Annotated in this window: 105 protein-coding genes and 5 tRNA genes (1 of these 110 running past the window's edge); 67 read left to right on the top strand and 43 right to left on the bottom strand. The window is 54.7% G+C overall.

The features are described 5' to 3' along the window. A protein-coding gene (gene ccoN / locus HALTITAN_RS13230; protein WP_039859425.1) for a cytochrome-c oxidase, cbb3-type subunit I crosses the window boundary here: on the bottom strand, window positions 1–1,365 show its 5' portion. Its footprint begins 60 nt before the window's first position; 1,365 of the gene's 1,425 nt are visible here — the first part of the coding sequence; it begins with the start codon at window positions 1,363–1,365; its stop codon lies beyond the left edge, outside the window. Between the two features lie 164 nt (window positions 1,366–1,529). Between ccoN and HALTITAN_RS13225 the strand changes: the two genes are divergently transcribed. The 6 genes from HALTITAN_RS13225 to HALTITAN_RS13200 all read left to right on the top strand — a co-directional run bounded on the left by HALTITAN_RS13225 (window position 1,530) and on the right by HALTITAN_RS13200 (window position 3,007). Then, window positions 1,530–2,297, top strand: coding sequence for an alpha/beta fold hydrolase (locus HALTITAN_RS13225; RefSeq protein ID WP_009287407.1), 768 nt, complete (start codon window positions 1,530–1,532; stop codon window positions 2,295–2,297). 71 nt (window positions 2,298–2,368) lie between these two features. Further along, window positions 2,369–2,444, top strand: a tRNA-Val gene (locus HALTITAN_RS13220). A gap of 73 nt (window positions 2,445–2,517) precedes the next feature. Then, window positions 2,518–2,594, top strand: a tRNA-Asp gene (locus HALTITAN_RS13215). 40 nt (window positions 2,595–2,634) lie between these two features. Beyond that, window positions 2,635–2,711, top strand: a tRNA-Asp gene (locus HALTITAN_RS13210). A gap of 66 nt (window positions 2,712–2,777) precedes the next feature. After that, window positions 2,778–2,853 (top strand) — tRNA-Val (locus HALTITAN_RS13205). A gap of 77 nt (window positions 2,854–2,930) precedes the next feature. Next, window positions 2,931–3,007: transfer RNA gene (locus HALTITAN_RS13200), tRNA-Asp, on the top strand. A gap of 110 nt (window positions 3,008–3,117) precedes the next feature. Here the strand turns inward: HALTITAN_RS13200 and HALTITAN_RS13195 are convergent. The 4 genes from HALTITAN_RS13195 to glcD form a co-directional block, all read right to left on the bottom strand. Then, complete coding sequence (locus tag HALTITAN_RS13195) at window positions 3,118–3,522, bottom strand: heme-binding protein (protein ID WP_039859422.1); 405 nt, start codon at window positions 3,520–3,522, stop codon at window positions 3,118–3,120. 85 nt (window positions 3,523–3,607) lie between these two features. Then, window positions 3,608–4,840, bottom strand: a complete 1,233-nt coding sequence (glcF, locus tag HALTITAN_RS13190; protein ID WP_009287406.1) for a glycolate oxidase subunit GlcF — start codon at window positions 4,838–4,840, stop codon at window positions 3,608–3,610. Between the two features lie 14 nt (window positions 4,841–4,854). After that, window positions 4,855–5,949 (bottom strand): glycolate oxidase subunit GlcE, encoded by a 1,095-nt coding sequence (glcE, locus tag HALTITAN_RS13185; RefSeq protein WP_039859419.1) that lies wholly within the window; start codon window positions 5,947–5,949, stop codon window positions 4,855–4,857. Between the two features lie 74 nt (window positions 5,950–6,023). Continuing rightward, on the bottom strand, window positions 6,024–7,523 hold the full coding sequence (gene glcD / locus HALTITAN_RS13180) for a glycolate oxidase subunit GlcD (RefSeq protein WP_027958133.1): 1,500 nt from the start codon (window positions 7,521–7,523) through the stop codon (window positions 6,024–6,026). A gap of 205 nt (window positions 7,524–7,728) precedes the next feature. Between glcD and glcC the strand changes: the two genes are divergently transcribed. Then, window positions 7,729–8,508, top strand: a complete 780-nt coding sequence (gene glcC, locus HALTITAN_RS13175; RefSeq protein ID WP_039859416.1) for a transcriptional regulator GlcC — start codon at window positions 7,729–7,731, stop codon at window positions 8,506–8,508. 40 nt (window positions 8,509–8,548) lie between these two features. After that, window positions 8,549–9,073 (top strand): gamma carbonic anhydrase family protein, encoded by a 525-nt coding sequence (locus tag HALTITAN_RS13170; protein WP_027958122.1) that lies wholly within the window; start codon window positions 8,549–8,551, stop codon window positions 9,071–9,073. A gap of 105 nt (window positions 9,074–9,178) precedes the next feature. On the opposite strand, the gene HALTITAN_RS13165 is transcribed toward HALTITAN_RS13170, so the two are convergent. Beyond that, a complete protein-coding gene (locus HALTITAN_RS13165; RefSeq protein WP_009287404.1) occupies window positions 9,179–10,870 on the bottom strand; it encodes an L-lactate permease in 1,692 nt (563 codons plus the stop codon). 379 nt (window positions 10,871–11,249) lie between these two features. On the opposite strand from HALTITAN_RS13165, the gene HALTITAN_RS13160 reads away from it, so the two are divergent. The 3 genes from HALTITAN_RS13160 to HALTITAN_RS13150 all read left to right on the top strand — a co-directional run bounded on the left by HALTITAN_RS13160 (window position 11,250) and on the right by HALTITAN_RS13150 (window position 13,282). After that, window positions 11,250–11,942 (top strand): glutathione S-transferase family protein, encoded by a 693-nt coding sequence (locus HALTITAN_RS13160; RefSeq protein WP_039859469.1) that lies wholly within the window; start codon window positions 11,250–11,252, stop codon window positions 11,940–11,942. Window positions 11,943–12,055: 113 nt separating this feature from the next. After that, window positions 12,056–12,745, top strand: coding sequence for a glutathione binding-like protein (locus HALTITAN_RS13155; RefSeq protein WP_027958120.1), 690 nt, complete (start codon window positions 12,056–12,058; stop codon window positions 12,743–12,745). Window positions 12,746–12,925: 180 nt separating this feature from the next. After that, window positions 12,926–13,282 carry a phasin family protein gene (locus tag HALTITAN_RS13150; RefSeq protein ID WP_027958119.1) on the top strand — a complete coding sequence of 119 codons (357 nt, stop codon included), beginning with the start codon at window positions 12,926–12,928 and terminating at the stop codon, window positions 13,280–13,282. A 78-nt stretch (window positions 13,283–13,360) separates the two neighbouring features. Here the strand turns inward: HALTITAN_RS13150 and HALTITAN_RS13145 are convergent, their stop codons facing one another. Both HALTITAN_RS13145 and uraD read right to left on the bottom strand, forming a co-directional pair. Further along, window positions 13,361–14,728 (bottom strand): uracil-xanthine permease family protein, encoded by a 1,368-nt coding sequence (locus HALTITAN_RS13145; protein ID WP_009287403.1) that lies wholly within the window; start codon window positions 14,726–14,728, stop codon window positions 13,361–13,363. A gap of 119 nt (window positions 14,729–14,847) precedes the next feature. Further along, the gene (uraD, locus tag HALTITAN_RS13140; RefSeq protein WP_009287402.1) at window positions 14,848–15,384 is read right to left on the bottom strand and encodes a 2-oxo-4-hydroxy-4-carboxy-5-ureidoimidazoline decarboxylase; all 537 of its coding nucleotides are present in this window, start codon (window positions 15,382–15,384) and stop codon (window positions 14,848–14,850) included. A gap of 163 nt (window positions 15,385–15,547) precedes the next feature. Here uraD and uraH point away from each other — a divergent pair, with 163 nt between their 5' ends. The 4 genes from uraH to HALTITAN_RS26370 all read left to right on the top strand — a co-directional run bounded on the left by uraH (window position 15,548) and on the right by HALTITAN_RS26370 (window position 18,216). Beyond that, a complete protein-coding gene (gene uraH / locus HALTITAN_RS13135) occupies window positions 15,548–15,901 on the top strand; it encodes a hydroxyisourate hydrolase (protein WP_027958116.1) in 354 nt (117 codons plus the stop codon). A 15-nt stretch (window positions 15,902–15,916) separates the two neighbouring features. Next, a complete protein-coding gene (locus tag HALTITAN_RS13130; protein ID WP_009287401.1) occupies window positions 15,917–17,119 on the top strand; it encodes a urate hydroxylase PuuD in 1,203 nt (400 codons plus the stop codon). A 165-nt stretch (window positions 17,120–17,284) separates the two neighbouring features. Beyond that, entirely contained in the window at window positions 17,285–18,019 is a 735-nt protein-coding gene (locus tag HALTITAN_RS13125) for a GntR family transcriptional regulator (protein WP_039859415.1), read from the top strand. Further along, on the top strand, window positions 18,016–18,216 hold the full coding sequence (locus HALTITAN_RS26370; RefSeq protein WP_425543012.1) for a CopG family antitoxin: 201 nt from the start codon (window positions 18,016–18,018) through the stop codon (window positions 18,214–18,216). The genes HALTITAN_RS13125 and HALTITAN_RS26370 overlap by 4 nt, the downstream gene beginning before the upstream one ends. 92 nt (window positions 18,217–18,308) lie before the next feature. On the opposite strand, the gene HALTITAN_RS13115 is transcribed toward HALTITAN_RS26370, so the two are convergent. The 9 genes from HALTITAN_RS13115 to HALTITAN_RS13075 form a co-directional block, all read right to left on the bottom strand. Further along, window positions 18,309–18,719 carry a hypothetical protein gene (locus tag HALTITAN_RS13115; RefSeq protein ID WP_152419267.1) on the bottom strand — a complete coding sequence of 137 codons (411 nt, stop codon included), beginning with the start codon at window positions 18,717–18,719 and terminating at the stop codon, window positions 18,309–18,311. A 69-nt stretch (window positions 18,720–18,788) separates the two neighbouring features. Then, window positions 18,789–19,172: a GNAT family N-acetyltransferase gene (locus HALTITAN_RS13110; protein ID WP_322535430.1), complete on the bottom strand. Its 384-nt coding sequence runs from the start codon at window positions 19,170–19,172 to the stop codon at window positions 18,789–18,791. A gap of 117 nt (window positions 19,173–19,289) precedes the next feature. Next, complete coding sequence (locus HALTITAN_RS13105) at window positions 19,290–20,303, bottom strand: zinc-binding dehydrogenase (protein WP_009287400.1); 1,014 nt, start codon at window positions 20,301–20,303, stop codon at window positions 19,290–19,292. A gap of 119 nt (window positions 20,304–20,422) precedes the next feature. After that, window positions 20,423–20,842 (bottom strand): hypothetical protein, encoded by a 420-nt coding sequence (locus HALTITAN_RS13100; RefSeq protein WP_051052030.1) that lies wholly within the window; start codon window positions 20,840–20,842, stop codon window positions 20,423–20,425. 94 nt (window positions 20,843–20,936) lie between these two features. Continuing rightward, a complete protein-coding gene (locus tag HALTITAN_RS13095) occupies window positions 20,937–21,389 on the bottom strand; it encodes a DUF6194 family protein (protein WP_039859413.1) in 453 nt (150 codons plus the stop codon). Window positions 21,390–21,505: 116 nt separating this feature from the next. Beyond that, on the bottom strand, window positions 21,506–21,850 hold the full coding sequence (locus HALTITAN_RS13090) for a hypothetical protein (RefSeq protein ID WP_039859412.1): 345 nt from the start codon (window positions 21,848–21,850) through the stop codon (window positions 21,506–21,508). A gap of 423 nt (window positions 21,851–22,273) precedes the next feature. Beyond that, window positions 22,274–23,752, bottom strand: a complete 1,479-nt coding sequence (locus tag HALTITAN_RS13085) for an NCS1 family nucleobase:cation symporter-1 (RefSeq protein WP_009287398.1) — start codon at window positions 23,750–23,752, stop codon at window positions 22,274–22,276. 29 nt (window positions 23,753–23,781) lie between these two features. After that, a complete protein-coding gene (locus HALTITAN_RS13080) occupies window positions 23,782–25,140 on the bottom strand; it encodes an NCS1 family transporter (protein WP_009287397.1) in 1,359 nt (452 codons plus the stop codon). Window positions 25,141–25,294: 154 nt separating this feature from the next. Next, window positions 25,295–26,050 (bottom strand): aspartate/glutamate racemase family protein, encoded by a 756-nt coding sequence (locus HALTITAN_RS13075; RefSeq protein WP_039859410.1) that lies wholly within the window; start codon window positions 26,048–26,050, stop codon window positions 25,295–25,297. A gap of 310 nt (window positions 26,051–26,360) precedes the next feature. Between HALTITAN_RS13075 and puuE the strand changes: the two genes are divergently transcribed. From puuE to HALTITAN_RS13045, 6 genes are all read left to right on the top strand, one after another. Further along, the gene (gene puuE / locus HALTITAN_RS13070; RefSeq protein ID WP_009287395.1) at window positions 26,361–27,296 is read left to right on the top strand and encodes an allantoinase PuuE; all 936 of its coding nucleotides are present in this window, start codon (window positions 26,361–26,363) and stop codon (window positions 27,294–27,296) included. 22 nt (window positions 27,297–27,318) lie between these two features. Beyond that, window positions 27,319–28,194 (top strand): MurR/RpiR family transcriptional regulator, encoded by an 876-nt coding sequence (locus HALTITAN_RS13065; RefSeq protein ID WP_009287394.1) that lies wholly within the window; start codon window positions 27,319–27,321, stop codon window positions 28,192–28,194. A 322-nt stretch (window positions 28,195–28,516) separates the two neighbouring features. Continuing rightward, complete coding sequence (locus tag HALTITAN_RS13060) at window positions 28,517–29,371, top strand: transporter substrate-binding domain-containing protein (protein WP_009287393.1); 855 nt, start codon at window positions 28,517–28,519, stop codon at window positions 29,369–29,371. An 8-nt stretch (window positions 29,372–29,379) separates the two neighbouring features. After that, window positions 29,380–30,057: an amino acid ABC transporter permease gene (locus tag HALTITAN_RS13055; RefSeq protein ID WP_009287392.1), complete on the top strand. Its 678-nt coding sequence runs from the start codon at window positions 29,380–29,382 to the stop codon at window positions 30,055–30,057. Beyond that, a complete protein-coding gene (locus HALTITAN_RS13050) occupies window positions 30,054–30,710 on the top strand; it encodes an amino acid ABC transporter permease (RefSeq protein ID WP_022522260.1) in 657 nt (218 codons plus the stop codon). Before HALTITAN_RS13055 ends, HALTITAN_RS13050 begins: the two co-directional genes overlap by 4 nt. Then, window positions 30,691–31,419, top strand: coding sequence for an amino acid ABC transporter ATP-binding protein (locus HALTITAN_RS13045; protein WP_022522261.1), 729 nt, complete (start codon window positions 30,691–30,693; stop codon window positions 31,417–31,419). Before HALTITAN_RS13050 ends, HALTITAN_RS13045 begins: the two co-directional genes overlap by 20 nt. 11 nt (window positions 31,420–31,430) lie before the next feature. On the opposite strand, the gene HALTITAN_RS13040 is transcribed toward HALTITAN_RS13045, so the two are convergent. Next, window positions 31,431–32,879, bottom strand: coding sequence for a YfcC family protein (locus tag HALTITAN_RS13040; protein ID WP_039859408.1), 1,449 nt, complete (start codon window positions 32,877–32,879; stop codon window positions 31,431–31,433). Window positions 32,880–33,126: 247 nt separating this feature from the next. Here HALTITAN_RS13040 and HALTITAN_RS13035 point away from each other — a divergent pair, with 247 nt between their 5' ends. The 7 genes from HALTITAN_RS13035 to HALTITAN_RS13005 all read left to right on the top strand — a co-directional run bounded on the left by HALTITAN_RS13035 (window position 33,127) and on the right by HALTITAN_RS13005 (window position 39,308). Next, window positions 33,127–33,957, top strand: coding sequence for a bifunctional allantoicase/(S)-ureidoglycine aminohydrolase (locus tag HALTITAN_RS13035; protein WP_039859406.1), 831 nt, complete (start codon window positions 33,127–33,129; stop codon window positions 33,955–33,957). 134 nt (window positions 33,958–34,091) lie between these two features. Next, window positions 34,092–34,580: an ureidoglycolate lyase gene (locus HALTITAN_RS13030; protein ID WP_022522264.1), complete on the top strand. Its 489-nt coding sequence runs from the start codon at window positions 34,092–34,094 to the stop codon at window positions 34,578–34,580. Window positions 34,581–34,698: 118 nt separating this feature from the next. Next, the gene (gene pyk, locus HALTITAN_RS13025; protein ID WP_039859403.1) at window positions 34,699–36,174 is read left to right on the top strand and encodes a pyruvate kinase; all 1,476 of its coding nucleotides are present in this window, start codon (window positions 34,699–34,701) and stop codon (window positions 36,172–36,174) included. Continuing rightward, window positions 36,161–36,937, top strand: coding sequence for a molybdate ABC transporter substrate-binding protein (modA, locus tag HALTITAN_RS13020; protein WP_039859402.1), 777 nt, complete (start codon window positions 36,161–36,163; stop codon window positions 36,935–36,937). Before pyk ends, modA begins: the two co-directional genes overlap by 14 nt. A gap of 13 nt (window positions 36,938–36,950) precedes the next feature. Further along, window positions 36,951–37,619: a molybdate ABC transporter permease subunit gene (modB, locus tag HALTITAN_RS13015; RefSeq protein ID WP_027958096.1), complete on the top strand. Its 669-nt coding sequence runs from the start codon at window positions 36,951–36,953 to the stop codon at window positions 37,617–37,619. Then, window positions 37,612–38,772 carry an ABC transporter ATP-binding protein gene (locus HALTITAN_RS13010; protein ID WP_236614957.1) on the top strand — a complete coding sequence of 387 codons (1,161 nt, stop codon included), beginning with the start codon at window positions 37,612–37,614 and terminating at the stop codon, window positions 38,770–38,772. Before modB ends, HALTITAN_RS13010 begins: the two co-directional genes overlap by 8 nt. 2 nt (window positions 38,773–38,774) lie before the next feature. Beyond that, window positions 38,775–39,308, top strand: a complete 534-nt coding sequence (locus HALTITAN_RS13005) for a DUF192 domain-containing protein (RefSeq protein WP_009287388.1) — start codon at window positions 38,775–38,777, stop codon at window positions 39,306–39,308. Window positions 39,309–39,469: 161 nt separating this feature from the next. On the opposite strand, the gene HALTITAN_RS13000 is transcribed toward HALTITAN_RS13005, so the two are convergent. Together HALTITAN_RS13000 and HALTITAN_RS12995 are read right to left on the bottom strand one after the other, a co-directional pair. After that, complete coding sequence (locus tag HALTITAN_RS13000) at window positions 39,470–40,204, bottom strand: ParA family protein (RefSeq protein WP_009287387.1); 735 nt, start codon at window positions 40,202–40,204, stop codon at window positions 39,470–39,472. A gap of 117 nt (window positions 40,205–40,321) precedes the next feature. Further along, complete coding sequence (locus tag HALTITAN_RS12995; RefSeq protein WP_022522271.1) at window positions 40,322–41,173, bottom strand: DMT family transporter; 852 nt, start codon at window positions 41,171–41,173, stop codon at window positions 40,322–40,324. A 325-nt stretch (window positions 41,174–41,498) separates the two neighbouring features. On the opposite strand from HALTITAN_RS12995, the gene HALTITAN_RS12990 reads away from it, so the two are divergent. From HALTITAN_RS12990 to HALTITAN_RS12965, 6 genes are all read left to right on the top strand, one after another. Next, on the top strand, window positions 41,499–42,386 hold the full coding sequence (locus HALTITAN_RS12990; protein ID WP_051052029.1) for a sugar phosphate isomerase/epimerase family protein: 888 nt from the start codon (window positions 41,499–41,501) through the stop codon (window positions 42,384–42,386). Between the two features lie 46 nt (window positions 42,387–42,432). Next, entirely contained in the window at window positions 42,433–43,332 is a 900-nt protein-coding gene (locus HALTITAN_RS12985) for a hydroxypyruvate isomerase family protein (protein ID WP_009287385.1), read from the top strand. Window positions 43,333–43,368: 36 nt separating this feature from the next. Further along, the gene (locus HALTITAN_RS12980) at window positions 43,369–45,057 is read left to right on the top strand and encodes a GMC oxidoreductase (protein WP_039859400.1); all 1,689 of its coding nucleotides are present in this window, start codon (window positions 43,369–43,371) and stop codon (window positions 45,055–45,057) included. Continuing rightward, entirely contained in the window at window positions 45,054–45,713 is a 660-nt protein-coding gene (locus HALTITAN_RS12975; RefSeq protein ID WP_039859399.1) for a gluconate 2-dehydrogenase subunit 3 family protein, read from the top strand. The genes HALTITAN_RS12980 and HALTITAN_RS12975 overlap by 4 nt, the downstream gene beginning before the upstream one ends. A gap of 17 nt (window positions 45,714–45,730) precedes the next feature. Continuing rightward, window positions 45,731–46,507: a 3-keto-disaccharide hydrolase gene (locus HALTITAN_RS12970; protein WP_039859397.1), complete on the top strand. Its 777-nt coding sequence runs from the start codon at window positions 45,731–45,733 to the stop codon at window positions 46,505–46,507. 241 nt (window positions 46,508–46,748) lie between these two features. Next, on the top strand, window positions 46,749–47,243 hold the full coding sequence (locus tag HALTITAN_RS12965; protein WP_201764692.1) for a hypothetical protein: 495 nt from the start codon (window positions 46,749–46,751) through the stop codon (window positions 47,241–47,243). A 509-nt stretch (window positions 47,244–47,752) separates the two neighbouring features. Here the strand turns inward: HALTITAN_RS12965 and HALTITAN_RS12955 are convergent. Genes HALTITAN_RS12955 through HALTITAN_RS12945 form a run of 3 tightly spaced genes read right to left on the bottom strand, consistent with a single transcriptional unit; the run spans window position 47,753 to window position 51,283 of the window. Beyond that, entirely contained in the window at window positions 47,753–48,979 is a 1,227-nt protein-coding gene (locus HALTITAN_RS12955) for a nucleoside permease (protein WP_009287384.1), read from the bottom strand. A 46-nt stretch (window positions 48,980–49,025) separates the two neighbouring features. After that, entirely contained in the window at window positions 49,026–50,102 is a 1,077-nt protein-coding gene (locus HALTITAN_RS12950) for a sugar phosphate isomerase/epimerase family protein (protein WP_039859395.1), read from the bottom strand. 2 nt (window positions 50,103–50,104) lie between these two features. Beyond that, complete coding sequence (locus HALTITAN_RS12945; protein ID WP_039859394.1) at window positions 50,105–51,283, bottom strand: Gfo/Idh/MocA family protein; 1,179 nt, start codon at window positions 51,281–51,283, stop codon at window positions 50,105–50,107. A gap of 264 nt (window positions 51,284–51,547) precedes the next feature. On the opposite strand from HALTITAN_RS12945, the gene HALTITAN_RS12940 reads away from it, so the two are divergent. From HALTITAN_RS12940 to HALTITAN_RS12885, 12 genes are all read left to right on the top strand, one after another. After that, complete coding sequence (locus HALTITAN_RS12940) at window positions 51,548–52,546, top strand: LacI family DNA-binding transcriptional regulator (RefSeq protein ID WP_039859393.1); 999 nt, start codon at window positions 51,548–51,550, stop codon at window positions 52,544–52,546. Between the two features lie 121 nt (window positions 52,547–52,667). Continuing rightward, on the top strand, window positions 52,668–53,678 hold the full coding sequence (locus tag HALTITAN_RS12935; protein WP_009287382.1) for a DctP family TRAP transporter solute-binding subunit: 1,011 nt from the start codon (window positions 52,668–52,670) through the stop codon (window positions 53,676–53,678). 61 nt (window positions 53,679–53,739) lie between these two features. After that, entirely contained in the window at window positions 53,740–54,219 is a 480-nt protein-coding gene (locus HALTITAN_RS12930; protein ID WP_027958078.1) for a TRAP transporter small permease, read from the top strand. Beyond that, window positions 54,209–55,516: a TRAP transporter large permease gene (locus HALTITAN_RS12925; RefSeq protein ID WP_009287381.1), complete on the top strand. Its 1,308-nt coding sequence runs from the start codon at window positions 54,209–54,211 to the stop codon at window positions 55,514–55,516. Before HALTITAN_RS12930 ends, HALTITAN_RS12925 begins: the two co-directional genes overlap by 11 nt. Before the next feature lie 312 nt (window positions 55,517–55,828). Continuing rightward, window positions 55,829–56,809: a TAXI family TRAP transporter solute-binding subunit gene (locus HALTITAN_RS12920; RefSeq protein WP_022522286.1), complete on the top strand. Its 981-nt coding sequence runs from the start codon at window positions 55,829–55,831 to the stop codon at window positions 56,807–56,809. A 157-nt stretch (window positions 56,810–56,966) separates the two neighbouring features. Further along, a complete protein-coding gene (locus tag HALTITAN_RS12915) occupies window positions 56,967–59,561 on the top strand; it encodes a TRAP transporter permease (RefSeq protein WP_009287379.1) in 2,595 nt (864 codons plus the stop codon). 11 nt (window positions 59,562–59,572) lie between these two features. Further along, complete coding sequence (locus HALTITAN_RS12910) at window positions 59,573–60,001, top strand: universal stress protein (protein ID WP_027958076.1); 429 nt, start codon at window positions 59,573–59,575, stop codon at window positions 59,999–60,001. Window positions 60,002–60,326: 325 nt separating this feature from the next. Then, window positions 60,327–61,145: a DUF2189 domain-containing protein gene (locus HALTITAN_RS12905; RefSeq protein WP_039859391.1), complete on the top strand. Its 819-nt coding sequence runs from the start codon at window positions 60,327–60,329 to the stop codon at window positions 61,143–61,145. A gap of 165 nt (window positions 61,146–61,310) precedes the next feature. After that, the gene (locus HALTITAN_RS12900; RefSeq protein WP_051052028.1) at window positions 61,311–61,808 is read left to right on the top strand and encodes a putative pterin-binding protein; all 498 of its coding nucleotides are present in this window, start codon (window positions 61,311–61,313) and stop codon (window positions 61,806–61,808) included. Next, window positions 61,798–64,044: a hybrid sensor histidine kinase/response regulator gene (locus HALTITAN_RS12895; protein WP_009287376.1), complete on the top strand. Its 2,247-nt coding sequence runs from the start codon at window positions 61,798–61,800 to the stop codon at window positions 64,042–64,044. Before HALTITAN_RS12900 ends, HALTITAN_RS12895 begins: the two co-directional genes overlap by 11 nt. Continuing rightward, window positions 64,025–65,191, top strand: a complete 1,167-nt coding sequence (gene nosP / locus HALTITAN_RS12890) for a nitric oxide-sensing protein NosP (protein ID WP_039859390.1) — start codon at window positions 64,025–64,027, stop codon at window positions 65,189–65,191. Before HALTITAN_RS12895 ends, nosP begins: the two co-directional genes overlap by 20 nt. Next, window positions 65,160–66,536: a hybrid sensor histidine kinase/response regulator gene (locus HALTITAN_RS12885; protein WP_009287375.1), complete on the top strand. Its 1,377-nt coding sequence runs from the start codon at window positions 65,160–65,162 to the stop codon at window positions 66,534–66,536. The genes nosP and HALTITAN_RS12885 overlap by 32 nt, the downstream gene beginning before the upstream one ends. On the opposite strand, the gene HALTITAN_RS12880 is transcribed toward HALTITAN_RS12885, so the two are convergent. Next, window positions 66,533–67,210 (bottom strand): response regulator, encoded by a 678-nt coding sequence (locus HALTITAN_RS12880; RefSeq protein WP_022522294.1) that lies wholly within the window; start codon window positions 67,208–67,210, stop codon window positions 66,533–66,535. The genes HALTITAN_RS12885 and HALTITAN_RS12880 overlap by 4 nt on opposite strands. A gap of 116 nt (window positions 67,211–67,326) precedes the next feature. On the opposite strand from HALTITAN_RS12880, the gene exaC reads away from it, so the two are divergent. Both exaC and adhP read left to right on the top strand, forming a co-directional pair. Continuing rightward, entirely contained in the window at window positions 67,327–68,847 is a 1,521-nt protein-coding gene (exaC, locus tag HALTITAN_RS12875) for an acetaldehyde dehydrogenase ExaC (RefSeq protein ID WP_039859388.1), read from the top strand. Window positions 68,848–68,985: 138 nt separating this feature from the next. Then, the gene (gene adhP, locus HALTITAN_RS12870) at window positions 68,986–70,014 is read left to right on the top strand and encodes an alcohol dehydrogenase AdhP (protein ID WP_009287372.1); all 1,029 of its coding nucleotides are present in this window, start codon (window positions 68,986–68,988) and stop codon (window positions 70,012–70,014) included. Window positions 70,015–70,090: 76 nt separating this feature from the next. Here the strand turns inward: adhP and dauA are convergent, their stop codons facing one another. The 3 genes from dauA to HALTITAN_RS12855 all read right to left on the bottom strand — a co-directional run bounded on the left by dauA (window position 70,091) and on the right by HALTITAN_RS12855 (window position 74,677). Further along, on the bottom strand, window positions 70,091–71,839 hold the full coding sequence (gene dauA, locus HALTITAN_RS12865) for a C4-dicarboxylic acid transporter DauA (RefSeq protein ID WP_009287371.1): 1,749 nt from the start codon (window positions 71,837–71,839) through the stop codon (window positions 70,091–70,093). Between the two features lie 151 nt (window positions 71,840–71,990). Beyond that, window positions 71,991–74,039 carry a choline BCCT transporter BetT gene (gene betT, locus HALTITAN_RS12860; protein ID WP_009287370.1) on the bottom strand — a complete coding sequence of 683 codons (2,049 nt, stop codon included), beginning with the start codon at window positions 74,037–74,039 and terminating at the stop codon, window positions 71,991–71,993. Window positions 74,040–74,242: 203 nt separating this feature from the next. Next, the gene (locus HALTITAN_RS12855; RefSeq protein WP_039859387.1) at window positions 74,243–74,677 is read right to left on the bottom strand and encodes a hypothetical protein; all 435 of its coding nucleotides are present in this window, start codon (window positions 74,675–74,677) and stop codon (window positions 74,243–74,245) included. Window positions 74,678–74,826: 149 nt separating this feature from the next. On the opposite strand from HALTITAN_RS12855, the gene HALTITAN_RS12850 reads away from it, so the two are divergent. Beyond that, the gene (locus HALTITAN_RS12850; RefSeq protein ID WP_009287369.1) at window positions 74,827–75,777 is read left to right on the top strand and encodes an alpha/beta hydrolase; all 951 of its coding nucleotides are present in this window, start codon (window positions 74,827–74,829) and stop codon (window positions 75,775–75,777) included. A gap of 13 nt (window positions 75,778–75,790) precedes the next feature. On the opposite strand, the gene HALTITAN_RS12845 is transcribed toward HALTITAN_RS12850, so the two are convergent. Next, on the bottom strand, window positions 75,791–76,291 hold the full coding sequence (locus HALTITAN_RS12845; RefSeq protein WP_039859386.1) for a hypothetical protein: 501 nt from the start codon (window positions 76,289–76,291) through the stop codon (window positions 75,791–75,793). 366 nt (window positions 76,292–76,657) lie between these two features. On the opposite strand from HALTITAN_RS12845, the gene HALTITAN_RS12840 reads away from it, so the two are divergent. The 4 genes from HALTITAN_RS12840 to HALTITAN_RS12825 all read left to right on the top strand — a co-directional run bounded on the left by HALTITAN_RS12840 (window position 76,658) and on the right by HALTITAN_RS12825 (window position 80,768). Continuing rightward, complete coding sequence (locus tag HALTITAN_RS12840; protein WP_009287368.1) at window positions 76,658–77,671, top strand: Bug family tripartite tricarboxylate transporter substrate binding protein; 1,014 nt, start codon at window positions 76,658–76,660, stop codon at window positions 77,669–77,671. A gap of 97 nt (window positions 77,672–77,768) precedes the next feature. Continuing rightward, entirely contained in the window at window positions 77,769–78,218 is a 450-nt protein-coding gene (locus HALTITAN_RS12835) for a tripartite tricarboxylate transporter TctB family protein (RefSeq protein WP_022522304.1), read from the top strand. A gap of 9 nt (window positions 78,219–78,227) precedes the next feature. Next, window positions 78,228–79,736, top strand: a complete 1,509-nt coding sequence (locus HALTITAN_RS12830; protein WP_009287367.1) for a tripartite tricarboxylate transporter permease — start codon at window positions 78,228–78,230, stop codon at window positions 79,734–79,736. 21 nt (window positions 79,737–79,757) lie between these two features. After that, complete coding sequence (locus HALTITAN_RS12825) at window positions 79,758–80,768, top strand: AbrB family transcriptional regulator (protein ID WP_039859385.1); 1,011 nt, start codon at window positions 79,758–79,760, stop codon at window positions 80,766–80,768. Here the strand turns inward: HALTITAN_RS12825 and HALTITAN_RS12820 are convergent. The 6 genes from HALTITAN_RS12820 to HALTITAN_RS12795 form a co-directional block, all read right to left on the bottom strand. Beyond that, complete coding sequence (locus HALTITAN_RS12820) at window positions 80,761–82,140, bottom strand: sensor histidine kinase (RefSeq protein WP_009287365.1); 1,380 nt, start codon at window positions 82,138–82,140, stop codon at window positions 80,761–80,763. The genes HALTITAN_RS12825 and HALTITAN_RS12820 overlap by 8 nt on opposite strands. Next, window positions 82,133–82,819, bottom strand: a complete 687-nt coding sequence (locus tag HALTITAN_RS12815) for a response regulator transcription factor (protein WP_009287364.1) — start codon at window positions 82,817–82,819, stop codon at window positions 82,133–82,135. The genes HALTITAN_RS12820 and HALTITAN_RS12815 overlap by 8 nt, the downstream gene beginning before the upstream one ends. A gap of 14 nt (window positions 82,820–82,833) precedes the next feature. Then, entirely contained in the window at window positions 82,834–83,529 is a 696-nt protein-coding gene (locus HALTITAN_RS12810) for a response regulator (RefSeq protein ID WP_009287363.1), read from the bottom strand. 87 nt (window positions 83,530–83,616) lie between these two features. Beyond that, a complete protein-coding gene (locus HALTITAN_RS12805) occupies window positions 83,617–85,023 on the bottom strand; it encodes an ATP-binding protein (protein WP_009287362.1) in 1,407 nt (468 codons plus the stop codon). Continuing rightward, window positions 85,023–88,145 carry an efflux RND transporter permease subunit gene (locus tag HALTITAN_RS12800; RefSeq protein WP_009287361.1) on the bottom strand — a complete coding sequence of 1,041 codons (3,123 nt, stop codon included), beginning with the start codon at window positions 88,143–88,145 and terminating at the stop codon, window positions 85,023–85,025. The genes HALTITAN_RS12805 and HALTITAN_RS12800 overlap by 1 nt, the downstream gene beginning before the upstream one ends. Next, on the bottom strand, window positions 88,142–89,356 hold the full coding sequence (locus HALTITAN_RS12795; RefSeq protein WP_009287360.1) for an efflux RND transporter periplasmic adaptor subunit: 1,215 nt from the start codon (window positions 89,354–89,356) through the stop codon (window positions 88,142–88,144). The genes HALTITAN_RS12800 and HALTITAN_RS12795 overlap by 4 nt, the downstream gene beginning before the upstream one ends. Before the next feature lie 409 nt (window positions 89,357–89,765). On the opposite strand from HALTITAN_RS12795, the gene HALTITAN_RS12790 reads away from it, so the two are divergent. Beyond that, window positions 89,766–90,356, top strand: coding sequence for a TetR/AcrR family transcriptional regulator (locus tag HALTITAN_RS12790; RefSeq protein ID WP_027958063.1), 591 nt, complete (start codon window positions 89,766–89,768; stop codon window positions 90,354–90,356). Window positions 90,357–90,382: 26 nt separating this feature from the next. On the opposite strand, the gene HALTITAN_RS12785 is transcribed toward HALTITAN_RS12790, so the two are convergent. Together HALTITAN_RS12785 and HALTITAN_RS12780 are read right to left on the bottom strand one after the other, a co-directional pair. Continuing rightward, on the bottom strand, window positions 90,383–91,186 hold the full coding sequence (locus HALTITAN_RS12785) for a helix-turn-helix domain-containing protein (RefSeq protein ID WP_022522313.1): 804 nt from the start codon (window positions 91,184–91,186) through the stop codon (window positions 90,383–90,385). Between the two features lie 108 nt (window positions 91,187–91,294). Further along, the gene (locus HALTITAN_RS12780) at window positions 91,295–92,305 is read right to left on the bottom strand and encodes a zinc-binding alcohol dehydrogenase family protein (RefSeq protein ID WP_022522314.1); all 1,011 of its coding nucleotides are present in this window, start codon (window positions 92,303–92,305) and stop codon (window positions 91,295–91,297) included. Window positions 92,306–92,427: 122 nt separating this feature from the next. Between HALTITAN_RS12780 and HALTITAN_RS12775 the strand changes: the two genes are divergently transcribed. After that, on the top strand, window positions 92,428–93,312 hold the full coding sequence (locus HALTITAN_RS12775; RefSeq protein WP_009287358.1) for a LysR family transcriptional regulator: 885 nt from the start codon (window positions 92,428–92,430) through the stop codon (window positions 93,310–93,312). A gap of 117 nt (window positions 93,313–93,429) precedes the next feature. Then, window positions 93,430–94,314, top strand: coding sequence for an alpha/beta fold hydrolase (locus tag HALTITAN_RS12770; protein ID WP_039859383.1), 885 nt, complete (start codon window positions 93,430–93,432; stop codon window positions 94,312–94,314). Between the two features lie 61 nt (window positions 94,315–94,375). Here the strand turns inward: HALTITAN_RS12770 and fabF are convergent, their stop codons facing one another. Next, entirely contained in the window at window positions 94,376–95,647 is a 1,272-nt protein-coding gene (gene fabF / locus HALTITAN_RS12765) for a beta-ketoacyl-ACP synthase II (protein WP_009287356.1), read from the bottom strand. 81 nt (window positions 95,648–95,728) lie between these two features. Between fabF and HALTITAN_RS12760 the strand changes: the two genes are divergently transcribed. Continuing rightward, the gene (locus HALTITAN_RS12760) at window positions 95,729–96,370 is read left to right on the top strand and encodes a TetR/AcrR family transcriptional regulator (RefSeq protein ID WP_027958059.1); all 642 of its coding nucleotides are present in this window, start codon (window positions 95,729–95,731) and stop codon (window positions 96,368–96,370) included. 172 nt (window positions 96,371–96,542) lie between these two features. Beyond that, window positions 96,543–98,726, top strand: a complete 2,184-nt coding sequence (locus HALTITAN_RS12755; protein WP_039859382.1) for an OsmC domain/YcaO domain-containing protein — start codon at window positions 96,543–96,545, stop codon at window positions 98,724–98,726. Between the two features lie 79 nt (window positions 98,727–98,805). Here the strand turns inward: HALTITAN_RS12755 and HALTITAN_RS12750 are convergent, their stop codons facing one another. After that, window positions 98,806–99,708 carry a LysR family transcriptional regulator gene (locus tag HALTITAN_RS12750; RefSeq protein WP_009287355.1) on the bottom strand — a complete coding sequence of 301 codons (903 nt, stop codon included), beginning with the start codon at window positions 99,706–99,708 and terminating at the stop codon, window positions 98,806–98,808. A gap of 100 nt (window positions 99,709–99,808) precedes the next feature. On the opposite strand from HALTITAN_RS12750, the gene HALTITAN_RS12745 reads away from it, so the two are divergent. The 3 genes from HALTITAN_RS12745 to HALTITAN_RS12735 all read left to right on the top strand — a co-directional run bounded on the left by HALTITAN_RS12745 (window position 99,809) and on the right by HALTITAN_RS12735 (window position 102,729). After that, complete coding sequence (locus tag HALTITAN_RS12745; RefSeq protein ID WP_022522320.1) at window positions 99,809–100,024, top strand: DUF2798 domain-containing protein; 216 nt, start codon at window positions 99,809–99,811, stop codon at window positions 100,022–100,024. 185 nt (window positions 100,025–100,209) lie between these two features. Continuing rightward, a complete protein-coding gene (locus tag HALTITAN_RS12740; RefSeq protein WP_009287354.1) occupies window positions 100,210–101,673 on the top strand; it encodes an alanine/glycine:cation symporter family protein in 1,464 nt (487 codons plus the stop codon). A 42-nt stretch (window positions 101,674–101,715) separates the two neighbouring features. Further along, window positions 101,716–102,729: an asparaginase gene (locus HALTITAN_RS12735; RefSeq protein ID WP_039859381.1), complete on the top strand. Its 1,014-nt coding sequence runs from the start codon at window positions 101,716–101,718 to the stop codon at window positions 102,727–102,729. Window positions 102,730–102,734: 5 nt separating this feature from the next. Here HALTITAN_RS12735 and HALTITAN_RS12730 read toward each other — a convergent pair whose 3' ends face one another. The 5 genes from HALTITAN_RS12730 to HALTITAN_RS12710 form a co-directional block, all read right to left on the bottom strand. Next, window positions 102,735–103,601, bottom strand: a complete 867-nt coding sequence (locus tag HALTITAN_RS12730; protein WP_009287352.1) for a DMT family transporter — start codon at window positions 103,599–103,601, stop codon at window positions 102,735–102,737. 163 nt (window positions 103,602–103,764) lie between these two features. Beyond that, window positions 103,765–104,994, bottom strand: coding sequence for a nucleoside recognition domain-containing protein (locus HALTITAN_RS12725; protein WP_027958055.1), 1,230 nt, complete (start codon window positions 104,992–104,994; stop codon window positions 103,765–103,767). Window positions 104,995–105,075: 81 nt separating this feature from the next. Beyond that, window positions 105,076–106,008 carry a LysO family transporter gene (locus HALTITAN_RS12720; protein ID WP_009287351.1) on the bottom strand — a complete coding sequence of 311 codons (933 nt, stop codon included), beginning with the start codon at window positions 106,006–106,008 and terminating at the stop codon, window positions 105,076–105,078. Then, window positions 106,009–106,746, bottom strand: coding sequence for a hypothetical protein (locus HALTITAN_RS12715; protein WP_039859380.1), 738 nt, complete (start codon window positions 106,744–106,746; stop codon window positions 106,009–106,011). 73 nt (window positions 106,747–106,819) lie between these two features. Next, the gene (locus HALTITAN_RS12710) at window positions 106,820–107,755 is read right to left on the bottom strand and encodes a 2-hydroxyacid dehydrogenase (protein WP_039859378.1); all 936 of its coding nucleotides are present in this window, start codon (window positions 107,753–107,755) and stop codon (window positions 106,820–106,822) included. Window positions 107,756–108,059: 304 nt separating this feature from the next. On the opposite strand from HALTITAN_RS12710, the gene doeA reads away from it, so the two are divergent. The 6 genes from doeA (at window position 108,060) to HALTITAN_RS12680 (ending at window position 114,903) form a co-directional block, all read left to right on the top strand. After that, the gene (gene doeA, locus HALTITAN_RS12705; protein WP_027958052.1) at window positions 108,060–109,259 is read left to right on the top strand and encodes an ectoine hydrolase DoeA; all 1,200 of its coding nucleotides are present in this window, start codon (window positions 108,060–108,062) and stop codon (window positions 109,257–109,259) included. 38 nt (window positions 109,260–109,297) lie between these two features. Continuing rightward, window positions 109,298–110,317: a N(2)-acetyl-L-2,4-diaminobutanoate deacetylase DoeB gene (gene doeB / locus HALTITAN_RS12700; RefSeq protein ID WP_022522327.1), complete on the top strand. Its 1,020-nt coding sequence runs from the start codon at window positions 109,298–109,300 to the stop codon at window positions 110,315–110,317. A gap of 8 nt (window positions 110,318–110,325) precedes the next feature. After that, entirely contained in the window at window positions 110,326–110,802 is a 477-nt protein-coding gene (locus tag HALTITAN_RS12695) for an Lrp/AsnC family transcriptional regulator (RefSeq protein WP_022522328.1), read from the top strand. A 223-nt stretch (window positions 110,803–111,025) separates the two neighbouring features. Beyond that, window positions 111,026–112,522 carry an NAD-dependent succinate-semialdehyde dehydrogenase gene (locus HALTITAN_RS12690; protein WP_027958051.1) on the top strand — a complete coding sequence of 499 codons (1,497 nt, stop codon included), beginning with the start codon at window positions 111,026–111,028 and terminating at the stop codon, window positions 112,520–112,522. A gap of 140 nt (window positions 112,523–112,662) precedes the next feature. Beyond that, window positions 112,663–114,096, top strand: a complete 1,434-nt coding sequence (locus HALTITAN_RS12685) for an aspartate aminotransferase family protein (protein WP_009287349.1) — start codon at window positions 112,663–112,665, stop codon at window positions 114,094–114,096. Between the two features lie 129 nt (window positions 114,097–114,225). After that, entirely contained in the window at window positions 114,226–114,903 is a 678-nt protein-coding gene (locus tag HALTITAN_RS12680; protein ID WP_009287348.1) for a haloacid dehalogenase type II, read from the top strand. Window positions 114,904–114,959 lie beyond the last annotated feature (56 nt).

Here is a 114,959-nt window from a genome sequence, read left to right as displayed (position 1 = left end):
GTTGAACGCCATGATCAGCATGCCGGTGACCCAGAAGAGGCCGCCGATTAAGCGAACAAAGTAGCCCGGTGCGCTGGCTTCAACGGCTTCAACAAAGGTGTACATCAAGGTGCCGTCAGGGTTGATCGCACGCCACATCAAGCCTTGCAGAATACCGTTAACCCACATGGAGGCGATGTATAGCACGGTGCCGATCGTGGCCAGCCAGAAGTGCACGGCGATCAGGTTGATCGAGTACATTTCAGTGCGACCAAAGACGCGCGGAATCAGGTGATACATCGAGCCGATGGTGATCATCGCTACCCAGCCAAGCGCGCCGGAGTGAACGTGACCAATGGTCCAATCAGTGTAGTGCGAAAGCGCGTTGACGGTCTTAATCGCCATCATCGGGCCTTCAAAGGTAGACATGCCGTAGAACGACAGAGCAACCACCAAAAAGCGTAGCGTGGGATCCGTGCGCAGCTTATGCCAAGCCCCTGATAGGGTCATCATGCCGTTGATCATGCCACCCCAGGAGGGAGCCAACAGGATGATCGACATAATCATACCCAGCGACTGTGCCCAGTTCGGCAGCGCTGTGTAGTGCAGGTGGTGAGGGCCTGCCCACATGTAGATCATGATCAATGCCCAGAAGTGGACGATTGAAAGACGGTAGGAGTAGATCGGACGCTCAGCCTGCTTCGGCACGAAGTAGTACATCATGCCCAGGAAGCCTGCAGTTAGGAAGAAGCCTACCGCGTTGTGTCCATACCACCACTGCACCATCGCGTCCACTGCTCCGGCATAGATCGAGGTGGAGTACATGGGGGTCACTGGGATGGCCGCGTTGTTGACGATATGCAGCACCGCAACGGTCAAAATAAACGCCGCGAAGAACCAGTTCGCCACATAAATGTGCGACGTGGTGCGTTTTTTGATCGTCATTAGGAACACAATGGCGTAGCTGATCCATACGACCGCGATCAAAATATTGATCGGCCACTCAAGCTCAGCGTACTCCTTGGTCGTGGTGTAGCCCATGGGCAGGGACACTACCGCTGAGATAATGACCGCTTGCCAGCCCCAAAAGGTAAAGGCCGCTAACTTGTCAGAGAAAAGCCGTGTCTGACAGGTACGCTGGACAACGTAGTACGACGTGGCAAAGAGCGCCGAACCGCCAAAGGCGAAAATTACGGCGTTAGTGTGTAACGGACGCAGGCGCCCAAAGCTAGTCCAAGGTAGGCCAAGGTTCAGTTGCGGCCAAACCAGTTGCGAGGCGAGGATGACACCCACTGTCATTCCCACAATGCCCCACACAACGGTCATAATCGCGAACTGCCGAACCACCTTGTAGTTGTAGGTCGGGTGTTCAAATGCTGTGCTCATGTCATGTTCCCATCGAACGCGGTTAGGGGGTAACCCGTGGCATTTTGCACGGGTGCGACCACCCGCTTGATGATGCAGGTCAAGATCCGACCAAGATTCTAGCGCAGCCAGGGCTTAACCTGAACACACCAATTGGTTAAAGACTGAATTATCAGGAGCGATAGGTGTCACATTACGTTTTGTCTGGGTATATCGAGGTGCCTCCCAAGGGGTTAAAAGAGACGCTTAAGCGCCAGCCAAATGGCGCCTTTCTGGTGCAGGGCATGGGGCCGTTAACTGTTCATGGTCACGCCAAGCGAGGTCGGTTGCTGTTTGCCCATGGCGCAGGGGCTGGTCAGCAGTCACCCTTCATGCGTCAATTTGTCACCTCGCTGGCGGCTCAGGGTGTTCAGGTTTTATGTATTGATTTCCCCTATATGCAGCAGATGCAGGAAACCGGCAAACGTCGACCGCCGCCGCCTATCGCCCAGTCCCTTGATCAGTTTGCCCAATGGTATGCGCTACTTGCTGACCTATTTGACGAACCGCTATGGATTGGAGGCAAATCGATGGGCGGCCGAGTGGCGACCCTATTTGCCAGTGAACAGCCATGCAAGGGCGCTGTGCCGGGTGTAGTGGTAGCGGGTTACCCGTTTCATCCTACTAAAGCGCCTGACAAGCTTCGCCTGGATCACTGGCCCAAGATTGCCTGCCCCATGCTGATTTTACAGGGCGAGCGTGATCCTTTCGGAACTCGAGACGAGGTAGCCGGCTATACACTGCCGCCAAACGCGCAGCTTGCTTGGCTGAAGGATGGCGACCATGACTTTAAGCCACGACGATTTTCTGGCCTGACCCAAACGGTTTTGATTGACGAGGCTACCCAAGTTGCGGCATCCTTCGTCCGCGCTCATGGCACAGGCCTTACGGAAGAGAGTAACGCGCTGGTTTAGAATACGATTTTTAAACGCGGCATGTTGACATTCGGTAAGCCTTCTGTAGAATGCAGCGCCACGTGACCAGCGGGTGGTTAGCTCAGTTGGGAGAGCACCAGCCTTACAAGCTGGGGGTCACTGGTTCGAACCCAGTACCACCCACCATCTTAAGTTTTTGAAAGATGGTCTGGAAGTGTGAAAGTAGTACCTAGTACGACCTGTATTTGATGTGCATAACGGACCGGTAGTTCAGTCGGTTAGAATGCCGGCCTGTCACGCCGGAGGTCGCGAGTTCGAGTCTCGTCCGGTCCGCCATCATCAAATCAACGTCTGCTAATAGTTGTTATCGCAATTCGGACCGGTAGTTCAGTCGGTTAGAATGCCGGCCTGTCACGCCGGAGGTCGCGAGTTCGAGTCTCGTCCGGTCCGCCACGATAACTGCTAAGCTAAGCTGGTAAGAAAAAGTTGGTAAGCACAGCAATTACTTACCAATGGATTGGGTGGTTAGCTCAGTTGGGAGAGCACCAGCCTTACAAGCTGGGGGTCACTGGTTCGAACCCAGTACCACCCACCATCGTCTACCCTTTGGAAGCGCCTCTGAACCGCTTATAAATGTTAGCTTCGATGGTTGTTTTAAAAGTGCTTTAACGTGGACCGGTAGTTCAGTCGGTTAGAATGCCGGCCTGTCACGCCGGAGGTCGCGAGTTCGAGTCTCGTCCGGTCCGCCATTAAGCATTTGAGTTGTTAGCAATATATCGGCATTGGCCGAACGAATTCAAAAAAAGCCCGGATCATTGATCCGGGCTTTTTCGTATGTCTGCATCTTAAGTTGCAGCTGTTAGCCCGCAATCGCGGCAACGCCTGCTTTGGCAACCTGCACATCCTGGTCGGGTTTTACGCCGGAAATGCCCACGGCACCTACCACATGACCGTCAACAGTAATCGGCACGCCACCTGAAAGCAGGCCTTGCAGCGGTGCGGTGACGAACGCAGTGCGGCCGCCATTAATCATCTCTTCAAACACCTGGGTCTCTTTACGACCTAGCGCCGCACTGCGCGCTTTTTGCGTAGCGACTTCGGCGCTGAAAGGGGCTGCGCCATCCAAACGCCGCAGCGCTAACAGGTGGCCGCCGTCGTCGGTTACTGCGATGGTCACCGGCCAGCTTTTGCTGTCAGCCTCTTTCTGAGCGGCGTCGAGTACGTTGATCACATCGCTCTGAGCGAGAATGGCTTTTGTTTGCATGTTTAAATCCTTGTTAAGGGAGGAGTGAAAATAGCCGCGCTGTTAAAACCTGCGCGGCTTGGGGTTAAGGGTTAGTGGTGAAGCGTTAAGTGAGCGCTGCATCGACGATCTCAACCCAGTGGCGTACCGGAGTGCGATTGGCGCCCGCCAAGTGGGTTTGGCAACCGATATTAGCCGTCACGATCATCTCTGGGTCTCCGGCCTCCAGCGCATTGAGCTTATTGTCGCGCAGTTGGGTGGCCAGTTCGGGTTGGGTGATTGAATAGGTACCCGCCGAACCGCAGCAAAGATGCGCATCCTGCACCGGAGTTAGCGCGAAGCCAAGCTTGCCCAGCACGCCTTCGACCGCACCGTTAAGTTTTTGGGCATGCTGCAGCGTACAGGGGCAGTGGAACGCCAGTCGTTGCGATGCGTTAACGTTCAAGGCGTCCAGCGGCTCATCGCGTAGGATTTCGACAATATCTTTGGCTAGAGTGCTCACCTTTTGCGCTTTAACGGCGTAGTCAGGGTCATCCTTGAGCATGTAACCATACTCTTTGACAAAGGCGCCGCAGCCACTGGCGGTTTGAACGATGGCTTCGGTGCCTTGCTCAATGTACGGCCACCAGGCATCAATATTGGCGCGCATGCGTGCACGGCCATCGTCCTGGGCATTAAGGTGGAAATCAACGGCGCCACAGCAGCCCGATTCAGCCACCGGCGTTACGCTAATGCCCAGCCGATCAAGAATCCGCGTGGTGGCAGCATTGGTATTGGGTGACAGCCCCGGCTGAACGCAGCCTTCCAGCATCAATACCCGCCGGGTATGGCGGTTGGCATCCGGGCGTGCGCCTGCATCTATCGGCGCTGCGGGCATTTTATTGCGCAGCTTGCTAGGCACCAGTGGTTTAAAGGTTTGCCCCAGCTTTAGCAGCGCTTGGAAACGTTTGGGCTCGACCATCATTTTTCGCAGCGCATAGCGCTGGGCCCGCTCACCTGCCGGGCGAGGAACGCGCCGCTCAATTTCGGCACGGCCAATGTTGAGCAGCTTGTGGTACTCCACGCCGGAAGGGCAGGTGGTTTCACAGTTAAGACAGGTAAGGCAGCGATCAAGATGAAGGCGCGTCTCATCGGTTACCTGATCGTCATCGTCGCGGCTCTCCAGCAGCTCTTTCATTAGATAGATACGCCCACGAGGGCCATCGCGCTCATCGCCTAACAGCTGGTACGTCGGGCAGGTGGCGTTACAAAAACCGCAGTGCACGCAGGTGCGCAGTATGCGATCTGCTTCTTGAATATGCGGCTTCTGAAGGTCGGCATCGGTAAAGTGCGTCTGCATGTCAGCTCTCCTGATTAAAACGCCGCATAAAGACGACCGGGGTTAAAAATGCCATGGGCATCCAGCTCCGCCTTTAGATTGCGATGATATTTCTCCACCACTGCATTGAGCGGTGTGAACGGGTCTACTGCGCCGCCCTGGAGCTGAGGTGTGTAGCAAGTGGCGTGGCCGCCTACTGCGCGACAGGCATCGCGCAGGGTGCTGGCATCCAGGGTGGTTTTCAGCCAGCGCTGGCTGCCCGCCCAGTCGTAAAAAATGTCGGCCTCGGGAATATCCAGCGCCAGCGGCGCGGTGTTGGGCGGTAGTGACAGCCGCCACAGCGATTGGTCAGCGCTACAGGTGAAAAATGCGTGAGTATGGTCGCGCAACTCTTGCCAGAAGCCAGCATCAAGTGGCTCGCCACCTAGACTTGCCTGGGTTGCGGCCACAGAGCTTTTGCCGCCTTCCAAGCGCAAAAACAGCTCGCCGTGATGCCAAGCGGCGGCGGTAATCGGTAGCGGTTTTCGGCCCAGTTCGGCGAGTTTTTTAAGCGCTTCATCCAGCCCAATGGTTAAGCGCAGGCTGTGAGTCGCGGTGGGAATAGGCAGCACTTTAAAGGAGATGTCGGTCAATACGCCGAGCGTGCCCTGAGCGCCTGCCATCAGGCGCGACAGGTCGTAACCGGCGACATTTTTCATCACTTCGCCGCCAAAGCGGAGGAGTTTACCCTCTTGGGTGATTATTCGCGTGCCCAGCACAAAGTCACGGACTGCGCCTGCCCAGGGACGGCGTGGGCCAGAGAGGCCGGTGGCCACGGCACCACCAATGGTAGACGCTTCACCAAACATGGGCGGCTCAAAGCCCAGCATTTGGTGTTTCTCTGCCAGTACTTCCTGCAGGTCGCTAAGCCGAGTGCCAGCGCGCACGGTCACTACCAGTTCCACTGGGTCATAGCTCACAATGCCACTATGTTCGGCCATCTGCAGTGCTTGGCCTTCCACCGGTCGGCCATAAAAGGCGCGGGTATCTCCGCCTACAATGCGAAGCGGTGTGCGTGCGTCATAGGCGCTGCGTACCTGTTCACACAGGGCATCAGCGATATCGCGGTCAGCAATCGCTCGTTCGGTCATGGTCTTTCCCACTATTGGTCTTTTCCATTATTCGTTTTGGCTAATTATTGTCTTAGCTTCGGCTTGTCTCGCTGCTAGAAGCGCGGTAGCTCCGGATGCGGTAGTTCGTTGTTATGCACATGCATAGCACCAAACTCGGCGCAGCGGGCCAGCGTCGGAATATTCTTTCCGGGGTTAAGCAGTCGCTGTGGATCAAAGGCAGCCTTCAAGGCATGAAAAACGCTGATTTCATCCGCCTGGAATTGGCTGCACATTTGATTGATCTTTTCGCGCCCAACGCCATGTTCGCCGGTGATCGAACCGCCCGCGGCCACGCATAGCTCAAGAATCTTGCCGCCCACCTCTTCGGCAAGCGCCAACTGGCCTTCTTTATTGGCATCAAACAGGATCAGCGGGTGCATATTGCCATCGCCGGCGTGGAACACGTTGGCCACCGCCAGGCCACTCTCTTCTGAAAGTGCGGCAATGCCTTTCAGCACGCGGGGGAGCTCTCGGCGGGGGATGGTGCCATCCATGCAGTAGTAATCCGGTGACATACGGCCCACTGCAGGGAAGGCATTCTTACGCCCAGCCCAGAACTTGGCGCGCTCGGCTTCATCCCGGGCCTGTTGGATATTGGTGGCCCCGGCGGCTTCCAGTACGCGGCGAACGGTGTCGCAGTCGTCGTCCACGTCGGCTTCAACGCCATCCAGTTCGCAGAGTAGAATCGCCTCGGCATCGAGGGGGTAGCCAGCTTTGACAAAATCCTCGGCGGCTTTGATGGCGAGTTTGTCCATCATCTCCAGGCCACCAGGAATAATGCCTGCGGCAATGATATCACCGACGGCGCGACCGGCTTTCTCGACATCGTCGAAGCTTGCCATCAGTACTTTGGCGGTTTCCGGCTTGGGCAGTAGCTTGACGGTAATTTCGGTGACCACGCCGAGCATGCCCTCAGAGCCGTTCATCAATGCCAGTAGGTCAAAGCCTGGCGCATCAAAAGACTCAGCGCCCAGCGTCATGTGCTCGCCCTCGATCGTGAGCACATCGACGCGCATCACGTTATGCACCGTTAGGCCATATTTTAAGCAGTGTACGCCGCCGGCGTTTTCGGCCACGTTACCACCGATAGAGCAGGCAATTTGTGAGGAGGGATCCGGCGCGTAGTAAAGGCCATAAGGCGCAGCGGCTTCGGAAATCGCCAGATTGCGCACGCCGGGTTGAACCCGCGCCAAGCGGGCTTCAGGGTCGACTTTGAGAATTTGGTTAAAACGCGACATCACTAAAAGTACGCCCTGTTCCAGCGGCAGCGCACCGCCGGAAAGTCCAGTACCCGCGCCACGAGTGACCACAGGCACGCCAAGCGCATGGCAGCGCTTGAGCAGCTCTTTCACCTGATCAAAGGTTTCCGGCAGCGCCACCAGCATCGGCAGCACGCGATAGGCCGCCAGCCCATCGCACTCAAAGGGGCGCAGGTCTTCTTCGCGATGCAGCAGCGTCATATCAGGAACGGCTTGCTGCAGGTCGGTTAAGACTTCGCTTTTATCGCGCCGAACCAGTGCACCGTCCAGGCGCTCATCAAAGAGGATATTCATTAAGACATCCCATGCTTATTATCGTTAAAGGTAAATGCTAAAACGGTCTGTAGATAACATGGCCTCAATTTGGGCTTTTTTTACCCGCCTGTCTAGGCTGTGGTGCATTGGTCTGACCAGTAATTAGTCGACTGTGTTGTCTTCTTTGTTTAGTACTGGGTTAAGTACTGGCAAGCTGGACATAAAGCCCATCAGGAGAGCTAACATGCCAGAGGAGAATCAAGCCTTGTCACCCGGGCTGCGAATGCCGGATCAGGTGGCTACCCGGCTTGAGCGTTTAATTCTTGATGGAGTTTTTCGGCCCGGCCAACTGCTTCCTTCTGAGCGGCGGCTGTGTGATCGGCTGGGCGTCTCCCGTGCTTCGCTGCGTGAGGGGTTGAGAATTCTGCGCAGTAAAGGAATTATCGATACCCGCCAGGGCCACGGCTCGACGGTCGCGACGCTGTTGCCGGTGGGTAACCAAAGCCCATTGATGCATCTGTTTAAAGATCACCCGCGCACGCTGTTTGATCTGTTAGAAGTGCGCGCCCTGCTGGAAGGGGAGTCGGCGCGGTTAGCCGCGAGCCGCGGCACATCCGCCGATCGGGTGCTGATCACTCGACGCTATCGCGAAATGGCCGACTACGCGGAAAGTGCAGAAAGCATTGATGTCGAGCGTCTAGCGCGACTTGATCACGCCTTTCACCTGGCGGTCTCCCAGGCGTCCCACAACCCGGTGTTGTTGCATACACTGCAGAGCCTGACCGATTTACTGCTCAGCTCGGTGTTTGCCTCGGTCAAGCACCTTTATCACTTGCCTGCCCCCAGGACGATGATCAATCAGCAGCATGCGCAGTTGCATGAGGCCGTAGTCAACGGCGAGGCGGAGCAGGCAGAACAGGTGGCGCTAGAGCACCTCTCCAGCATCAGCCAATTGCTACGCGATTTAGAAGAGGAGCACGAACGGCTAGAGCGCTCCTCCATGCGACTTGAAGATTGGCAGTAGTTCAATCATTAATACACCAACAACAACCCAGGAGATCAATGTGGCCATTTATCAATACGGTGAGTATCGCCCAGAGATTCACGACGAGGTCTACATCGCGGAAACGGCGGATGTTATCGGCCAAGTGACCTTAAAGGCACATTCAAGCGTCTGGTATCAGGCCGTGTTGCGCGGCGACAGTGACCATCTGGAGATAGGCGAAGAGAGCAATGTTCAGGATGGTGCGGTTCTCCATGCTGACCCAGGCTTTCCGCTTAAAGTAGGAAAAGGGGTGACGGTCGGGCATCAGGCTATGCTGCATGGCTGCACCGTAGGCGATGGCTGCTTAATCGGTATACAGGCGGTAGTACTCAATGGCGCGGTGATTGGTGAGAATAGCCTGGTGGGTGCCGGTGCCTTTATTAAGGAGGGCGCGGTGTTTCCGCCTAACTCGTTAATCGTTGGCTCGCCTGCCAGGGTGGTGCGGGAGCTTTCTGATGAGGCCGTTGCGGGTATGAAAAAGAATGCCCAGGGCTATGTCGAGCGCGGTAAACGCCACAGCCATGAGCTAAAGCGAATAGACTGACGCTAGCTGGCTAGATTGATCTCACCAAAACGACAAAACCCCCAGGTTTAGGCCTGGGGGTTTGTGTTTCTAGCGTAGCGTATACGAGCGCTAGCTCACACTACATCACATCAACGGATCTGTGACGCCAATAACGTAGAACGCAATCAGTGCGATGGTACCGGCAAAGATGAGGTAGTAGATGGTGGGCAGAATCGTCTTACGCAGCGTGGCGCCTTCACGGCCTAACAGCCCGACCGTTGCTGACGCCGCGACCACGTTATGGATGGCAATCATATTACCTGCCGCCGCACCCACGGCCTGCAGCGCTACCATCATGGCCGTAGAGAGGCCCAGGGTTTCAGCAACACTAAACTGGAACTCCGCCAGCATTAGATTGGATACCGTGTTGGAACCTGCAATAAAGGCGCCCAGCGCCCCTACCGCTGGGGCAAAGAAGGGGTAAATGCCGCCTACGCTACTGGCCACCGCCTGGGCCATCATCACCGGCATTGAGACAAGATCCGCGCCATTAACGCCGGAGTTGATCAAGATGCGCACCATCGGCACGGTAAAGATCAAAACGAAACCCGCCCCAAAAATCGTTTTGGTAGATTCAGACACCGCAGCGCTAATCTTTTGCGGATTCATGCGGTGCAGGAAATAGGTCACAATGACCACGGCAATTATAATACCGCCGGGCAAGTAGAGCGGCTGAACCCCACCGCTGATGCCCGCTTCACCAAGAATATTGTTCCAACTGAGGTTAATAGAGGTAAGTGCTGTTTTGAGGGGCTCAATAATGCGAGAGGCCACCAAAAACAGTGCGAGCAGCACATAGGGTACCCAGCCTTTAAAGGTGGACATCGGCGCTCTGCCGACAACGTCGTCAAGCTTGATCTGCAGGTTGCCGATCCACTCGTCTGGCCAAGAAGAGGACTCGGGGAAATCCCAGGTATCTTTAGGCATCAGAAAGCCGCGTTTGGCAGCGGGTACGACAATCGCCAAGCCCACCATCGCGCCGATCATTGACGGGAATTCAGGGCCCAACAGCACGCCCACCAGCATGTAAGGCACTACGAAGCAGATACCGGTAAAGATGGCGAAGGGGGTAATCGACAGTCCCTCTTTCCAGGAACGGTTGGCACCGAAGAAACGCACCATCACGGTAACGAGAATCAGCGGCATTAAAATGCCCACGATGCCGTGAGTAATCGCCACTTCGCTGGTGACTAGTTGGAAGAAGACATCCCAGCTTGAGCCTACCGAGTCGAGTTCGGCGCTAATGCCAGCACGATCCAGGCCACTACCAACCCCGACCACAATAGGCGTGCCCACCGCGCCAAACGAGACAGGCGTTGATTGAATCATCATACCCACGACCACAGCAGCAAGCGCCGGGAAGCCAAGAGCGACCATTAGCGGTGCAGCTACCGCGGCGGGCGTACCGAAGCCTGAGGCCCCTTCGATAAAACAGCCGAACAGCCAGGCAACAATCAACGCCTGTACACGGCGGTCAGGGCTAATGCCTGAAAAACCATTACGGATAGCCGTAATACCGCCGGAGTGCTTAAGCGTATTAAGCAGCAGTATGGCGCCAAAGATGATCCATAGGAGGCCCGCAGTTTGAATCAGGCCTTGGATGGTCGACGCCGCCACGCGGCTAAAGGACATATCCCAAGCGGTTAAGCCAATAATGGCCGCGGTCAGGAAAACAATCGGCATCGCTATCTTGGCAGGTATTTTAAACCCTATGAGCAAAATACCGGCCAGCAACAGCGGCAGGAAGGCCAGAAGTGCAAGTATCGTTTCATTCATGGAAGGAACTGCCCCTTGTTATTGATTTGGTATGCTCCGCAATAACCGTCTGGCAGTCGTACCGCCAGTCGGGTGTAGGTGAAAGATACGATTAGGCTAATCATATGACTACATTGGAAAATTGGTCTTACCACTTAAGTGCTTGTTTGATAGCTGGTTTTGCACGGCTTTTATTTTCTTATATATATGTTTTTAAATGGTTTTTTTGGTAGTCGGGGGTAAGTCTAAAGGCGCTGAGTCATTAGACTAATAGACAGTACAGTTGCCAGCGAAAGGATGAGTACAGAACTCGCTAGTTGCGTCGTAGTTGTCTTACGCTCATTGTTATCGGCTGAAATGCTGTGTACTCACTATGATCAACCACACGGAGGTTATGGCAGTGGCAATGACTCTTTATGATCTGTGCGGCCGGGACGAACGGCTCCGCTTCTCACCTTACTGCTGGCGCGTACGTATGGCCCTCGCCCACAAAGGGCTGGAATTCACCTCCGTAGCGTGGCGATTCCTCGATAAGAAAGCGCTGGCGTTTGCCGACTACGACAAAGTGCCGGTGCTCTGCGATGGTGATCAGGTCGTTACCGACAGTTTCGAGATTATGCGCTACCTGGATAAGGCGTATCCCGAGGCACCCGTGTTGGGTGAGGGCGTCAGCTATCAGCGGGTATTACTGTTCAAATACTTTGTTGAGCGCAGCATAAACCCTGCGCTATTCCGCATTATCGCCATGGATTTATTTGCAGCCGTCCACCCAGACGACCGTAGCTATTTCCGCGAAACACGCGAAGCGCGGTTTGGTTGCACGCTGGAAGAGTTCCATCAGCCCGAGCAGGGTAAGCAGCAGCTCAAGCAGGCGCTGGCACCGGTACGTGACCTGCTGCGGGAGAGCGCCTTTTTAGACGGCGACGCACCCAGCGGCTCAGATTACCTGCTGTTTGGCAGCATGATGTGGGCTCACGTTGTATCGACACAGGCGGTAGTAGAGCCTGGCGACCCGGTGGATGAGTGGTTCAAGCGTATGCTCAACGTGCACAATGGGGCTGCCAGTAATGCTCTGACCGTACGCGATATATAACGCCAACGGCGCGATATGGCTAACAGGGCGGTACGCTAAAGTACCGCTCGATAAATTTTGAAAGCTTGGTGGCTCATTGCGAGTGAATCAAGGTTTTCATCAAGGAGATGGCAATGATTGACCTGTATTATTGGACAACACCTAACGGCCATAAAATCTCCATCATGCTCGAAGAAGCCAATCTGGCGTACCGAGTGAAGCCGATTAACATTGGCCGAGGCGAGCAGTTTGATCCTGAATTTCTCACTATCGCCCCCAATAACCGAATTCCTGCCATTGTCGATCACTCCCCACAGGATGGCGGCCAGCCGCTATCGATGTTTGAGTCGGGCGCTATCCTCGAGTACCTGGCCGATAAGAGTGGCCTCTTCTTACCCTCTGCAGGCCGCGAGCGCTATATCGTATTGCAGTGGTTGCACTGGCAAATGGGCGGGCTAGGGCCCATGGCAGGCCAAAACCATCACTTTTGCCACTATGCGCCGCAAAAGATCGATTACGCCATTGAGCGCTACGTGCGCGAAACCAATCGGCTTTATAGCGTGCTAGACCAACGCCTGGCGCATCACACTTATGTCGGTGGCGATGACTACTCGATTGCTGACATGGCGATCTATCCCTGGATTGTTCCCTGGGAAAAACAGCGTCAAACCCTGGACGAGTTTCCCGACTTGGAGCGCTGGTTTGACATGATCAAAGCACGCCCGGCCGTACGTCGAGCTTATGCATTGGTCGAAGACGTCAATCCCCAAGCCGGCGTGGAAATGGATGAGCAGGCGCGTAAGCACTTGTTCGGTAACCGCTAGTAGCAGGCTGCTGTCAGCCGTTCTAACTATTTGTGAGTGAGCAGGCGCAGCATGAGGAAAAATCATGTTGCGCTGCACAAAAAGCACTGCTAGCTTTAAGGACAGCAGAGGCAAAAGCCTGGCTAAGAACCGCCTAATCAAGGCGTGTTTATGTGCTAGCTCACTCTTGGAGGTACTATTATGAACAAAGCGACTGAGAAAACCACGCAGCAGTTTGAGTCCGTTTTTGTTTCACCGATGCGTTCTTACACGCTGACAGCGCTCGATTACTATGATCAGCTGGTGAGTGCACAGTTAGATGCAGCCCGTGCCTACTCGGACATGGCGATTGCGCAAGCGCGCACTTGGCTTGATGTCAAAGACCCCGACAGCTTCAAAAAAGCCATGGAAACCCAGCAAAAAACGGCTGGCGAATTTATGGAACGAGTGAAGGGCGACACGGAAAAAGTAACTTCCATCGGCCAAAGCTTCGCTCAAGACAGCCAAAAAATGGCAGAAGAGACCACTAAGAAAGCGGTAGAGACCGCCAAGCAGTAATTTAACTGTACCACCGCTTTAAAACGCCGCGCCCCGAGGGTGCGGCGTTTTTATTTGCACCCGCTCATCAGCGCATGTTTAACGGTTTTGATACTCCGCTTCGGCCTTGGCCAGTTTGGCACGCCTGTCAGGTTTGCCCGGTAAAATGGCGTCTAGTAATAAAGCGGCGAGGGCGGCAGGCACTAAGCCCGACTTAAGCAGCAGCCCTAGCTGCCCCGGCATGGTTTCTGAAATCGCCTCGACGGCTGGTAGACCGATACCCAGGCTTAGCGAGACGGCAATTATCAGCATGTTGCGCTGATCCAGTTCGCACTCTTTGATAATTTTAAGACCCGCCGATGCAATCATGCCGAACATGACGACGCCCGCACCGCCAAGAACCGCAGGCGGCATGGCGGCCACCAGTCCTCCCAGCTTGGGAAATAGCCCCATGGCAATTAATAGCAACCCACCGATGGTAACCACATGGCGACTCACCACGCCGGTGAGGGTAATCAAACCAACATTTTGAGCGTAAGCGGTGTTGGGTAGAGTATTGAAAACCGCTGCCAATGAAGTGGCCACACCATCGGCCATCACGCCGCCGGAAAGCTCGCGATCCTTCGCCGGGCGGCCTGCCCCTGTGGTCGTAATCGCAGAGATATTGCCGATCGTTTCTAACCCAACCACGAACATAATCAGCGTCATGCCAATGATTGCGGTGCCCGAAAACGTCATGCCGTATTCCAGCGGCTTGGGGAGTGCAAACCAGGCAGCGTTACTCAGTGACGTAAAATCAACTATTCCAAGGGCAATGGCCACTATGTAGCCAGCCAATAAGCCAAATAGAATAGAGGATGCTTTGATAAAGCCCCGCCCATATTGATGAACGGCAATCGTCACGCTGAGTACAAAGAGCGCCAGCAACAAGTTGCTGGGTGATGCAAAGTCATCCGCCCCCACACCGCCCGCGGCGTAATTGAGGCCGACCGGCATCAATGTAATCCCGATCAATAGCACCACAATGCCGGTGACTACTGGAGAGAACCAGTGGCGAATCTTCTTTAAAAACGCACCGAGCACAATTTGCAGCAGCCCTGCTACAAAGGAAGCGCCCAGAACGGCGGGTAGGCCAAACGCTTTCGCCAGCGGCAGCGCCACCGGCAAGAAGCCAAAGCTAGTGCCCTGCACAATCGGTAGGCGTGCGCCTATCGGGCCGATGCCGATGGTTTGTACCAGCGTGGATACCCCCGCAACAAACAGTGCCACCTGAATTAAAAAGATCTGTTCCGCCGGATTAGCGCCGATCACACCAGCAATAATAATCGGCGGTGTCACGTTGCCAGCGAACATGGCCATGATGTGCTGGAGGCCTAGCGGGATCGCTTTTGATAACGGCGGCATCGCATCGGGGTTTTGATTAATGGTACGCGAAGGCCGCGTTTTGGCATCGGGCGGTGTGGACATAGAGAGCCTTTATTCGCTGTGGGTGACATTGTTTTCTTCTTGCATCCATTAGCTAATAAAAGTGTATACAAGAAACAAATGCAATAGCCCGGTCAACGAATAGTCTTCAACGCTTCGTTTTATTGCTCGGCCCGCGCCCTTAACCGAAAGCGCGCAATGCGAATAATTTGCTCAATCGCCGTTTGGCGCTCGGTAGCCGCATCGTTGTTCAGGCGCTCCTCGAAGGCTGCTAATATGGCATGTCGATCCAGTCCTTTAACGGCAATCACAAACGGAAAGCCAAACATCTCCTTGTACGCCGCATTAAGGTATTCAAAGCGCGCAAACTCCTCAGGGCTGCACTGGTCAAGCCCCGCACCTGCTTGTTCGCTGGTTGAGTCTTGGGTTAATTCACCTGCCATAGCGGCTTTGCCTGCCAGGTCAGGGTGCGCCTGAATCACCTTAATTTGCTGTTCGTTGCTCGCCTGCTGCAACATAAGCCCCATCAGCTCGGCCAGTGCGTCGGGTGTATCATGGGCTTCAGTCAGGCCGTGCTGCCAGGCAGCTTCGGCCACCCAGGGGGAGTGCTCATAAACATCCCCATAGTGATGAGTCAGCATTTCAAGGCTGCACTTGCTAGGCGCGGGTGAAAGCAGTAACGGTTGCGGTGTGGGCACTGGAACTCTCCTAAGCGGTGTAATTTTTTACAACATACGTGATTCAAAGCAAACGTGGATCTAAACGTGCAGGGTTGGAATTACTGTATACAATAAATATCAGTAACGGTACTCTTTGACCAACAGGTCAAGCAACGTCATCAATAATCAACAAGGAGCGGCTATGGGACGTTTAACCACCCACGTACTGGATACCGCCAAAGGTCAGCCCGGTCAGGGGATTACCATTGAGGTGTTTCGCCTTACCGGCAGTGAGCGCCAGCATCTGAGTACCGTGATCACCAACAGCGATGGGCGTTGCGATGCGCCCATTTTAGAGGGTGATGCGCTCACGCCAGGCGAGTACGAACTGGTGTTCCATGCCGGTGACTACCTGCGTGCCCAAGGTGTTGAAGCGGCCGAACCGCGCTTTCTAGATGTTATCCCGCTGCGCTTTGGCGTTGCGGATGCCAGCCAGCACTACCATGTGCCGCTACTTCTCTCGCCTTATGGCTACTCAACTTACCGCGGTAGCTGATAAGGGACTTCCGTTATGCAAGCGTATCTAATCGATTTTGTTAATTTGCTGCTGCGCTGGCTGCATGTGATTGCGGCCATCGCCTGGATCGGCGAGTCGATCTATTTTGTAATGCTGGATAATAGCCTGCGCACACCGAAAGCTGAGGAAGACCGCCAGAAGGGTGTGTTTGGCGAAATGTGGTCGGTGCATGGTGGTGGTTTTTACCACAACCAGAAGTACGCTACCGCACCTGCCAAGTTACCCAATGATCTGCACTGGTCATTCTGGAAAGCTTACACCACCTGGCTTTCCGGCTTTGCGCTGTTTGTGATTCTCTACATGGTCAATCCGGGCTTCTATCTGGTAAACCCCAATAGTCCCTGGGAGTGGGCAGCCAACATGACCGGCTGGCAGGCCAATGTGCTGGCGCTGGCATTTTTGCTGGGCGGCTGGGTCATTTATAACGAGCTGTGTAAGCGCATTAGCCCCAATATGGATCGCGACGGCCTGCTCAGTGTCGCTGTTGCCGTAATGATGGTGGTCGTTGCCTACCTCAGCACGCAGATGTTCACCGGTCGCGCTGCCTTTCTGCTCACTGGTGCGGTGATGGCGACGGCAATGTCAGCCAACGTCTTCTTCTGGATCATTCCCGGCCAGCGCCGCATGGTAAAAGCCATGAAGGCAGGCGATGCGCCTAATCCTTTGGATGGCAAACGCGGCAAGCAGCGCTCGGTGCATAATACCTACTTCACGCTACCGGTCGTGTTGTTGATGGTGAGTAATCACTACTCCTTTATCTACTCCCACGAGCTTGCCTGGGTGGTGATGGTGCTGTTTATCTTTGCCGGTGCTTTAATCCGTCAATTCTTTGTGTTGATGCATGCAGGCAAAACCCAGCCAGCGTATCCCGCCGTTGGGGTAGGGCTTATTCTGTTAGCATTTTGGGTGGCCGCACCCAGTTCATCGTCGCCTAGTGGTAATGACGGCGCGCAAGGGCCGGGTCAGGAACAAATCACCGGCTTGATTGAGCAGCACTGTGTTCAGTGTCATGCTCGCAACCCTGAGCATGCTGGTTTTTCAGCACCGCCCGCTGGGATTGCTTTCGATAGCTGGGATGAAATCCTCGGGCAAAAGGCACAAATTCAGCAGGTCGTGTCCAGCCGCTATATGCCGTTAGGCAATATGACCAACATGAGCGATGAAGAGCGCGATATGATTGCCGCTTGGGAGGAATGATCAGGCTTTGTACGAAAACTGCCTGCGCTCGACAATACTGCGTTAAAAATCGCCTCGAAATGCTCATTTACACCCCGTAAACTCCGCTTTCTCGTCGATTTTTGCCTTGTCTAGTCTTCGCTCGCCGACTTTTCGTACAAACCCTAAGGCCTTGAGAGGATAGCTATGAGTGATGCGCAGGCGCCGGAAAAACGGCGCGCTCCTGCTAAAGAAACGAAAAATAGCAAAGAGGGCGATGAGCGCCACGATGCCATCTATCGCTCCGTGAGCGATGCCATTGTCGAGCAGCGTTTAAAGCCCGGCGCACGGCTGCGCGAAGATGCGCTGGCGGAAGTCTTTGGCATTAGTCGTACCGGCATTCGTAAAATTCTGCAGCGCCTGGCGCTGGAGCAGTTAGTCACGCTAACACCACGCCGTGGCGCCAGCGTTACCCGGCCCACCGCCGATGAAGCCAAAGACGTGTTCGATGCCCGCCAGTTAATCGAGTGCGGATTAATGCCCGACGTAGCTCGGCGCATGGGCGAAAAAGAAGCGGCAGCATTGCGCGAAATGGCCCGCCAGGAGCGCCAAGCGCTGCGCAGCGGCCAGCAGAGCGTGGCGATTCGCCTATCGGCGGACTTCCATGTGCGCCTAGCGCAACTCTCAGGCAACGCCACCCTGGCAGAGTTTGTTGAACGTCTCTGCTCCCGCTCATCGCTGATACTCGCTGTCTATGGCCACCGCGGCCATCTGGGCTGTGAATCCCACGATCACGACGACCTGATCGGCTACCTGGAAGCAGGCAACGGCGAACGCGCCAAAGCCTTTATGAGCCGCCACCTAAAAGCTATTGAAGCGTCGCTCTCCATGGTCGAAGAGGAGGAGAATGTGCCGGATTTGCAGCAGATATTTGGGGTATGAGGGTGGTGGCTTCAGCTGCAGCATATTGGATGATGGCAGAACGAGAACTATGGGAAACCCACGATTCGTACGACTATTTGGACTGGAGCCAAGCAAAATCAGTTTCTTTCTCGAAACTGAAGCCCTCAACCAAGACTATCTCACTCCGCTGGCCGGAAACTCTGCTTGATCGGCTCAAAATTGAAGCGCACAAGTAATATGCCCTACCAGTCATTGATCAAGGTTTGGCTTGCGGATGATGTGAACGACCGCTGTCGAAGCTGAGGTGCTAACGCTGTGGTTGGCCTTGTTAGTTGATTTCACGAGTTTTTCTCCTGAAAACACGCTTAGCGCCAAATCCAACGAGCCATACGGTGGATGGATAAGGTAGCACTAATACCATGCCAATAATCGCTTGGAGGGGCCAGCCTATTCCCATAAGTGACCAGTAGAGCTCTATAGCTTCTTCTTTTTGCTCTGGAGTTACATTCCGCGTTCTCTCTTCATCGGACATTCCGTCAAAATCAAGTCCCATCATTTCCAGTCGCACATCTTTGTAGAAGTGAGGCCAATATGCACCAGCGATGACAAGCGTGAATATGATCGGGATTGAAATAAGGTTTAAGCGGATAAAGCTTCGGCTTTTGGCTACGCAATAGATTGGAGTTGCGATAATTAAACCCGCCATTACCAGTGATATTGCGATTCCCAGTGTTTCCATTATCCACCCAAAAGTTTATTAAATTTTTATAACGTCATATACAGCAACGGATAAAGCTTGCCCTGCCCATCAACTGGTGAGCGCCCTGTTACCGAAAAGCCAATATGTTGGTAAAAAACCAAGCGCCTGAACATTCTGTTCATTGACGTCGACCTTTGACGCTCCCTGCTCATCGATAGCATTGGCAGTTAACATGGCACCAACGCCTTTTCCGCGCGCATCTGGTGCAATGAACAACATCTCAATATTACCGTCATGAACGCCGCAGAACCCTTGTATTTCACCATGGCCATTTTTAGCACACCTTAAATCAACGGCATCAAAATACTGCTCCAGAATTAACGGCTTTAACTCCTGTAGATCATCTTCGGCCAGAAAATCATGGGTTGTTCTGACCGAGGCTTCCCAGATTTCTAGTAGCTTAAGGTGATCTGATCTTTCTACGAATCTCAATATTCATCACTAAAGCTCGATTGAAAATTTAACGCCTGAGTTGAGGGGCGTTTTTGGAGTAAAGCGCGAAGCGCGTAACGGAAAAAACGTCCCTCTCCAACGATTTGTTGGGCAACTTTACGGCTCGCAAACCAAAACAACCTTACCGGCAACGTTGCCTTGCTCCAGCATTTGATGTGCGCGCTTTACTTCCATTAACGGCACCCTTGCACCAATGACTGGATTTATTTGCCGCGCAGCAAGCATGCTAATGAGTTCAGTAAGAGTTTCCCGGTACCATGCATTATCTTTTTTTACTTCGCCAGGGGTGGCGCAGAGCGTTACCCGTTTACCGTCCGGCCAGAAATTAAGCGCAGCCATTTGAAGCACACCGATTGCCATTTGTTTCATGCCGCCGAAGCTGTCTCCGGCAAAACCATAGCTAATTACCCGGCCGCCTTTTTTTACCGCTTTATACGAACGCCGTAGGTTCAGCCCGCCAATTGGATCGAATGCCGCATCGACTCCATCTGGAACTTCGTTGCGAATGTACTCGAGAAAATCCTGATTCTTATAGTCTATTGGGATACCGCCGTATTCGCGGACGGTGGGATGCTTGGTGACAGAGGCAGTGCCGTACATTTTCAATTCTAGCAACCCGCCCAATTGCAGAAGTGCGGTACCAACACCACCGGCAGCAGCATGAATTAAAACTGTTTCACCGTTTTTGAGTTGGCCTTTTTTATGCAAAATACAGTGCGCGGTAAGATAGTTAAGAATTAGACTTACAACTTCTGCTGGATCCAATTCTTCAGGAACAGGCAATAAAAGCTCTGGAGGCACACATACATACTCCGAGTAACAACCGAATTCTGGATTGAGCGCAGCCACATACTGACCTTTTTCAACACCGACAGCGTCTGAACTAACGTAATCTACGATTCCGACGAAATCATAACCGGGTGTGAACGGAATTTTCGGTGCTAAAGGATAACCGCCGTGCTGAGCCATAATATCAGCGTAGCCGATACCTGCGGCAAGAACCTTGACTCTGACTTGCCCTGACTTTGGCTCAGGAATCGCTTCCTCGACCGTATTTAATACGTCCACGCCGCCATGGTTGGCAATGACGATACGTTTGTATTTGTTCATAGAAAGTAACCCAACTTAGAAAGTTTCAAAGGTGCCCAACGCTTTGCTAATCGGAAAATAATGGTTGGCTATAATCGCGAAGCGATGGCCAATTGTTATTTTTCCGTTTAAGCATCTTGTTATACATTTGTGTGTAAATAATGCCTAATTTCAAGCATTAGTGAATGTTTGTATACAGAGTTGGTTACATCCGATGCTTTAAACGCATCAGATATTTCCTGTTTTTCAATATCACTGTAAATACTGGCCAAAGGTTGATGCTCTACACCAAAAAGAGGAGACTCTATTTCGGGAAATTGATCAGCTGTAATATCAAAGACCATAGCGTCAATTTCTAACCAAAAATGAATAGCACCATTTTCGTCATAGCCTTTTATGTACTCTATATGAGATTCAGGGTGTTTTTCTTTTAAAGTAGCTCCAAGAAATAATGAAGCTCCTTCACATGCATTTTTTGGAAACCCTGAAAAATACGGAAGATCGATATTACCTTGGGCTAACTCAAATAACTTTCTAACTTTTTGAGAAGTGCTAATCATGTAGCCTCCGAAAATGTATAACGCCGCTCAGCACGCGCGGCTACGGAATGGAGGCGAAGCCGCAATGCAGTAGCCGTCGCCGTGACTGGCATGGTTATGACTTGATGCGTTTAGCATACTTTTTGACCACAAGATCATAGGACTCATTGAGCAAAGGTTCCAACTCTTGGATCATGGCTTTGTCGGGATTGAGAACACATACCCAAGACATCCATGCGTATACCGGGTGCGGTAACAGCGTATTTAACTCGGTGAAATTATGCCCCGTATTCACCACCCCACCTGCAGCGGGCCTGGCGGGCCTTTTCCCCAATGCTTCCTCGTAGGACGATTTACTTATGCCGAAATTGAAGCGGAACACGCCCTCACGACTGAGATTCGAACCCTTGTCATTGTCCCCATCCTTGTCCTTGAGTGTTGCAAAATAGACGCCTCGAGGAAGCCGCCGGTCAGGGTTATAGAAGAAGGACTGCTCACCCCAAGCATCGACCGCCACTACTCCCCGATATTGGTCAAGAATATACTCCGAAATTTCCTTTTTTTGCACGCTGCTCTCCTTAGTCATAACGCCCGGCTTTGGGGCGGGCTTGTAGCCGCACAGCGGCGGAAAGGCCGTCCCAGCCCCGAAGGGGCGACAACAGCCGTTTGTTATGAATTCCCGCTCTACCACTCCAGCCCTTGGCCTTGTTGAATAATTTCATTCGTCCAAGCCAACACCAAGCAAAGGCCAGAATTTTCTATACCCCATTTCCTACGCTCTTGACCCGCGTAGCCACCGTATATACTTTCTAGCTGACTCTCGTAGTACGATTCAAAGTCACCATACGCGTTACTTTCCAAGTGGATGCTCAGGTCTATATCAGCTCCAGCGCGCTCTTTAAGAAAGCGCAACACCCGCCTTCCTTCTATAGCCTGATGGATGTCATCGATTGATATGTCGGCGTACTTCCCAGAATCAATAAGGCTATTAACATGGAGAATTAACAGAGTGAGTGCTGAAACTTTCATCATAAGCTCCTTGTGACTGGTGATTCATAACAGTTTATTCATGCGCATGCGCGTTTTTCTGGGAAGCTCTGCCTTGCTAAAATACCCTAATTTGCTGATATAAAAGGGAAAATTCCATTTTTTCCTCGTGAGGCTCGCTAGAAAAATGAGCATGCGCATCATCCTTTCTCATCATCTTTACAAATTGCGCATAAACATACAAAGATATTTTTTAAATCATTGTTTTTTAAAGTTTTTATGAAGTTGTTCTCTGAAAAATGAGCATGCACCCCGCTGAGCGTGGTAGAAAAACGCGCAATTGCAGGTCGAAAAACGCTTTTCGTGTTCAAGGGAGTGAGCTTCGTGAAAAAACAAAAGCGCCATCGGCTCTGTGCCGATAGCGCTTGTTCGAGTCGCTAAGCCGTCAACTACGGCTAAACCATCTTAACTTGCCTTCTGCTCAGCATACGTGGGGGCTGTCTTAAACTGACGCATCAACCCGTAGTAGAACAGCCCACCCAGGCCTGCACCGATCAGCCAGCCGTAGCCACCTAGGCTGGAGAGCGCGGGTACTAATACAGTGGAGAGCGAGAACAGCGCTGCGGCGCCGAAGGCGATAAGGGCGCGGGTGTTCCAGCCGTTTACGTAGTAGTAGGCGCTGTCGGGCGCTGACGAGAATAGCTCCTGCATGTTTAAGTGCTGACGCTTAATCAGGTAGTAGTCGACCACGATAATGCCGTAGAAGGGCGCGACAACGGCCCCTAGCGCATTCACAAAGCCAGGAACGCCAATCTGGCTGATGACCGAGAGCCATAGCGCGCCGACAAAGAACGCAATTACCGCGGTGATCAGTCCACCCATCTTAAAGCTGATTTTGCTGGGAAACAGATTGGCAAGGTCGTAGGCGGGAGGAATGAAGTTGGCGACCAGGTTGATGCCTACCGTGGCGGCAAAGAAGGTCAGCGCAGCGATAATCGTCAGCGGCAGTGAATCCACCCGCTCAACGATATCAGCGGGATTAGTCAGCGCCTCGCCAAATAGCACCAGGGTACCAGCGGTAATAATCAGCGCGATAAACGAGAAGAATGCCACGTTAAGCGGCAAGCCCAGCAGGTTGCCCAGCTTCATCTGGCGCTCGGTTTTCACAAAGCGGGTGAAGTCACCGAAGTTGATTACCACTGCTGCGAAATACGCCACCATGGTGCCCACAATTGCCATAAAGGCGGCGATTGAGCTGCCACTGGTTTCGCCATCGCCGCTAAAAATAGTGCCAATAGCGGGGATTAGCTCACTTCCCGCCTGATACCAGACAATGATCATCAGCACCAACATCACCACGTATACTAACGGGCCCGCCCAGTTGAGGAAGTGTTTAATGCGCTCGATGCCCTGCCAGAAAATGGCGATCTGAAACAACCACACAATCACAAACGACACCCATGCCACGCCGGAAAGCCCGAGGAAGGTGCTGCCATTGCCTGTGCCAAAAAACGCCGTAATTAGAAGGGTGACGGCGGTGGAGGCGAAGTAGGTCTGCACGCCGTACCAAAAAATTCCCACGATGGCACGCAGCATCGCGGGTAGGTTCGCGCCACGTATGCCCATGCTGGCGCGCACCATCACTGGGAAAGGGATGCCGTATTTAACGCTGGGCTTACCGGTGAGGTTGACCAAAAACATCACGATCACGCCCGCCAGAATAATCGCCGCCATCACCGCCCAGCCGTTCAGGCCGTAGGTTAAAAACAGCGAGGCCGCCAGGGTGTAACCAAACAGGCTCTGGATATCGTTAGACCAGACATTAAATATCTCAAACGCACCCCAGTTACGATCCTGAGGTTTAAGCGGCGCGAGATCCTCGTTATACAGCGTGGGATCAATGTGCTTAATATCCAGGTCACTAACGTCGTTGCTCTCTTTCATCTTATTAGCTCTTCGGTTGGCAAATGGAGTTACTGGCTAAAGCGCTGGCAGGGAGCCCAGTACTTCATAAGCAGGTAGTAGGTAACACCTGCGGGTATCAGGCTGGCGTACCACGAGATCGCCGAGAAAGAGAGCGCCGCCGCAATGCCCACCGCCGTGGCGATGAAAGCGGCTAAGTTCACGCCTTGGTAGGGGCCGGTGGCGTCATACAGCTTATTGATATCCAGCGTGCGGCGGCGAATCACATAATAATCGACCACCAGAATGGCGAAGATAGGGCCCAAAAAGGCGGAATAAGTCTGCACAAACAGCTGGAGGCCTGCCGCAGAACCCGGCTGAACCAGTTTCCAGGGGAAGGTGGCGAAGGCCAGCAAGCCAACGATCACCGTGGCGACCGAGAACTTGATCTTGAAGATGTCCATCAATACATAGGTTGGCGGTACCACGTTGTTGAGGACGTTGGTGGTGACCTGGGCGAAGGCGATGAACAGAAGGGTAGTCATCAGCAGCGGGGTGTTGTCGACGGCGTTGGCAAACACCTGGATAGGGTCGGCGGTGCCGGTGGCCTGGGAGACCATATAGCCGATCAAGCCCATAAACAGCGTGCAGGGTAGAATCGACATGGCGTAGATAGTGGTCAGCAGGCTTTGAGCCGTGCCCTTTTTGTGCTCGCGGGAGTAGTCGCTGACGTTGAGCATCATGGTGCTGTAGATGCCCAGGAAGAGCATGGTCGCGCCCCAGAACGGCATGCCCCAGGAGCCTTCCATGGTCAGCAGGCTGGCGGAAAGCTCATCGCCATAGCGCTGCACCGTGGCGTAGAACATATACACCAGCGAGGCGAGGATAAAGGCGCTGCCGATATTCTCTAACCACTTGATGCCCTGGAACCCCATTACCGAAAGACCAATTTGCAGAAACTGGAAGGTAATGAAGTAGAAGATAAGGTTGTCGAAGCCGAACAGGGTAGCCGACACCATATTGAGTGCCCCGGCGCCAATCCAGCTTTGAAAGCCGTACCACACTACCGCTGGCACTGCGCGTACCAAGCCCGGTAAGCGCGTGCCGGTAAAGCCGAACGCGCTGCGCGCCTGCACCATAAACGGAATGCCGTACTTGTAGCCCGCGGCCCCGTTAATGGCCAGGGCAATACCGATCACAAAGCAGCCGATGGCAATCGCCAGGGTGGCTTGTAACAGGTTCAGGGTGCCGACTACGCTTGAGCCCATGGCAAAGGTGCCAATGGAAACGCAGCCGCCGAACCACGCCAGAAAATAGGAGCCGCGCCCCATTATCCGGGTGTGTTGTGGGGCCAGGCTTTCTGCCCCGAGTGCTTTTGATCCAGCATCGGATCGTTCTTCTGACGCAAGAGCCGAGGTTGAAGCGCTCATGTTGTCGTCCTCGCAAGATTGTCGGTTTTTATTAATCCCCGATTAGGTATCGGGAAACGCTTGCGGCGTGGCGTGCTAATGGACGTACTTTTTAAAACTCTATTTAAGCTATTGTTATTAGATGTTGTTGAGTCACTATTATTTTTTGGAACTGTTATGACTTAAGCGGTAGCGCAAGATCAGAAAGCTCAGAAAACTTACCGGTAAAGATCTTTGGCCGTGGGTAGGCAAGATCGCCGTGTTTGCTGGTATGCAGCCCTAAACTGACCAGCGATTCCGCCAGTTTCAGCGCGGCGGTAACACCTTCTACTACCGGCAGGCCCACTTCGCGGCTGATCTCCTGGGTCAAATTCGCCATGCCGCCACAGCCTAAAACGATGGCGCCGATACCGTCCTCATCCCTGGCGCGGCAGCACTCTTCGACGATGCGGGTAAACGCCACTTCAGGATGGTGCTCAAGATCCAACACCGGAATTTCAGCGGCACGTATACGACGGCAGTGGTGGCTAAAGCCGTACTGCTGAAGCAGGTGCTCGGCGATAATGCCGGTGCGGCCCAGGGTGGTGACAATTGAAAAGCGTGTACTCACCAGTGTGGCGAGATGAAACGCTGCTTCGGCGATGCCGATTACCGGCGCACGGGTTAGCTCCCGCGCTGCGAGCAGGCCTGGGTCACCAAAACAGGCCACCACATAGGCATCGATGCCGCCTTCGCATTCGCCTTTTAGAACTTCTTCGGCCACTCCTACCGCACTGATCACTTCGTCGAAATGGCTCTCGATAGAAACCGGGCCAGCGTCCGGCTGTGAAGCGCTCACCGTGGTGCCAGTGCCCGCCTGCTGCTGCGCTGCCTGATGAATAGCAGCGGTCATGGAGGACGTTGTGTTGGGGTTAATAATGCGTATATGCACGATAGCTATTCCGTGTGTAAACAATATGGCATTTCTTGTATACAAAAGTAGGGCGGTTTTCTACGTGGCGCAAGGGACTAATGAGCAATCGGCAATAAAAAAGCAGCTGATAAAACTTGACCATTTGTTCAGGATTCAATGGCTTAACGCCTTTTAAACTAAGAAACGCTATTAGCGTCAGGGGATTAGCGGTCGACCGCGTTGCGGTTGGTTATGAATGTCGCTATTTTGTATACAAATAATTTTCTGTATTGCTGGGCGGCTATTTGCCAATGATCTGCCCGGGTTTGTATGAATCAAGGAGCTAGCTATGTCGTCGTCACCTAAGGGCCACTATCCCCGCGATTTGATCGGTTATGGACGCAACCCGCCCCACGCCAACTGGCCAAACAAGGCCAAAATTGCCGTTCAGTTTGTGCTCAACTACGAGGAGGGCGGCGAAAACTGCGTGTTGCACGGCGACTCAGGCTCCGAGCAGTTCCTATCGGAAATTATCGGCGCACCGGCTTATCCGGATCGCCACTTGAGCATGGAGTCGATCTACGAGTACGGCTCCCGCGCCGGGGTATGGCGCATTCTGCGCGAGTTTGAAAAACGCGATTTGCCGCTCACGGTGTTTGGCGTTGCCATGGCGCTGGAGCGCAACCCGGATGTCGCCCTGGCATTTAAAGAGCTGGGCCACGAGATTGCTTGCCATGGCTATCGCTGGATTCACTATCAGGAAGTGCCCGAGCACGTTGAGCGCGAGCATCTACAGCAGGCCATGGAGATTTTTCAACGCCTCTATGGCGAAAAACCCCAAGGCTGGTACACCGGTCGCGATAGTCCCAATACCCGGCGCTTAGTGCTAGACGAAGGCGGTTTCCTTTACGATAGCGACTACTACGGCGACGACTTGCCTTTCTGGACGCAGGTGACCGATAGTCAGGGCGGTGACCACAACCATCTGATTGTGCCCTACACGCTGGACAGCAACGATATGCGTTTTGCCGCGCCGCAAGGTTTCAATACGGCGGATCACTTCTTTACCTACCTGCGCGATGCCTTTGATGTACTTTACGCAGAAGGGGAGGAGGCGCCCAAAATGCTCTCGGTGGGCATGCATTGCCGTTTATTGGGTCGCCCTGGGCGCTTTCGCGCCCTGCAGCGCTTTTTGGATTACATCGAAACTCACGACCGTGTGTGGGTGGCCCGGCGGGTTGATATTGCCCGTCACTGGGCAGAGCACCACCCTGCAACTCGTTAATTAAGCAGTTTAATAGGATGCTATGACGCCGCATATCGGACAGCGAATTACCGCCCAGTTTGACACGCTAACTGCCCAGGAGCAGCGGGTGGCGAGCTTTATCCTCGATCACTTTGATGATCTTGCGGTGTATAGCGCCGCTGATTTGGCGCGTTTGACCGGGGTATCCAAATCGACAGTTAGCCGCCTATTCAAGCGGCTGGGGTTTGAAAGCTACCGCACCGTTAAAGACCACGCCCGCCAGCTACGGAACCTGGGCGTGCCTTTGGTGATCGACCCCAACGCCATGCAGGAAGAGGCCGGGGCGCCGTTCCAGCGCCATCTGCAGCGGGAGCAGGATAATCTGCAGCGCTGCTTAAACGGCATTGCGGCGGATCAATTTGCTGCACTGGTAGAGCGGCTGGATAGCGCGCGTCATGTGGTCGTGATCGGTTTTCGTAACAGCTACCCGCTAGCGCTGCATTTTCGTCAGCAGCTGATTCAGGCGCGCACCCAGGTGCGAGTGGTTCCTCACCCAAACCAGTCGTTAGCGGAAGAGATCGTCGATCTCACCGACCAGGACGTGGTGGTGCTGTTTGGTTTTCGCCGCCGCCCAGCGGCATTTGCTTCGCTAATTGACGCACTTGAGAGCTCACCTGCCAAGGTAGCCTTACTGGCTGACCCCACCGCGGTCAATTTCGCCTCACAAGTAACGTGGTTTTTTGAAACGCCGCTGGAAAGCCTCTCCGCCTTCGATAGCTACGCTGCCGCCAATAGCCTGATCTGCCTGATTGCCAACGGCGTGCTGCACCGTCGCCTTGCAGAAGGTCGAGAGCGAATCAGCGCGATCAGCGATGTTTACGCTGATCTTAGTGAGCTGGAAGCGCCTACCATGAGCGTGGATTGGAGCTCCCAGTAGGCTGGGCTTCCTTTCATGGTGCATCTCGTCCTATTGATGGATGAAAACTGCACCAATACATTGCACTTCCCTCCTTTTAAATCCTCTTCTTAATGCGGCAGTCGCTGCGTTGTGGCTTCGCGTGCCCGCTAAGTTGCTGTTCTAAAAAACGTTAGCCACTTCTGGTATCTCTGTTGCTATTAGGTGGTCAAGTGAAACGAAAGTTTCTTTGTAAGATTTTATGCAACAAAGCTTTCACTCGCTCTGCATCCCTTGCTAATTCCATTACGGCTATTCACTGACCAACATGCCCTTGCCAGGCTGCCCTTGTTAGGAGAACACCATGAAATCGCTATCGCACCGCTTTAATCACTCTTTCTTTAGCCAGTTCAAACGCCTACAGTCCGGGGTTTTAGCCACAGGGCTGAGTGCCGCTGTGGCCCTCGGTGCTATTACCACTAGCCCAAACGTTCAGGCGGATGCACTAGAAGATATCGAATCACGCGGCACTATCCGGGTCGCTGTCCCGCAAGATTTCCCACCGTTTGGTTCAGTAGGTACCGACCTACAGCCGCGCGGCTACGATATTGATATGGCCCAATACCTCGCTGACGAAATGGGCGTTCAGCTAGAACTGATTACCGTGACTAGCGCTAACCGTATTCCCTACTTACAGACTGGCCAGGCGGACTTGGTAATCTCTAGCCTGGGTAAGAACCCGGAGCGCGAAGCGGCGATTGATTTTTCCGATGCCTACGCGCCGTTCTTTCTAGGCGTGTTCAGCGCTGATGAAGATGAAAGCGTGGAAGGCCCAGAAGGCCTGGCCGATAAAACCATCGGGGTAACCCGCGGCGCCGTGGAAGATATGGAGCTTTCAAATATTGCCCCGGATTCAACCACAGTGCAGCGCTTTGAAGATAACGCCACCACCATTTCTGCGTTTCTTTCCGGCCAAGTCGACTACGTCGCCACCGGTAACGTAGTCGCCGCCGAAATCGCCGAGCGAAACAGCGATCGAGCACCCTCAATGATTTATCAGCTCAAAGATTCACCCTGCTATGTGGGCATGAATAAAAACGAACCTGCGCTAATGGAAGAAGTTAACCGCCTGATCGCTCAGGGCCTGGAAGATGGCACCCTGAATGAGCTGTCTCAGCGTTGGTTCAGTGCCGACCTGCCTGAAAACTTCGGTAGCTGAGGTTCATTATGGGGCCAGCACTCGATTTTCTTACCCTGTTGCCCTACGTTAGTGAGCTCCTCAAAGGTCTTACCACCACGGTCGTTTTGACCGTGGTGACCACCTTGACGGGGCTAGCACTGGCGGTGGCGGTGGCGTATTTACGCATTAACGCACAGCCATGGGTGCGCTGGGGGCTAGGCGGCTACGTCGAAGTGACCCGCAACACGCCCTTTATTGTGCAGTTGTTTTTTATCTTCTTCGGGCTGCCGGGGCTCGGCATTAAAATTGATGCCATTACCGCGGCGTTTATTGCCATGACGCTCAACCTGGCCGCTTACAGCGCCGAGATTTTACGTGCCGGTATTAGCGCCACGGCCAAGGGGCAGTTGGAAGCCGGGCGGGCACTGGGTATGACCACGCTGCAAAGCTATCGCCATATCGTGCTGGTGCCCGCGTTTGCCAGGGTATACCCCGCGCTGATCAGTCAGTCGATCATTGTGATGCTGGGTTCGGCGGTGGTGTCGCAAATATCGGTATTTGACCTGACATACGCCGCTAACTTTATTCAATCGCGCAACTTTCGCAGCTTTGAAGTCTACCTGCTGATCACGCTGGTCTATTTGCTCCTCGCCTTCGGCATGCGGCGCAGCTTTATGCTGGTGGGCAAGCGGGTATTCGCCTATCAGCAAGGAGAACAACGATGATTGAGTTCACCTTCTGGGACATCTTGCGCAACCTGCTGCTGGCAACCCGCTGGACGATTGTGCTGTCGCTGATTGCCTTTGTGGGCGGTGCGACGGTGGGGCTGCTACTGACCTTTATGCGCCTCTCCAGCAACCGCTGGCTGCAGCGCTTAACGTCTCTTTATGTTGACCTGTTCCAAGGTACGCCGCTGTTGATGCAGCTGTTTTTGATCTTCTTTGGTGCTGCCGCCATGGGGCATCCCATTTCTGCCTGGCTGGCGGCTTCCATCGCACTGACTCTGTTCACCAGTGCTTTTCTATGTGACATCTGGCGCGGCTGTTTAGAGGCGGTTGCCAAAGGGCAGTGGCACGCGGCGCGGGTGCTGGGCATGAACTACTTCCAGACCATGCGCCATGTGATTCTGCCTCAGGCGCTGCGGCTTTCGATTCCGCCCACGGTGGGTTTCTCGGTACAGGTCATCAAAGGCACGGCGCTGGCCTCCATCATCGGCTTTGTCGAGCTGACCAAGGCGGGCACCATGCTCAATAACGCCACCTTCGAACCCTTCACCATTTTTGCCCTTGTGGCTCTGCTTTACTTCGCGCTGTGCTACCCACTTTCCTGCTACGCGCGCTATCTGGAGAAAAAGCTCTATGACGCTGGTTTACGTTGATAACGTTCATAAAGCCTTTGGCGACCTGGAAGTGCTTAAAGGTATTAACCTTTCAGTTGCGCAAGGCGAAGTGGTGGCGATTATTGGTCGCAGTGGCTCGGGTAAAAGTACCCTGCTGCGCTGCCTGAATCAGCTGGAAAAACATGACAGCGGCGAGATCACCATTGCCGATAAGCAGCTCGATGCGGCGTCAATGTCGCCCAAAGAGCTGAGTGAAAACGTCGGCATGGTATTCCAAAGCTTTAATCTGTTTCCTCATAAAACCGTGGGTGAGAACGTCTGTTTGGCGCCGCTGGTGGTGCGTGGCGAGGAGAAAGCCGAGGTCGAGAAAGTCGCCCGCGAAGTGCTTGAGAAAGTGGGCCTCTCCGACAAATACGATGCCTACCCGGCGCAGCTTTCCGGTGGTCAGCAGCAGCGGGTCGCCATCGCCCGGGCGCTGGCCATGCGCCCCAAAGTGATGCTCTGCGATGAGGTGACTTCAGCACTTGACCCTGAGCTGGTCGGGGAAGTGCTGCGCGTATTGGAGGCGTTGGCGGCCGAGGGCATGACGCTGATTCTGGTCACCCATGAAATGAGCTTTGCACGTGATGTGGCCGACCGCGTGGTGTTTATGCACCAGGGGCGCATCCATGAAGAGGGCGCCCCCAGCGAGCTATTCAGCAACCCACAAACGCCGGAGCTAAAGCAGTTTATCTCTGCCGTGCTCTAGTCGATCCACTTCTAGCCGATCCACTGGGTTGCCTGCGCGAAAATAAGAAAGCCCAGGGCAATCGCTATCCAGACGCAAAAAAGTGGGAAGAAGAATTTGACCCACTTTTGCCATGGCACACCTGCCAGTGCCAGGGTCGCCATAAAGTAGCCTGAGGTCGGGTATAAAATATTGCCGATACCGTCACCCAACTGGAACGCCAGCACCGCCGTTTGGCGGGTAACGCCGATGATGTCGGAGAGCGGTGCCATCAGCGGCATGGTGACCAGGGCCTGGCCGCTACCGGAGGGGACAATGAAATTGAAGCCTAGCTGGGCGAAGAACATGCCAATCGCCGAAAGCAGGGTGGGCAGGCCTCCGACGAGGTTGCCAAGCCCAAACACCAGCGTGTCCATGATGTGGCCATCTTCCAGCATCACGGCAACACCGCGTGCGACGCCGGCGATCATGGCGCCGACCAGCACGTCTCGGAAGCCTTGGTTGAAGCCTGCGCATATTTCGTCGGTGTCGAGGCCTGCTATTAGGCCCACAACAATGCCCATGATGATAAACAGGCCTGCCATTTCCATCATGAACCAGCCTTGCTGCAGTACGCCATAGACGAGTACCGCGAAGAAGGCGAAGGTGGCGATGGCCGCGAGCTTCTGGCGAGCGCTGGCGATTAAGGCTGGGCTATTGTCAGCATGTTGATAAAGCGAGCGTTTTTCGGATTCGCTAGTGTCACTGCTCAGCAGGCTAAGTGAAGGTGTTTGATGCACCATACGGGCGTAACGCATAACGAAGAAAATGGCCGCGGCTAACATCACCACAAATGCCACAACGCGCAAGCCATAGCCGGAGTAGAGAGGAAGATCTGAGAGTTGCTGTCCTAGGCCGGTATTGATGGGGTTGAGCACACCCGTCGTGAAACCGACCGTGGTAGCACAAAGTGCCACCGCCGCGGCCGTGACTGAATCAAAGCGCAAGGCAATCATCAGCGGCAAGATGACCGGCACATAGACCAGCGCCAACTCTTGGGTACCGATAACCGTCGCTATGAGGGCAAAAACCGTCATCAACACGGGGATAGTGAGCAGGTTCTGTCGCGCAAAGCGGCGCGTTAGCTTGTCCACACCTATTTCAATAATGCCGGTGCGCCTTAGCACCATGAACATACCGCCGATCATGAAGGTGAAAAAGACAACTTCACCGGCACTCATTAAGCCATTCGGGATCGCCAGCATAAAGTCGACGATGCCAACTGGTGACGAAGCGATCTGCTCATAAGAGTTCGGGTCGATAGTGATGCGCCCATTCGGGCCAGGAACACGCTCGAACTGCCCGGCCGGCACAAAGTGCGTTGCTATCGCGGCCAGGGCGATAAATATGAACAGAACCGCGTAAATGTCAGGGATCCGGCACCAGCTTTTCTTGGGCGTGGGGCGATCTGAGGAAGACGAAGAGGGGGTGTGTTGGGACATGCTATGCCTCGCGTTTGTTATAAGTAGCTGACCTGAGCAGCGGTTAGCGGGCGTCACGCCGCGCCGAGGTTGCTGTTTTTGGACATGCTCGTATGATCTTAGAATTATGAAACGAAAGTTTCTAAAGAAGTTACTATTGGGAGGAGTGTTTCACAAGAGCTTTGTTAAAGATTGCTTTATTGTGGTTAGCTAATCTTGTATACAAGATGAATAACGTGTGTTTTTACTAAGTCAAATAGGTTTAAAAATGCCAGCTACTTACTACGCTCCCACCGGCGGGCACCCGCCGCAAACGCAAATCACCGCTGATCGCGCCGTGTTCACTGAAGCGTATGCGCTGATCCCCAAAGGCGTGATGCGCGATATCGTCACCAGTAATCTGCCGTTTTGGGAAGGCACCCGGCTATGGGTGCTGGCGCGTCCGCTGTCGGGGTTTGCCGAGACGTTCTCTCAGTACATTATGGAAGTCCAGCCTCAGGGCGGCAGCGATAAGCCTGAGCCTGATCCCCAGGCGGAAGGCGTTCTGTTTATTGTGGAAGGTGAGTTAACGCTTACTCTGTCAGGCGAGCGCCACTCCCTGCAGCCCGGCGGCTATGCGTTTATTCCCCCTGGCAGTTCGTGGCAGGTGCGCAACGAATCCAACGCGCCGGTACGTTTCCACTGGGTACGCAAGGCCTATGAGTTTGTGGAAGGACTTGAGGTGCCAACGGCGTTTGTCACCAACGAGCAGGACATTGCGCCTATCGAAATGCCGGGCACGGAAGGACGCTGGGCCACCACACGCTTTGTCGACCCTGCGGACGTTCGCCACGATATGCATGTGAATATCGTTACCTTCCAGCCCGGCGGCGTGATTCCTTTCGATGAAACCCATGTCATGGAACACGGCCTTTATGTGCTCGAAGGCAAGGCCGTTTATCACCTGAATCAAAACTGGGTAGAAGTGGAAGCGGGCGATTTCATGTGGTTACGCGCCTTCTGCCCCCAGGCTTGCTACGCCGCTGGCCCAGGGCCGTTCCGATATCTGCTGTATAAAGATGTTAATCGCCATCCTGCTCTTCGTCTGGGTGCTCGTTAAAACTGGTTGCTCCAGCTTTTCAAGCAGGCAGCTTTAAAGGGTCGCGAGCTAAAGCTGCCTCCCACTAGTGCATTTATCAGGCTGGAAGTGGCCATGCCACGCTGAGTAACAAAGAACTTTAGAAGGACACAACAATGCTAGAGCTAAAAGCCGAGCCGTTGACCGCAGAGGCCTTCGCCCCTTTTGGCGATGTGATTGATGCGCGCACCTCAGCGTCGTTTCCCATCAACGCCGGGCGCACGCAGCGCCACCATGATCTTGCCAAGGTGGAAACACTGGGTGAAAACGCTCACACGCTGATTAATATCTTCGTGAGCCAGCCGATTACACTGCCGTTGGAGCTAACGTTTTTAGAGCGTCACCCCCAGGGCAGTCAGGCGTTTATGCCGCTGCACCAGGAGCGCTTTATTGTGGTGGTAGCCCCACCGGGGGAACATATTAACCCTGCAGACGTGCGAGCGTTTGTCACCGATGGCCGCCAAGGGGTGAACTACCGCGCAGGCACTTGGCACGCCATTCAATCGGTGCTGGAGCGTGAAGGTGAGTTTTTGGTAGTGGATCGCGGCGGTGATGGCAATAACTGCGATGAGTTTCCTCTCACTATCACCGTGACGTTGACTTAAACCAACCTCCTGCGTTGCACTGCTGTCATATAGAGCGCGTTAAACTGGTAAGCTAGGGTTACTGAATAGAATTACTTAATAAAAGTCACTACACGCTAAATTGCATGGTTGGAACATTATGAACGCACTGCACTTCTCCTCGATCCGTCGTACCAAAATTGTCGCCACCCTTGGGCCTGCCAGCGACCGGGAAGGGGTATTGGAAGCCATGCTCAAGGCGGGTGTCGATGTGGTGCGTCTTAACTTCTCCCATGGCACAGCGGATGATCACCGCCGCCGACTAACCGAGGTACGTGAAATAGCCGCCAAGCTAGGCCGCAGCGTCGCGGTGTTGGGTGATCTACAGGGGCCCAAGATTCGTATTGCGCGGTTTAGAGATGGGGCCGTGGTGCTTAAAGAGGGCCAGCCGTTTATTCTTGATATGGCGCTGGATGGCGATGCGGGCGATGTGCATCAAGTCGGCTGCGACTATAAGACCTTGTCCCAAGACGTGACCGCCGGCGACCGCCTGCTGTTAGATGACGGGCGCTTGGTGCTGGACGTGGCCCGTGTTGACGGCCAACAGGTGCATACCACCGTGGTCGTGGGAGGCAAGCTCTCTAACCATAAAGGTATCAACAAGCAGGGCGGTGGGCTCTCCGCTCCGGCATTGACTGAAAAAGATAAAGAAGACCTTAAGACCGCCGTTGAGATTGGCGTCGATTACCTGGCCATTTCTTTCCCCCGCCATGCTGAAGATATGCTCGAAGCACGCCGCTTATTAGGTGAGGCGGGTAAAGAGATTGGCCTGGTGGCCAAAGTCGAACGTGCCGAAGCCGTAGCGGATGATGCCACCCTGGATGGCATTATCGAAGCTTCTGAGGCGGTCATGGTGGCGCGAGGTGATCTAGGCGTAGAAATTGGCGATGCCAAGTTGGTCGGCGTGCAAAAGCGCATGATCAAACGAGCGCGTTCGCTCAACCGTGCGGTCATTACCGCCACGCAAATGATGGAGAGCATGATTTCAGCGCCTCTTCCCACCCGCGCTGAGGTGTTTGACGTGGCCAACGCGGTGCTGGATGGCAGCGATGCGGTCATGCTCTCGGCGGAAACCGCGGCGGGCGACTACCCGCTGGAAACCGTAGAAGCCATGTCACGTGTTTGCCTGGGAGCTGAGCGGGAAAAAACCGCCCAGGAGTCCGGTCACCGTATTCATGAAGGCTTTTCCCGCCCTGACGAGACCATTGCGCTCTCCGCCATGTACGCGGCCAACCATATGACCGGCATTACCGCGATTGCCTGTATGACCTCATCGGGCTATACACCGCTGATCGCTTCTCGCATTCGTTCGGGCCTGCCGATTGTTGGCTTGGCGCATAATCCCATTGCCCAACGCCGCATGGCGCTCTACCGCGGTGTTGTTTCGCTACCGTTCGATACCTCCGCAATGAGCGCCACCGAGCTAAACGACCGGGCCCTCGAGATGCTGGTTAAGACCGGTATCTCCAAACCTGGCGACCATGTAATCCTAACTCGCGGCGACCATATGAACGCCCATGGCGGCACCAATACCATGAAGGTAATGGAGATTACTGACGAGCATGCTAAAAGCTAAATTAGCGCATGGGTTGCTGCTCGCCTGCTTGCTTCTGATAGGTTCCCCTGCGCAGGCGGAGGCGCCTATCGTGGCGGCGGCCTCTGATCTACAGTTTGCGCTGACAGAAGCCGCCGAGCAGTTTCAGCAGGAAACCGGCCACGCCCTACGGCTAAACTTTGGCTCGTCAGGCAACTTCCGGCGTCAAATTGCCCAGGGCGCGCCCTTTGAGCTCTATCTCTCTGCTGACGAGAGCTACGTTCAAGCGCTTTATGAGGAGGGCTACACACAAGATGAGGGCGTGATTTACGCCATTGGTCGTTTAGTGTGGCTGCAGCGCGCAGGGCGTGGTGATTTACCTAACGAGGAGACGCCGCTTGAAGCGGTTAAAACCGCGTTAGAGGCGGGGACTACTGAGCGCATCGCCCTGGCCAACCCCGAACACGCCCCCTATGGCGTGGCGGTGCGGCAGGCGCTTGAGTACGCCGGGCTTTGGGAGCAAATAGAGCCGCTGCGGATACTGGGCGAAAATGTCTCCCAGGCGGCGCAGTTTGCGCTCTCCGACGATGCGCGCGGTGGGCTGGTGGCTTACTCCTTGGCGCTGGCTCCCACATTAGGTGACCGAAGTGAGTACGTACTTATCCCTGAAGAGTGGCATAGCCCACTACGCCAGCGAATGGTACTGACCAATCAGGCTGGAGATATTGCCACGGCCTTCTATCAGTGGTTGCAAGAGGACGAGGGACAATCCATTTTGCGTACCTACGGGTTTAGCGTCGAATAATGGAAGGAGCATAATGGATTGGTCGGCGCTTTCGGTCTCATTACGCCTAGCGGCGTTCACCTGTCTTATCCTGCTACCCATCGCTATTTGGCTAGGTCGCTCTCTGGCCTATGCGCGTTTCCGCGGCAAAGGGCTATGTGAAGCGCTGATCGCATTACCGCTGGTATTGCCGCCTACCGTACTGGGCTTTTATCTGCTGTTGAGCTTTGGCCGCGACGCGCCAGTGGGCTCGTTTTGGGCAGCAATGACCGGTAGCGGGCTGAATTTCACTTTCACTGGCATACTATTGGCCTCCCTGATCGCCAATTTGCCGTTTGCCGTGCAGCCCATTCAGCGCGCCTTTGAACATGTGCCCCACAACCTGCGTGAAGCGGCCTGGTGCAGCGGGTTGAGCCCCTGGCAGACGCTGCTGCGCATCGAGCTGCCCTTGGTGTGGCCAGGCATTATGTCAGCGGCAGCGCTTACCTTTGCCCATACGCTGGGCGAATTTGGCGTCATCTTGATGGTGGGTGGCGCCATTGATGGTGAAACCCGCACTCTCGCCATTGCCATCTATGATCGCGTCCAGGCCTTCGATGAACAGGGCGCTGCACAGATGTCGGCGCTGTTGCTGTTGGTATCGTTTATTACCTTGGGGCTCGTCTATGGTCTGGCCGGGCGCAGGCGGTGGGTACGTGGCTGATTCGCGCATCACAGAGCCGGTCTCTGGGCCGATTGCAGGGTTGAGCGTGGCGGTCAATCAAACGGGGCCGATTCCACTGGCCGCCGAGTTTGTTTGCCAACCCGGTGAACTGCTGGCGCTGGTAGGGCCATCGGGCAGCGGCAAAACCACGCTGTTGCGCACCATTGCCGGGCTTTATCGCCCCCAGGGCGGGCGAGTGGAGTGCGCTGGAGAGGTTTGGTTTGACGCCGAGCGTAAGCATTCACTCTCGCCCCAGCGTAGACAGGTCGGCATAGTGTTTCAGGACTATGCGCTATTTCCGCACCTAACCGCCTCACAAAATATTCAGCTCCCTCTGCGCCACCTGCCCCAACCGCAACGCCGTGAACAGGCCGAGCAGTGGCTAGCCAAGGTGCGTTTAGACGGGCTGGGCAAGCGCTACCCCAACGCGCTTTCGGGGGGCCAGCGCCAGCGTGTGGCGCTGGCCCGTGCCTTGGCCCGTGACCCCAAAGTGCTGTTACTCGATGAGCCGTTTTCGGCGGTGGATCAAGTGACCCGGCGGCGGTTGCAGCGCGAGCTGGCGCTGCTGCGTCAGCAGATCGAGATTCCTATTGTACTGGTGACCCACGACCTGGAAGAAGCCGCCGCGCTGGCCGACCAAATCTGCGTGTTGCATAACGGCGTCAGCCTGCAGCAAGATGCTCCTGATGTGCTTTTTCGTCGGCCGTTGTCGCCGCTGGTGGCGCGCTTGTTAGACCGCCATAATCTGTTTGAAGGGGTAGTGGTGGATGAGGAGGGCAAGCGTCGGCTGCGGTGGGGCGAAAATTATCTAGAGGTAGCCGAGGGGTTAGATAATCTGACGCTGGGTGAAACAGTCACCTGGTACTTGCCGCCCTCCGATATTGTGCTTCACCGTCGCGGCCGTCCTTCACACGGCGAGCGGGAGAACCCGGTCGTTGCCACCGTTAGCGAACTGGTCGTACTGGGCGGCATCACTTCAGTTTCGCTAAGCGTCAATCACGGCGATATGTTACGTTTTGATATTGCTACCCATGCCGCCCGGCGTAATCAGTTAACCAGCGGCGCCGTGGTGAAGGTTTCGCTGCTGGCAGCAGGCATTTACCTTTTGCCAGGCCACCAAATTCGCGCAGATGCGCATGACAAAAGGAAGTAAGCATGGATCCCACGCGTCGCACGCTGCTTAAGGCGTCTTTACTGTTACCGATGGCGGCGCTGTTGCCGATGTCGCTACTCAGCTCGTTTGCTTGGGGGCAGGCGTCTGCACAAGAGATGCAGACGCTGGCGCTGGCTATTCACAGCGAGGGCGGCCCACATCGTCTAGAGGTTGAAGTGGCGGAAACGGCTACGCAGCGCCAGCGCGGGTTAATGGGGCGTGAGAGCTTGCCCGAAAAAAGTGGCATGCTGTTTCGCTTTGAGAACGAGCAGTCGGCCAACAATGCCTTTTGGATGTATCGCACGCTAATCCCTCTGGATATTGCCTTTATCGATAGCGATGGGCGGATTGTGGCGATTAATACCATGCAGCCCTGCGAATCCTCGTCGCCGAGCGACTGCCCCTCTTATCCTGCAGGTGCGGCTTATCATTCAGCGTTAGAGGTTAATGGCGGCTACTTTGCCGAGCGCGGTATCAAAGTAGGGGACTGTGTTTCTATTCCTGAAGAAGCCGGTTTCTGCCAGCCTGGAGATTAAACTGGGCGGCGGCGAAACCTGACCACGCTCAGGGCTATACCCTCGACCACTAAGCCGCCACCGACTCGTTTATGCACGCCTAGGCTGTCGTCCCTTAACAGCGCGCCGGTACCTCTTCCGCCTGCTGCAAGCCAATTAACAGCAGAGCGAAGCTCAGAAGGTCATTGCATACGCTGCGCGATCTCTCGCCACAGCGCGGTGTAGGCGCGACTGCCCCGACTGCTGCGGGCGAAATGCCCGACCGGAGCGCGTTCGATACCCATACGCTCGACCTCACTGGCGTTGGGCACGGTCGTCGATAAGCGCCTCGGCCAGCGTTCGCTGAGACTCTCCATCACCTGGCGGTGCAGGGTCTTGCGACGGTCGGCGAGGGTCACGAATGGCCAGATCGGGCAGGCATGGTCGACCGCGTCGAGATGACCGTCCAGTTGCTCAAGAGTGCGCAACGACAGGGTAGTCGGTACCATCGGCACCAGCAGGGCATCGACGCTGGAAAAGATCTGCTCGGCGAGTGCCGACAGGCTCGGCGGGCAGTCGAGTATCACCAGGTCGTAACTGCCCATCACCGGCTTGAGGATCTTACGCAGCCGGCTGGGTTTGCGGGTTTCCATCGACGCTTCCAGGTCACGCGAGCCCAGCGCCGCTGGCAGCAGGTCGAGCCCTTCGATGTCGGTCTCGCGGATCGCCCGGTCGAGATCGGCCTTGCCCTTGACCAGTTTGCCGACGCCACCACGCACTTTGGGTTTGCTGCGTAGATAGAAGGTGGTGGCGGCCTGCGGATCGAGATCCCACAGCAATACTCGCCTGCCGTCGCGTGCCGCTTCGGCGGCGAGGTTGACGGCGGAGGCGGTCTTGCCCACGCCCCCCTTGATACTGTAAAGCGCCAGCATCTGCATAGGGAACTCCCGGCTTGGTGACTGTTCAGTCTAACTGATTGGCCTGAGTGGATATGTGACGTTTCGATGACGGCGCTGCTGCCGATGTCGCTACGCTGATTTCCCTCGATATGACCTTTATCGGCGGCGGCGAAATCTGATCACAATCAGGGCTATACCCGCGACCACTAAGCCGCCGCCCACTAGTTTATGCACGCCTAGGCTGTCGCCCATTAACAGCGCGCCTAGGCCGACTGCCAATACCGGTACGAGTAGCGTCATGGGTACCACGCGATTAACCGGGTGACGGCGTAAAAGCGCATACCAAATCCCGTAAGCGACAATCGACGACATTACGGCGGTGTAAATCATCGCCCCCCAGCCTAACCAAGTTGCTTGCTGCATCGCCTGCCACTGACCGCTCTCAAATAGCCATGACCCCAACCCTACCTGAGGCACCGCGAACAGCGCCACCCAGCCTGCCAACGCCATCGGCGCAATGGGCGGGCCACGCTTGATCAACAGCTGCGACACCGCCCAGCCCATAGCACTGCACAACAGAATCGCCAGTGGTAAAGGAGAGGGCAGCGTTGGCCCACCGGCCAGTACGACTACCCCAGCAAAAGAGAGTAGCAGCCCGACAATCCGTTTGGGGCCTAGCTTCTCTTTTAGAAAGATGACCGCTAGCAATGTGGCAAAGGGCGTGCCCATCTGTACTAAAAGCGCGCCGGTACCTGCTTCTGCATGCTCCAAACCAATAAACAGAAGAGCGAAGTGGAGGCTGCCGAAGGTGATGGATAACAGTAGCAAAAACGGCAATTGCACTCGCGCCACCGGGTAGAAGGGCACCAGCAGAACTGCGACCAGCATAAAACGTAGGGTGGTCATCAATAGCGGCGGTAGCTCCGCTACACCGACCTTGATAACAATGATATTCAGCGCCCAAATGGCGATAACAAAGAGGCCGAGCAGCAGGTCGCGTAGTGGCACGTTGATGTCCGTTGGTGGATGGAAACGATAGCCATTGTATCAGCTTGGGAGACGGCAAAAATAATAGTGAAATGAGCCGTTGGTAAGCGCCGCTACTGCTTGATACCAAAGTATTAGGTTTTTCTTTAATAGTCTATATGTTGTTTATAATCAATTGGTTATGAATTTACTTGTGTGAGTATTAAGTCCTTTTTGTCCCTTAAAAGCGGTAAAAAAAGCGGCTGACTTGCACATTTTACTGAGATGTTCTAAAAAAATGTAACCGATTACATTTTTGCGTCGGCGCTTTCACAATATATAACAATCCAACAACAATGAGGTGGATATGGATACCCCGCTACGCCCAAAGCGTTTGAGTTCACAGGCTCTGCTGGCTGCTAGTGCAGTGGCGCTGTCAGTGCTGAGTGTGCCTGGCGTTGTTCAAGCTCAACAAAGCAGCACAGCAGAATTACCCATTGCTGTTCAAATGTATACGCTGCGTGATTTTGGCAATTTGGAGGAGCAGTTAGCCGCCGTAAATCGGGCGGGAATCTCTGCCATTGAGACGGTGGGCACCCAGGACGTGACAGCCGAAGAACTCAACACTTTGTTAGAAGAGCACGCGCTTGAGGTGATCTCAAGTCATGTGCAGCTAGACGATTTGCGCAATCGCTTAGATGAAACGGTGGCTTTTAATCAGGCGGTGGGTAACGACACCTTAACAGTGCCTTATCTAGCCGAGGACGCACGCCCTAGCGATGCCGAAGGCTGGCAGGCGCTGGGTGAAGAGCTAGGTGGTATTGCCGCTGAGCTAGATGCCGAAGGTTTCCGGTTGGCGTATCACAACCATGACTTCGAGATTGCAGTGTATGACGGTAAAACCGCGCTAGAGCATCTGTTTGATGCTGCCGGAACTGATCTGTTGGCGGAATTGGATATCGCCTGGGTAGCACGGGGCGGGTTTGACCCAGCCGAGTACGTAACGCGTTTCGATGGGCAACTGTTTGCTGTTCACGCCAAAGATAATGCTCCAGAAGGCACCGCCGAAGAAGAGGGCGGGTTCGCTACGCTCGGGGAAGGTGTGCTGGATTGGGATGCAATCTTGCCCGCTATCGAGGCCACTGATGTTGAGTGGTACATCATCGAACACGATAAGCCGCTAGACGCTGAGGCGGTTATTACTGAGGGGAACAGCTTCTTAAAGGAGAAGCTGACAGCGCTTCGAGAAGAGTAAGCACGCCAAGGCCATCTCATTTAGATGACGAACGCGAGGATGCTTTATGAAGCGCTACCTAATTGATCGGCGTAGCCTGCTGCGCCACAGCGTTACCGGTGCTATTGGTCTGGCGGCGCTACCTCAGCTTGGATCTCGAGCCCTGGCTGACGATACGCCTTCTCAGCGGGCACTAAAAGGCAATATCCATCATTCAGTCGCTCGTTGGACATTCGATTTTCTATCTTTGGAAGAGCTTTGCCAGCTTTCAACTGAGTTGGGCATTACGGCGATTGATCTGGTGGGGCCAGAAGAGTGGCCTGTGCTTCAGCGGTATGGGCTCGACTCTTCCATGTGTAATGGCGCTGAGTTGAGCCTTGAGGATGGCTGGGGCGATACCCGCTTTCACTCAGAGCTGATTGAGCGATACCTCCATCATATCGATCTGGTCAGCCAAGCGGGCTACACCAATCTCATTTGTTTTAGCGGCAATGCCCGGGGTATGAGCCCTGAACAGGGTTTGCAAAATGCCGAAACGGGGCTGAAGGAGATTCTTGCCCAGGCAGAGGCAAAAGGCGTGGTGCTACAGATGGAGCTGTTCAACAGCAAAATCGACCACCCCGATTATCTTTGTGACAACTCGGCTTGGGGCATTGAGCTTTGCCGTCGCCTCGATTCGCCCAACTTCAAGCTGCTCTATGACATCTATCACATGCAGATTAGTGAGGGCGATGTCATTCGCACTATCAGTGAAAACCATCGCTTTTTCGGCCATTACCATACTGCCGGTGTGCCTGGGCGCCATGAAATAGACGACACCCAAGAGCTCAACTACCCCGCGATTTGCCGCGCTATTCGAGATACCGGCTTTCAGGGCTATATCGCCCAAGAATTTCTCCCTGACCGTACTAGCCAACAGGCAAAAATAGAATCACTGCAGGCAGCTATTCAGCGCTGCGATGTGTGATTCGACGCGAACAACAACACAATAAGGAAGATGACCATGCCAGATAATCACTACGATGCCATCGTGGTTGGCTCAGGCATTAGCGGCGGCTGGGCCGCTAAAGAACTTACAGAGAAAGGCTTGAAGGTTTTACTGCTTGAGCGTGGGCGCAACATTGAACACGTGAAGGATTACCACAATGCCCATAAAGAGGCGTGGGATTATCCCCACCGCAATGAGCCGACCCAGGAGATGATCGCTAAACACCCCGTGCTCAGGCGCGACTACCCCCTTAACGAAGCCACCATGGGCATGTGGGCGGATGAACAGGCCAATCCCTACGTGGAAGAGAAGCGCTTTGACTGGTTTCGCGGCTATCACGTAGGGGGGCGCTCACTGCTTTGGGGGCGGCAAAGCTATCGGCTCAGCCCTATGGACTTCGAGGCCAACCAGCGTGAAGGCATCGCCATTGATTGGCCGATTCGCTATGAAGATATCGCCCCGTGGTATGACTATGTGGAGCGCTTTGCCGGTATTGCAGGTACTCAGGAAGGGCTAGATATTCTTCCCGATGGCGAGTTTCTGCCGCCAATACCGCTTAACTGCGTGGAAAAAGATGCCGCCAAGCGTATTAAAGAGGCCTTTGGTGGGCAGCGCCATCTTATCCACAGCCGAGTCGCCAATATTACCCAGCCAAAGCCGGAACAAAATCGCGTCAACTGCCAATACCGCAATAAATGCTGGCTGGGTTGCCCTTATGGTGCCTATTTCAGCACCCAGTCCGCCACGCTTCCCGCGGCGGTGGCCACAGGTAATCTAACGTTACGGCCATTCTCGATTGTCAGCCAGGTGCTGTACGACAAAGACCGTCAGCGGGCGCGGGGCGTTGAGGTGATTGACGCTGAGACCCATGAAGTCCATGAGTACACCGCTGATGTCATCTTCCTCAATGCGTCTACGTTCAACACTACCTGGATTTTGATGAACTCCGCCACCGATGTCTGGGAAGGGGGCTTGGGCAGTAGCAGCGGCGAACTGGGTCACAACGTGATGGATCACCACTTCCGCTGCGGTGCCAGTGGCGAAGTGGAAGGCTATCTCGACAAATACTACTTCGGACGCCGTCCTGCGGGCTTTTACATTCCGCGCTTTCGCAACGTAGGCGATGAGCAGCGAAGCTACGTGCGTGGGTTTGGTTATCAAGGCGCGGCGAGCCGCGAGGGATGGGATCGCGAAATTGCTGAGCTCAATATCGGCGCTGATTTAAAGCAAGCACTTAGCCAGCCAGGCGGTTGGACGATCGGTATGACGGGCTTCGGCGAAATGCTGCCCGATCACGATAACCGCATCTCCCTTGACCACAGCGTTCGCGATAAATGGGGGCTGCCGGTGCTGTCGATCGACGTTGAACTCAAGCAAAACGAGCGCGATATGCGTCGGGACATGGTTCAAGATGCGGTCGACTTACTTGAGGCCGCGGGCGTGAAGAACGTCACAGGTGACGTAGGCGATTACGCGCCAGGCATGGGGATCCATGAGATGGGCACCGCGCGTATGGGCCGTGACCCGAAAACCTCAGTGCTCAATAGCCACAACCAGGTGTGGGATGCGCCCAATGTGTTTGTTACGGATGGCGCCTGCATGACGTCATCCTCTTGTGTAAATCCTTCTCTAACCTATATGGCGCTTACCGCTCGGGCGGTGGACTATGCGGTGGAAGAGCTGAAGCGGGGGAACCTGTCATGAATCGTCGCGAATTACTCAAAATGATCGCCCTGACGACCGGTACAGCGATGATTGGAGGCAAATCCCTATTTGCCTTTAGCGATGCTGGCCAGTCAGGCCATCCCTTTAGCAGCCGTGATGTAGAGCGGCTGGACGAGCTTGCCGAAACCATTCTGCCCAGAACCGATACCCCAGGTGCTAAAGACGCTGGCGTCGGGGAGTTTATGGCCCTGTTCGTCAGCGACTGCTATACGCCCTCAGAAAGAGAGGTGTTCTATTTTGGTTTAGCGCAGCTTGAGGCACGCAGCAGAGCGGCTTACGAACGTGATTTTATAGCGCTGAGTGGCGAGCAGCGGTTAGAGCTCGTAAACGAGTTGGATCGCGAAGCGATGGCGCACGCCCAGCAACAGGCCCGCAGAAAGCAGCCAACCCCTGCTGAGGCACTGACTGCAGAGACCCAGACCGCTCAAAATCAAACGGCGGAAACCCAGTCATCCCAGGAGCACGCGGATAGCGAGAAAGCGCTTCCACACTACTTCACTATGATGAAGCAGCTAACGCTGTTCGGCTTCTTCACCTCAGAAGTTGGCGCGACTGAAGTCTTGCGCTACGAAGCGGTGCCAGGCCGCTACGAGGGCTGCGCGCCTTATAACGGCGAGCCTGCTTGGGCCACATAATGGAAAGGAGAGCATTGATGAACTATCAATACGCCCAGGCATTCTGCTTATTGGCTTGTGGCAGTTTGTTGGCATTCGACAGCGCGGCACAAGAAGACGCCTCGAAAGAGGCGCTGACACCCGAGCAGCAATCCACCAAAACCGAAGTGTGGGAGCCTGTGCCCCCTTCGGTTTCAGTGCCTGAGTCTGGCGTTCCCTCCGATGCCATCGTGCTATTCGATGGCACCAATTTAGACGCGTGGGAAGCCGAGGAGGGTGGGCCAGCCGAGTGGCAAGTGGAAGATGGCGTGATGACGGTGAATCGCGGCGCGGGAGGAATACGCACACGCCAGGATTTCTGCGACGTGCAGCTCTACCTGGAGTGGCGTTCTCCAGAGGATCTTGAAGGCATGGATGGTCAAGATCGGGGCAATAGCGGCGTCTTCCTGCAGGAGCGTTATGAAGTGCAAGTGCTGGACTCCTATGACAACCCGACCTATCCCAACGGCCAAGCGGCATCTATCTACAAACAGCATATTCCGCTGGTCAACGCATCCCGCCCGCCCGGTGAGTGGCAGAGCTATAACATCCTCTACACCGCGCCACGTTTTGATGATGAAGGCGCCCTTGAATCACCTGCCTACATCACCGTGCTGCATAACGGCGTAGTGGTTCAGCACCATGCTGAAGTGCAAGGCACCACCGAGTGGATTGGCGAACCCAACTACGACGAAGCCCACGGCTGCGCACCCATTTACCTGCAGGATCACGATGCGGACGTTAGCTTTCGAAACGTTTGGGTGAGAGAGTTATAGTCAGGCGCTTCTAAGTACCCTCAGTGAGCAAGCCCAGTCTCCTGATGCTAGACAGTATCGGGGGGGCTGGGCTTTTTTGCGTTTTCGATGCCACGGTTAGATAGTAGGACTTGAGATTTATTTGCCGTTTCTTGGTGCTTTGCGTGCGACTTTTTTATACAGTGTAATTAGGAATAAGATGCATCTAGAAACGTGAGTACTGATCTCAATCGCTGCCAGCCAAACTGAAGGAGTATTGACGATGAAGGTTTATAGAAAGCTGGTGTTGTGTGCTTTAGGCATTATTTTAATGATAGGTAGCGCTTTAGCTGCTGATTTTAAATCATTTACTTCAGAATCTGGCGAAGCAACGGAAGCACTGGATTGTCGAAATCCAAAAATCACGTCAGCATCATTTGGAATGGGTGAGCTCTATGGGTGTGTTCAAGGGAACGCTGAAACAGTAAAGTGGTTTATTAATGAAGTGCCAAACACCGGCCGAGTCGATAATGTCAAGTTAATGTGGAATGATTGGTTTAAAGATGTTGGTTATGGGCTACATGCAGATAAGCAGAAGGCCGAACAGGCGTTAAAAGCGCTGATTCAAATGTATGCACCAAACAAAGAAGAAGAGGTCGAAGAGGCATTCTGGGGGAACAGTCACAGAACTATTGCATCGGATGGCTTTGTTTTGGAATACACCTACTCACGTGGCCCTGCCATTGATGAGCGCTTGATTGTCGTTACGGAAGAATGAAAGCTAAAGAGTTAATAATACCGGATCACAGAAAGCTACGCTGTGCCCATTATTTTATCATCGGCAATGGCGAGTGTTATCGTGTTGAGATAATTGCTATCTGCGATCACTAGGTATGATAAGCCGTAAGTAAATAGAAAGCGGATTCGGGCAATGTATTTACTTGTTACGTTTAACCGAAAAGGAGTTTTATGGACGGCTTTTTTGAAGAGATAGGCAGGGGGTTTTTTAGGGGGATAGGTTACATACTGGCAGAGGTATTCTTTAGAACAATTTGTTACTGGGTTGGCTGGCCAATCTGTAAACTAGTTACTTTGGGAAAATATCCTTCGGCTTCTAAAGTGATATATCTCGATGAGCATAGGAGCCGAGCCGACGGCGCTTGGTGTGCAGTAGTGGGTTTGCTTGCGTTGATTGTGTTGGCTCTGTATCTGTTAGGACAGTTTTCGTACAAAGCTTAGTAAGCCGGGTGCCGCCCACACACCCGGCTGTTTTTTTGCTCTGTATCCTTACACGTTAGGCTTAGCCGTTACGTTTTTATCGTCTTTAAAGGTGAGGAAGAACAATACCAGCACCGCGATAGCAAATGCTGCTGGGAACATCCAGATGCCTTGCCAGTCGTGCGTGCCGTTGGTGGAGAAGTGATCGGTAATCTGACCGGCTACCCAGAAGCCTATTAGCATGCCTACCCCGTAAGTGGCCAGCGTGATCATGCCCTGGGCAGAGCTTTTAAACTTCTCCCCTGCGCGGGCATCGGTGTAGATTTGGCCGGTCACGAAGAAGAAGTCGTAGCACACGCCATGCAGTGCAATACCAATCAAGAGCATAAACACCATCTCATCGGCGTTACCGAACGCAAACAGCGCATAGCGTAGCGCCCACGCCAGCATACCGATCAGCAAGGTTTTCTTGATACCAAAGCGATGAATAAAGACCGGTAGCAACAGCATAAACAGCACTTCCGATACCTGGCCCAGGGTCATTTTGCCGGTTGGATTGGTCACGCCGATCTCTGCCAGAAAAGGGTTGGCGTTTTGGTAATAAAATGCCAGCGGAATACAAATCAGAATAGAGGCGATAAAGAAGATGGCGTAGTTGCGGTCTTTTAGCAGGGCCAGTGCATCTAGCCCTAGTACTTCTTTTAAGCCAACCGGGCCGTTTGCTTTAGGCGGCGTGGCGGGCAGGCTAAAGCTGTATAGGCCTAGGGCTAATGATGCGATAGCGCACATCAAAAAGGTGTTACGCAGCATGCCGTCGGCGATGCCTTGAGAAGAGTCCCAGGCGAATAAGTAACTGATACCCAAGCCCGCGATAATCCAACCGATGGTTCCCCACACGCGGATTTTGGCGAACTCCTGGCCTGGGTCGCTCATTTGGCGAAAAGAGACTGAGTTAACCAGCGCCAGTGTCGGCATATAGATAATCATATACATCAACACTAACGGGTAAAACGTACTGAAATCGCTGGCGACATACAGGCCGTACATTAACGCAGCGCCTGCTAAGTGGAGTACGGCGAGAATACGCTCGGCGTTGAAATAGCGGTCAGCGATCAAGCCAATAATGAAAGGGGCAATAATGGCACCCCAGGATTGGGTGGAGAACGCCATGCCAATCTGACCACCGCTGGCGTTGAGGTTGTTGGCCAGGAAGGTGCCAAGGGTGACAAACCAGCCGCCCCAGATAAAAAACTGCAAAAACATCATGATACTGAGTCGTGTGCGTATCATAGCCATGACGTGATCCTTTGTTGTGGTTGTGGTCTTGATTTAAAACAATCAATTAGCGGTGTGAAGGAAGACCGAGAATTTGTCGGTTGCGAGAAGGGCTGGCGGTTACGCCAGCGAAATCGTCAAAGGCGCGACCGGCAGGTTGAATCAGGTGCGCCTGGATGAAAGACGCGCCCTGTGCGGCGCCTTGGGCGGCGTCCTTAATACAGCACTCCCACTCAAGCACCGCCCAGCCATCAAATCCGTACTGCGTCAGGCGGCTAAAAATCTCGCTGAAATCGATCTGCCCATCGCCTAATGAACGGAAGCGTCCAGGGCGCTCTACCCAACCCTGGTAACCGCCATAAACGCCGCTGCGGCCATTGGGGTTAAATTCAGCGTCTTTAACGTGGAACATGCCGATACGCTCGTGGTAGCGGTCGATAAACTCGAGATAATCCAACTGCTGCAGCAGTAAGTGACTGGGGTCATAAAGAATTTTCGCCCGTGGATGGTTGTCCACTGCCGCCAGGAACCGCTCGAAAGACGCACCGTCGTGAAGATCCTCGCCAGGGTGAATCTCAAAGCACAGATCAACACCTGCCTCATCAAAGGCATCCAGAATTGGCCGCCACCGCCGGGCCAGCTCGTTGAACCCTTCTTCGACTAGCCCCTCAGGACGTTGGGGCCAGGGGTAAACAAAGGGCCATAGCAGCGCCCCGGAAAACGTCGCGTGAGCCGTTAAACCAAGCCGTTGGCTGGCTTTGGCAGCCAGCTTTAGCTGCTCAATGGCCCACTCGGTACGCTCCTGCGGCTTGCCGTGTAGCTCAACAGGCGCAAAATCATCGAATAAGTCGTCGCAAGCGGGATGCACGGCGACCAGTTGGCCCTGTAAGTGGGTAGAGAGTTCACTGATCACAACGCCGGCTTTTTCACAGCGGGCGTTTAACTCATCACAGTAACTTTGGCTTTCAGCGGCCTTGTGCAGGTCGATAAAACGACTGTCTGCAGTGGGTAGCTGAATGGCTTGATAGCCCTGTTCGGCCGCCCAACGAGCGATACCGTCGAGGCTATCGAAAGGCGCTTCGTCGCCGATAAACTGGGCCAGGAAAATGGCGGGCCCGCGGATGCCTTTGTGGGTGTTTGGCATGATTAGGCTCCCGTTAGTTGAGTGGCAGGCAGTGGCGTCCATTTCTGTTCGCTTTTGGTGCTGGTGGTGACGGCCTCGATAAACGCCATGCCACGTAGCCCGGAGGCCATGCCGGGAACGCCCTCAACGTCGCCTTGCTTGCCTTGATGAATGGCGTGGGCAAAGTCGCGGTAAAGGTTGCCGAGTGCTTCCAGATACCCCTCAGGGTGGCCGCCAGGTAGGCGCAATCGCTGCATTGCGCTGGGGAAAAGGTCGGGTTGGTCGATGCCCGCACGGAGGGTGCGCATCGGTGCTTGAAGCGGGCGGTAGAACAGGCTGTTGGGCTCCATTTGGTGCCACTCCAACGCCCCTTTATCGCCGTAAATACGTATTTTAAGTGCGTTTTCTTCCCCGCTGCAGATCTGGCTGGCAATGAGGGTTCCGCTGGCGCCTTGATCGGTGCGCAGCAGTACATCGCCATCATCGTCTAATTGGCGGCCATCGGCGTGGCTGGCAAGCGAGGCGCAGAGAGCGCTAACACGATGTCCAGAAATAAACTCGGCGAGGCCGAAAGCATGGGTGCCAATGTCGGCCATGCAGCCGCTGATACCTGCTAACGCCGGGTCGGTGCGCCACGCGGCTTGCTTATTACCCTGCTGTTCTAAATGCTCGCCTAGCCAGCCCTGGGGGTACTCCACATGAATTTTGCGAATGCTACCTATTTGGCCCTCGTTCACCATTTCTCGGGCTTGCCATACCATGGGGTAGCCTAAGTAGGTATGCGCCAAGCCATACAGGCAGCCGCTGGCATGCCAGCTTTCTGCTAAGCGCTGAGCTTCTTGGAGCGATACTGCCGCCGGTTTTTCGCAGAACACATGAAAGCCTGCCTGCATGGCCGCTTCCGCGATTGGTACGTGAAGGTGATTAGGCGTTACGATCACCAATAACTGCATGCGCTGTTCGGCGGGAAGTTGCTGCTCGCTTTCCAGTAATTGCTGCCAGTCAGCGTAAATACGTTCGTCAGGTAGGTGGCACGCTTCGCCGGTCAGCTGGTTGTTATCCGCCGAGCGGCTAAAGGCGCCACATACCAGCTCGCAGGTGTCGTCAAGGCGAGCAGCTAAGCGGTGAACTTGGCCGATAAACGCCCCTTGTCCGCCGCCGATCATGCCTAAGCGGATGCGGGGTTGATTGGGTCGCGGCATAGAGAGGCTCCTGCTTTAATAAAGCTTATGATTTTTCAGGTGGCGCTTGTTCAGGCTGCGCTTGTACAGACGATAATGTAACCGGTTACATTTGGCTTGAAATTAGGGCTTCACGCTATAAGCGTCAATGCGACAAAGGTCTATCGGTGCGCGCGAAGGGTTGGGAAATCGCGCGCTGAGTTTAACGCTGGGATACGTTAAGCTGAGATGAATAATGCCGCGCAACCATCTGCTTACGGCGATTACCTAGTGATAAGGGAGGCCATGACCAATATACGTAAGGTCGCCGAGTTGGCGGGGGTATCGGTAGCGACCGTATCACGCGCGTTAAAGTCGCCGGATATCGTCTCACCGGCCACCCGGGAAAAAGTGCTGAAGGCCGTTGATCAAGCGGGCTACAAACCTAATTTGATGGCGGTTCAGTTTCGCTCACAGCGCACTTATAACTTAGTGGTTTTAGTACCCACTATCGCAAATACCTTCTTTGCGCGGGTAATCAGCGGTATTCAGGAGGCGGCCCAAGAACGCGGCTACGGCGTTTTGCTGTGTAATACGCTTGGTAATGAGGCGATGGAAACCCAATACGCCAGTTTAGTCAGTACCCGCCAGGCGGATGGCGTGATTCAACTGCGTGCTTTTAACCCTTTTTCTGAAAAGGCGTTTCCTGCTGGGGCGGTATTGCCCATGATCAATGCCTGCGAGGTGCTGGACGATGCGCCCTGTCCCACCGTCAAACTCGATAACCGAGCGGCAGCCCGGGAGGCCACCGAGCACTTGATCTCCCTGGGGCATCGTCGAATTGGCATGATTAAAGGGCCTCGGCGCAGCCCCTTGACCCGTGACCGCCAACAAGGCTACCAGGATGCGTTGAGCGCAGCGGGCATTCCGTTAGATGAGTGCCTGCTTTGTCCTGGCGATTTCACGCCACGTTCTGGTTATCAGGCGGCTGAAACGCTTATTGCTTTAGCGGAGCGCCCCTCCGCCATTTTTTGTGAAAGCGATGAAATGGCCATAGGCGCTATAAGCCGTATCAAAGAAGCGGGCCTGCGGGTGCCGGAGGATATTTCGGTGGCAGGCTTTGATGATATTGCGTTTGCCTCCTACAGCGACCCGCCGCTGACGACGATTGCCCAACCGGCGGAAGCCTTCGGACGCGAAGCTGTTGCGATGTTGATCGAGGTGCTGGAAGGGAGGCAAGTAGACAATTTGGTGTTGCCTTATACCCTGGTCTCAAGGGCCAGTACTGCCACATGCCGACCTTAGGCGACTTCCTTTCGCGCCCTAAGTGCATACAATAAGTGGGGCTTTCTCGAAAAGCTTCACAACTGCTGTCCACGCACACCACTAAACGCACATCATAAAAATAGCTAAAAAAGGATCTACCATGACGCTGACACGCCCAATGGCTCGTTTAACCGCTGGCTTGGCCGGTGCGGCTCTGCTGACCGCCTCCCTTTCTGCACAAGCACGCGAACTCTCGGTTTCTACGGTTTTGTCTGACGCTTTCCCCTGGGGGCAGGCGGCTGAGAAGTGGGCCGAACTAGTTGAGGAGCGTAGCGACGGCGAGTTAACGCTGCGCGTTTACCCCAACTCTCAACTGGTTTCCGGTGACCAAACCCGCGAATTTTCCGCCATGCGCTCCGGGTTGATTGACGCCGCTGTGGGCTCGACCATCAACTGGTCGCCCCAGGTGCCGGAACTTAATCTATTCTCTTTACCGTTCTTCATTCCCGATGAAGCCGCCGTTGATGCGGTTACCGGTGGTGAAGCAGGGGAGTTGGTTTTTGAAGCAATCGAATCTCGTGGCGTTATCCCGTTAGCCTGGGGTGAAAACGGTTTCCGCCAGGTTTCCAATTCTCGCGGGCCGATTAGCCAACCAGACGACTTGGACGGCCTGAAAATCCGCGTTGTTGGCTCGCCGCTGTTCCAGGATACCTTCTCGGCATTGGGCGCCGACCCCACCCAAATGAGCTGGACAGACGCTCAGCCTGCGCTGACCACCGGCGCCGTTGATGGCCAGGAAAACCCACTCTCTGTGTTTGACGTCGCGCGCATTGATCAAGTCGGCCAGGAGCATTTGACACTCTGGAACTACATGAATGACCCACTGATTTTTGCGGTCAATCAGCAGGTATGGCAAACATTGAGCGAAGAGCAGCAAACCCTGCTGCGCGAAACCGCGGTAGAAGCGGGTGAGTGGGAAATCGCCATGACCCGTGAAGAAGAGGGCGAGCGGCTTGCGGCGATTCAAGAGCGCGGCGTCACAGTAACCGAGCTTTCCGATGAGCAGTACCAGGCGTTTGTCGATGCCACCCAGTCCGTTTACGAAAAATGGGCGCCGCGGATTGGTGAAGAGGTGGTAGAGGCCGCACAAGCCGCTATCGACGCGCGTTAATTACTTTTGATGTTCAAACTCCCGGCCTTGAAGGCTGGGAGTTTTTTGCTGTGAGGCTGCCATGAAAGGCTTTCCTGATGCGCGCCCTGAACGTTGGCTGGGCGCGCTGGCATTAATCATTATCTCATTGATTAGTCTTGGTAATGTGATTACTCGCTACTTAACCGGCGGCTCTTTTTCATTTACCGAAGAGTTTTCTGTGTTTTTGTTGGTAGTCCTGACCTTTGCCGGTGCCTCGGTGGCGCTGCGGCGTAACCGCCATATTCGTATTGGCTTTTTGGAACGGGCATTGCCGCTCAAGTACCGTCGTGCACTGATCCTTTTTCAAGCGCTTTGCGGTGCCACCGTGCTGGGTTTGATCACTTGGTATGGCGGCAAGATGGCCTGGCAAGAGTATCAGTGGGAGTCGCTGTCACCAGGGCTTGGCTTGCCTCAGTGGTGGTATTTAGTCTGGCTGCCCGTGCTTTCTGCGGCCATGGTGTGGCGCTTATGCCAGCAAACCGCCGACCGTTTAACGGGGAGGCTCACCGATGAGCCCTGATGTGTGGATGATACTGGCGTTTGCGGGGCTGCTGATAGCGGGGGTGCCGGTAGCGTTTTCGCTGGCGCTCTCCGGGGCCGTTGGCATCGTGCTGGGTTTGTCACCGGACATGCTCGCAACGATGGGTACCAATACCTATAACAGTATTGCCAAGTACCCTTTGATTGCGATTCCGCTGTTTATCTTAACCGGGCTTATTTTTGAACGTTCCGGTGTAGCGCTGCGTTTAGTGCGTTTTGCCCAGGCTTTGATTGGCCCGCGCCACGGTGGCTTGGCCTTGGTGGCGGTGCTGGTGTGTATGATTATGGGCGGAATGAGTGGCTCAGGCCCTGCTGATGCCGCGGCGGTTGCGATGGTGATGCTGCCGAGTATGACCAAAGCGGGCTACCCCAAGCCGTTTTCCGCCACGCTGATTGCCGCCTCTGCTTCGACGGCGATTCTCATTCCCCCTTCAGTGGCGCTGATTCTTTACTCGATCGTGGTGCCGGGCGTTGATTTACGCGCACTTTTCGCAGCAGGTTTATTTCCCGGTATTCTGGCGGGGCTGGCGCTACTGGTGCCCGCTATGCTCGTTTCCAAACGCTACGGTTGGGAGGGCGGCACACCCATAGAGGGGGCTGAAAGGCTAAGTGTGCGCTCCACTTTTAAACAGGCGATACCGGCGCTGTTTGCCCCGGTGCTGATTTTGGGTGGTTTGCGTTCAGGGCTGTTTACACCCACCGAAGCGGCCGTGGTAGCCGTTGCTTATGGTGCGATTGTCGGTCTTTTTCTAACCCGCGAGCTGTCGCTGCGTGATTTATGGGAGCTATTGGGTGAGGCGGCGATTATTTCCGGCGTGGTGATGCTGATTATCGCTCTGGCGGGGATTTTTGCCTGGGCAGGAACCATGCTGGGCACCTTCCGCCACTTGGCGGAATGGATTATTAGCCTGACCGATAACGGCGTTTTGCTGCTAATCCTGGTGATGTTAGCAGTGTTGGTCGCTGGGATGCTGTTGGATGCGATCTCGATTTATTTGATCATGATGCCGATTTTGATCCCCGTGATGCAGCATTTTGAGTGGAACCCGGTGTGGTTTGGGATTCTGTTGGCGATGAATATTGCCATTGGCCAATTTACCCCGCCGGTGGCGGTGAATTTGATGGTGACCACCGAAGTGGCCAAAATTCGCTTGGAGCAGACCATCGGATGGGCGCTGCTGTTTGTCGTTGCAATGGGCTGTGCGCTAGCGCTAGTGGCAATCTTCCCCGCTATCGCGCTATGGCTGCCGCGCGTTTTGGGCTATAACGTTGATTAATTTTGCTTACCCTATGCAAAGGCGGTATAGCAGTTAACGCTCCCTAAACGATGAAGACCGCTACACTGAGTATTAGACGACAGCGAAATTCATTATTTAGCGTATTACATTTCGCTAATTAGGTTTTTTTCGCTAAAGTAATGCTAGCAGGCAGCTTATGGGTCGCCTGTAACCGTTTGTCTTGAAAATAGAATGTCTTGAAAACGTTTTGGAACAAGGGCACCTGAGGGAACGGTTCATCAGGTGAGACCAAAGCGTGCGATGCTCGTAACATCAAATACGCTCACAACATCAATACAAAGAGGTGTGTTCATGAAACGCCATGTATTTTCCACTACTGCTTTCTCCGGTGCGCTACTTGCCGCCGCTGCTTTCGCCTCACCGGCAATGGCACAGGATGACGAGCAATTCATCACCATTGGCACCGGTGGCCAAACCGGCGTTTACTACGTCGTGGGTCAGTCGATCTGTCGTTTGGTTAATCGTCTCGAAGACGCCGATATTAAGTGTAATGCACCTTCCACCGGTGGTTCTGTCGCCAATATCAATGGCATCAAGTCCGGCGAATTGGACATGGGTGTCGCTCAATCCGATGTTCAGTATCAAGCCTACAACGGCACTGGGAATTTCGAAGGCGAGCCCTACGAAGAGCTGCGTGCGGTGTTCCGTGTCCACGGTGAGCCGTTGACGCTGCTTGCGCGGGCTGATTCTGGCATCGAGACGCTCGATGACTTGGAAGGCAAGCGTGTCAACATTGGTAATCCAGGTTCGGGCCAGCGCAACACCATGGAAGTGGTGATGGAAGCCAAGGGCTGGACTGAAGACACCTTCTCGTTGGCATCTCAGCTTGATGCTGCCGAGCAAGCGGCGGCACTCGCTGATAATAACGTCGATGCCATGGTATACGTGGTTGGCCACCCCAATGGCTCCATCCAGGAAGCCACCACCACCGTTGATGCTCGTCTGATTCCGTTGAACGACGAAGACATTCAAGGCATCGTCGATGAATATCCTTACTACGCCGCATCGGTAATTCCGGGTGGTCTGTATCGCGGCAATGACGAAGATGTCGAAACCTTCGGCGTGGCAGCGACCTTTGTCACCACCGCTGAGGCTGACGAAGAAGTGATCTATCAGACCGTCAAGGCGGTTTTTGACAACTTCGATCGTTTCAAGCGTCTGCATCCGGCCTTCGAAAATCTTGATCCAGAAGAGATGGTGAGTGAAGGGCTTTCCGCACCGTTGCACGATGGGGCAGCGCGTTACTACCGTGAACAAGGCTGGATTGAGTAATCCAGACGCCTAAGGTGATACTACCTTAGTAAGAAATGCGCGGTTACCTCAGGGTGCCGCGCATTTTGGTTTAGAATGTTGATAGGGCGTTTAAAATGTTGATAGGGCATTTCGATATGGCAATGATGCGTCAATCGACTCGGAGCGGGGCAGGCAGATGACAGACGATAAGAACAGGCCTTCGGGAGCCGGAGTAGACTTGGAGGATATGGTCGCCTCTAGCGACACAGGAGCCCGCAAGCCAGCCGGCATGCCCGGAAAGCTTTTGGTAAGCATTGCGGCAGTGTGGTCTCTTTTTCAATTGTGGATCGCTTCGCCAGTGCCCTTCGTCCTTGGGTTTGGTGTATTTAGTGCCACTGAGGCGCGTTCTATTCACTTGGCCTTTGCGCTTTTTTTGGCGTATATGGCTTATCCGGCACTCAAGCGCTCCCCGCGCGACCGTGTTCCGATTCAGGATTGGGTGCTTGCAGCGGCGGCGGCCTTCTGTGGCGCTTACATGTTTATGTTTTACGAGCAGTTATCCCAGCGCCCCGGCGCACCGATACTGCAGGACGTTATTATTGGAATCGCAGGGATACTGCTGCTGCTCGAGGCGACGCGTCGAGCGCTTGGCCCGCCGTTAATGATTGTAGCGTCGGTTTTTCTTCTCTATAGCCTGGCTGGCCCTTGGATGCCGGGTATTCTTTCCCATGGAGGGGTGAGCCTCTTTGGCTTGATTAATCACCAGTGGTTGACTACGCAGGGGGTCTTCGGTATCGCTCTGGGGGTATCAACCAGCTTCGTGTTTCTGTTTGTGTTATTCGGTGCTCTGCTCGATAAGGCGGGTGCTGGCAATTACTTTATCAAGGTGGCGTTCTCACTATTGGGCCACTATCGCGGCGGACCAGCGAAAGCTGCCGTGGTGGCCTCGGCCATGACCGGTCTGATTTCCGGCTCCTCGATTGCCAATGTGGTGACCACTGGCACCTTTACCGTGCCGATGATGAAACGTGTCGGATTTTCCGCGGAAAAGGCGGGCGCTGTTGAAGTGGCGTCATCGGTCAATGGACAGATTATGCCTCCGGTAATGGGGGCGGCCGCTTTCTTGATGGTCGAGTATGTGGGCATCTCTTATGTCGAGGTGATCAAGCATGCCTTCCTTCCCGCGCTGATCTCCTATATTGCGCTGGTCTACATCGTTCACCTTGAGGCCCTCAAGGCTAACATGAAGGGGCTGCAAAGCAGTAACCCACCTAAGCCGCTGGTCAATAAAGTGATTGGCTTTCTCGGTGGCTTGCTACTGATGATGGGCACCGCCCTGGCTGTTTATTACGGCCTTGGCTGGCTCAAGCCGGTACTGGGGGATGCGACCCCCTGGGTGGTAGCCGTTGGACTTACGGTCATTTATATCGCCCTGCTCAAACTGGCGGCCGGTTACCCAGAGCTCGAGCTCGATGACCCTAACCAACCGATCTTTACACTGCCCCAGACCAAACCGACGGTGCTGGTTGGCTTGCAGTACATCCTGCCGGTTATTGTGCTGGTGTGGTGTCTGATGGTGGAACGTTTATCGCCAGGACTGTCGGCTTTCTGGGCCACCGTTTTCATGATTCTCATTATTCTGACCCAGCGCCCCATTACGTCAATCTTTCGCGGACGCAGCGATATGAGGGCGGATCTGCGTGAAGGCGCGATGGATCTTTGGAATGGCCTGGTCACTGGTGCCCGCAACATGATCGGCATCGGCATTGCCACGGCCACCGCCGGTATCATCGTCGGTGCCGTCTCCCAGACCGGGGTGGGTCTGGTGCTAGCCGAAGTAGTGGAAACGCTGGCCATGGGCAACTTGATGCTAATCTTGCTGCTTACCGCTGTGCTTAGCTTGATCCTCGGCATGGGGCTGCCTACGACAGCAAACTACATCGTCGTATCGGCACTACTGGCACCGGTCATCGTCAACCTGGGCGCTCAAAATGGCTTGCTGGTACCATTGATTGCGGTACACCTGTTCGTGTTCTACTTTGGCATCATGGCCGACGTTACCCCACCGGTGGGGCTGGCCTCCTTTGCGGCGGCGGCAGTATCCGGTGGCGATCCCATTCGAACCGGTTTCCAGGCGTTCTATTACAGCCTTCGTACCGCGGCGCTGCCGTTTCTGTTTATCTTCAATACCGATCTGCTACTCATCGATGTGACCTTCCTTCAGGGGGTGTTGATCTTTGTGGTGTCGACCATCGCCATGTTGATCTTCGCTGCCGCGACCCAGGGCTTTATGATTACGCGCAACCGCTGGTATGAGTCTATCGTGCTGCTGCTGATTGCGTTCACGCTGTTCCGGCCTGGTTTCTGGATGGACATGATTCATGATCCCTACGAATCCATCCCACCCGCGCAATTCGTCGAAGCGCTGGGTGATGTGGATGAAGACTCCACTTTGCGTTTGCAGATTGCGGGTCTTGATGATTATGGCGATCCCATGACCACTTACATGACATTACCGGTACCTGAAGGCGAAACAGGTCAGGAGCGGCTCAATAACCTGGGCATGGAGCTATTTATTGAGGATGGCACGGCAACCGTTGATATGGTGACCTACGGCAGCCAAGCGGCAGAGCTCGGTTTCGACTTCGATCAAGAAATCATCGAAGTTCTGGCCCCCGTCGACCGCTGGACTAAGGAGCTAATGTGGATTCCTGCCTTCTTGGTCTTTGGGTTGATCGTATTGATGCAGCGTCGGCGTCGCGATAACACGCAAGCTGCCGCCACCGCATGAAGGAGAGTGCCATGTATAGCAAGATCATGTTGCCGGTGGATTTGAACGAGGAGTCTTCCTGGTCGAAGGCGCTGCCCACAGCCCTGACGCTATGTCGAACTTTTGGCGCCTCGCTTCATGTGGTGACGGTACTGCCGGACTATCGTATGCCCATGGTGGGCTCCTACTTCCCCAAGGACTTCTCCAAAAAAGCGCATACAGCGATCACCGATGCGCTCCATGACTTTATCAAGACGAATGTGCCCGACGACATTCAGGTACAAAGTGTCATTGTGGATGGCTCACCTTGGGAGGCCATTATTAAAGCCGGTAAGAAACTGGACGTCGATCTAATCGTCATGGCTTCCCACAATAAGCGTAAGTTTGTCGATTATGTGCTCGGCCCCAATGCAGAGCACGTTGTGCACCATGCCAAAATGTCGGTAATGATTGTGCGCTAGACATTCAGAGCGTCACGTACGGAAAACCCAAAACTCCGGGCAGTTGCTCGGAGTTTTTTATGGCCGTCCGTCGCGCGTCTTGACTATATCGGTTTTTACTAACGCAGCAATTTAATTGGCGGTTCACAGCTGTTTCGTGGATTTTTTGTACGCGCATCTCAAAGCGTCGCCCCAAACAGCGTTGGTCAGCTACATTAAGAGGGTATTAACAAATAATGTTAAGCCATTAATTTAGTGTTAATACCGTCAACGGGTAATGAGTGTTGATGCCTTAGAGGTAAATCCTGAATCCAGGGTCTATATCAGGAACAACAGGAGTGATGCCATGAATGCGGCTACAACAAAAACAAACCACCATGCGGATCAACCCAGCGTTAAAATCACTATTAACAAGGTTGGATTGGATCGACCCAGGGCGTGGTTGGCTGCTGGCGTAGAGGATTTTCGCCGGGCAACGGCAGTGAGCCTCTCTTATGGCATGTTTTGGGTGGGTTTGAGTATTGCCATTACTCTTGGCGCCTTCACCATGGGCTACTGGTACTGGCTGCTGCCCATGATTGCCGGGTTTATGTTTATTGGCCCGCTGGTGGCAGTAGGCTCTTATGGTATTAGCCGAGCGTTGGAACGTGGACAAGTACCTAACCTAGGTGATGCGTTTGGAAGCTGGAAGCCCCACGCTGGTCAGCTGGCGATGATGGGCGTCATGATGATGATCTTCTTCCTCGCTTGGATTCGTTTGGCCACGCTGCTGTTCGCACTATTTTTCGGTTTTGAAGTGCCTAGTCCCGCGTCGCTCTATACTGCGCTGCTGACCACCTCAGAGGGCCTGGGCATGTTGGCAGTGGGCACAGTTGCAGGCGGGATTTTAGCCTTTGGCGCCTTCGCCATAAGCGTTGTAGCGATTCCTACCTTGATGGATCAAGACCTAACCTTTATGGAGGGGATAGAAGCTAGCGTACGCTGTGTCGCGCGTAACTTTCGCGTGATGCTGTTATGGGCGGTGATTCTTACCCTGTGCGTTCTGGTTGGCGTTATGACGTTTTACATTGGTCTTGCACTTATTTTGCCTGTGCTAGGACATGCCAGTTGGCACGCCTACGAAGATTTGGTGCGCTTTGAACCCTTCGAGAAAATCAAATCGTAACCCTAGTGTGAACAGTAAATAACGTTTCAGTGACGAAAAAAACAGTATTTGCCCTGACCTGCTTAAGGAGATGGCGTAACCTTTACGCTGTCTTCTTTTATTGTTCCTGGGAGCTATAACCAGCGGGCAACCTTGCGTGAGGTGTTTACTGTGAAAGCGTGGTTAATGGGGTGGGCCGTGCTGATGTTCAGCGCTCCCCTGGTGGGGCTTGCTGATTCAGTCGATGAACTAGACGTGCCTAACGGGCCCGTTATTTTGACCGTCAGTGGTAACATAGACCTTACCAATGTGGGGAGTGAAGCGCAGTTTGACCGGGCCATGTTAGCGGCTTTACCACAGTATGAATTTGATACCAGCACGCCGTGGACAGAGGGCCGAAGCCACTATAGTGGCCCTTTAATGCGTGATCTTTTGGCGCTATTAAGCTCCGACAGTGATGCGGTTCACGTTTCCGCGCTGAACGGTTACGAAGCCGAAATACCGGTCAGTGATTTTATTGAGCACGATGTCATCTTAGCCATCGAAAAAAACGGTGAGGCGATTCCGATTCGCGAATATGGCCCTTTGTGGGTGCTCTACCCCTTTGATCAAGATGAAGTGCTGTTAAGCGAAAAAATCCGCTTTAGAGCGGTATGGCAGGTTATGCATATTAATGTTCTCTAGCGCTCCTAGTGCGCAGGCTTCCAACCTACTGCGTTATCCTCGCCGTTTTAAGCTCGTTGCCATTGTCGCGGTGTTACTGTTCGCTGCGGCGTTGGTCGTCGCTACCTTGGCCGCTTGGCGGCAGGAAAATCTAACCCAAAGCCTGAGGGAAGATACCGCCTGGGTTGTTTATAAGCTGGATCGTGATGCGGTACAGCTACTTAATCATTTATTGGCGGCAACCCGCGAGCCGATAACTCCGACGGCTCACGAGGAGCTAAATCTTCGCTTTGAGCTACTTTATAGCCGTATAACGCTGCTTAACGACGGCGAAGTCAGCAACTTGTTGCAGCAGATCGATACCGCCCGTGAGCTACTGGAAGAAATTCAGCAGCAGCTTGATGTGCTGGATATCATATTCGAACCCTACGGCGTGTTTGATCAACTGCCGATAGCAGCGCTGGAAGATGAGCTACAGGTACTAACGCAACTGACTGAACGCCTGGTTATTGCTATTAACGGCTATTTAGCCGAATCGGCGACGGAGGAGCGTGCCCAGCTCAGCCTGCTTTACAAGTTGCTGATGAGCCTGATTATTGGCATGAGCTTAGCGGCGTTTCTGGTGATTGCTTTTTTGGTGCGTGAAATGCGTGAGAGTGCGGCGATAAGGCGGAGCCAGGAGCAGCTTGGTCGGCAGCTGGAAGTCACCGCCAAACAGGCTCAGGCGGCGAATCAGGCAAAGTCAGACTTTTTAGCCATGGTCAGCCATGAAATTCGCACGCCGCTGAACGGTGTTATCGGCATGAGTGAGCTGCTGCGTGAATCCGCCAGCCCCGCTCAGGTAGAAGATTACGCTCATACGATCCACGACAGCGCCAACCAATTGCTGGCGATGATCAATGAAATTCTCGATTTCTCAAAAATCGAAGCAGGGCACTTAACCCTTGAAACATCGCCTACGGAACTCAAGCCGCTGGTCGATAGTGTTGTCGTGCTATTTGCGCCCCGAGCAAAAATGAAAGGGTTAACGCTATCGGTCAATGTCGATGCACTGGTGCCTGCCTGGGTGCTTGTCGATGCAGGTCGGCTGAGGCAAATTTTGCTTAACCTAATTGCCAATGCGATTAAATTCACTGATCACGGTGATGTCAGCGTACGAGTCTCTTCGACGGTGGAGCAGTTACTGTTTGAGGTCAGTGATACGGGCTGTGGTCTAAGCGAACAGCAACAGCAGCGTCTATTTGAGCCTTTTCAGCAGGCGGATGAGTCGGTGGCACGTCGATTTGGTGGTACCGGGTTAGGTCTGGCAATTTGCAAACGGTTAAGCGAAGCCATGCAGGGGCGATTAGGGGTAAAAAGCCAATTAGGCCAAGGTAGCACTTTCTGGTGTGAGTTGCCCTTGATCGCCGCTGACCCCGTATCCAGAACGCTGCCCCCATCCCCCAAACGGGACTTTACCGGCACAACACTGCTGCTGGTAGAGGATAATGCCGTTAATCGCAAAGTCGCGATGGGCTTGTTGGCGCGCTTAGGTTGCGATGTCGTCTGGGCCGAGAACGGCCATGATGCCTTGGCCATGGCCGAATCCCAACAAGTGCATTTGATCTTTATGGATATTCAACTGCCCGATATGGATGGCCTGGCAGTCACCCAGCGTTTGCGGGAACAGGGTGGCTGGCTGGCCAGTGTGCCGATTGTTGCCATGACGGCCGGGGGGGCTGAAGATGACCGTAAACGCTGCCTGGCGGCGGGCATGGATGATTACATCACTAAGCCACTGTCGCTTGCGGCGTTAAGTAACGTGTTGGCATTACAACTTTTTGCAACCCCAGACGCAACGCCTTTACAGGCATTAGCGGTCTCTCCTCCGTTAACCAAGCAGCAATCACTCCTTAACAGCGATACCCTTGGCATGCTGAAAACGACGCTAGGGGAGGCGAGCGTTACACAACTGATCATGCTATATCATCAGCAAGTAAGCGATTACTCCGCTCAGTTGGCTGCGTGTTTGGCCGCTACTCCCCTAACGTCAGAGCAGACACAGCAGGTTGAGCGGCTTGCCCACCAACTGCGCGGCGAGTCATTGAGTATGGGCGCCGACCAGCTTGCCGAATTGGCGAAGCAGCTTGAAAAATTAGCTGAAACGCAACATGCGACATCCAAGCAGCTTGATGATGCGTTCTGCGCGTTAAGACTTGCAGCGGCGCATACATATGCCGCACTAGAGAGGTGGTGCCGTGACCACTTATCAGGTTGAGCAGGGTATTCTTACTGCGGCCAGTCAGCAGGCTAATGCTTGCCAGGCAGCGGCGGAGTTAGCCGACGCTTTACAGCACGAACACTTGGGGTTCGTGCTGTTCTTCTGCAGCGCGGAGTATGATTTAGCTGCCCTAGCAGACGCGCTGGAAAGTAGTTTTCCCACCACGCCGCTAAGTGGCTGTACGACGGCTGGGGAAATAACCCCTGGAGGCTATGACCGCGGTTCCATCGTGGCGATTGGGTTTGATCGCCGACTGTTTGCCATTGAAACGGCGCTGATCGACGACCTGGAGCATTTTGAACTAGCCAACGCTCAACCGCTGGTCGATACGCTGTTGGAGCAGTGCCGCCAACAAACCATCGCGCCGATTAACGAACACAGCTTTGCGCTGACGCTATTGGATGGCTTATCCAGCCGTGAAGAGCAGGTGCTCGCTACCTTAGATGCCGCCCTAGGCCGTATCCCCAGTTTTGGCGGCTCGGCGGGTGACGACAATCACCTTAGCCATACCCATGTGTATACCGCTGGGCGCTTTTATACCCGTGCAGCAGTGGTGGTGATGATCAACACTCGGCTGCCTTTTGAAGTATTTTCAACCCACCACTTAATACCATTGGCCCACAAACTCGTAGTGACCGAGGCTGACCGCGAACAGCGGCGGGTGATAGAACTCAACGGGTTGCCTGCCGCCCAGGTATATGCCGAACTGGTATGTAGTGCGCCTGCGCAGCTCAACGCTGGCATTTTTGCCCGTCATCCATTAGCCGTACGCATCGGCGGCCAGCACTACGTGCGCTCTATTCAGCGTGTTAATAGCGACAGTAGTTTGAGCTTTTACTGCGCGGTGGAAAACGGCATTGTACTGACCGCCATGCAGCCCACGCCGCTACTGGATAATCTCAGCGTGATGCTTGCTGGAGTAGGTGCCCGCCTAGGCGCGCCGAGCATGATTATTGGCTGCGACTGTTTTCTACGCAGGATGGAGCTCGAGGCGTTACAACAGTTGGATCAGGCATCGCAGTTGCTGCGCCAGGCAGGCGTAGTGGGGTTCAATACGTACGGTGAACAGCATCATGGTATGCATGTGAATCAAACGTTTACGGGGGTGGCGTTTGGATCTCTTCCAACTAACCACAAACACTGACGCGGCGGATGTCGCGGCGCTGCGGGAAGAGAACCGTCGCTTGCGTAAAGTGTGCCAAGCGCTGATGGAGCGGGTGGAAACGGGAAGCGGTGCCGACCCCGCGCCCTATGCCGCGTTTGAACGCTCAGTGTTACTTGCCGAACAGGTGCGTGAGCGCACTGATGCGCTGCACCGCACCTTAGACGAACTGAGCCAGGTCAATACGCGCCTACTGGCCGCGAAAGCCGAAGCCGAAGCCGCTAACCTCTCCAAAACGAAATTTCTGGCGGCGGTCAGTCACGATTTGCTTCAGCCACTCAATGCCGCCCGGCTGTTTGCCAGTGCGTTAGAAACCCACTCGCTTCCTGATACCTCACAAGCTCTGGTCGGCCATATTGGCCGTTCGCTGAAAGATGTTGAAGGCTTGATAGGAACGCTAGTGGATATCTCGCGTTTGGACGCAGGCGTACTCCACGCCGATAAAGCGCCCTTCGCGGTGAGCACGCTGCTAGATGCGCTGGCAGAGGAGTATCGCCAAGTGGCCGGGGTGCGGGGGCTGACACTGCACTACGTGCCTTCCAGTGCGGTGGTCGAGTCGGATCTAGCGTTGCTGGCGCGAGTGATCCGCAACTTCTTAAGCAACGCGGTGCGCTATACCGAGCAGGGGCGCGTGCTACTGGGCTGTCGGCGGAGACGAGATGGCCTGGAAATTATGGTGGGCGATACCGGCCCCGGGATCCCTGAGCAGCAGCGGGAAGCGATCTTTCTGGAGTTTCGCCGCGCTAATCAGCCCAATAGCTCCCACAGCCGCGGTTTGGGGTTGGGTCTAGCCATCGTTGACCGGATCAGCGCCATGCTGGGACAACCGATCTCGCTCGCCTCTAGCCCTGGCGCGGGTGCGCTATTTTCGATCACCGTACCCTACGCGACGGCCGCGCCGCCTGCAGTGGCGAGCACTCATTATACGCCGCTGCCTGACGTTGCAGAGGATCCGCTAAGCGGCTGTGTCATTTGGGTGATTGATGATGACCTGGCGATTATAGAAGGTATGCAGGCGCTGCTAGGCAGTTGGGGGTGCCGAGTGCGCGCCGCTGCCACGGTGAGTGCGTTAGAGGCCGTCAGCGACGGTGAGCGACCGGCAGTGTTGCTGGTGGATTACCATTTGGGCGATCACCGCGAAACCGGCATTGAGTTAGCCGCGCGACTGCAGCGCCGTTATCCAGGCTTGGCAGCGGTGGTGATTACTGCCAATCACGAGGCGGAGATTAAGCGCGCAACCCGCGAAGCGGGCATGTACTGCCTGCTCAAACCGTTAAAGCCCCTGCGGCTGCGCATGCTGCTAGCCACACTGCTCAATAAAGCCTAACGCGTGCGGTTGGCCCGGTGAAAGCTTAGATCTTCCTCGCCTGCGATAACAATGGCGTGAACCCGGCTCGTGGCATTCAGCTTGCGCAGAATCGCCGAGACATGGGTTTTGACGGTCGTTTCGGCAATCAACAACTCCCGGGCAATATGCTTGTTCGACATGCCTGTCGTCATGCACGCCAACACCTCTAACTGCTTATCGGTTAAACGCGCCAACCGCTCGCTGGTCGATGAAGCATTTGCAATGGGTGGCACCGCAGAAGTGCGCGGTGCTGGGCGACGCATGATATCGGGCGGCAGGTAGAGCTGGCCTTCAAGAATCTGCGTTAACGCCGCCAGCAGCGCTTCCCGGGGTGTGGATTTGGGAATATAGCCCACCGCGCCGAGGGTAATGGCATCGAGTACCAGCTGGCGCTCTTGATGTGCAGAAACAATCGCCACCGGCAACCAGGGAAATGCCTCCCGCAGTGCTGTCAGCCCCTCTAAGCCTTCCGCATCCGGAAGGCTTAAATCCAGCAGCAATAGATCTAACTCTGTTTGCGCTTCAATCAGCGTTATTGCATCAGCAAGGCTCTCTGCTTCCAATAGCAGGCTGCCTGCCAAGCCCCCGCTAATCACGGTTTGTAGCGCGTCTCGGAACAGCGGATGGTCATCCGCCACCAACAGGGAATACATGGCATCTCCTACCAAGGGATGAGGGCTAATCCTGCCATCGGGCTATATCGCCATTTGCTTTAGTGAACAACACTGTCAATGCACCTTTAATAATCATAATACTCAGGAGCAATACAATGATCTACGCCAACCCTGGTGATACCGGTTCTGTGGTGTCATTTGAAAAACGCTATGGCAACTATATCGGCGGCGAATTTGTTGCCCCGGTGAAAGGCCAATACTTCGATAATATTAGCCCCGTCAATGGCCATGTCTTCTGCGAAATCCCCCGCTCAACGGCAGAGGATATCGATAAAGCGCTGGATGCGGCCCACAAAGCGGCACCTGCCTGGGGGAAAACATCCGCCCAAGAGCGCAGTAATATCCTGCTGAAAATCGCCGATCGTATTGAGCAAAACCTTGAAGCCCTCGCGGTGGCTGAAACCTGGGATAACGGTAAAGCCGTACGCGAAACTCTCAATGCGGATATACCGCTGGCCGTTGACCACTTCCGCTACTTTGCGGGCTGTTTACGCTCCCAAGAGGGCACCGCGGCAGATATTGACGCCAATACTGTCTCCTACCATTTTCACGAGCCGCTGGGCGTGGTGGGGCAGATTATTCCCTGGAACTTCCCAATCCTTATGGCTGCCTGGAAGCTGGCACCTGCACTGGCGGCGGGTAACTGCGTGGTCTTGAAGCCTGCAGAGCAAACGCCTGCCTCGATTCTGAAGGTGATGGAAGTGATCGGTGATCTGCTGCCGCCTGGCGTGCTCAATATCGTCAACGGCTTTGGCGCTGAGGCAGGGCAGGCGTTGGCAAGCAGCAAGCGCATTGCCAAGATCGCCTTTACCGGCTCTACCCCTGTTGGCTCGCATATCTTGAAATGCGCGGCGGAAAACATCATTCCCTCTACCGTGGAGCTAGGCGGCAAATCCCCCAACATCTACTTTGCCGACATCATGAACGCCGAACCGACCTTTATTGATAAAGCAGTCGAAGGCTTGGTGCTGGCGTTCTTTAACCAGGGTGAAGTGTGTACTTGCCCGTCACGTGCGCTGATCCAAGAGAGCATGTACGAGGAGTTCATGGCCAAGGTCATCGAGCGTACCAAAACCATCAAACGCGGCAATCCACTGGATACCGACGTGCAGGTGGGGGCTCAGGCCTCTCAAGAGCAGTTCGATAAAATCATGTCCTATATGGATATCGCCCGAGATGAAGGCGCGGAATTCCTCACCGGCGGTAATAAAGAGACCATGGACGACAGCATCAACGATGGTTACTACATCCAGCCCACGCTGCTGAAGGGTAACAATCAGATGCGCGTCTTCCAGGAAGAAATCTTTGGCCCGGTGGTGGCAGTCACTACCTTCAAGGATGAAGAAGAAGCGTTGGCGATTGCCAACGACACCGAGTTTGGTTTGGGCGCAGGCGTGTGGAGCCGCGATATCAACGTCGCCTTCCGCATGGGCCGAGGCATTCAAGCCGGACGTGTATGGACCAACTGCTACCACCAGTATCCCGCCCATGCGGCCTTCGGTGGCTATAAAAAATCCGGCGTTGGCCGTGAAACTCACAAGGTGGCGCTTGAGCACTACCAGCAAACCAAAAACCTGCTGGTCAGCTACGACATCAATCCGCTGGGCTTCTTCTAACCCGCCACGTTTTTCTATGTATAGCTAACCCACACCGTCCGGCATCAGCCGGGCGGTAATTGTCAGTCCCCTGACGCTGACTCTACTGATAAGAGCAGTGCTTAAACTGCCGTATCGAAAACTATTAGGAGTTGCATCATGGATAGCACAATGCGCGCGGCGGTCGTTCGTGAGTTTGGCCAGCCGTTGGTCATAGAAGAAGTTGATGTACCTCGCCCCAAGCAGGGCGAAGTGTTGATGAAAGTGGCGGCCTCTGGGGTTTGCCATACCGATTTACACGCCGCCCACGGCGATTGGCCGGTGAAACCCTCGCCACCGTTTATTCCCGGCCATGAAGGCGTTGGGCATATCGTGGCGGTGGGTGCAGGTGTCACCCATGTCAAAGAGGGTGATCGTATTGGTGTGCCCTGGCTCTACTCGGCCTGCGGCTACTGCGAGCACTGTTTAGGCGGTTGGGAGACGCTGTGCGAGTCCCAGCAGAATACCGGCTACAGCGTTAACGGCGGGTTCGCGGACTACACCTTAGCGGATGCAGGCTATGTAGGGCGCTTGCCGGATGCCGTTGATTTTATCGAAATAGCCCCGGTGCTGTGTGCCGGTGTAACGGTTTATAAAGGCTTGAAAATGACCGATACCCGCCCCGGTCAGTGGGTGGTGATTTCGGGGATAGGTGGGCTTGGCCATATGGCGGTGCAGTACGCCAAAGCGATGGGGCTGAACGTGGCGGCTGTCGATATCGATGACGGTAAGCTAGCCCTGGCTGAGCGTTTAGGCGCCACGGTAACCGTTAACGCCATGAAAACCGACCCAGCGGCGTACCTGAAGAAAACCATTGGTGGTGCTCACGGGGCCTTGGTGACAGCGGTGTCGCCGAAGGCGTTTGATCAAGCGCAGAATATGCTACGCCGCGGCGGAACACTGGTGCTCAATGGCCTACCACCCGGCGACTTCCCGCTGCCAATCTTTAGCACAGTGCTCAATGGCATTACCATACGTGGCTCTATCGTTGGTACGCGCAGCGATCTGCAGGAAGCGCTGGATTTCGCTGCCGAAGGCAAGGTTAAGGCCACGGTCGCAACCGATACGCTGGACAATATCAACGATGTCTTCCAGCGCATGATCGACGGCAAAATCGAGGGTCGTATCGTGTTGGATATGGCGAGCTGACATCGTTCTAGTGTCGTATCTCAGGGGGAGGCAACTCCCCTTTTTAATTTCGGCAGTGTCACTGCTCAGGCACGATTTAATCCCCGCCGTTCCCCTGTTGGCCCAACCAACGGCGCGCCATTCGCTCTGCGTGGGCAAGGTTACTGACAACCGCTAACTTACCTGCTTCGCGCTTAATGCCCGCGCGTTTGAGTTTCAGCGCCATGCGCGGTGACAACCCTACAAATATTACCCCCACCCCATGCTCGCCCAGCTCGCGTCGCAGCGTATCCAGCGCCACCATGGCGGTGGTATCCAGGCTGGGTACATCGCGCATATCCAGAACGACGATTTTTACGCTGTGGTCAATCACTCTGAGTGTGGCAATGGCCTTTTCTGCTGCGCCAAAAAACAGCGGTCCGCTTATCTTATAAAGGGCTACTTCCGGCGGGAAGTGTTCGCTGGTGTTGGGCGCCGCCAAGCGTTGGGTATGAGTCAGCTGTGCCATTCGGCGAATAAACAGCGCGGCGGCTAGGCCAATACCCACGGCCACGGCAACCACCATGTCGAAAACAACCGTGAGTACGAAACAGATCACCAACACCCAAACATCGCTGGCGGGGGCGCTTTTCAGCGTATGCATAAAGTGGTGCGCCTCGCTCATGTTCCAGGCAATGATGAAGAGCAGGGCAGCCAGAGCGGCCATGGGTACATATCCCAGTACTCCCGCGAGCACGACCACGGCAAGTAGCACTACGACTGAGTGCACCACCGCAGCGATAGGTGAAAAGGCACCGCTTTTGATATTGGTCGCGGTGCGGGCAAGGGCCGCCGTGGCGGTAATGCCGCCGAACAAGGGCACCACCATATTGCCCAGCCCCTGGCCAATTAGCTCGGCATTAGGATCATGGCGGGTGCGAGTTAAGCCATCTGCTACCACGGCACACAGTAGCGACTCAATGGCCGCCAGCAGTGCAATCGCCAGTGCCGGGCCAAGCAGAGCCTGAATCAGCGCAAAGTCGATCTCAAGCGGCGTGCCATCGGCACCAGGGAAATGCCACGGTGCGATAAAGCCAGGCGCGAAGGGAGGAATGCCACTGCCGCTTTCGCCCTGATACTCCCAGCTAAAGCGCGAGGCGATAGTATCGACCTCGACACCACCCACCAGCAGCAGGGCGGCAACCAGGGTGCCCACCGCCAAGCCAACCAGCGGGGCAGGAACTGGCGTATTCAGGCGGGGCCAGATTAACAGCGTTGCCAAGGTCACAAGCCCGACGCTGATTTCAGCCAGTGACAGAGTGGGCAGTGCTCGACCAATCAGCATGAGGTTACGCAGAGTACTATCGCCGAGCTCAACCCCGGCCAAACCGAGAAAATCGGGCAGTTGCAGCAGCGCAATGACGACGCCAATGCCCGCTGTGAAGCCAAGAATGACCGGGTAGGGGACGTACTGAATCAGACTGCCCAGCCGCGACAGCCCCAGCGCGACCAAAATGGCGCCTGCCATAAAGGTAGCAATCAGCAGCCCGCCCAAACCATGATTGGCCACAATGGGGAATAGGATCACCACAAAGGCGGCGGTAGGGCCAGAGATATTAAACCGCGAACCGCCGGTCAAGGCGATCACCGCGCCTGCCACGATGGCAGTGTATAGCCCGTGCTGAGGTGGCACGCCAGTAGCGATGGCCAGCGCCATGGAGAGCGGTACCGCCACCACACCAATCGTCAGACCCGCCATTACATCCCGCTTGAATTTGGCCAGCGTATACCCTTCACGCCAGGCGTTTACTAACGCGCGGCCAGGCATCGGGAAAACGTATCCCGAAGATTGATGGACACGGGACATAGAGTCAGCCTCCTAAAAATAGGGAAAACAAGCCATTACGCTACGCCTGCGGTGAAATTTGCACAACAAGTCGTTAGTCGCGGAGTCGTTCGCGCACAAAAAATCCCAGCCGCTTGGCTGGGATTTTTTTAGGCTAAGCGCAGATGCTTACTTATATCTGCGAGTCTTCAGGCGGTTCGCCGATGGTGCCAGGCATTGCCTGAACATGACCCATCTGCTCACCGGCCAAGGTGAGGAAGTGTAAGTGGCGCTCATACTCAGCCACCAAATCACCAATCACCTGACCACGGGTATAACCGTTAAGGTCTTTATCTTGTCCACCTTCCGCCAGGTAGACATCCAGACGTACATAGAAGTCATCATCGGCAGGGATGAAGCTTGGTGTGCGCATACGGTGCGGACACACTTGGTAGACAAAGCTGGTGGCGTCACCGAAGTCGACCTGGAGCGTCAGGTTCGGTAGCGACTCGCCCTCGACATGCTCTTCGGTCACATTGGCGGTTTGACCACGGCTTTCAAGCTCCTGAGCAAACTGGGTCATCGCTGGGCGAATGGAGTGCTCGATCGTCGCAGCGGCACCCGCACGATTAGAGGTATCCAGGGCGCGATCCAGGCGCTCTCGCCAGTCACCACCGGGGGCACCACCAGCAATCATGCGGCGTGCATCGGCTTTGCTACCTTCAAGTTTCAGCGCTTTATACATGCCCACCATTACCGCGAAAATCACCACTGAGAAGGGCAGTGCGGTTATAACGACGGCACTCTGTAGTGCGTTCAAGCCTCCGGCCATCAGCAGAGCTATGGTGATCAACCCTATCGTCGCAGACCAGAAAATACGCAGTTTCACCGGCGCATCGTGGTTCACGTCGCTCAAAATAGAGGTGAAGTTGGCCAGTACCAGTGCACCGGAGTCCGCTGAGGTAATAAAGAACACGATACCCAGCACGGTGACAACCGCCGCAGTTAGGCCGACATAGGGGTAGTACTCAAGCAGCGTGTAGAGCGTTGTTTGTGGGGTGTTAAGAGCCTGTTCACCCAGTTCGACAACGCCCTGGTTGGCCACCAGCTCAATGCCGCTGTTACCAAATACCGACATCCACACCATCATAAAGGCCAGCGGAATAAACAAGGCGCCTGCGACAAATTCACGAATGGTGCGGCCGCGGGAGATACGTGCCAGGAACAGACCCACAAACGGTGTCCAGGCAATCCACCAGCCCCAGAAGAAGATCGTCCACCACATCTTCCACTCTTGGGCGCCTTCATCGGCAAAGGCGTAGGTGTCAAAGCTTGCAGCGACAAAACCGGATAGATAATCACCGGCGTTATTGACCACCTTATCCAGCAGTACCAGGGTGTCGCCTGAAAAGAGCACAAACAGCATCAGCGCCAATGCCAGCAGCATATTGAACTCAGAGAGGCGGCGAATGCCTTTCTCAACGCCGGTCACCACAGAAATCGTCGCCAGTACGACCACCAAGACAATCAAAATCACCTGCACGGTGAGCGTTTCCGGTACGCCGAACATATAGGTGAGGCCGTAGTTGAGCTGCATCACCCCGATACCCAGGCTGGTAGCAATGCCGAACACGGTAGAAATAACCGCGGTAATGTCCACTGCGTTGCCAATGGGGCCGTGGATACGCTTCCCTAGAATTGGGTAGAGCGCACTGCGGATCGCTAGCGGCAGGCGATGGCGGTAGCTAAAGTAGGCCAGCGCCATACCCATCAACACGTACAGCCCCCAGCCGGAGAGCCCCCAGTGCAGATAGGTTTGAACGACGGCGTTACGCATTGCGGCCTGGCTCTCCGGGGTTAAATCCGGCGGTGCCAAATAATGGGCCACTGGCTCGGCAACGCTGAAAAACAGCAGGTCGATACCGATACCCGCGGCAAACAGCATGGCTGACCAGGAGAGTAGCGAAAACTCGGGTCGTGAGTGATCGGGCCCTAGGCGAATACTGCCAAAGCGTGACATGCCAATAGCAACCACAAAGACCAGGTAGGCAACAATCGCCAGCATGTAGTACCAGCCAAAGGTTTTGCTGACCCAGGCAAGCCCGGCATCAAAAAAAGCACCGGCTTGCTCGGTGAACAGCATGGTGAGTACTAAAAAGATAACGATACCCGCCACACTGCCGTGGAAAACCACGGGATTGAGGCGGTCGCGGGAGGGGAGGATGGGGTTGTCTTTCGCCATGCAGGCGGACTCCTGTTGTTGAAAGATGAATTTTTATTTTGAATGAACGTTCAAATAAAATACGCGATTAAGTGTCCCCCTTCAAGTTAACCTTCCTATTTGGGTTGAATTAGCGTGGAGTTATCAGCGTGCTGATGAAAGCGCAGACACAAAAACGCCCGGAAAACCGGGCGTTGGATCAAGGTTTGAGGCTTGGCCTGCGTTTATTCGCTGTCGGCGTTTTCGTCACTATTACCATCGTGATGGCCACGTTTGCCGTGCTTGCCACGATACTCTTCATGGGCTTCTTGCATGGCGTTGCGCAGTGCTTGCTGCTCTTCTTCTGTGAGAATTTCAGCTACCCGTTCGTGATGCTCTTCACGCAGTGCCTGCATGGCTTCGCGATGTTCAGCGTGTGCTTCGTTAAGCTCTGCCTGTTTCTCTGCTGAGATATCTGCACGCTCGTACACTTCCTGGCGACGCTCCTCCATGCGCTCCTCCATGCGCTCTTCCATGCGTTCGCGATCAGGGCCTTGCCCTTCATGGTCACCGTGGCTATTTGCTTGAGCGGTAAACGCTAATGGAACAATGGCGATAGCCAGCAGGGCGGGGGCGAACAGTTGGCGAATTGACATTTTCCTAGCACTTGAAACGTTCATAAGTACTCTCCTGATGAGTTGACGATGACAGTATCGCTAGGCGACGTGCAAACCGTTTGCAGATAGTGTGCAACAATCATGATCTTATTGGCTTGTTGCAGGTCGTAGTCGCTAGGTGAGGGGTCACCTACTTTTCAAGGAGAAGCATCATGTCGCGAACCGAGCAACTTCGCGTATGGCAGCAGCGTTGCGCGTTTACCTCTCTCCGCCGCGTGACTGGCCTGGGGGCCATTGCCTTAATGCTGAGTGCTTGTAGCGCTGCCCAACACGTTAGCCAGGGTGAGCCTGCGATTGAGAGCAATGCGCTGCGCGAACCTCAGCCTTTTACGCGCTTGTCACCTGCCACTTATACGCCCGAAGAGTGGCCCCAGGCGTTAACAGCTGATGTTTATCTACCCGACGACTCGCTCGGTGGGTTGCGACCTGCTGCCTTAGTTGTGCATGGAGGCGGCTGGCGTAATCGCACACCGGAAGATATGCAGGGCATCGCTGAGCGCTTAGCAGGGCAAGGCTATGTGGCGGTTAATATTGAGCACCGCTTTGCGCCGGAGTATCGCTTCCCCAGCCAACTGTACGACTTGCAACAGGCGATGGCCTGGATTCACGCCAATGCCGATAGGTGGCAGGTGGATACGAGCCGTATTGTCGGGGTGGGGTTTTCATCGGGGGCGCATTTAGTGAGTTTGCTGGCAGTGGCGGGAGTAGAGGGGCCGCTGGCTGAACCTTACGGCGGTGAGCAGAGCCGTTTGGCTGCAGTATTGGCAGGAGGACTACCTAGTGATTTGCTTAAGTTTGACGATGGACGCTTAGTCGTCGACTTTATCGGCGGTACCCGCGCTGAAGAAAACGAAGCGTATCGCCTAGCCTCTCCCGCACGGCAAATTACTCCGCAGACGCCGCCATTTTTTCTGTTCCACGGCAAGTGGGATCAACTGGTGCCGGTGGATCACGCCACGGACTTCTATCAAGCCCTGCAGGACAATAACATCGAGAGCGAGCTGTATCTGCAGCGCTGGCGCGGCCACTTCGCCAGCTTTCTATTCCGTGGCGGCGCCATTGATGCAGGCATTGCGTTTCTTAATCGGCAGGTCAATCCTTAACGGTTATACGTCATCAAGACATGGCCAATGACATCATTTCGATAACAGCGCCATCATCAAGATCCATCTGAGTGACGAGTTTGCTTAGTTGGCTCATAGCCTCTTGAAGCGAATTATTGAGGCTACTGATTTCCTGTTGCAGGGCGTCGAGTTTTGCTTGGCGTTGTTCATCGTTTAGGGACTTGTCGCGCATAACCTCTTCAAGTTCCTGCTGTTTCTCCTTTAACTTTTCTCTATATTCAACAATTCGCTTTAGTAGTTCTTTAATCTCCTGCGGGAGATCGCTTTCATCGATTTTGGTGTTCTTCGCTTCCTGTGTGTTACCAGCCTTTTCTGAAGCTGAGGCGATGCCTCTAGCCACGGGCGAAAGATCCAAATGAATGCTGGTGTTGGCTTCTTCCTGGGCGGCGTTAGAAGTGACCGGTGTAGTTGTTACCTTCTCGGCATTTAACGGCTCACTACGTAAAGGATGTGCGTCTAAAGAAGCACTCCCGGTAGGTAAAGAGATGGTCATGGCAATCTCTCGTTAGTGTTAAGGGCTATTTTAAGCAGGCGCGACCGCGGCTACACAGGCTTGCTTAGAGAAATAGGTTCAAAGCAGGCTAATAGTGTTATCGACAGCCCGAGACAATACTTTAGCTTACGCTAAGGAACACCCAGGTGACCTGGAAGTCAGTGCAATAGGGATAGCCATCATTGCTGCATGACCATTGATGCAGGCATCACGTTTCTTAATCGGCAGGTAGTTAGCAGGGGTTAGACTTTAGTTGCGTTCTTACTTTATGCAAGGTTGGTGACAGTTTCGTGGGGTAGCGTCTTAAGCACACAAGGTAAGATCTGTGTCGAAAACCAAACAAACCTATAAAAAGAGAGCCACGCTATGCTTAACACTTCCAGTGCTTCCTTATCGTTTAATATCAAATCGATATTGGTAGGGGCAACGGCCGCCATTGCCTCTTTATCAATGGCGCTTCCTGCTGTAGCTGACGACTTTCCCTCTCGACCACTCAATATGGTGGTAGGTTTTGGCACCGGCGGAAGTGCGGATCGTATGACCCGCATGATGTCAGGGCCTATTTCCGAAGAGCTAGGTGTGCCGGTACAAGTAACTAATCGCCCCGGTGCGGGCACTCAGGTTGCTTCTAATTACGTCCTTAACGTGCCTGATGATGGTTATACCGTCTATGCCTCGACGTTTGCTCCTTACTTAACCAACTCGATCCTGACTGGTGATGCAGAGTTTAGTGTCGACGACTTTTCTTATATCAACTTCCAGTGGTTTGATTTGGATCTAATCGCTGCAAATAAAGACAGCGGTTATGAAGACCTGCCAAGCCTGCTTGAAGCGATCCGCGAAGAAGAGGGTCAAGTACGCGGTGCGGTGGTTCAAGGTTCTGCTGGTCACTTAATGGTGCGCTTGCTGCTTGATGAGGCAGGTATTCCCCAAGATAACCTCAACTTGGTGACCTATAATAGCGGCGGTGAAGCCCGTTCAGCGGTAGCGGGTGGGCAGGTGGATTTCGTCTCTATTAGTGCCCAGGGCAGTGAGGGGATCCGTGAGTTTTTAACCCCATTGGCGATCGTAAGTGATGAACGCATTGAGCAGTGGGATGCACTTCCGATCAATGAAGCGCTGGCGCCGATGAATCTTGAGGTGCCCGTTCTTCAGGGCTCAATGCGCGGCTTTGCAGTGACCAGTGAAATGGAGCGCCAGCATCCTGAGCGTTTTGAGAAGATCTCCTCGGCTATTCAAAGTGCGCTTGCCCGCAAGGATGTTCAAGAGCAGCTTGAGCGCAACGAAATGGGCGGCGTTTGGGTAGGCCCAGAGCGCTCCAACGAGCTGATGCGCGAAAACTATCAGGTGTTTGAAAAGTACGCTCACTTGCTTAACTAGTTTTCACGACCAGGTTTTTCCGAACAGCTTTTCCGAACTAATCCTTCCATGATAGCTGGCCCCTCACATTAATGAGGGGCCAGTATGGGGTTTTACCATGTCTGAATGTAAACGTGACTATGGGGACTTTATCGTTCTCATGGGTCTGGCTGGCTTTACACTATGGTATTTATTAGACGCCATTCGCGTATCCGCCACACCGCAAAACCTGCTGCTTATATTGCCACTTGCCGTTATCGTGTTAGCGATTATTGCACTCGAGTTGATCCTGCGTATTAAACACGGCTCGCTGTTTCGCTCCTCTGAAGAAGAACCGCTGCATAAAACATTACCTGTTGTGGGTCTCTTCGCCGTCTATGTGCTGTCGCTTGAAGCGATAGGCTTTGATATTGCCACCGTAGCGTTTCTGGCGCTTTTCCTGATCCTTAAGGGGGAGCGCAATTGGTTGTTGGTAGGTGGCTATAGCGTCGCTTTTGGGCTGAGTGTCGCGTTCTTTTTCTCGCAGATGCTGCCGTACCCTATGACACTGCTGCTGCTTCCAAGCTGAGGAGATACCATGATTGATTTTGGCGCAGTAGGGCAGAGTTTTGATCTGCTTTTTTCTAATTTTGGCCCTTGGTTGGTGGTAGTGCCGGGTATCGTGCTGGGGCTTATTTTTGGCGCAACGCCAGGCCTGCAGATATCAATGGCTATGGCCATTTTCCTGCCAATGACCATGTACATGGACTTTATTCAAGCCATGTTGTTCCTTACCGCTATTTTTACTGGCGGCTCATTTGGTGCCGGTATCCCAGCCATTCTGATGAATATTCCGGGAACCTCTTCGGCAATCGCTACCGCGTTTGATGGTTACCCCATGGCGCGAAAGGGGCAGCATAACCAGGCGTTAGGCGTCGCGTTAGCCTCCTCGGTGATTGGCGCGCTGATGGGCTACGTGGTGCTGTTCTTTATGATACAGCCGCTTTCCTACATGGTGCTGAGATTGGGGCCAGCAGAGATGTTTGTAGTGATTCTCTGGGGGATGACGCTGATTGCGAGCTTAAAAGGCGAACAGGTGCTTAAAGGCTTGATTGCAGGGTTTGTTGGCCTGTTAGTCGGGACGATTGGGTTTAGCGAAATCGGCTTGGCACGCGGTACGATGGGGCAGACTTACCTGTTGGACGGCGTGCCTGTTATCCCTGCCATGATGGGTATGTTTGCGGCCTCTGAGCTATTTAAGCTGGCCAACAAGGGCTTCATCGTTGAATCCGCCGATGCTCGTAAGGTCAAGGTGAGTGAGATCTTCGAAGGCTGCAGAATGGCGATGCGTTACCCTGTTGTGATGATTCGGGGTGGTTTGATCGGGGTGTTGGTCGGGGCGGTTCCTGGTGTGGGCTCATCCGTGTCTAACCTGCTCTCTTACATAGAAACTAAGCGCCGTGATCGGGATCCCGATTCATTTGGGAAAGGCAATCCGAAAGGGGTCGTGGCATCTGAGGCGGCTAACAGCAGCTCCGAAGGGGGCTCGATGGCAACACTGCTGGCACTAGGAATTCCCGGCGGTGGCGCTACAGCAGTAATGTTAGCGGCTTTTGCTATGCATAACATCACTGGCGGCCCGCAGTTTATTCGCCAGCAAACGGATGTGGTTTACGCGATTATCTTCGCTAACTTTGCCCAGGTGTTTCTACTGGTGATCATCGGCTTACTGTTTATTCCTCTCTTGGCCAATATCGTCAAAGTGCCCATGCGCTACTTGATTCCTTCTGTGTTGGTGCTGGCGGTAATGGGATCCTTCGGGCTAACCGGCAATATGACTGGGCCCGCTACGGTGCTGGTGTTTGCGGTGATCGGTTGGATATTTCGCCACTACGGCTACTCCGTACCCGCTGCCGTGATCGGCATGCTATTAGGATCGTTGGCTGAAAAATCACTACTTCACTCCTATCAAATCAGTGGTGGCGACATTACGTACGTTTTTGAGCGCCCAGTAACGCTGGCTATTTTTGCCTTACTGCTGATCTCACTATTTAGCCAGCCTGTAATGAAGCGGCTTAAAGCGCGTCAAGAGGCTGCTCAGCTATGATTCTTGAATTCAGAATTTGAAATGTTGAAAAGAACTGTCATTACCGTTGGCTTGGGTTTTATGGGTGGCTGGTTTGCCACCCTTTTTTCATTGCCCTTGGCTTGGATGCTTGGGTCTCTGTTTATGGTGATGGGCTTATCACTGATGGGGGTGAAAACAGGTGTCGATAAGCGCGTACACCGCACTGCCATAGCACTGCTAGGGCTATTTATCGGGAGTCGAATCCAAGCAGATGAGCTCGTAGGATTGGTTTTGTGGTACCCCAGTGTGCTGGCAATGCTGGTTTATATGGGACTAATGTTGATCGGCGGGTTCTGGATTTTTAACCGAGCAAGAGTAGGGCGGATGAATGCTATTTTTTGCTCGTACCCAGGGAGTATGAATTCAGCGCTGGTGCTGGCTGAACGTGCAAATGGAGATTTACGTTGGATCGCCATCTCTCACTCACTACGCTTAGTCACCGTGGTCTCGGGTGCGGCTTTCGTGGCGAGTTTTTTTGTTGATGATGTGGCGCTTGCCAGTTCGCCATCAGCGCTAGCCTTAGTCGATATTTTGCCTCTGTTATTGGCACCACTGTGTTGGTGGTTAGCGCGCTTGTTAAGAATTCCTCTGCCTGAGTTTTTAGGGCCCATGGCCGCAGGGGCCATTATTGCTAATCTTGGATTTGATTACTCCCTGCCGACCGGGGTAGTGCTTGCAGCATTTCTGGTGCTGGGGGCTTCTGTAGGCTCGCGTTTTTCAGGAACTCAGTGGTCGCAGGTAGTCAGCATGGGGCGCTATGGGATTACATTTGCCCTATTTGCGTTGGTGGTAGCGGCGCTAATGGCATGGTTGGTTTCAAGTTTTACTCAACTAGCCTTCGTTGCCGTCCTGCTTGCGTTAATTCCTGGTGGAGTAGGAGAAATGGCGGTGATCGCCATGGTGATGGGTATCGACCCAGTCTATGTTGTTTCTCACCACATACTGCGCCTACTGCTATTGATCTTTATGACCCCGCTAATGCTGCGGATAGTCAATCAGCCGCTTAAATAGCGGGGAAAGTCACCGTGACCTCAAAGCCGCCCTGGGGCCGATTCGTTAACGCCAGTCGGGCAGAGTGCGTCGTTGCAATTTGTTCCACAATGGCCAGCCCTAATCCGCTTCCAGGCGTATGTTTGTTGTGGCGGAAAAAGCGCTCCGTCAATTTGGAAAGCTGCGCTTCCTCCACGCCGGTACCCTCATCGCTAACCGTTAACGTTACTTGGCGCGTGTCAGCCGTTAGTGCAACGGTTATAACGCCTCTATAGGCCATGCTGCCACCCGCATGCACGCTGGCATTTTCGATGAGATTGGTCACCAACCAGCGCAGCATAATGGGGTCGCCCAAAATGTTAGGTATTGCTTTATGTTGATCAAAGGCGAGTTCTTGGCTTTGTTTATAAATATTAGGGGCAGTCTGGGCACAGGCATCATGGCAAATGGCGATTAAATCGACACTTTCGAGATGAGACGTATCGACTAATTCGCTGCGTGTCTTGGCGTATTTAAGCAGTTGCTTAACGGTATGACTGGCATGTTCAGCGATGCGTTGAATCTCTCGCAGGCTAGTATGAGCGGGTGATTGCGAGGGGTCTTTAAGCGACATTTCCGTTAAAGCGCGAATCTCTGAGACCGGTGTTCTAAGCTGATGCGAGACATCAGCATTGAGCTGCTGAGTGCTTTCAATACTGCGCCGCATACGCTGCATTAAATGATTAATACTCTGGATTAGCGGCAGGATCTCTTTTGGGGCTGCATCATCCAATGCATGCAAGTCATTCGGTGAACGTTGTCGCAAGGCTTGGCTAACCGCGTTAAGAGGTGCTAACCCAAGGTGAATGGCTAAAAGTGCAATTGAAATTGCTAGTAATCCTGTAACGACCATTAATCCTGTGAGCGTTATCATGAAGTCGTTGGTAAGGGTGTGGCGGGCTTCCTTTGATTCGGCGACGACGACTTCAATGTCTACCGGTTCGCCTCCGCGCCGGAACGGAAGGGTGAGCGCAACAGCTCTTAAAGCATTGCCCGCATAATCTACATCATAAAAAATTGGCTCATGCGACGTTTGGGGTGGATCTGTCAAACCGCTAAAGCCTGCGATTATGTCTCCGTCATTTTCTTTAATGCGATAGAAAATTTTTCCTTCACCTCTGCTGCCAAGTGTACTGATGCTGAAATAGTGCATATTGATGCGTAGCTCACCATCCGCTGTGTAAATTCGACGCTCCAGTCTCTGAGCTGCATTAAGTAGCAGGTCATCAAAGGTGGCATTAATTTGGCGAGACAGCAGCAGGTGACTAGAGATCAATGCCAAGATCGCGAGGGCGGTGAAAGGCAGTCCAATCCATAAAAGCAGCCGACTGCGGATCGATTGGCGTTTATTCATAATCAGGGGCTTTCACTTCTTTAGATTCCAGGTAATAGCCCAGGCCGCGTACCGTTTTTAAGCCGAAATCGTAGCCAATTTTTTTACGAATCCGGGAGATGTAAGTTTCCACCGCAGCGTAGCTGACCGACTCATCTGAGGTAGATAGTCGGTCGATAATTTGATCCTTATTAACGAGGCGATTTTGGTTTATCAGCAGGTACTCCATGACTTCTAACTCGCGGCGATGCAACAGCAAGGGTTTGCCGTCAAGCCGAAGCTCCATGGCATCGGGTAAAAACTCTAAGCGCCCACACTGCAGCGTTTCTCCGCCAAAGTGCTTGGCACGCCGCACTAACGCCCGGGCACGTGCAGTCACTTCTTCCAGCGAAAAAGGCTTGCATAGATAGTCGTCTGCGCCCACTTCAAGACCATGTATGCGCTGATCCAGGCTGTCGCGAGCCGAAATAATCAAGACAGGAATCGTATCCTGCTGATGGCGTAATGTGCGTAGTAGGGAGATGCCATCCAATTCAGGCAGGCCAAGATCCAACACCAACAGGTCGTATCCGCCCTGTTCAAGCATATGGAGTGCTTTTCTGCCATCGTCGGCGACATCAATGCTAAAGGCAGCCTCGCTAAGTGTGGCTGCAATAGAGTTGGCTAAATTAACGTTGTCTTCTACTACAAGCGCCTTCATAAGCAGTCCTGTTGTTATCCCTCCGGCTGGTACTTATACCCTACGCCATAGACAGAACGGATGATCTCCAGCTCCGGAAGCGCTTCGTGGATCTTCTTGCGCAGCTTTTTGATGTGGCTGTCTACGGTGCGCTCCGAGACGATGCGGTTGTCGCGATACATGTGATCCATCAGCTGTTCGCGGCTGAAGATACGTCCTGGCGCCTGCATCATCACCCGCAGCAGTTGAAACTCCACCGCCGTTAGGCCTAAATCCTGCCCGTGGGCGAGCGCTTGCCAGCCGTCTTCGTTTAATACCACGGGGGCGTTTTGCACCTTGGTTGGGGCATCGGCGACTGCTTGGCTGCGGCGCAGCACCGCCTTCACCCGGGCGACTACTTCCCGGGGGCTGAATGGCTTGCAGATGTAGTCATCGGCACCCAGCTCTAGCCCCAGCAAGCGATCCACCTCTTCTACCTTGGCGGTGACCATAATGATCGCAATGGTCGGCCACTTTTGACGAATTTCCCGGCTTAGGGTGAGGCCATCTTTGCCTGGTAGCATGATATCGAGCAGCACCAAAGCGGGGGAGTGTTGCTCCAGCCACGGCATTACCTCATCGCCATGGCCTAAGGTCGTCACCTCAAAACCATGAGTGGTTAAGTAGTCCGTCATTAGGCGGGCAATCTTCGGTTCATCCTCAACAATCAGTAAAGAGGCAGCATCAGACATAGCGGTAGACTCGCTTAACAGTGAACGTAAAAGCAGGGCGTAACGGTTCTTGTACTATCAGTTTTGGTGACACTAATCCCGGAAATATTAATCAGCAGCCAACAGCGGAAAACGTAGCGTCCAGCGTAGCCCACCTAGCGTTGAGCTAGAGGGCGTCAGCGTTGCGCCGTGGGCATTAACCAGGGCGCTGGCAATTGAGAGTCCTAAACCGCTGCCGCCACTGGCACGGCTGCGCGAGCCTTCAACGCGATAGAGCCGCTCGGTCAAACGGGCTAATTCACCTTCCGGCACGCCTGGCGTACTGTCTTCCCAGATGACTACGGCCATTCCCTGCTGAGCGGTAAGCGTGACGCGTAGCTCTCCCGGCGGCTGGGTATAGGCGCAGCTGTTATCCAACAGGTTGTTCCACAGCTGGCGCAGGCGTTGGGCATCGCCACGAATCATAATGCCAGGCTCGATCTGTTCGGTCAGCGTTAAACCGCTTTCGACTAACCAGCGGTCGGCGTCGGACAGGCGGCTGGCAAGGCAGTCGCTAAGATCCATCGGCGCCAGCTGAATATCCAGCGCGCCAGCATCGCTTTGCGATAGCAAGCGTAAATCCGCCACTAAACGCTCTAGCTGCCCCACTTCCTGGGCGAGGGAGCTAAGGTTCTCCTGATTCAATGGACGAATCCCATCCTGCATGGCTTCGATTTCGCCGCGCAGCACCGCCAGCGGCGTGCGCAGCTCGTGGGCGGTATCAGAAACCCAGCGGGCGCGGGCATCGCGGCTGGCCTCCAGCGTTGCTGCCAATACGTTGAAGTCGCGTGCCAGGCGCGATAGCTCATCGCGACCGCGTTCAGGCAGTCGAGTGCGATAGTCGCCCTCGGTAAGCCGCAGCGTGGCGCCCGCCAGTGCCCGAGTGCGTCGCCCCAGCCACCAGGAGAGCCCGCCTGCCAGTAGCAGTGAGGCAACGCAGAGTGATATCACGATAAGCACCAAGTTACGCTGTTGGCGCTCAAGGAAGCGGCTCTCCATACGCTCCATCATTTCTCGGGGCGGCCGAAAACCCAGCGAGCCGATATCGGTATCGCCGCTGCGAAGGGTGAGCCAATGCCAACTGCCCGAACCTTCGCGCCCGCTCCTGGGGAGCACCACAAAACGGCCATCCGCTGCGCGCAGGGTGAAGTCCCGCGCCTCACCGAGTGGCGAAGGGCGGTCACTATGCTCCTGACCCAGTTCAAAGCGGACAATATACGGCCAGCGTTCCGGTGACTGCTCCAGCCATCCCCAGCTCTGCTGGGTTTCCCAGCGAGTCACGAGGCCGTCAGCCAGCAGTGTGGCACGGCGTTCCTGGGCCTGGTTGAGGTAGTCGAGAAAGCCGCGGTCAATACTGTACGAGACAGCAAGAAACATACTCGCTGAGATCGCTACATTGACGCTGAGAATAATCACGAACAGCTTGAGCCCCAGCCGAGAGGGGCGCCATTGACGTATGGCTGTGAGCAAGGCCATCAGTGGGCTCCTTCTTTTTGGCTAGGGTTTTTATCTAGTGTCGGTTGGCGTGGCGCGCTGAGCCGCTCGCGAACATTCTCCATGCCTAAATAGAGGCAGGGCACCAGGATCAGCAGTATCACTGTGGCGAAAAGCATACCGAAGCCGAGCGAGATCGCCATGGGGATCATAAAGCGCGCCTGTCTGGACGTTTCCAAGATCATCGGTGCCAGACCTAGAAAGGTCGTCAGCGTGGTCATCATTATCGGGCGTAAGCGGCGGGTGGCTGCTGCCACAATGGCTTCCCGGGCGGCCATGCCCTCACGGCGTTTGCGGTTGGCGTAATCAATCAGCACCAAGGCGTCGTTAATGACCACGCCTGAGAGCGCCAGCATACCCAGCAGGCTAATGATGGATAGCCCGAAGCCCATGATCATATGTCCAGCGACGGCACCAACAATGCCAAAGGGGATCGCGGCCAGCACCAGCAGTGGTTGTAGGTAGCTTCTAAAAGGGATCGCCAGCAGTGCATAGAGCGCGGCAATCATTAACCACATGGAAGTTCTTAGCGTGGCTAAATTGTCGGCGGTATCCTGCTGACGGCCACCCATGCTGACTTCCAACCCCGGCCAGGTCGCTTCCAGACTGGGAAACTCCTCTTCCTGGAGCGTGGCGAGCACTTGATTGATGGCCACATCGCTTTCCGAGTCAGCGGTAACGGTAATAATCCGCCGCCCGTTAATGCGTTCAAGGCTGCTAGAGGCTTGGCTGATGGTAATGTCGGCCACTCGCGATAGCGGTACACTCAGCCCATCAGGTGTGCGCACCGGCATGCGGTAGAGCTCATTCAAACTGTCGCGGTTGTCGGTGGGTAAACGTACCTCAACGCTGATTTCGCTGCGCCCCACGTACTGTTCAAGCGCGGTGGCGCCCTGGAGTGGCCCGCGCAGGGCTTGGGCTAGATTATTACCCGTGAGCCCCAAGGCGCGGCCTTCGGCAGAAAGACGCATTTCTAACTGCGGTTTACCGTCACCAAGGCCGCTGTCGATATCTGTGAGGCCATAGCCGCCCAGCGTTTCCGCTAAGCGTTCGGCGGCGGCTTCCAGCACCTGAGTATCCGGGTGCGAAAGACGTAGGCTGAGTGCCGCGCCGCTACCGGGCCCGCCGACATCGGCTTCAAAACGAACCGACTGGGCGCCGAGTAAATCGCCGGTGAGATCACGCCACTCCCGGGCGATACGCGAGGGTGGCCACGCTTCCAGGCTCTCGCTGGCAATATCCAAACGCACTTCCAAACTTTCGCCATCTAAGCGGCTGCGTGAGCTGCTGAAGCTAAGTGTCTCTTCGCGCTCGCTGAGGGCATCGGCGGCGTCGAGCAACTGTTGGCTAAGCTCGCGGCTAACGTTGATATTGCTACCAATGGGCAGGGTGACCGTGGCCTGCACCTGATCCGATTCGACCCGTGGCATCAGGGAAAAGCCCAAACGCCCACTCATCGCCCAGGAGAGCGCGATCAACAGAATCGCGATGCCCAGCGAAACACTGAGCAGGCGCTGATTGAGGGCGCGTTGCAGGAACGGTTCGAACTGGTGATAAGTAAAGTGGTGCAGGCCCCCCTGAAGGCGCTGGCGCAGTGCTTCAAGGGGACGCTGCCACGCCGGGGTTTGGCGCGGTTTGCGACTATGCGCCAGGTGAGCGGGTAGAATCACCAAGGCTTCCAGCCAGGAAATCAAGAATACCGTCACCACCACTACCGGCACGGTGGCAAAAATCAGCCCCAAAAAGCCGGGTAAAAATAGCAGCGGCAGGAAGGCGACGATATTGGACAGAATCGCAAAGGTTAGCGGCGTGGCAATTTCGCTAGCACCTTTGACCGCCGCATCGCGCAGTGAGTAACCCTCTTCCCGGTAGCTGTAGATATTCTCACCAACGATAATGGCGTCATCTACCACGATCCCCAGGGCGATAATAAAGGCGAACATCGACATCATATTGAGCGAGACGCCGATCCAGGGCAGAAACAGCATGGCACCCAGGAACGCCGTTGGAATGCCCAGGGTGACCCAGAACGCCAACCGCGCTTCCAAAAATAGCGCCATGAGTACCAATACCAGCGCTAGCCCCATCCAGGCGTTTTTTAACAGCAGGCTAAGACGATCTTCGTAAACTTCTGAGCTGTCGCGGGAAATATCCAGGCTGACGCCTTCTGGCATACCTGCGCGTAGGCGCTCAAGCTCACCGTTGACCGCTTCCGAAATACTGGTCGGGGTTTGATCACCAATCTGGTAAACATCCACAGAGAGACCGGGCTGGCCGTTATAAAACTCCTCTCGGTCGGTTTCGGCAAAGCCATCGCTGACTCTGGCGATCTCGCCCAGGGTAATCGGCGCCCCCTGGGTGCTGGTCAGAATCGGCAGCTCGGCAAAGGCCTCGGCGCTGTTACGCCGCCCCTGATAGCGAATCAGCCACTCACCTTCTTCCGTTGTGAGCTGGCCACTAGCGAGGTCAAGGGCTTCTTCGGCAATGCGGTTGGCAAGTTCCTGGTGATCAAGGCCATAGCGCTCGATGGCCTCTTCGTCCAAGTGGACTTGAATCTCTCGCTCGCGGTTGCCGGATAGCTCCGCACGGGAGATGCCGGGAGTGGCTTGCAGTTCACCGCGCACGTCTTCGGCCGCGTTGTGCAGTGCTTCCAGACCGACTTGGCCGTAAACCTGTAGGCTCAACACGCTGCGGGAGCGCCCCGCGAGGGTAAAGTGCGGTGGATCGGCAGCGCTGGGGAGAGTTGTGATGGCGTTCACCGCCTGCTGGATATCCTGATAGGCGCGCATCACATCCACACCATCAATCAGCGTTGCGTTGACGCTGGCACTGCCTTCGCTGGCCGTCGCGGTCAGCTCGTCGATGCCCTCTACATCGGCAATCGCGGCTTCCACCGGTAGCAGCAGGCTCTGTTCCACATCCTCCGGCGTGGCGCCAGGGTAGCTGATAGTGACTTGCACGACTTCGATGTCGAATTCAGGGAACACTTCCTTCTTAATCGCTAGCGACGCCATTAGGCCGCCGACGATAAACAGCACCATCAATAAGTTGGGGGCTACCCCGTGATCTACCATCCAAGCCAATGGGCCGCGTGGTACCTTCATGATTCATCTCCCGGTCCATCTCCTGCTTGAGCCGGGGTGTCGTTGGGGTGACGAATGCGCACTAGCTGGCCTTCTCTGGGCTGGGCCAAGCCCGCGGTGACGACCTGCTGGCCGGTTTCCAAGCCGCCACGAATCAAAGCATCATCTTCCCCGCGATAAGCCAGGGTGACCGGCGTTCGGCGTAAACGATTCTCTTCATCTACCCGCCACGCTACGTCACCCGGGCGGAGAGCCGCAGAAGGTAGTGAAATAAGCTGCTCCTGAATAGCCGGTTGAAAAGAGGCGCGCAGGACATCGCCCAGGCGCAGGGCAGGGCCGTCGGTCTCTAGGGCGAGCGGGTCGTTAACCGCAATCAACAGCTGTGCCTGCAGGCCATTCTCTTCAAGGCTGGGTAGCATTGAGACCAGGAGTCCTTCGCGTGTGGCGCCTTCGGGCCAGCCGCGGCTGGTTAACGTAACGCTGCTACCCGCTTCCAGCCACTCCGTCCACTCGCTGGGAAGCGAGGCGCGCACCCAAAACTGCTCAACGCCCACCAAGTGGACTACTTCTGTACCCTGACTGAGCAGGCTGCCGGCGCCGACCAGGCGCTCTTGCACCATGGCCCGCCAGGGAGCAGTGAGAGTGGCGCGTTCCACATTCAGAGCCGCTTGGTCGCGGGCCACTCGTGCTTGGGTGACTTGGGCCTGTGCTTGGCGCAGCTGCGGTTCGCGTAGTACCAGTGACCGCCGCTCTGCTGAGAGCTGACGACCAAAAGATTCGTACTCGCTGCGGGCGCGTTGCTGCTCCGCCTGCTCTAGCGCCAGCTGCGCTTGAGCATTGGCTAGTTGCGCCTCAGCATCTTCAAGGCTCAGTGCCAGGTCGGCTTGATCAATATAGGCCACAGGGGCTTGCTGCTCGACCACCTGACCGGGCACAACGTTATCAGCAAAACGCTCCAATTGGCCCGCTACACGGCTGGCCAGCATCGTCTCCTGCTCTGCTTCAACACGCCCAAAAGCGTACAGGTTGGGTGCCTGGGAACTAGCGCTCACCGTGACGACGTCTACCACACTAGGCAGAGGCTCAGGCGGTGGGGTACGCTCTATACGCGGTGGTTGAGTAATGATCCACCAAGCAAGGGCCAATGTGGTAATAAGAATCAATAATGCGACCACAGCACCCAAACGAATGCGGCCATGTTGATTCGTAGCGTAATAGCGAGAAAGAGTCATTACCGCGCGTCATCCATTGGGAGCGAAAATTCCAGAAAAATAAGCGTATGATGCTAGGGTTTGTACGAAAAGTCGCCGAGCGAAGGCTAGATAAGGCAAAAATCAACGAAAAAAGGATCGGATTCGCGTGCGAATTTACGGGTGTAAATGAGCATTTTGATCGGACTCGCGCACGAGTTGATTTTTAACGCCGTATTGGCGAGCGCAGTCAGTTTTCGTACAAAGCCCAGCATCGCGCATTGTTAAGCAGCCATTAGTCAAAAAATGTGCAAATAACATGCAACTGCCACTTAACCAGGCTTTCTTACAGCTAGATTTTCTTACAATTGGGTTCTCTTACAAATTGGCTTTCATTCACTTGGCTTTCTCTCACTTGAAAGCAATAGACTGACTGGTCTACTTTAGGCATATGAAAAATACTGCAACGCGCGACAAATTAATCGATAGCGGCGCCCAGCTGATTAGTCAGCAAGGCTACAACGCAACGGGCATTAATGCCGTTTTAAAAACCTGCGGTGTGCCTAAAGGCTCTTTCTATCACTACTTTTCCAGCAAAGAAGATTTCGGGTTGGCGGTGATCGAGCGTTTTGCCGCCAGCTATGATGAAACGTTGATGGCGCTGCTGGAAGATAATGACACGCCGCCGCTTGAGCGTCTAAAACGTTACTTCGCGGCTGGCCGTGAGCATATGCACGAGTGCGACCACGCCACGGGCTGTTTGATTGGCAACCTTGGCCAAGAGCTTTCGGGGCAGAGCGATACCTTCCGCGATGCGCTAAATCTAGTCTTTCAGCGCTGGGAGCAGCGTTTTGTGCGCTGCCTGGAAGATGCCCAGACGCGGGGAGATATTGCCACCCATTCGCCCCCAGAAGCGCTCGCCAGCTTTATTCTTACCGGCTGGGAAGGCGCTATTCTACGCGCCAAGACGTTGAAATCCGTCGAGCCCATGGAACACTTTGAAAAGATTCTGTTCCAGCAAGTGCTGGTGCCTTCCTCTTAACGCTTACACACTTAAACATCCGTGCTCTAGTGACGAGCTCTGAAGTGATGCTCATCAGCGGCCACATCGTTTCGAGTGGCGGCTATTAGAGCGTCATCAAGTGAAGGGTCGTCCAGTGTTATTAAACCGCACTGTGCCAGCGCTTCGCGCAGGCTAACCTGTTCATCCAGGCGTTGATACACCACCCGCACACAGCAGGGCATGCGTTCACTGTTATCCGCCACGCCTATTTTTAAGCCGGTCAAACGCGTTACTTGGCTCTGAAAACTCGGAAACAGAATCGTCTGAGTGATTTCATGGCCGTTAAGGGTTTCGTGGTCGACCAAAAAGAGTCGATCAGCAAGCTTAACCGCGGTACCTACATAACGATTGTGACACGGGCGGGAGCCGGGCGTGGTCTGCATCCGCTCGGTGCGCTGATAGACCACGCCACCTTCCCGTGCTTCCAGGCACACCAAAGTTCGCATTAACTGCCCCGGTCGCGACATTGAGTGATAAAGCTCAAAGTAACGGCCAATATAGCGCTCCATGCCTTCGCTGCCGCGCTGAACCAGCGCGTTAGGCCAAGGCAGCGTTGCTGGGGTTGCTTCTCTATTGAGCTGGCCGGTTTGTACCAGAGCACGAAAATCATGATGGGGTAGCGCGATATCCTCAGTGGTGACGCCGAAAAAGTGGCAAATGCGCTGAAGAGCGGCGTGGCTGGGGCGGTAGCGCCCACTCAGGTAGCGGTTAAACTGAGCACGGTTGATCGTTAAACGCCGACAAACCTCTGCAATAGACGGGTAGTAGCTGCAGAGCAGGCGCAGGTTGGCCACAAAATCGTCATGCATGGGGTGACTCGATTCTCTTGGTGTCGTGGCTGCCTAATGTGATGGTTCACGCCTCAGAGTGCAACGGCCTTGTGCCAGGGCCGTCGCGCCCATTAAGCAATTTTTTGTTTAAAAACCTTCCAAGACCAGTTTGCCGATCGTGCGGTTGCTCTCAATAAGTGCGTGCGCGCGTTTTAGATTCTCAGCATTAATGGGGCCTAACACCTCGCCTAAGGTGGTTGTTAGCCTTCCATCATCGACCATGGCTGCCACTTCTGTGAGCAGATCGTGCTGCTTGGCAAGATCGTCGGTGGTGAATAACGGGCGGGTAAACATCAGCTCCCAATGCAGCGAAAGGCTTTTCACTTTGAGCTTCCGCACATCGATCAGTTCCGGGTCATCAATCAGTGCCAATTTGCCCTGAGGCTTAAGGGCTTCAACAATGGCCTCAAAGTGGTGATCGGTTTGGTTAAGGCTGATCACCATATCCACCCCGTCAAAGCCTGCCACTTTAAGCGCCTGATCAAGTGGTTGGTGGTGGTCAATCACTGCGTCCGCGCCTAGCGACTTCACCCAGGATTGGCTTTCGGGCCGAGACGCCGTACCAATAACAGTAATATCGGTGAGCTGTTTGGCAAGTTGCACAAGGATTGAGCCCACGCCCCCCGCTGCGCCAATCACCAACAGGCTTTTGCCTTGGGTATCGCGCATGCCCAGCTCTAGCCGGTCAAACAGCAGTTCCCAAGCGGTAATGGCGGTTAATGGAAGCGCAGCGGCTTCAGTGTCAGAAAGGCTTTTTGGCGCTAGGCTGGCGATGCGCTCATCGACCAGTTGAAACTCGGCGTTAGAGCCTTGGCGAGCAACGTTACCCGCATACCACACCCGGTCACCTGGCTGAAAACGCGTAACGGCGCTGCCAACGGCATCCACAATGCCCACAGCATCGTACCCAAGTACGCGCGGCTCGCCGGTTTTCGGCAAGGCGCTGTTGCGCACTTTGGCATCAACGGGGTTTACGGAAATGGCGCTAACCGCAACACGAATATCGTGGGCTTCTGGTGTTGGGATCGGTAACTCAATCTCTTGAAGTGCATCAGGATGATCAATAGGCAGACTTTGGGTAAAGGCAATCGCTTTCATAATGGGGAGTCTCGTGAGTTGTCGTTGCGCCATCATGCCTGGATGTTGTTTTGCTAAAAAGAGGGGTAATCTTGCTAACAGTTTCTAATAAATTTTGAAGATAGCAGGCGCCAGGGGGTCTAATGCGTGTCGATGATCTAAAAGTGCTGACCTATGCCGCCGAGTACGGCAGCCTTTCTGCCGCTGCGCGGGAGTTAGCGATTACTCCAGCGGTGGCCAGTGTGGCCATCAAACGTTTGGAAGACGCGCTAGGCACACGGCTATTGGTGCGCTCTACCCGCAGTTTGCGGCTAACCACCGCGGGCGCACACTACCTTGTGCACGCTAAAGCGGCGCTCAATGCTCTCAACCAAGGCGAGAAAGAACTTCACCGCGAGCGCCAAGAGATCGCTGGAGAGCTCAGTCTTGCCATGCCTTCCGACCTGGGTCGCAATGTGCTGCTGGGCTGGTTGGACACCTTTATGGCCCAGCACCCGCAGTTGCATTTACGCCTGCGAGTAAGTGACCGCGTGAGTGACCTGTTCCGCCAACCCGTAGAAATCGCCCTGCGATACGGCGTTCCGGAAGACTCCAGCCTCGTCGCATTGCCGCTTAAAAGCGATAACTATCGCGTGGTATGTGCCTCTCCAGACTATATTACGCGTCATGGCAGTCCTGCTTACCCCGACGATTTACACCAGCACAACTGTCTGTGTTTCGTGCTTGGCGAACGTGTTCATAACCAGTGGAAGTTCGGGAGTGACAACATCAACGTAAAAGGCAATCGGGTGAGCGACGATGCCGATTGTGTGCGGCGCTGGGCATTGGCTGGCGAGGGCATTGCTTACAAGTCACGGCTAGACGTTGAAGAAGATCTTCGCAATGGTCGCCTAGTGGCAATGCTGGAGGAGTTTCCCTGCGAGCCAACGCCGCTTTACCTTGTGTGCCCTCATCGCCTTTCATTGACGCCTGCCGTGATAGCGTTAAAAGACTTTCTTATTCAGCAGTTAAAAGGTTACAGCCGCTAGCGACTGAGGTCAGGGTTTAACATCAACTTGTATTGCGAATCACTGATATAGGCGTTTATAAAAGGGTTACGCGATTACGTTGTGTTAGTTACATTGCCAGCAGACCAGGAGAACACCATGTTTCATGGGTTTGAAAAACAAACGCGCCACGTTAATGGCGTCGAGATCGCTTTTCGAATGGGTGGCAGAGGCCCGGCACTGCTACTGCTTCATGGCCACCCTCAGACCCACGTGATTTGGCACAAAGTGGCAGAAGAACTTGCCCCATATTTCACCATTATCGCCGCGGATCTGCGCGGATACGGTGACAGCAGTAAACCCGACGATGATCCTGAGCATCTAAATTACTCCAAGCGCGCTATGGCGCAGGATATGGCTGAGCTAATGAGCGCGCTGGGTTTCGAGCGTTTTAAAGTGCTGGCCCATGATCGCGGCGCGCGGGTCGCCCACCGTTTAGGGGTTGACCACGCTGAACGCGTAGAGCGCATGGTGCTATTGGATATCGCCCCGACGCTTGCCATGTATCGCGGCACCAACGAGGCCTTTGCACGCAGTTACTGGCACTGGTTCTTCTTGATTCGGCCTCAGCCGCTGCCGGAAATGCTGATCCAGAGCGATCCCGCCCAATATCTGAAAAGCGTAATGGGTGCCCGCAGTGCCGGTATGGCGCCTTTCTCCTCAGAAGCCCTGGCCGAATATGAGCGCTGCTTGTCGCTCCCCGGTACCGCCACCGGCATTTGCGGCGACTACCGCGCCAGCGCCACGATTGATTTAGCGCACGATCAGGCAGATATCGACGCGGGTGTAAAACTCACCTGCCCGATAAAAGTGATGTGGGGCGCTGAAGGCGCTATTGAAGCCTGCTTCGATGCTTTAAGCGAGTGGCAAAAAGTCGCCACCGATGTAGACGGCAAAGCGCTGCCTTGCGGCCACTACATCGCTGAGGAAGTTCCCGAAATGCTGCTTGAGGAAGCGCTGTCGTTTCTATGCAAGAAAGGGTGACAATAGTGTTTAGATAAACCGATCATAGCCTGGCGGCAGATCGGTTTATTTATTTCCGTCTTTAACGCTCGATACTGCTAACAATAAGCGCCGCATTGACGCCACCAAAACCGAATCCGTTGCACAATACATGCTTAGTGACGTGCTTCTGATGAGTCGCCGTGACGAAGGTTAAATCCTGCATATCATCATCGCAGTGCTCAAGATTGATGGTAGGCGGAAGTTGCTGCGTATTGGCTGCCAATACAGAAAAAATACTCTCTATGCCCCCTGCTGCGCCTAAGAGATGGCCTGTGGCGGCTTTGGTTGCCGAAATAGGAATGGCGGACAAGCGCTCACCGAATACATTACGCAATGAGGCAATTTCAGCCCGGTCGCCAACGGGCGTCGAGGTAGCGTGGGCATTGATATGGTCAATAGCATCAGTGGTAAGGTTCGCCATGCCTAGCGCCGCTTGAATCGCTGCCGCTGCGCCGGCCCCATCCTTTGGGCCTGCCGTTAGATGATAGGCATCTGCGCTGGTGCCGTAGCCGCTAATCACCGCTAACGGCGTTGCACCCCGCGCGACCGCATGCTCAAGCGTTTCGATCACCATAACGCCAGCGCCTTCTCCCATCACAAAACCGTTACGGGCTTTATCAAAGGGTCTGGACGCGCGTTCAGGGTTGTCTGCTTCTGTGGAAACGGCCTTTAGAGCGTTAAAGCTGGCCAGTGAAAGCGGGTCAATACATGCCTCGGCGCCGCCGACGAGGGCTACATCGGCTTCTCCATTGCGTATGATGCGCATACCGTCACCAATGGCCTGTAGACCTGCCGCGCAAGCTGTAACCGGGCACCCCAGTGGGCCTTGAAAGCCATAGCGAATGGACAGATTGCCAGCAGCCAAATTGGCTAGAAAGGCGGGCACTGTGAAGGGGGAGAGTTTGCGATAGCCGCGCTCGGCAAGGTTTTTTTGGGCTTGCGTAATGGTCGGGAAACCGCCAATGCCAGAACCAATAATGGTGGCCGTTCTGCGTTTTTGAGCCTGCTCAGCGGGGAACCAGTTGGCCTGTGACAGTGCCTCATGGGCTGCTGCTAACGCGTAAAGGCTGAACAAGTCCATTTTGCGCTGCTCTTTGGGGTCAGCTATCTCATTCAGGTCAATACCGCCGCTGGGGTCTTGGTTAATGCTAGGCACCACCCCAGCAATTTTGATCGGGATATTGCTGGTGTCAAAGCGGTCAATGGTGCTGATGCCAGACTGGCCGTCAACCAGTCGCTGCCAACTTTTATTGACGCTGTTGCCTAGCGGGCTGACCATACCCATGCCGGTAATCACGATAGGTGAGTGCATAGTGGCTCCTAATTTATTGATATGGTCACCCTAGCAATGGGCACTATATGATCAAGATAATATTTAGCTGACGAGGTAGATATGCCTTATCCCAAGAGCCATAAATCGAAAACCAAAGAGCGCATTTTGGCTTCGGCGACAGAGCTATTCAGCCGTAATGGGTTTCAAAAGGTATCGATTGGCCAGATCATGAAGCTAGCCAAGATGACGCATGGCGCTTTTTACGCCCATTTCGCTTCCAAAGAGGCCCTTTACAATGAGTCTGTTCGCCTAACCATTGATAACAGCCGGGCGGCCAGGCTGGTAAAAGGCCCACTTTCGTTACAACATCTAACCGAATTAGTCGCCAACTACTGCAATCTCCAAGAGTTGGAAGCTAAGCATAAGCCGGGGCCTGAAGCGGTACTGTTCAACGAAATAGGCAGTGAAAAAGCCGAAATCCGCACCTTGTTTGAAGCGTCATATATGAGTATGAAAAAGATGCTTGAAACGCGATTGATAGCGCTGAGTAAGCTGAAACAACTTCCCTTTGCCGATGACCGCAAAGCGATTGCTGATAAATCCCGGGTCATATTGGCCTCCCTGGTAGGGGCCGTCGCCATTGCCAAAAGTTTGCCGGGGGAGGTGGAGCGAAAGCAGGTGTTGGTAGCCACACAACGCCAGATTTTGCTGATGCTCGGGGTCAGCGAAGCTGAGGCGGAGCGTATGATGCAAGCTCAATAGTTCGTGAAGAGAACCCCGAGTTGCTGCTGTAGTAAGAACAACCATTTTTGCACGACATGTGGTAGATGATTTGGGAGACTGACCAAGACGAAGCGGGTAAAAAACTGGATAATGGGCCGCAATTCGCCTACTGCCTACTGCTAGGCAAACTCATTGCTCCGGATGCCCGCTCATGGAAATCAAAGTTAACTATCTCGACAACCTCCGCTTGGAGGCTAAGTTCGACGATTTTACGGTTATCTCCGACCAGCCGATTCGCTACAAAGGTGACGGCTCGGCACCGGGGCCGTTTGACTACTTTCTGGCATCGTCTGCCATGTGTGCGGCCTACTTTGTAAAGGTGTACTGCAACGCCCGCGATATCCCTACCGAAAATATTCGCCTGTCACAAAACAACATCGTCGACCCGGAAGACCGTTATAAGCAGATTTTCAAAATTCAGGTCGAGTTGCCGGAAGATATTTCTGAAAAAGATCGCCAGGGCATTCTGCGCTCCATCGACCGCTGCACGGTTAAGAAGGTGGTGCAAACCGGCCCTGATTTCCAGATCGAGACGGTAGAAAACATCGACGAGGACGCCCAGGCGCTGCTGATGGGCGCACCGGAAGGCGGCAGTACCTACATCGAGGGTAAAGACCTGCCGCTGGAGCAGACCATTGCCAATATGAGCGCGATACTGGCCAACCTAGGCATGAAGATCGAAATCGCCTCCTGGCGTAATATCGTGCCTCATGTTTGGTCACTGCATATTCGCGATGCGGCCTCCCCCATGTGCTTTACCAACGGCAAAGGCGCGACCAAAGAGAGTGCGCTGTGTTCGGCGTTGGGCGAGTTTATCGAACGTCTGAGCTGCAACTTCTTCTATAACGACCAGTTCTTTGGCGAAGAGATGGCGGGCAGCGCCTTTGTTCACTACCCCAATGAGAAGTGGTTCAAGCCAGGGCCGAATGACGAGCTCCCCGAAGGGATTCTCGATGAACACTGCCTTGATATCTACAACCCGGAAGGCGAGCTGTGCGGCTCGAATCTGATTGATACCAACTCTGGCCGCGAAGACCGGGGCATTGTCTCACTGCCGTTTGTGCGCCAAAGCGACGGTGAAACGATCTATTTCCCCTCCAATTTGATCGAAAACCTGTTCCTGAGTAACGGCATGAGTGCGGGCAACACTCTGGTGGAAGCCCAGGTGCAGTGTCTGTCGGAAATTTTCGAACGGGCAGTGAAGCGTGAAATCCTTGAGCAGGAGCTAACCCTGCCGGATGTACCGCAGGAAGTGTTAGCAAAGTACCCAAGCATAGTAGAGGGTATTAACGCTCTGGAAGCCCAGGGGTTCCCAGTGTTGGTCAAAGATGCCTCCATGGGCGGGCAGTTCCCGGTGATGTGCGTCACCTTGATGAACCCGCGCACCGGCGGCGTGTTTGCCTCCTTTGGCGCCCATCCAAGCTTTGAAGTGGCGCTGGAGCGCAGCCTGACCGAGCTGTTGCAGGGCCGCAGTTTCGAAGGCCTGAACGATCTGCCGCTACCGACGTTTAATTCGCAGACGGTTTCCGAGCCCAATAACTTCGTTGAGCACTTTATCGACTCGGTAGGTGTGGTCTCCTGGCGCTTCTTTAGCGCCAAGCCCGATTTTGAATTCAGTGAGTGGGATTTCTCCGGCAGCAACCAAGAAGAGGCCGACACGCTGTTTGGTATCTTTGAAGAGCTAGATGCCGAAGTGTACATGGCGGTACACGAAGACTTGGGCGCACCGGTGTGCCGTATTCTGGTGCCGGGCTACTCGGAGGTATATCCCATCGAGGACTTGATCTGGGATAACACCAATAAGGCGTTGGATTACCGTGAAGATATTCTCAATCTGCACCACCTGGATGACGATCAACTCACCGACCTAGTCGAGCGGCTGGAAGAGAGCCAGATGGATGACCACGCCGATATCATTACGCTGATTGGTATTGAGTTTGATGAAAACACCGAGTGGGGACAGCTGACGATTCTGGAACTGAAGCTGTTGGTCTACCTGGCGCTTGGCCGTCACGAAGAAGCGCTGGACTGTGTTCAGATGTTCCTGCAGTACAACGACAATACCGTCGAGCGCGGCCTGTTCTACCAGGCGGTGAACGCGGTGCTGGAAATTGTGTTGGATGACGAGCTGGCGCTTGAAGATTATCTGCATAACTTCCAGCGCATGTTCGGCGAAGCCACCATGGTGGCGGTGGTTGGTTCAGTGAGTGGCGAGGTGCGTTTCCACGGCCTAACGCCCACTAACATGCAGTTAGAAGGCCTAGAGCGCCACCAGCGCTTGATTGAAAGCTATAAAAAGCTCCACGCTGCTCGGGCGGCAAAAGCGGGCATCTAAGCATTATCCAAAAATGATGATCGTTAACTGCTGGCGTTACGGCGCCAGTAGAGAAGCCAGTTTGCTCCGTACAGTCGGTCTAATCAGCAGAGTGGAACCAGGATTGGTGACTGAGGAATTCGATTAACTCGCTGCGAAACAGCTTGGCCCGCGCTGAAAGGCTTCGCCGGTAGGGCCATACCAGGAAAATTTCCCTGTTGAGCCCCTGCCACTCAGGCAGTACTCGGATTAACTCCCCCGTTTGTAGGCTGTTGGCCACCATGCTGGTAGGCATCAAGGAAACGCCGGCGCCCGATTGGGTGAGATTCAGCACAATACTCATGTCGTTACTGATGTGAAAATGGCTTTTGCGGCAAGTGTACTGACTGCCTTCCCTGTGCGTGAGATGCCAGTCGCTAAACATTTTGGCGGCCACGCTGGGGCACGCTTCTAACTCATCAATCTTACTGGGAAGAGGATGCATCATGGTGGGTGATGCCACCAATATGATCTCTATATAGCCCAGGTATTTCTGGATCAGCGTATCGTCTTTTTGTGGCCCAGAGCGTAGTGCAATATCCGCTTGTTGGCCGCGAATGTCGGCTACGTTGTTGTCCAGCTCGATGGTCAGCGAAATCTCAGGGTAGCGATGGATAAAGTGACGCCAAAATGCATCTAGCGGCCCGCTGCCCAAATTGACCGGCGCCATAATTTTCAACGGCCCGCTTAGGCTATGCAGCGTTTGATCCAGATCCAAAATGCGCTGATCTAGTGCGAGCACCAATTCCTCACATTCGCGGTAGTAGGATTCGCCGTGAGGCGTCAACGTCAACCCCTTGGTTGAGCGATAGAGCAACTCAACGCCTAGCGTGGCTTCTAATGCGCTTATACGCCTCGACACGGTGGCAATAGTCATCTTCAACGATGCCGCCGCAGCCGTGAGACTGCGTTGATTAGCGGCCACGATAAAGATATTTAGGTCATCTAACGAGGGTTTTCGCATTTTGCAATTCTGTAAAATTGATTCTCATATATTGGCATATATTACCGTTATAGATGTTTGTTAATCTACCTGCACTTATACATCATCCTTAGGTACTCTCATGAAACATAGAATTATCTTCGCTATTCTCATGTCGTTTACGCTATCGCTAATTATGTCTGCCTGGGTGACCTACGTGAATATCGGCATGCATGCTGATTTTGTTGGCATCTGGATGCACGCTTGGTTTCTTGCCTGGCCAGCCGCTGGGATCATTGCGTTTATCAGCGGCCCCTTTATCCATAAGTTAGCCCACCGCATTGCCGAGAAGGTCTGACGGCTTGCCTGATGCACTATGGTGCACCCACTGATGCAGCGAGTGCACACAACTGCACCGCTGCGCCAAATTTAATCCTGCCCCACACTTGGTAAAACGTTCTCCGCGGCGCGAATTCCACAAGCGCGATAACAAACGACGCGAATTCAAACATAACGCTAATACAAAAACGCGGAGAGAATCACATGCTCGATATGCTCAATGACCTCCTGTGGGGGAAGGTTCTACTAGTGCTGCTGGTGGGCGTTGGCATCGGTTTTACCGTTGCGTCCCGCTTTGTGCAGTTTCGTTATTTCGGTGAGATGTTTCGCATCCTCGGTTCCGGCCAAGCCTTTAAGCGCAATAAACACGGCCATTTAAGCTCGTTTCAGGCGCTGGTGCTCTCAGTGGCTGGGCGCGTTGGTGGTGGCAACATCGCCGGCGTAGCGGTTGCGATTACCTTGGGTGGCCCAGGGGCGATTTTTTGGATGTGGTTGGTGGGCTTAATGGGTATGGCCACCAGCTTTTTGGAATGCACCCTGGCACAGACCTATAAAGAAGCCGAAGGTGACGGCACCTATCGCGGCGGCCCCGCGTACTACATTGTTAAAGGGCTGGGTAAGCAGTGGCGCTGGCTGGCAGCGTTCTACTCGGTACTGCTGCTGTTGACCTTCGGTTTTGCCTTTACCGCACTGCAATCCTATGCGGTGGCAACCTCTTTCGGCGATGCTTTTGGCGTACCGGTGTTGTATAGCGGCATTGCTCTGGCGATGTTGGTAGGGCTGATTATTTTCGGCGGTATTAAGCGTATTGCACGTATTTCCGAGGTTTTGGTGCCCTTTATGGCGGTGAGCTATATCGCCATTGCGCTGCTGGTCATCGCCATGAATATTACGGAAATACCTGGCGTGATTGTGCTGATTGTAAAGAGCGCTTTCGGCCTTGAACCACTGATTGGTGGCGGTATTGGCGCGGCAATTATGATGGGCCTGAAGCGTGGCCTGTTCTCTAATGAAGCGGGCTTGGGTAGTGCGCCAAACGTCGCGGCGGTGGCCTATGTGCCGCACCCTGCCAACCAGGGCATCGTGCAGGCGTTTTCGGTATTTATCGATACCGTGATTATCTGTTCCGCCACGGCGTTTGTGATTCTGCTCAGCGGTGCTTATGACCCGACCGTAGGTGCTGGTGTTGAAGGCATCGCCCTGACCCAGGCAGCGCTGGCCGACCATGTGGGCGAATGGGGCCGCACTTTTGTCAGTTTGGCACTGTTGCTGTTTGCGTTTAGCACCATTCTCTACAACTACTACTTGGGTGAGAACAGCCTCAACTTCTTTAGCCGCGACAACCAGAACCTGTTTAACGCCTTCCGCGTTGCCATCGTGCTGTTGGTTTGCTGGGGCGCGACCACTGATTTGGGCACCGTGTTCGGCTTTGCTGATGTCACCATGGGGCTGCTCGCAGTGGTCAACCTGATTGCGCTGATCATGCTGTTTAAGTGCGGCCTGCGCATTTTGAAAGACTTCGATGGTCAGCGTCGGCAGGGCATCAAACAGCCGATTTTTGACGCTAACCAGCATCCGGATCTTGACCTGGATCCAAAAGCCTGGGAGCTAGAGCCTGAAGAGGCCGAAGCGTTAAAGCAGCGCCTGGAAGGCGCGCCTGCGAAGTAAGTATTTATTTAGACGACTGTACTGATTAGGAAAGGAGTGACCATGCCCCGCGTACTGATGCTCTATACCGGTGGGACTATTGGTATGCAACCATCGTCACAGGGTTATATACCTTGCGCGGGGCTGGCCGAACGCCTAGCGGCGTATTTGGCATTGGACGATCTTTACCGGCTGCCAGCGTTTGATGTGCTGGAAATGCAGCCGTTGATTGATAGCGCCGAGCTAATGCCAGAGGCCTGGAACCGTTTGGTGGCACAGCTGGAAATCCACTGGTCGTGCTATGAAGCGTTTGTGATACTCCATGGCACCGATACCATGGCGTACAGCGCCGCGGCGCTTTCGTTTATGCTCGGTGCGTTGAATAAGCCGGTGATCTTCACCGGCTCCCAAATTCCACTGGGTGAGCCAAGAAGCGATGCGCTGAATAATGTGTTCAGCGCGCTGCAGCTTGCGGCTCACCCCGCAACACCTTGTGAAGTAAGCCTGGTGTTTCACGACCGGCTGTTGCGCGGTAACCGAGCCCGCAAGGTGCGCACTCAAGGCTTGGATGCCTTCGACTCACCCAACTTCCCCTGGCTTGCCGAGCTTGGTATTGGCATTAGTTTTCCCCAACCTTCGGCGCTGCTAAGCGGTATACCCAACTTTGTACCTATTGAGGTGGACGACGAGGCGGTGGCGGTACTGCCGCTGCATCCAGGAATGTCGCTGCGCCGCGCAAAGGCGTTGCTGGCGGATAAAACGCTAAAAGGGCTGGTGCTTTATAGCTACGGGGTTGGCAACCCGCTGAGCTTTGAAGGCGAGCTGCTTGACGCCTTGAAGGCGGCCAGCGAGAGAGGCGTAGCGCTGCTTAACGTCACCCAGTGTGCCCAAGGTGAGGTAGTGCAGGGTGCCTACGCCAGCGGTGCTGCACTCAATCAAGCGGGCGTGATTGCCGGCAGCGATATCACTCTGGAAGCCGCCATCGCAAAGCTCACCGTACTCATTGGGCAAGGGCTGGTGGGGTCAATGCTGAGCAAGGCATTGAGTGCGCCCATGCGCGGTGAGTGTAGCCGTTAAGCTTATCAGCGGGAAGAAACGCTCAGCGCGGTGACGGTTAGCAAGATGATCCCCATACCGACCATTTGAATAACGCCCAGGCTTTCGTTTAACACCGCTACACCAAACAGGGTGGCGGTAATCGGCTCGACCATGGCAACCATGGAGGCTAGCGCAGGTGCCGCATGCTTGATACCTACCACGTACAGCAGAAAAGATAGTCCAGCGCCGAGAATGCCCAGCGCCACAAACAGCGGCAGCTCCGGAGCGCTGATAACGCTGACAGCCTGGTTAATGTCCGTTGGAAACAGCAGTGCGATGGCTAGCACGGTGAAGGCGACCGAAAGAATTGCCTGAGGACTGCCATGGGGCGCGGCATACTTGAAACCAAAAATGAACGCTGCATAAGAGAGCCCGGCAAGCAGCCCGGTGCCTACGCCAATTAACGAGAGACCACTGGCGCTGATGGCATACAGCTTGGTTAACAGCACAATACCCACCATGACCAGCGCAATGGCCAGCCACTTGGCAGCGGTGGGGCGCTCTAGTTTGAGGGAAAATGAGACGAGGTAGACAAAAACAGGGGCGCAGTACATCAGGGTGGCAGCGACCGCAACGTTGCCATACTCAATACTAAGAAAATAGAACGTAAAATTGCCAGCGACGCCCAGGCCTGCAACCACTGACCAGAACCAAAGCCGCTTGCTGTTTAGTCCGCTATGCCGACGTTGAAGCAGCAGCCACCCAAGTGCGAAGAGAAGCCCTATAAACCCTCGATAAAATGACACGACGGCTGCATCCCAGCCGTCGTCTAACAAAATGCCTGCGATTCCCCCAGATATCCCCCAGCAGAAGGCCGCCAGCGCTATCAATAAACTGCTTGCGCCTGCCATATTTCACCTATCGTCCTTGAGCGGTAAACACTCGGGAGCAACGAATGTTTAAACGCATTTCTACTGCTTAGCGATGGCTCCTGATCTACTGCCTGTAGACCTTAATGCGGCTCCCCTGAAAGGTAGACGCTGAGCCCAGTGAACGAAAGCCAGCTAACACCAGCTATCCAAAAAACCAGTAACACACCGCAATCGCAGTGGTTACTCCCGCCACATCGGCGACCAACGCACAGCCCAACCCGTGGCGAATGCGAGTGATACCCACGGCGCCAAAGTAGACAGCCAGCACATAGAAGGTGGTTTCAGTGCTACCTTGCATAGTGGCCGCGAGTAGCCCGGCGAAGCTGTCTACGCCGAAAGTATCCATGGTTTCGATCATCATGGCGCGGGCGCCGCTGCCAGAAAGCGGTTTCACAAAGGCGGTGGGGAGAGCATCGACAAAGCGGGTGTCCCAGCCAAAGCCTTCTACTATCCAGCGGATACCGCCTAAGCCAGCGTCTAAAACGCCGCTGGCGCGCAGTACGCCGACCGCCACCAGCATGGCGATCAAGTAAGGCAGCAACGTGATGGTAAAGCTCAGCCCCTCTTTTGCGCCTTCAATAAAGGCGTCGTACACCCTCACCCCACGTAACGCCCCGACCACTAAAAACATCATCACGATGCTAAATAGCGTCAGGTTACCGACTAGCGTAGAGGCCGCGGCTAGCGCCTGGGCGGACATGCCTGCCAGCGTGGTGATCAGTAGCCCCAACGCAAGTGCAGCAATCGCTAAATAGGCTAGCACCACGGGCTGCCAAAGTTTTAAGCGCTGCATCAGTGCCACCGCCAAAAGCCCTGCCAGGCTGGAGGCGGTTGTCGCTAGTAAAATAGGTAAAAAGACCAGCGTGGGGTCGGCGGCGCCTTGCTGGGCGCGATACATAAAAATCGTTACCGGCAATAGCGTGAGAGAAGAGGTATTGAGCACCAGAAACAAAATTTGTGCGTTGCTGGCGGTCTCACTGCTGGGGTTAAGGCTCTGCAGCGAGTGCATCGCCTTGATGCCAATCGGCGTAGCGGCGTTATCCAGACCCAGGATGTTCGCCGCGAAGTTCATACTGATTAGCCCCATAGCAGGGTGGCCGCGGGGAACTTCTGGCATCAAGCGGCAGAACAGCGGGTCGAGCACCCGTCCAAGCAGGCGAATCAAGCCTGCCTTTTCGGCAATCGAAAGAAACCCCAGCCACAGCGTCATGGTGCCCAGCAGCACCAGGATAATATCAACGCTCACTTCCGCCATGTCGAACAGCGACTGCACCAAGCGGGCAAATACCTCGCTATCGCCGCCAACCAACCACTGCCAGAGTGAGGCCGCGAAGGCAGCGATAAAGAAGCTTAACCAAATTCCGTTGAGCATGGGGAGTGGGCATCCTGGGGGTTAAGAGTTTTTATATCTCCAGCAATGCCACTTATCCTAACCAATGAGCGCCCGTCACCGCTAACCTGACAGCGAAAGAAAGAACAGAATTAGCGGCGGGGAGAGCAGTGAAAGGATAAACCCGCTGACCACGGCAATGGGTACGCAGGCCACACCGCCGTGCTGCTGAATGACGGGCAGGGTGAAATCCATGGAGGTGGCGCCGCCGTAACCAATCGCCAGTGCGGTATGGCGGTGAATCACCAGTGGAATCAATATAAACGCCAGCAGCTCCCGGGTCAGGTCGTTGAAGAACGCCACACCGCCCATCAGTGGGCCTAGCTGGTCGCCGATCAAGATGGCCGAAAGAGAGTACCAGCCAAAGCCTGACGCCATCGCCAGGCCTTCGTTCCAGCTTAATGAGAGCAGCGGGGCGGCAGCCAAGCCTGCCAGCAGCGAACTTATTGCTAGCGTCACCGCAATCGCCAGCCCCATGCGGTTAAGTAAGATCTGCCTGAGTGGCATGCCGGAGTTACGCAGCTGGCAGCCAATCAGTGCCAGCAGCAGGTAGAGTACCCATTCGGCCAGTAAATCTGCGCTGTTGAAAAGCCTATCACCCAGGAGTGGCCCCAGCAGCAGGCCAGCGATAACGCCCCCTGCCACCACTGCGACCAATAAAAGCGAACCCTGCATGGCCGCCAGCTTACTGGTCGGAGCATTTTTCACCACCGGTGAGCTACCGGCCTTAAGCGTTAAACGGCGCGATAGCCACCATAGTGCTGCTAAGTTAAATAGCGTGGTAATGCTAAATAACAGCAAGGCGTTGCCACCCAGGCGCGAAAGCTGGCTAGTCAGGTTTTCAAGCCCGGCAAGGCTTATGCCCATGAATAGCAGAATCAGGTAAACCGAGCCATTAACCGCTCGGTTGATCAGATTCTGTAACTGTATGGAACGGACGCGAACCAGATAGCCAAGAAAAAGCGGTAGTAGAACAATCAATAAACCGGAAAACATTTAGGGCGTCGCGCCACCGTTTGGGTTGAAGTTAGTTAATGTCAGCTGCGTTTCGCGGCGACCCTCTTTTCGATACACCGCAGAAAGAATCAGCCCGGGCCAGTCAGGGTGAAAGCTAATGGTTAGCAGGCGGTCGGGCTTCTCGATATCGATGAGCGATACGTTCAGTGCTTCAAACTCTCCTGCGGGAACCTCAATGCTGCCTGGGGCGGTAACATAATATTGAAAGTGCTCATCGCGGCCTTTTTGATCGACAAACTCAATCGCGCAGGGCGTACTCTGTGTACAGTTTTCGTGTCCCGCCCGGCGGGAGAGATCAAATAGCGCCGCTTGGCGATCTAAAGTGGGGATCTCACCTTCGTTCAGTTGATAGCTATCACCCACGCCCAGCACCGAATAGCTGCTGCTAAAGAGCAGAGCGTTGGTGTCATTGCCATTGAGCGAAAAACGGCTGAACTCCTGGCCGCGCGCCACGGTGATTGAAAAGCGCATATCGCTTAACCAGTGATTCCCTTCGTTAGAGAGGCGATGGGTAATGGTAGCCCCAGGCCAACCGCGAACCTCAAGCCGGTACTGTGCTTCAAAGGGCTGGGGGGTTTCAAAGGGCTGCGGCTCTTTGAATGTCTCAGTTGCTAATGCCATGCCACTTGAGCAGGAAATAGCAAAACCCAACCCCACACACCTGAGCGCGCGGCCAGGTAGTCGTGCGAAAACATTGACCAAGGGCCTTTCCTCCATAAAGGGTATCTTCCTAAGAGCCTTTAGCCACTGCTTGGTTCCCAGTGCGCCAGTATAGCCTGGGTGGGGGGCGTCAGTAACCTGCCTCCGGGTTGATGGTGGAGAGTTTTTCACCCGATTCAAAGGCATGCAAGTAGGCGATCACTTGGTCGATGGCATCATTCAGCGGAGTAGGTGCCGCCATATGGGGTGTGACGATTACCTTAGGATGCTGCCAGAGCGGGTTGTCAGCGGGCAGCGGCTCTTCCTGGAATACATCCAATAGCGCACCCCGCAGGTGCCCCGGCTGGCGACCGCTACCCAGTGCTTCCAATAGCGCCTGCTCATCAATCAAACTACCTCGGCCAGGATTAATCACACTAGCCCCTTGGGGCAGCTGGGCCAGCCGCTCGGCGTTGAGAATATGTTGAGTGGCGGCCGTATCGGGCAAAATGGTGATCAGGCTCTGCACTTGGCCGAGCAGTTCGCTTAATCCATCGTCGCCATGAAAGCAGTGCACACCACGGATCTGCTTGGGGGAGCGGCTCCAACCCAGTACTGGGAAACCTGCTTGCTCCAAGGCGCTGGCCACAAAGCTGCCAATAGCGCCCAGGCCTAATACACCCACCGGCCACTGGGATTTTTCCACCACCTCTTGCGGCGCCCAAGTGGCGCTTTGCTGCTGCTCTGAGTAACGATCCATGCTGCGGTAAAAGTGCAGTACGCCATAGAGGGCGTAATCGGCCATCAGCTCTCCCATGCCCGCATCGCGTAATTTTACAATTGGCACGTCGTTGGGTAGGCCTGGGGTTTTCAGCAGATAATCCACCCCTGCGCCTAAATTGATGATGCCTTTGAGCTGGGTCTGCTCTTGCAGTAAATGGGCGGGGGCTTTCCAGATGGCGAGATAGTCAGCATCTTTACGCTCATCCGCTGGTGCCTCGCTGGTGAGTACAGTGGCTTGGGGCAACGCTTCCGCAAGCGCCGCTTGCCACTGTGCCGCCTCATCAATATGCACGACAATTTTCATTTCGTTTCCTCTCGCTAAACGTGTTTCCAATGCAGGTTATCATGGTGAGCGATAGGGGCCGTTGCAAGCTCGCATAGTGCAAATAACGATGCCGTATGCACTTTTTGTCATAAAGCCTTTGACCGCTAACCAAGGGTCGGTGCTAGTATCGGCTTAAGACGACATTGGCGGGCCTGCTGCAAGCGCGGCAGATGCAACCCCGACGCCTGATCGGTGGTGGCCAGGTCGATCCTGTGGCCCAGCGTTGCGTGCCTATCGTAGGCAGTGCGCTGGTTCTTGGTGATCTTTAATGGCGAGTTGCCCGATGACTCAGGTTTCCCTGCCTTTCACGCGCGAAGAGTACGCTAACCGCCTGTGGAAAGTGCGTGCTGAAATGGCCAGTCGTGGTATTGACGTACTGATCGTCAGTGACCCTTCCAATATGGCTTGGCTGACCGGCTACGACGGTTGGTCGTTTTATGTGCATCAGTGTGTGCTGGTGGGCCTTGAAGGCGAGCCGGTATGGTTCGGGCGGCGCATGGATGCCAACGGTGCTCTGCTCACCTGTTGGATCGATCCCGAAAACATTACCTACTATCCAGATTACTACGTACAGAATCCGGACATGCACCCGATGGAGTATCTGGCTCAGTCGATCATGCCGGATCGCGGCTGGCATCTGGGGGTGGTGGGTATGGAGATGGATAACTACTACTTCTCCGCCAAGGCCTATCTAAGCCTACTGCGCGAACTCCCCCATGCGCGTTTTATGGATGCCAATGCGCTGGTTAACTGGTGCCGGGCGATCAAATCGCCGCAAGAAGTGGCCTATATGCGCATTGCCGCCAAGATTGTGGAAGGCATGCATACGCGTATTCTTGAAGTGATTGAGCCTGGCTTGCCCAAGAGCAAGCTGGTGTCAGAGATTTACCGCGTTGGCATCGAAGGTTTTGTGGATGAGAACGGCAAAGTATTTGGCGGCGACTATCCCGCCATAGTGCCCATGCTGCCTACTGGTAAAGACGCCGCCGCGCCACACCTAACCTGGGACGACACGCCGTTCCGCAAAGGTGAAGGTACTTTCTTTGAGATTGCCGGGGTGTTTAAACGCTATCATGCGCCGATGTCGCGCACCGTATTTCTGGGCACCCCGCCGACGGATTTTATTCGCGCGGAATCAGCTCTGCTGGAAGGCATCGAAAATGGTTTGGCAGTGGCCAAACCTGGTAACCGTACGGCGGATATCGCCATGGCACTGGGTGCGGCGATGGATAAATACGGTTTTGACCGTGGCGGCGCCCGCTGTGGTTACCCTATCGGTATCTCCTACCCGCCTGACTGGGGCGAGCGCACCATGAGTCTGCGCCCCTCGGATGAAACCATTCTCCAGCCAGGCATGACGTTCCACTTCATGCCTGGGCTATGGGTCGATGACTGGGGCCTGGAAATTACCGAAAGCATTCTGATTACCGACGATGGCTGTGAGACGCTGGCCAATTTCCCGCGCCAGCTGTTTGTGAAGTAGTGCTGAGATAGCTGCCCGTAACATAAAGGAATTTTTTCATGACGACGATGCGACCAAGTCCCATTTCCGCCACCGTTGATTTTGATGCCGATGGCGTTCAGCACGGCTTTTTAAAACTACCGATCTCTACCGATGAGTCTGCCTGGGGCGCGGTAATGATTCCTGTGACCGTGGTTAAAAACGGCGAAGGCCCCACGGCACTGCTGACCGGCGGCAACCATGGCGATGAATATGAAGGCATCACCTCGCTACTGAAACTCTCTTCAACGCTGAAGGCAGAGGACGTGACAGGGCGGGTGATTATTGTGCCGTGCATGAATACTCCGGCAGTCATGGCAGGCAAGCGTACCTCGCCGATGGACAAGGGCAATCTCAACCGCAGCTTTCCCGGCGACCCCAATGGCAGCGTCACGCCGCAAATTGCCGACTACTTCACCCGTGTGTTGGTACCCATGGCGGACGTGGTGCTCGACCTTCACTCGGGCGGCCGCACGCTGGATATTCTGCCCTTCGGCGCGTCTCACGTGCTGGATAATAAAGAGCAGCAGCAGGCCGCTCTGGAAGGTGCCAAAGCGTTCGGCGCCCCCTATGCCATGGTGATGTTTGAGCTGGATGCGGAAAAACTCTTCGACACTGCCTGCGAGCGCCAGGGCAAAGTCTTTGTGGCCACCGAGCTTGGCGGCGGCGGTACTTCCACCCCACAAAGCATTGCCATTGCCGAGCGCGGCGTGCGCAATTTCCTGATTCACTACGGCCTTGTAGAAGGCGAAGTGGAAATGCCCACAGGTGGGCAGCTGTATCTCGATATGCCCGACGCCAGTTGCTACGTGCAGAGCCAGCACTCCGGCGTGTTAGAGCTATTGGTGGCCCTGGGTGATGAAGTGAAAAAAGGCCAAACCATCGCCTACGTGTACGACATGACCCGCAGCGGCACCGATCCGGTTGCCTATAAAGCAGAGCGCGACGGCATTCTAATGGCTCGCCGTGCCCCCTCACTGATCAATATGGGGGATACCCTGGCGGTGATTGCCGATGTTGTTGAACGCCTGGAGGCGTAATCCTCGGCATGATGAAACTTGACCGTTACGATCTGAAAATTCTCGATATCCTCTCCCGCGATGGGCGAATCACCAAGTCGAAGCTAGCCGAGGCGATCAATCTCTCGGTCAGTCCCTGCTGGGAGCGGGTAAAGCGCCTGGAAAAGGCTGGCATCATTGAAGGGTATACCGCGCGCATCAACGCGGACGTGTTGGTGCCGCGCAATCCTGTCTGGGTGCAGATTGAGCTCAAGCAGCACAACGCCGAAAGCTTCACTCGTTTTGAAGCGCTAGTGATGCAAACCCCGGAAGTTACCGAGTGTGTGGCGGTGGGCGGTGGGGTGGATTACTTAGTGAAGTTTGAAGCGCGCACCATCGATAGCTACCAGCGTTTGATGGATAAGTGGCTGGTCTCTGAAGCCGGTATCGAGCGCTACTTCACCTATATCGTGACCAAAACCGTCAAGCGCGTTCCTATAGGCATTGATACCGACGACATTCTTTAATGTAGTTTTGGCCCCCTATCGTAAGCCCACCAAAAAAAAGCACTGCCAAACGCTCTCTGACAAAAAAAGTCGCGTGATAAGTCTCGGTTTTCAAAAACACTTCGTGGCTCCTCTCCGTTAACCTGTGGGCATTCGACGGCAAGGCTAATCAGCGCTTGCTGACAATGCCACACAGTGACTGCAGCGCTCGGTTAGCCAGACTGCATTTGAGGGGGAGGTTCCCATGACCACACTATCGACCACGCTCGCCAAGCGCCTGGAAGATCCGCGTCTGTTCCGGCAGTACGCCTACGTGAACGGTAAGTGGACTCACGGGGAAGGCGGTCGCGAAGAGGCTGTCTATGACCCCGCTACCAATGAAGCCATTGGTCATATCCCGTTGCTGGAAGCCGAGCAGATAACCGCCGCTGTAGATGCCGCTGAAGCCGCTTTTGTACAGTGGCGGGCGCTACGCGCCGATGAGCGCTGCGAGCGCCTGCTGGCCTGGTATGACCTGATTCAAGCCAACCGTGAAGACCTTGCGACCATCATGACGCTGGAGCAGGGTAAGCCGCTGCCCGATGCCCGTGGGGAGGTGCAGTACGGTGCCAGTTTCGTGCGCTGGTTCGCCGAAGAGGGTAAGCGTACCTATGGCGAAACCATCCCCAGCCATATTCCCAACGCATCACTCGGTACCATTAAAGAGCCGGTGGGAATCGCGGCGATGATTACGCCATGGAACTTTCCGTTGGCGATGATTACCCGCAAAGCTGCGGCGGCGCTGGCAGCGGGCTGTCCGGTGATCGTCAAACCCGCCAATGAAACGCCCTTCTCGGCGTTGGCGCTGGCGGAGCTGGCCGAGCGTGCTGGGATTCCCGCGGGGATTTTCAATGTGGTGCTGGGCGATCCTGCGGAAGTCTCAAAGATTCTCTGCGCCGAATCGCGTATTCGGGCGTTGTCGTTCACCGGTTCCACCCGCGTGGGCCGTCTGCTGATTGAGCAGAGCGCTAATACCGTCAAGCGGCTCTCCCTGGAGTTGGGGGGCAATGCGCCGTTTATTGTTGGGCCCGATATGGATCCCAAAGAGGCGGCCTTTGCGGCCATTGACGCCAAGTTCCAAACCGCTGGGCAGGACTGTCTGGCTGCCAATCGCATTCTGGTGCATGAATCTATCCACGATGAATTCGTAGAGCATTTCAGCGAGCGTATGGCGGCGCTTACCGTGGGCAATGGCCTCCACAGTGAGATAGATCTTGGCCCGTTGATTCACCGTCAGGCGGTAGAAAAGGCGGCCGCGATTGTCGATGACGCCATTTCCAAAGGCGCCAAGATGGTGGGTGGTGATCAAAGCCAGGCACCGGGGGAAAATTTCTTTATGCCGGTGATGCTGACCGGCGTGACGGCGCAGATGAAAGTGTGGCGGGAAGAGAACTTCGCGCCTGTGGCCGGGATCACCGCCTATAGCACCGACGACGAAGTGATTGAAATGGCCAACGACACTGAGTACGGCCTGGCGGCGTATATCTACACCCACGATATTCGCCGCATCTGGAAGCTGATGCGCGCCCTGGAGTACGGCATGGTCAGCGTTAACTCGGTTAAGATGACCGGCCCGCCGGTTCCCTTTGGTGGCGTGAAGCAGTCTGGCCTTGGCCGTGAAGGCGGTGCCACGGGTATCGATGAATACCTGGAAACGAAGTATTACTGCCTGGGCGCGCTGGGCTCAGTATCGGGTAGTTAAGTCCGGGAACTTGAGTTGGCCTTGTGGGAGGCCGGCTCGGCCGGGCGAAGGCACCGTTAGGTGCCTAAAAATAAGTTCATCATTAATGAATAAAGCACCTCCCCGCTGACTGGGGAGGTTTACCGTACAGAGAGAACACTATGAGCTTGCATCAGGATTTGATCGAACGCGACCGTAAAGTCACTTTCCACGCCTCTACCCACTTGCGCGATTTCGCCCATGGCGATGCGCCGGGCCGCGTGATTACCGGCGGCAAAGGCATCAATATCGTGGATAAGGACGGCCGCGAATTTATCGACGGCTTTGCCGGGCTTTACTGCGTCAACATCGGCTACGGGCGCACCGAAGTCGCCGAGGCGATCTATAAGCAGGCACTTGAACTCTCTTACTACCATACCTACGTAGGTCACTCCAACGAGCCGCAGATCGAGCTTTCCGAGCGTATTCTAAAAATCGCCGGGATGAATATGTCCAAGGTTTACTACGGCATGTCGGGTTCTGATGCCAACGAAACCCAGCTCAAGATCGTACGCTACTACAACAACGTGCTGGGCCGTCCGCAGAAGAAAAAGGTTATCTCACGTATGCGTGGTTACCATGGTTCGGGCATTGCCTCGGGCTCGCTGACCGGCCTGAAAGCATTCCACGACCACTTCGATCTGCCCATCGATACCATTCGCCATACCGAAGCGCCGCATTACTACCTGCGTGCCGCCGAACAGCACGGCATGACCGAGCTGGAGTTCTCTGCGTATTGCGCTGAGAAACTGGAAGCGATGATTCTGGAAGAAGGCCCGGATACCGTGGCCGCCTTTATCGGTGAGCCGGTACTGGGTACTGGCGGTATCGTACCGCCGCCGGAAGGCTACTGGGATGCCATTCAAAGCGTGCTGGCGAAGTATGACGTGCTGCTGATTGCCGATGAAGTGGTCTGTGGCTTTGGCCGTACCGGCTCTGACTTCGGTAGCCACCACTACAATATGAAGCCTGACCTGGTCACCATCGCCAAGGGCTTAACTAGCGCCTACCAGCCGCTCTCCGGCGTGATTGTTGGCGAGAAGGTGTGGCAGGTGCTGGAGCAGGGCACCGGTGAGTATGGCCCCATCGGCCACGGCTGGACCTACTCTGGCCACGCTCTGGGCTGTGCGGCAGGGCTTGCCAACCTGGATATCATCGAGCGTGAAAACCTGGTGGGTAACGCGTCGGAAACCGGTGCTTACTTCCAGCAGCAGCTAAAAGCCAATTTCGAAGGTCATCCGCTGCTGGGCGACGTTCGTGGTGTAGGCCTGATGGCGGCACTGGAGTTCTCTCCGGATGCCAAGCAGCGCCTGCACTTCGACCCAGCGCTTAAAGTCGGCCCTCGCGTGGCGGCTGCCGCCATGGAAGAGAACCTGATTGCCCGGGCCATGCCGCAAGGCGATATTCTCGGCTTTGCGCCGCCGCTGACCATTAATCGTGGTGAAGTGGACGAGATGATTGGCCGCGCCAAGCGCGCCATTGACCGGGTTACCGATGAGCTTACGCGCTCTGGCGACCTGAAAAGCGGTGAAAAAGAGGCCGCGTTTACGGTCTGACCGAGTGTCGTAGTCTTCTGAGCGCCGCTGCCTGTGCAGCGGCGCTTTTGTTATTGAAGGTGTCGTCTATGCTAAAGATATAAGCTGAACTCAGGTCACAATCAATTGAAAGTTAAGGAGTAGCCAACGATGCAACCGGTCTTAGCCTTCGATGTATACGGTACGCTGATCGATACCCAAGGCGTTACCGTTGAGCTCGAACATCGCCTAACGGATGCTTCCAAAGCTGGCGAATTTGCTCGCCGCTGGCGCGATAAGCAGCTTGAGTACAGCTTTCGCCACGGCCTGATGGGGGCTTACGTGCCGTTCTCGGAGTGCACCCGCGAAGCGCTGGTTTTTATTGACCGCGCACTGCAAACCGGGCTTTCGGATAATGACCAAGATCATCTGATGGCGGTGTATGCTGAGCTGCCCGCGTTTGACGATGTAGTGCCTGCGCTCGATCAGCTTCGCGAAGCAGGCATACGCTGCGTGGCGTTTTCGAACGGCACAGCAGATGCCGTGTCCAAGTTACTCACTCGAGCAGGCGTTGAGAGCCATATGGACGATGTAATCAGCGCCGATGAGGTAAAACGCTTTAAGCCAGACCCAGCAGTGTACGCGCATTTGCGTAGCCGCTTAGAGACACGCCCCGAGCACACATGGTTGGTTTCCAGTAACCCTTTTGATGTGATTGGCGCCACCCATGCAGGCCTACGCAGTGCCTGGATACGGCGCAGTTCCGACGCCCCTTTCGACCCTTGGGGTGTCGAGCCGGATATGACGGTTACCGATCTAGAAGCATTGGCCGAGCGCATAATCCGCTAGGTTGTTAACCTACGTCGACAAGCCGCATAATGACGTACGCTTAACGACTTAGGAGA

This window comes from Vreelandella titanicae BH1 (assembly GCF_000336575.1).
GTDB classification, from domain to species: domain Bacteria; phylum Pseudomonadota; class Gammaproteobacteria; order Pseudomonadales; family Halomonadaceae; genus Vreelandella; species Vreelandella titanicae.
The sequence above is the reverse complement of the archived record's forward strand: the minus strand, read 5'-3'. Positions and strand labels throughout refer to the sequence as shown.

Coding starts and splice junctions, on each gene's coding strand:
- HALTITAN_RS13195 (WP_039859422.1), bottom strand. CDS start 3,522: ATGCAAACAAAAGCCATTCTCGCTCAGAGCGATGTGATCAACGTACTC.
- glcF (WP_009287406.1), bottom strand. CDS start 4,840: ATGCAGACGCACTTTACCGATGCCGACCTTCAGAAGCCGCATATTCAA.
- glcE (WP_039859419.1), bottom strand. CDS start 5,949: ATGACCGAACGAGCGATTGCTGACCGCGATATCGCTGATGCCCTGTGT.
- glcD (WP_027958133.1), bottom strand. CDS start 7,523: ATGAATATCCTCTTTGATGAGCGCCTGGACGGTGCACTGGTTCGGCGC.
- glcC (WP_039859416.1), top strand. CDS start 7,729: ATGCCAGAGGAGAATCAAGCCTTGTCACCCGGGCTGCGAATGCCGGAT.
- HALTITAN_RS13165 (WP_009287404.1), bottom strand. CDS start 10,870: ATGAATGAAACGATACTTGCACTTCTGGCCTTCCTGCCGCTGTTGCTG.
- HALTITAN_RS13155 (WP_027958120.1), top strand. CDS start 12,056: ATGATTGACCTGTATTATTGGACAACACCTAACGGCCATAAAATCTCC.
- HALTITAN_RS13150 (WP_027958119.1), top strand. CDS start 12,926: ATGAACAAAGCGACTGAGAAAACCACGCAGCAGTTTGAGTCCGTTTTT.
- HALTITAN_RS13145 (WP_009287403.1), bottom strand. CDS start 14,728: ATGTCCACACCGCCCGATGCCAAAACGCGGCCTTCGCGTACCATTAAT.
- uraH (WP_027958116.1), top strand. CDS start 15,548: ATGGGACGTTTAACCACCCACGTACTGGATACCGCCAAAGGTCAGCCC.
- HALTITAN_RS13130 (WP_009287401.1), top strand. CDS start 15,917: ATGCAAGCGTATCTAATCGATTTTGTTAATTTGCTGCTGCGCTGGCTG.
- HALTITAN_RS13125 (WP_039859415.1), top strand. CDS start 17,285: ATGAGTGATGCGCAGGCGCCGGAAAAACGGCGCGCTCCTGCTAAAGAA.
- HALTITAN_RS26370 (WP_425543012.1), top strand. CDS start 18,016: ATGAGGGTGGTGGCTTCAGCTGCAGCATATTGGATGATGGCAGAACGA.
- HALTITAN_RS13115 (WP_152419267.1), bottom strand. CDS start 18,719: ATGGAAACACTGGGAATCGCAATATCACTGGTAATGGCGGGTTTAATT.
- HALTITAN_RS13105 (WP_009287400.1), bottom strand. CDS start 20,303: ATGAACAAATACAAACGTATCGTCATTGCCAACCATGGCGGCGTGGAC.
- HALTITAN_RS13100 (WP_051052030.1), bottom strand. CDS start 20,842: ATGATTAGCACTTCTCAAAAAGTTAGAAAGTTATTTGAGTTAGCCCAA.
- HALTITAN_RS13090 (WP_039859412.1), bottom strand. CDS start 21,850: ATGAAAGTTTCAGCACTCACTCTGTTAATTCTCCATGTTAATAGCCTT.
- HALTITAN_RS13085 (WP_009287398.1), bottom strand. CDS start 23,752: ATGAAAGAGAGCAACGACGTTAGTGACCTGGATATTAAGCACATTGAT.
- HALTITAN_RS13080 (WP_009287397.1), bottom strand. CDS start 25,140: ATGAGCGCTTCAACCTCGGCTCTTGCGTCAGAAGAACGATCCGATGCT.
- puuE (WP_009287395.1), top strand. CDS start 26,361: ATGTCGTCGTCACCTAAGGGCCACTATCCCCGCGATTTGATCGGTTAT.
- HALTITAN_RS13065 (WP_009287394.1), top strand. CDS start 27,319: ATGACGCCGCATATCGGACAGCGAATTACCGCCCAGTTTGACACGCTA.
- HALTITAN_RS13060 (WP_009287393.1), top strand. CDS start 28,517: ATGAAATCGCTATCGCACCGCTTTAATCACTCTTTCTTTAGCCAGTTC.
- HALTITAN_RS13055 (WP_009287392.1), top strand. CDS start 29,380: ATGGGGCCAGCACTCGATTTTCTTACCCTGTTGCCCTACGTTAGTGAG.
- HALTITAN_RS13050 (WP_022522260.1), top strand. CDS start 30,054: ATGATTGAGTTCACCTTCTGGGACATCTTGCGCAACCTGCTGCTGGCA.
- HALTITAN_RS13045 (WP_022522261.1), top strand. CDS start 30,691: ATGACGCTGGTTTACGTTGATAACGTTCATAAAGCCTTTGGCGACCTG.
- HALTITAN_RS13040 (WP_039859408.1), bottom strand. CDS start 32,879: ATGTCCCAACACACCCCCTCTTCGTCTTCCTCAGATCGCCCCACGCCC.
- HALTITAN_RS13035 (WP_039859406.1), top strand. CDS start 33,127: ATGCCAGCTACTTACTACGCTCCCACCGGCGGGCACCCGCCGCAAACG.
- HALTITAN_RS13030 (WP_022522264.1), top strand. CDS start 34,092: ATGCTAGAGCTAAAAGCCGAGCCGTTGACCGCAGAGGCCTTCGCCCCT.
- pyk (WP_039859403.1), top strand. CDS start 34,699: ATGAACGCACTGCACTTCTCCTCGATCCGTCGTACCAAAATTGTCGCC.
- modA (WP_039859402.1), top strand. CDS start 36,161: ATGCTAAAAGCTAAATTAGCGCATGGGTTGCTGCTCGCCTGCTTGCTT.
- modB (WP_027958096.1), top strand. CDS start 36,951: ATGGATTGGTCGGCGCTTTCGGTCTCATTACGCCTAGCGGCGTTCACC.
- HALTITAN_RS13005 (WP_009287388.1), top strand. CDS start 38,775: ATGGATCCCACGCGTCGCACGCTGCTTAAGGCGTCTTTACTGTTACCG.
- HALTITAN_RS13000 (WP_009287387.1), bottom strand. CDS start 40,204: ATGCAGATGCTGGCGCTTTACAGTATCAAGGGGGGCGTGGGCAAGACC.
- HALTITAN_RS12990 (WP_051052029.1), top strand. CDS start 41,499: ATGGATACCCCGCTACGCCCAAAGCGTTTGAGTTCACAGGCTCTGCTG.
- HALTITAN_RS12985 (WP_009287385.1), top strand. CDS start 42,433: ATGAAGCGCTACCTAATTGATCGGCGTAGCCTGCTGCGCCACAGCGTT.
- HALTITAN_RS12980 (WP_039859400.1), top strand. CDS start 43,369: ATGCCAGATAATCACTACGATGCCATCGTGGTTGGCTCAGGCATTAGC.
- HALTITAN_RS12975 (WP_039859399.1), top strand. CDS start 45,054: ATGAATCGTCGCGAATTACTCAAAATGATCGCCCTGACGACCGGTACA.
- HALTITAN_RS12970 (WP_039859397.1), top strand. CDS start 45,731: ATGAACTATCAATACGCCCAGGCATTCTGCTTATTGGCTTGTGGCAGT.
- HALTITAN_RS12965 (WP_201764692.1), top strand. CDS start 46,749: ATGAAGGTTTATAGAAAGCTGGTGTTGTGTGCTTTAGGCATTATTTTA.
- HALTITAN_RS12955 (WP_009287384.1), bottom strand. CDS start 48,979: ATGGCTATGATACGCACACGACTCAGTATCATGATGTTTTTGCAGTTT.
- HALTITAN_RS12950 (WP_039859395.1), bottom strand. CDS start 50,102: ATGCCAAACACCCACAAAGGCATCCGCGGGCCCGCCATTTTCCTGGCC.
- HALTITAN_RS12945 (WP_039859394.1), bottom strand. CDS start 51,283: ATGCCGCGACCCAATCAACCCCGCATCCGCTTAGGCATGATCGGCGGC.
- HALTITAN_RS12940 (WP_039859393.1), top strand. CDS start 51,548: ATGACCAATATACGTAAGGTCGCCGAGTTGGCGGGGGTATCGGTAGCG.
- HALTITAN_RS12935 (WP_009287382.1), top strand. CDS start 52,668: ATGACGCTGACACGCCCAATGGCTCGTTTAACCGCTGGCTTGGCCGGT.
- HALTITAN_RS12930 (WP_027958078.1), top strand. CDS start 53,740: ATGAAAGGCTTTCCTGATGCGCGCCCTGAACGTTGGCTGGGCGCGCTG.
- HALTITAN_RS12925 (WP_009287381.1), top strand. CDS start 54,209: ATGAGCCCTGATGTGTGGATGATACTGGCGTTTGCGGGGCTGCTGATA.
- HALTITAN_RS12920 (WP_022522286.1), top strand. CDS start 55,829: ATGAAACGCCATGTATTTTCCACTACTGCTTTCTCCGGTGCGCTACTT.
- HALTITAN_RS12915 (WP_009287379.1), top strand. CDS start 56,967: ATGACAGACGATAAGAACAGGCCTTCGGGAGCCGGAGTAGACTTGGAG.
- HALTITAN_RS12910 (WP_027958076.1), top strand. CDS start 59,573: ATGTATAGCAAGATCATGTTGCCGGTGGATTTGAACGAGGAGTCTTCC.
- HALTITAN_RS12905 (WP_039859391.1), top strand. CDS start 60,327: ATGAATGCGGCTACAACAAAAACAAACCACCATGCGGATCAACCCAGC.
- HALTITAN_RS12900 (WP_051052028.1), top strand. CDS start 61,311: ATGGGGTGGGCCGTGCTGATGTTCAGCGCTCCCCTGGTGGGGCTTGCT.
- HALTITAN_RS12895 (WP_009287376.1), top strand. CDS start 61,798: ATGTTCTCTAGCGCTCCTAGTGCGCAGGCTTCCAACCTACTGCGTTAT.
- HALTITAN_RS12880 (WP_022522294.1), bottom strand. CDS start 67,210: ATGTATTCCCTGTTGGTGGCGGATGACCATCCGCTGTTCCGAGACGCG.
- exaC (WP_039859388.1), top strand. CDS start 67,327: ATGATCTACGCCAACCCTGGTGATACCGGTTCTGTGGTGTCATTTGAA.
- adhP (WP_009287372.1), top strand. CDS start 68,986: ATGGATAGCACAATGCGCGCGGCGGTCGTTCGTGAGTTTGGCCAGCCG.
- dauA (WP_009287371.1), bottom strand. CDS start 71,839: ATGTCCCGTGTCCATCAATCTTCGGGATACGTTTTCCCGATGCCTGGC.
- betT (WP_009287370.1), bottom strand. CDS start 74,039: ATGGCGAAAGACAACCCCATCCTCCCCTCCCGCGACCGCCTCAATCCC.
- HALTITAN_RS12855 (WP_039859387.1), bottom strand. CDS start 74,677: ATGAACGTTTCAAGTGCTAGGAAAATGTCAATTCGCCAACTGTTCGCC.
- HALTITAN_RS12850 (WP_009287369.1), top strand. CDS start 74,827: ATGTCGCGAACCGAGCAACTTCGCGTATGGCAGCAGCGTTGCGCGTTT.
- HALTITAN_RS12845 (WP_039859386.1), bottom strand. CDS start 76,291: ATGACCATCTCTTTACCTACCGGGAGTGCTTCTTTAGACGCACATCCT.
- HALTITAN_RS12840 (WP_009287368.1), top strand. CDS start 76,658: ATGCTTAACACTTCCAGTGCTTCCTTATCGTTTAATATCAAATCGATA.
- HALTITAN_RS12835 (WP_022522304.1), top strand. CDS start 77,769: ATGTCTGAATGTAAACGTGACTATGGGGACTTTATCGTTCTCATGGGT.
- HALTITAN_RS12830 (WP_009287367.1), top strand. CDS start 78,228: ATGATTGATTTTGGCGCAGTAGGGCAGAGTTTTGATCTGCTTTTTTCT.
- HALTITAN_RS12825 (WP_039859385.1), top strand. CDS start 79,758: ATGTTGAAAAGAACTGTCATTACCGTTGGCTTGGGTTTTATGGGTGGC.
- HALTITAN_RS12820 (WP_009287365.1), bottom strand. CDS start 82,140: ATGAATAAACGCCAATCGATCCGCAGTCGGCTGCTTTTATGGATTGGA.
- HALTITAN_RS12815 (WP_009287364.1), bottom strand. CDS start 82,819: ATGAAGGCGCTTGTAGTAGAAGACAACGTTAATTTAGCCAACTCTATT.
- HALTITAN_RS12810 (WP_009287363.1), bottom strand. CDS start 83,529: ATGTCTGATGCTGCCTCTTTACTGATTGTTGAGGATGAACCGAAGATT.
- HALTITAN_RS12805 (WP_009287362.1), bottom strand. CDS start 85,023: ATGGCCTTGCTCACAGCCATACGTCAATGGCGCCCCTCTCGGCTGGGG.
- HALTITAN_RS12800 (WP_009287361.1), bottom strand. CDS start 88,145: ATGAAGGTACCACGCGGCCCATTGGCTTGGATGGTAGATCACGGGGTA.
- HALTITAN_RS12795 (WP_009287360.1), bottom strand. CDS start 89,356: ATGACTCTTTCTCGCTATTACGCTACGAATCAACATGGCCGCATTCGT.
- HALTITAN_RS12790 (WP_027958063.1), top strand. CDS start 89,766: ATGAAAAATACTGCAACGCGCGACAAATTAATCGATAGCGGCGCCCAG.
- HALTITAN_RS12785 (WP_022522313.1), bottom strand. CDS start 91,186: ATGCATGACGATTTTGTGGCCAACCTGCGCCTGCTCTGCAGCTACTAC.
- HALTITAN_RS12780 (WP_022522314.1), bottom strand. CDS start 92,305: ATGAAAGCGATTGCCTTTACCCAAAGTCTGCCTATTGATCATCCTGAT.
- HALTITAN_RS12775 (WP_009287358.1), top strand. CDS start 92,428: ATGCGTGTCGATGATCTAAAAGTGCTGACCTATGCCGCCGAGTACGGC.
- HALTITAN_RS12770 (WP_039859383.1), top strand. CDS start 93,430: ATGTTTCATGGGTTTGAAAAACAAACGCGCCACGTTAATGGCGTCGAG.
- fabF (WP_009287356.1), bottom strand. CDS start 95,647: ATGCACTCACCTATCGTGATTACCGGCATGGGTATGGTCAGCCCGCTA.
- HALTITAN_RS12760 (WP_027958059.1), top strand. CDS start 95,729: ATGCCTTATCCCAAGAGCCATAAATCGAAAACCAAAGAGCGCATTTTG.
- HALTITAN_RS12755 (WP_039859382.1), top strand. CDS start 96,543: ATGGAAATCAAAGTTAACTATCTCGACAACCTCCGCTTGGAGGCTAAG.
- HALTITAN_RS12750 (WP_009287355.1), bottom strand. CDS start 99,708: ATGCGAAAACCCTCGTTAGATGACCTAAATATCTTTATCGTGGCCGCT.
- HALTITAN_RS12745 (WP_022522320.1), top strand. CDS start 99,809: ATGAAACATAGAATTATCTTCGCTATTCTCATGTCGTTTACGCTATCG.
- HALTITAN_RS12740 (WP_009287354.1), top strand. CDS start 100,210: ATGCTCGATATGCTCAATGACCTCCTGTGGGGGAAGGTTCTACTAGTG.
- HALTITAN_RS12735 (WP_039859381.1), top strand. CDS start 101,716: ATGCCCCGCGTACTGATGCTCTATACCGGTGGGACTATTGGTATGCAA.
- HALTITAN_RS12730 (WP_009287352.1), bottom strand. CDS start 103,601: ATGGCAGGCGCAAGCAGTTTATTGATAGCGCTGGCGGCCTTCTGCTGG.
- HALTITAN_RS12725 (WP_027958055.1), bottom strand. CDS start 104,994: ATGCTCAACGGAATTTGGTTAAGCTTCTTTATCGCTGCCTTCGCGGCC.
- HALTITAN_RS12720 (WP_009287351.1), bottom strand. CDS start 106,008: ATGTTTTCCGGTTTATTGATTGTTCTACTACCGCTTTTTCTTGGCTAT.
- HALTITAN_RS12715 (WP_039859380.1), bottom strand. CDS start 106,746: ATGGAGGAAAGGCCCTTGGTCAATGTTTTCGCACGACTACCTGGCCGC.
- HALTITAN_RS12710 (WP_039859378.1), bottom strand. CDS start 107,755: ATGAAAATTGTCGTGCATATTGATGAGGCGGCACAGTGGCAAGCGGCG.
- doeA (WP_027958052.1), top strand. CDS start 108,060: ATGACTCAGGTTTCCCTGCCTTTCACGCGCGAAGAGTACGCTAACCGC.
- doeB (WP_022522327.1), top strand. CDS start 109,298: ATGACGACGATGCGACCAAGTCCCATTTCCGCCACCGTTGATTTTGAT.
- HALTITAN_RS12695 (WP_022522328.1), top strand. CDS start 110,326: ATGATGAAACTTGACCGTTACGATCTGAAAATTCTCGATATCCTCTCC.
- HALTITAN_RS12690 (WP_027958051.1), top strand. CDS start 111,026: ATGACCACACTATCGACCACGCTCGCCAAGCGCCTGGAAGATCCGCGT.
- HALTITAN_RS12685 (WP_009287349.1), top strand. CDS start 112,663: ATGAGCTTGCATCAGGATTTGATCGAACGCGACCGTAAAGTCACTTTC.
- HALTITAN_RS12680 (WP_009287348.1), top strand. CDS start 114,226: ATGCAACCGGTCTTAGCCTTCGATGTATACGGTACGCTGATCGATACC.